Origin of the sequence: Pseudomonas ovata (genome assembly GCF_003131185.1) — a bacterium.
GTDB classification, from domain to species: domain Bacteria; phylum Pseudomonadota; class Gammaproteobacteria; order Pseudomonadales; family Pseudomonadaceae; genus Aquipseudomonas; species Aquipseudomonas ovata.
On record NZ_QFFU01000015.1, the window covers coordinates 1 to 114,362 of the forward strand.

The 114,362-nt window shown below is 62.9% G+C and carries 100 protein-coding genes and 5 pseudogenes (1 of these 105 running past the window's edge); 43 read left to right on the top strand and 62 right to left on the bottom strand.

The features are described 5' to 3' along the window. Positions 1-185: 185 nt before the first annotated feature. Genes DGA31_RS18770 through DGA31_RS29820 form a run of 6 tightly spaced genes read left to right on the top strand, consistent with a single transcriptional unit; the run spans position 186 to position 2,650 of the window. Positions 186-1,109 carry a DNA cytosine methyltransferase gene (locus DGA31_RS18770; RefSeq protein ID WP_109513568.1) on the top strand — a complete coding sequence of 308 codons (924 nt, stop codon included), beginning with the start codon at positions 186-188 and terminating at the stop codon, positions 1,107-1,109. Further along, positions 1,106-1,669 carry a hypothetical protein gene (locus tag DGA31_RS18775; protein WP_109513569.1) on the top strand — a complete coding sequence of 188 codons (564 nt, stop codon included), beginning with the start codon at positions 1,106-1,108 and terminating at the stop codon, positions 1,667-1,669. The genes DGA31_RS18770 and DGA31_RS18775 overlap by 4 nt, the downstream gene beginning before the upstream one ends. After that, a complete protein-coding gene (locus DGA31_RS18780; protein WP_109513570.1) occupies positions 1,666-1,905 on the top strand; it encodes a hypothetical protein in 240 nt (79 codons plus the stop codon). The genes DGA31_RS18775 and DGA31_RS18780 overlap by 4 nt, the downstream gene beginning before the upstream one ends. Continuing rightward, positions 1,902-2,291 (top strand): hypothetical protein, encoded by a 390-nt coding sequence (locus tag DGA31_RS18785; protein ID WP_109513571.1) that lies wholly within the window; start codon positions 1,902-1,904, stop codon positions 2,289-2,291. The genes DGA31_RS18780 and DGA31_RS18785 overlap by 4 nt, the downstream gene beginning before the upstream one ends. Further along, positions 2,288-2,476: a hypothetical protein gene (locus DGA31_RS18790; protein ID WP_109513572.1), complete on the top strand. Its 189-nt coding sequence runs from the start codon at positions 2,288-2,290 to the stop codon at positions 2,474-2,476. Before DGA31_RS18785 ends, DGA31_RS18790 begins: the two co-directional genes overlap by 4 nt. A gap of 15 nt (positions 2,477-2,491) precedes the next feature. Continuing rightward, positions 2,492-2,650 carry a hypothetical protein gene (locus tag DGA31_RS29820; protein ID WP_153811678.1) on the top strand — a complete coding sequence of 53 codons (159 nt, stop codon included), beginning with the start codon at positions 2,492-2,494 and terminating at the stop codon, positions 2,648-2,650. Positions 2,651-2,654: 4 nt separating this feature from the next. Here the strand turns inward: DGA31_RS29820 and DGA31_RS18795 are convergent, their stop codons facing one another. Next, complete coding sequence (locus tag DGA31_RS18795; RefSeq protein ID WP_109513573.1) at positions 2,655-2,891, bottom strand: hypothetical protein; 237 nt, start codon at positions 2,889-2,891, stop codon at positions 2,655-2,657. A 95-nt stretch (positions 2,892-2,986) separates the two neighbouring features. Between DGA31_RS18795 and DGA31_RS18800 the strand changes: the two genes are divergently transcribed. The 5 genes and pseudogenes from DGA31_RS18800 to dacB all read left to right on the top strand — a co-directional run bounded on the left by DGA31_RS18800 (position 2,987) and on the right by dacB (position 8,333). Then, entirely contained in the window at positions 2,987-3,229 is a 243-nt protein-coding gene (locus tag DGA31_RS18800; RefSeq protein WP_082481468.1) for an excisionase, read from the top strand. Then, a complete protein-coding gene (locus DGA31_RS18805; RefSeq protein ID WP_109513574.1) occupies positions 3,210-4,316 on the top strand; it encodes a phage integrase Arm DNA-binding domain-containing protein in 1,107 nt (368 codons plus the stop codon). Before DGA31_RS18800 ends, DGA31_RS18805 begins: the two co-directional genes overlap by 20 nt. Before the next feature lie 77 nt (positions 4,317-4,393). After that, positions 4,394-6,085, top strand: a pseudogene (locus tag DGA31_RS18810) (ATP-binding protein); the annotation flags it as partial. 60 nt (positions 6,086-6,145) lie between these two features. Then, positions 6,146-6,490 carry a YggL 50S ribosome-binding family protein gene (locus DGA31_RS18815; RefSeq protein WP_056837459.1) on the top strand — a complete coding sequence of 115 codons (345 nt, stop codon included), beginning with the start codon at positions 6,146-6,148 and terminating at the stop codon, positions 6,488-6,490. Positions 6,491-6,857: 367 nt separating this feature from the next. Further along, complete coding sequence (gene dacB, locus DGA31_RS18820; protein WP_056837457.1) at positions 6,858-8,333, top strand: D-alanyl-D-alanine carboxypeptidase/D-alanyl-D-alanine endopeptidase; 1,476 nt, start codon at positions 6,858-6,860, stop codon at positions 8,331-8,333. Between the two features lie 13 nt (positions 8,334-8,346). Here dacB and DGA31_RS18825 read toward each other — a convergent pair whose 3' ends face one another. Together DGA31_RS18825 and rlmKL are read right to left on the bottom strand one after the other, a co-directional pair. Beyond that, positions 8,347-10,749: a sensor domain-containing diguanylate cyclase gene (locus DGA31_RS18825; RefSeq protein WP_109513576.1), complete on the bottom strand. Its 2,403-nt coding sequence runs from the start codon at positions 10,747-10,749 to the stop codon at positions 8,347-8,349. A 238-nt stretch (positions 10,750-10,987) separates the two neighbouring features. Beyond that, entirely contained in the window at positions 10,988-13,207 is a 2,220-nt protein-coding gene (gene rlmKL, locus DGA31_RS18830) for a bifunctional 23S rRNA (guanine(2069)-N(7))-methyltransferase RlmK/23S rRNA (guanine(2445)-N(2))-methyltransferase RlmL (protein ID WP_109513577.1), read from the bottom strand. Positions 13,208-13,766: 559 nt separating this feature from the next. On the opposite strand from rlmKL, the gene rmf reads away from it, so the two are divergent. After that, complete coding sequence (gene rmf, locus DGA31_RS18835; protein ID WP_082481508.1) at positions 13,767-13,982, top strand: ribosome modulation factor; 216 nt, start codon at positions 13,767-13,769, stop codon at positions 13,980-13,982. A 147-nt stretch (positions 13,983-14,129) separates the two neighbouring features. Here rmf and DGA31_RS18840 read toward each other — a convergent pair whose 3' ends face one another. Continuing rightward, positions 14,130-15,155 carry a quinone-dependent dihydroorotate dehydrogenase gene (locus DGA31_RS18840; RefSeq protein ID WP_056837452.1) on the bottom strand — a complete coding sequence of 342 codons (1,026 nt, stop codon included), beginning with the start codon at positions 15,153-15,155 and terminating at the stop codon, positions 14,130-14,132. 222 nt (positions 15,156-15,377) lie between these two features. Between DGA31_RS18840 and DGA31_RS18845 the strand changes: the two genes are divergently transcribed. The 7 genes and pseudogenes from DGA31_RS18845 (at position 15,378) to cobA (ending at position 25,599) form a co-directional block, all read left to right on the top strand. Then, the gene (locus tag DGA31_RS18845; protein ID WP_109513578.1) at positions 15,378-16,589 is read left to right on the top strand and encodes a CmpA/NrtA family ABC transporter substrate-binding protein; all 1,212 of its coding nucleotides are present in this window, start codon (positions 15,378-15,380) and stop codon (positions 16,587-16,589) included. 13 nt (positions 16,590-16,602) lie between these two features. After that, the gene (locus tag DGA31_RS18850) at positions 16,603-17,178 is read left to right on the top strand and encodes an ANTAR domain-containing response regulator (RefSeq protein ID WP_109513640.1); all 576 of its coding nucleotides are present in this window, start codon (positions 16,603-16,605) and stop codon (positions 17,176-17,178) included. A 414-nt stretch (positions 17,179-17,592) separates the two neighbouring features. Next, positions 17,593-18,804 carry a nitrate/nitrite transporter gene (locus DGA31_RS18855; RefSeq protein ID WP_056837448.1) on the top strand — a complete coding sequence of 404 codons (1,212 nt, stop codon included), beginning with the start codon at positions 17,593-17,595 and terminating at the stop codon, positions 18,802-18,804. A 9-nt stretch (positions 18,805-18,813) separates the two neighbouring features. Further along, entirely contained in the window at positions 18,814-20,469 is a 1,656-nt protein-coding gene (locus tag DGA31_RS18860; protein ID WP_109513579.1) for a bifunctional protein-serine/threonine kinase/phosphatase, read from the top strand. A gap of 399 nt (positions 20,470-20,868) precedes the next feature. Beyond that, positions 20,869-22,074 (top strand): annotated as a pseudogene (locus tag DGA31_RS18865) (NAD(P)/FAD-dependent oxidoreductase); the annotation flags it as partial. A gap of 8 nt (positions 22,075-22,082) precedes the next feature. Next, on the top strand, positions 22,083-24,818 hold the full coding sequence (locus DGA31_RS18870; RefSeq protein WP_109513581.1) for a nitrate reductase: 2,736 nt from the start codon (positions 22,083-22,085) through the stop codon (positions 24,816-24,818). 10 nt (positions 24,819-24,828) lie between these two features. Beyond that, on the top strand, positions 24,829-25,599 hold the full coding sequence (gene cobA / locus DGA31_RS18875; RefSeq protein WP_109513582.1) for a uroporphyrinogen-III C-methyltransferase: 771 nt from the start codon (positions 24,829-24,831) through the stop codon (positions 25,597-25,599). A gap of 137 nt (positions 25,600-25,736) precedes the next feature. Here cobA and DGA31_RS18880 read toward each other — a convergent pair whose 3' ends face one another. The 8 genes from DGA31_RS18880 to ppsA form a co-directional block, all read right to left on the bottom strand. Next, positions 25,737-26,774: an OmpA family protein gene (locus tag DGA31_RS18880; RefSeq protein ID WP_056837440.1), complete on the bottom strand. Its 1,038-nt coding sequence runs from the start codon at positions 26,772-26,774 to the stop codon at positions 25,737-25,739. Between the two features lie 106 nt (positions 26,775-26,880). Next, positions 26,881-27,471 carry an RNA polymerase sigma factor SigX gene (gene sigX, locus DGA31_RS18885; protein ID WP_056837438.1) on the bottom strand — a complete coding sequence of 197 codons (591 nt, stop codon included), beginning with the start codon at positions 27,469-27,471 and terminating at the stop codon, positions 26,881-26,883. An 87-nt stretch (positions 27,472-27,558) separates the two neighbouring features. Beyond that, entirely contained in the window at positions 27,559-28,383 is an 825-nt protein-coding gene (locus DGA31_RS18890) for a mechanosensitive ion channel family protein (protein WP_056837436.1), read from the bottom strand. A gap of 2 nt (positions 28,384-28,385) precedes the next feature. Beyond that, positions 28,386-28,634 (bottom strand): hypothetical protein, encoded by a 249-nt coding sequence (locus DGA31_RS18895; RefSeq protein WP_056837434.1) that lies wholly within the window; start codon positions 28,632-28,634, stop codon positions 28,386-28,388. Between the two features lie 86 nt (positions 28,635-28,720). Then, positions 28,721-29,716, bottom strand: coding sequence for a zinc transporter ZntB (locus DGA31_RS18900; RefSeq protein ID WP_109513583.1), 996 nt, complete (start codon positions 29,714-29,716; stop codon positions 28,721-28,723). Between the two features lie 13 nt (positions 29,717-29,729). Beyond that, on the bottom strand, positions 29,730-30,218 hold the full coding sequence (rraA, locus tag DGA31_RS18905) for a ribonuclease E activity regulator RraA (RefSeq protein WP_056837430.1): 489 nt from the start codon (positions 30,216-30,218) through the stop codon (positions 29,730-29,732). A 259-nt stretch (positions 30,219-30,477) separates the two neighbouring features. Next, positions 30,478-31,479 (bottom strand): alpha/beta fold hydrolase, encoded by a 1,002-nt coding sequence (locus tag DGA31_RS18910; protein ID WP_109513584.1) that lies wholly within the window; start codon positions 31,477-31,479, stop codon positions 30,478-30,480. A gap of 142 nt (positions 31,480-31,621) precedes the next feature. Next, positions 31,622-33,997 carry a phosphoenolpyruvate synthase gene (ppsA, locus tag DGA31_RS18915; protein ID WP_109513585.1) on the bottom strand — a complete coding sequence of 792 codons (2,376 nt, stop codon included), beginning with the start codon at positions 33,995-33,997 and terminating at the stop codon, positions 31,622-31,624. A 228-nt stretch (positions 33,998-34,225) separates the two neighbouring features. On the opposite strand from ppsA, the gene ppsR reads away from it, so the two are divergent. Both ppsR and yfcF read left to right on the top strand, forming a co-directional pair. Then, positions 34,226-35,044, top strand: coding sequence for a posphoenolpyruvate synthetase regulatory kinase/phosphorylase PpsR (gene ppsR / locus DGA31_RS18920; protein ID WP_056837425.1), 819 nt, complete (start codon positions 34,226-34,228; stop codon positions 35,042-35,044). Positions 35,045-35,177: 133 nt separating this feature from the next. Continuing rightward, positions 35,178-35,813 carry a glutathione transferase gene (yfcF, locus tag DGA31_RS18925; protein ID WP_109513586.1) on the top strand — a complete coding sequence of 212 codons (636 nt, stop codon included), beginning with the start codon at positions 35,178-35,180 and terminating at the stop codon, positions 35,811-35,813. Positions 35,814-35,834: 21 nt separating this feature from the next. Here the strand turns inward: yfcF and DGA31_RS18930 are convergent, their stop codons facing one another. From DGA31_RS18930 to DGA31_RS18965, 8 genes are all read right to left on the bottom strand, one after another. After that, complete coding sequence (locus DGA31_RS18930; protein ID WP_109513587.1) at positions 35,835-36,500, bottom strand: DUF1266 domain-containing protein; 666 nt, start codon at positions 36,498-36,500, stop codon at positions 35,835-35,837. Next, the gene (locus tag DGA31_RS18935) at positions 36,497-37,708 is read right to left on the bottom strand and encodes a hypothetical protein (protein WP_109513588.1); all 1,212 of its coding nucleotides are present in this window, start codon (positions 37,706-37,708) and stop codon (positions 36,497-36,499) included. The genes DGA31_RS18930 and DGA31_RS18935 overlap by 4 nt, the downstream gene beginning before the upstream one ends. Continuing rightward, on the bottom strand, positions 37,699-40,080 hold the full coding sequence (locus tag DGA31_RS18940) for a hypothetical protein (protein ID WP_109513589.1): 2,382 nt from the start codon (positions 40,078-40,080) through the stop codon (positions 37,699-37,701). Before DGA31_RS18940 ends, DGA31_RS18935 begins: the two co-directional genes overlap by 10 nt. A 161-nt stretch (positions 40,081-40,241) precedes the next feature. Further along, positions 40,242-41,423, bottom strand: coding sequence for a 2-methylaconitate cis-trans isomerase PrpF (gene prpF, locus DGA31_RS18945; RefSeq protein ID WP_109513590.1), 1,182 nt, complete (start codon positions 41,421-41,423; stop codon positions 40,242-40,244). Positions 41,424-41,453: 30 nt separating this feature from the next. Beyond that, positions 41,454-44,039: a Fe/S-dependent 2-methylisocitrate dehydratase AcnD gene (gene acnD, locus DGA31_RS18950; RefSeq protein WP_109513591.1), complete on the bottom strand. Its 2,586-nt coding sequence runs from the start codon at positions 44,037-44,039 to the stop codon at positions 41,454-41,456. Between the two features lie 98 nt (positions 44,040-44,137). Next, positions 44,138-45,265, bottom strand: a complete 1,128-nt coding sequence (prpC, locus tag DGA31_RS18955; RefSeq protein ID WP_109513592.1) for a bifunctional 2-methylcitrate synthase/citrate synthase — start codon at positions 45,263-45,265, stop codon at positions 44,138-44,140. A 56-nt stretch (positions 45,266-45,321) separates the two neighbouring features. Next, positions 45,322-46,215, bottom strand: coding sequence for a methylisocitrate lyase (prpB, locus tag DGA31_RS18960; protein ID WP_056837411.1), 894 nt, complete (start codon positions 46,213-46,215; stop codon positions 45,322-45,324). Then, on the bottom strand, positions 46,212-46,919 hold the full coding sequence (locus tag DGA31_RS18965; RefSeq protein WP_056837410.1) for a GntR family transcriptional regulator: 708 nt from the start codon (positions 46,917-46,919) through the stop codon (positions 46,212-46,214). The genes prpB and DGA31_RS18965 overlap by 4 nt, the downstream gene beginning before the upstream one ends. A 281-nt stretch (positions 46,920-47,200) precedes the next feature. Between DGA31_RS18965 and rloA the strand changes: the two genes are divergently transcribed. From rloA to pabB, 5 genes are all read left to right on the top strand, one after another. Next, a complete protein-coding gene (rloA, locus tag DGA31_RS18970) occupies positions 47,201-47,731 on the top strand; it encodes a retropepsin-like aspartic peptidase RloA (protein ID WP_056837408.1) in 531 nt (176 codons plus the stop codon). Between the two features lie 4 nt (positions 47,732-47,735). Beyond that, positions 47,736-49,271, top strand: a complete 1,536-nt coding sequence (rloB, locus tag DGA31_RS18975; protein ID WP_056837406.1) for an osmotic stress tolerance membrane protein RloB — start codon at positions 47,736-47,738, stop codon at positions 49,269-49,271. Then, a complete protein-coding gene (locus tag DGA31_RS18980; RefSeq protein WP_161959208.1) occupies positions 49,271-50,248 on the top strand; it encodes an alpha-L-glutamate ligase-like protein in 978 nt (325 codons plus the stop codon). Before rloB ends, DGA31_RS18980 begins: the two co-directional genes overlap by 1 nt. 210 nt (positions 50,249-50,458) lie before the next feature. Continuing rightward, a complete protein-coding gene (locus tag DGA31_RS18985; RefSeq protein ID WP_109513593.1) occupies positions 50,459-51,010 on the top strand; it encodes a hypothetical protein in 552 nt (183 codons plus the stop codon). Positions 51,011-51,169: 159 nt separating this feature from the next. After that, on the top strand, positions 51,170-52,513 hold the full coding sequence (pabB, locus tag DGA31_RS18990; RefSeq protein ID WP_109513594.1) for an aminodeoxychorismate synthase component I: 1,344 nt from the start codon (positions 51,170-51,172) through the stop codon (positions 52,511-52,513). A 94-nt stretch (positions 52,514-52,607) separates the two neighbouring features. Here pabB and thrH read toward each other — a convergent pair whose 3' ends face one another. Beyond that, positions 52,608-53,225 carry a bifunctional phosphoserine phosphatase/homoserine phosphotransferase ThrH gene (thrH, locus tag DGA31_RS18995; RefSeq protein ID WP_109513595.1) on the bottom strand — a complete coding sequence of 206 codons (618 nt, stop codon included), beginning with the start codon at positions 53,223-53,225 and terminating at the stop codon, positions 52,608-52,610. A gap of 158 nt (positions 53,226-53,383) precedes the next feature. Between thrH and DGA31_RS19000 the strand changes: the two genes are divergently transcribed. After that, positions 53,384-54,118 carry a phosphoadenylyl-sulfate reductase gene (locus DGA31_RS19000; protein ID WP_109513596.1) on the top strand — a complete coding sequence of 245 codons (735 nt, stop codon included), beginning with the start codon at positions 53,384-53,386 and terminating at the stop codon, positions 54,116-54,118. Between the two features lie 46 nt (positions 54,119-54,164). Here DGA31_RS19000 and cysB read toward each other — a convergent pair whose 3' ends face one another. The 4 genes from cysB to DGA31_RS19020 form a co-directional block, all read right to left on the bottom strand. Continuing rightward, the gene (gene cysB, locus DGA31_RS19005) at positions 54,165-55,139 is read right to left on the bottom strand and encodes an HTH-type transcriptional regulator CysB (protein ID WP_056837392.1); all 975 of its coding nucleotides are present in this window, start codon (positions 55,137-55,139) and stop codon (positions 54,165-54,167) included. A gap of 184 nt (positions 55,140-55,323) precedes the next feature. Beyond that, positions 55,324-55,821, bottom strand: coding sequence for a universal stress protein (locus tag DGA31_RS19010; protein WP_056837390.1), 498 nt, complete (start codon positions 55,819-55,821; stop codon positions 55,324-55,326). Between the two features lie 94 nt (positions 55,822-55,915). Then, entirely contained in the window at positions 55,916-56,821 is a 906-nt protein-coding gene (locus DGA31_RS19015; protein ID WP_109513641.1) for a 5'-nucleotidase, read from the bottom strand. A 54-nt stretch (positions 56,822-56,875) separates the two neighbouring features. Next, positions 56,876-57,223: a YbbN family protein gene (locus DGA31_RS19020; RefSeq protein ID WP_109513597.1), complete on the bottom strand. Its 348-nt coding sequence runs from the start codon at positions 57,221-57,223 to the stop codon at positions 56,876-56,878. Positions 57,224-57,430: 207 nt separating this feature from the next. On the opposite strand from DGA31_RS19020, the gene DGA31_RS19025 reads away from it, so the two are divergent. Further along, positions 57,431-58,507 carry a 3-deoxy-7-phosphoheptulonate synthase gene (locus tag DGA31_RS19025; RefSeq protein WP_056837385.1) on the top strand — a complete coding sequence of 359 codons (1,077 nt, stop codon included), beginning with the start codon at positions 57,431-57,433 and terminating at the stop codon, positions 58,505-58,507. A 57-nt stretch (positions 58,508-58,564) separates the two neighbouring features. On the opposite strand, the gene DGA31_RS19030 is transcribed toward DGA31_RS19025, so the two are convergent. Continuing rightward, positions 58,565-58,858 carry a GNAT family N-acetyltransferase gene (locus DGA31_RS19030; RefSeq protein WP_056837383.1) on the bottom strand — a complete coding sequence of 98 codons (294 nt, stop codon included), beginning with the start codon at positions 58,856-58,858 and terminating at the stop codon, positions 58,565-58,567. A gap of 517 nt (positions 58,859-59,375) precedes the next feature. Between DGA31_RS19030 and DGA31_RS19035 the strand changes: the two genes are divergently transcribed. Further along, on the top strand, positions 59,376-59,627 hold the full coding sequence (locus DGA31_RS19035) for an Lpp/OprI family alanine-zipper lipoprotein (RefSeq protein ID WP_056837380.1): 252 nt from the start codon (positions 59,376-59,378) through the stop codon (positions 59,625-59,627). 149 nt (positions 59,628-59,776) lie between these two features. Here the strand turns inward: DGA31_RS19035 and DGA31_RS19040 are convergent, their stop codons facing one another. The 3 genes from DGA31_RS19040 to DGA31_RS19050 all read right to left on the bottom strand — a co-directional run bounded on the left by DGA31_RS19040 (position 59,777) and on the right by DGA31_RS19050 (position 61,780). After that, complete coding sequence (locus tag DGA31_RS19040; RefSeq protein WP_109513600.1) at positions 59,777-60,745, bottom strand: L,D-transpeptidase family protein; 969 nt, start codon at positions 60,743-60,745, stop codon at positions 59,777-59,779. Between the two features lie 87 nt (positions 60,746-60,832). Further along, positions 60,833-61,117: a hypothetical protein gene (locus tag DGA31_RS19045; RefSeq protein WP_056837377.1), complete on the bottom strand. Its 285-nt coding sequence runs from the start codon at positions 61,115-61,117 to the stop codon at positions 60,833-60,835. Between the two features lie 57 nt (positions 61,118-61,174). Then, positions 61,175-61,780 (bottom strand): arylesterase, encoded by a 606-nt coding sequence (locus DGA31_RS19050; protein WP_109513601.1) that lies wholly within the window; start codon positions 61,778-61,780, stop codon positions 61,175-61,177. Between the two features lie 10 nt (positions 61,781-61,790). Here DGA31_RS19050 and DGA31_RS19055 point away from each other — a divergent pair, with 10 nt between their 5' ends. Next, positions 61,791-62,474 (top strand): ABC transporter ATP-binding protein, encoded by a 684-nt coding sequence (locus DGA31_RS19055; protein ID WP_056837373.1) that lies wholly within the window; start codon positions 61,791-61,793, stop codon positions 62,472-62,474. Beyond that, positions 62,474-64,990, top strand: a complete 2,517-nt coding sequence (locus DGA31_RS19060) for an ABC transporter permease (RefSeq protein WP_109513602.1) — start codon at positions 62,474-62,476, stop codon at positions 64,988-64,990. Before DGA31_RS19055 ends, DGA31_RS19060 begins: the two co-directional genes overlap by 1 nt. Positions 64,991-65,382: 392 nt before the next feature. Here the strand turns inward: DGA31_RS19060 and DGA31_RS19065 are convergent, their stop codons facing one another. From DGA31_RS19065 to DGA31_RS19075, 3 genes are all read right to left on the bottom strand, one after another. Further along, complete coding sequence (locus DGA31_RS19065) at positions 65,383-65,937, bottom strand: DsbA family protein (protein WP_056837371.1); 555 nt, start codon at positions 65,935-65,937, stop codon at positions 65,383-65,385. Positions 65,938-66,018: 81 nt separating this feature from the next. Continuing rightward, positions 66,019-66,339, bottom strand: a complete 321-nt coding sequence (locus DGA31_RS19070; protein ID WP_109513603.1) for a hypothetical protein — start codon at positions 66,337-66,339, stop codon at positions 66,019-66,021. 2 nt (positions 66,340-66,341) lie between these two features. Further along, positions 66,342-67,106, bottom strand: a complete 765-nt coding sequence (locus tag DGA31_RS19075) for an OBAP family protein (RefSeq protein ID WP_109513604.1) — start codon at positions 67,104-67,106, stop codon at positions 66,342-66,344. A 207-nt stretch (positions 67,107-67,313) separates the two neighbouring features. On the opposite strand from DGA31_RS19075, the gene DGA31_RS19080 reads away from it, so the two are divergent. After that, positions 67,314-67,850 (top strand): sterol desaturase family protein, encoded by a 537-nt coding sequence (locus tag DGA31_RS19080; RefSeq protein WP_056837362.1) that lies wholly within the window; start codon positions 67,314-67,316, stop codon positions 67,848-67,850. Here DGA31_RS19080 and DGA31_RS19085 read toward each other — a convergent pair. Genes DGA31_RS19085 through fni form a run of 5 tightly spaced genes read right to left on the bottom strand, consistent with a single transcriptional unit; the run spans position 67,744 to position 73,706 of the window. Beyond that, complete coding sequence (locus DGA31_RS19085; RefSeq protein ID WP_109513605.1) at positions 67,744-68,730, bottom strand: phytoene/squalene synthase family protein; 987 nt, start codon at positions 68,728-68,730, stop codon at positions 67,744-67,746. The genes DGA31_RS19080 and DGA31_RS19085 overlap by 107 nt on opposite strands. Then, entirely contained in the window at positions 68,727-70,217 is a 1,491-nt protein-coding gene (locus DGA31_RS19090) for a phytoene desaturase (protein WP_109513606.1), read from the bottom strand. Before DGA31_RS19090 ends, DGA31_RS19085 begins: the two co-directional genes overlap by 4 nt. Then, positions 70,214-71,380 carry a lycopene beta-cyclase CrtY gene (gene crtY, locus DGA31_RS19095; RefSeq protein ID WP_109513607.1) on the bottom strand — a complete coding sequence of 389 codons (1,167 nt, stop codon included), beginning with the start codon at positions 71,378-71,380 and terminating at the stop codon, positions 70,214-70,216. The genes DGA31_RS19090 and crtY overlap by 4 nt, the downstream gene beginning before the upstream one ends. After that, positions 71,377-72,654, bottom strand: coding sequence for a glycosyltransferase (locus DGA31_RS19100; RefSeq protein ID WP_109513608.1), 1,278 nt, complete (start codon positions 72,652-72,654; stop codon positions 71,377-71,379). Before DGA31_RS19100 ends, crtY begins: the two co-directional genes overlap by 4 nt. Next, positions 72,651-73,706, bottom strand: a complete 1,056-nt coding sequence (gene fni / locus DGA31_RS19105; protein ID WP_109513609.1) for a type 2 isopentenyl-diphosphate Delta-isomerase — start codon at positions 73,704-73,706, stop codon at positions 72,651-72,653. The genes DGA31_RS19100 and fni overlap by 4 nt, the downstream gene beginning before the upstream one ends. A 214-nt stretch (positions 73,707-73,920) precedes the next feature. Here fni and DGA31_RS19110 point away from each other — a divergent pair, with 214 nt between their 5' ends. After that, a complete protein-coding gene (locus DGA31_RS19110; protein ID WP_109513610.1) occupies positions 73,921-74,826 on the top strand; it encodes a polyprenyl synthetase family protein in 906 nt (301 codons plus the stop codon). A gap of 115 nt (positions 74,827-74,941) precedes the next feature. Here the strand turns inward: DGA31_RS19110 and recR are convergent. The 4 genes and pseudogenes from recR to DGA31_RS30830 form a co-directional block, all read right to left on the bottom strand. Continuing rightward, a pseudogene (recR, locus tag DGA31_RS19115) lies at positions 74,942-75,043 on the bottom strand (recombination mediator RecR); the annotation flags it as partial. Between the two features lie 43 nt (positions 75,044-75,086). Continuing rightward, the gene (locus DGA31_RS19120) at positions 75,087-75,551 is read right to left on the bottom strand and encodes a hypothetical protein (RefSeq protein ID WP_109513611.1); all 465 of its coding nucleotides are present in this window, start codon (positions 75,549-75,551) and stop codon (positions 75,087-75,089) included. Between the two features lie 121 nt (positions 75,552-75,672). After that, complete coding sequence (locus tag DGA31_RS30825) at positions 75,673-76,386, bottom strand: methyl-accepting chemotaxis protein (RefSeq protein WP_421957985.1); 714 nt, start codon at positions 76,384-76,386, stop codon at positions 75,673-75,675. 144 nt (positions 76,387-76,530) lie between these two features. Further along, positions 76,531-77,562, bottom strand: a pseudogene (locus DGA31_RS30830) (cache domain-containing protein); the annotation flags it as partial. Positions 77,563-77,808: 246 nt separating this feature from the next. On the opposite strand from DGA31_RS30830, the gene greB reads away from it, so the two are divergent. Further along, positions 77,809-78,285 carry a transcription elongation factor GreB gene (gene greB / locus DGA31_RS19130; RefSeq protein WP_056837345.1) on the top strand — a complete coding sequence of 159 codons (477 nt, stop codon included), beginning with the start codon at positions 77,809-77,811 and terminating at the stop codon, positions 78,283-78,285. A gap of 12 nt (positions 78,286-78,297) precedes the next feature. On the opposite strand, the gene DGA31_RS19135 is transcribed toward greB, so the two are convergent. The 3 genes and pseudogenes from DGA31_RS19135 to DGA31_RS30840 form a co-directional block, all read right to left on the bottom strand. Then, positions 78,298-79,218, bottom strand: a complete 921-nt coding sequence (locus tag DGA31_RS19135; RefSeq protein ID WP_109513612.1) for a substrate-binding domain-containing protein — start codon at positions 79,216-79,218, stop codon at positions 78,298-78,300. An 18-nt stretch (positions 79,219-79,236) separates the two neighbouring features. Next, positions 79,237-79,950, bottom strand: a complete 714-nt coding sequence (locus tag DGA31_RS30835; protein WP_421957986.1) for a methyl-accepting chemotaxis protein — start codon at positions 79,948-79,950, stop codon at positions 79,237-79,239. A 144-nt stretch (positions 79,951-80,094) separates the two neighbouring features. Next, positions 80,095-81,222, bottom strand: a pseudogene (locus tag DGA31_RS30840) (HAMP domain-containing protein); the annotation flags it as partial. Between the two features lie 436 nt (positions 81,223-81,658). Here DGA31_RS30840 and DGA31_RS19145 point away from each other — a divergent pair. Beyond that, the gene (locus DGA31_RS19145; RefSeq protein ID WP_109513614.1) at positions 81,659-81,925 is read left to right on the top strand and encodes a hypothetical protein; all 267 of its coding nucleotides are present in this window, start codon (positions 81,659-81,661) and stop codon (positions 81,923-81,925) included. Between the two features lie 7 nt (positions 81,926-81,932). Here DGA31_RS19145 and DGA31_RS19150 read toward each other — a convergent pair whose 3' ends face one another. The 5 genes from DGA31_RS19150 to DGA31_RS19170 form a co-directional block, all read right to left on the bottom strand. Further along, positions 81,933-82,130 (bottom strand): hypothetical protein, encoded by a 198-nt coding sequence (locus tag DGA31_RS19150; RefSeq protein ID WP_109513615.1) that lies wholly within the window; start codon positions 82,128-82,130, stop codon positions 81,933-81,935. Between the two features lie 26 nt (positions 82,131-82,156). Next, the gene (locus DGA31_RS19155) at positions 82,157-82,576 is read right to left on the bottom strand and encodes an NUDIX hydrolase (RefSeq protein WP_109513616.1); all 420 of its coding nucleotides are present in this window, start codon (positions 82,574-82,576) and stop codon (positions 82,157-82,159) included. Positions 82,577-82,728: 152 nt separating this feature from the next. After that, positions 82,729-83,052 (bottom strand): hypothetical protein, encoded by a 324-nt coding sequence (locus DGA31_RS19160; protein ID WP_109513617.1) that lies wholly within the window; start codon positions 83,050-83,052, stop codon positions 82,729-82,731. Between the two features lie 221 nt (positions 83,053-83,273). Next, positions 83,274-83,714 (bottom strand): DoxX family protein, encoded by a 441-nt coding sequence (locus tag DGA31_RS19165; protein WP_056837333.1) that lies wholly within the window; start codon positions 83,712-83,714, stop codon positions 83,274-83,276. Between the two features lie 103 nt (positions 83,715-83,817). After that, on the bottom strand, positions 83,818-85,269 hold the full coding sequence (locus tag DGA31_RS19170) for an MltF family protein (protein WP_109513618.1): 1,452 nt from the start codon (positions 85,267-85,269) through the stop codon (positions 83,818-83,820). Between the two features lie 183 nt (positions 85,270-85,452). Between DGA31_RS19170 and DGA31_RS19175 the strand changes: the two genes are divergently transcribed. The 3 genes from DGA31_RS19175 (at position 85,453) to DGA31_RS19185 (ending at position 88,248) form a co-directional block, all read left to right on the top strand. Beyond that, positions 85,453-86,292: a TatD family hydrolase gene (locus DGA31_RS19175; RefSeq protein WP_109513619.1), complete on the top strand. Its 840-nt coding sequence runs from the start codon at positions 85,453-85,455 to the stop codon at positions 86,290-86,292. A 66-nt stretch (positions 86,293-86,358) separates the two neighbouring features. Continuing rightward, positions 86,359-87,834: a methyl-accepting chemotaxis protein gene (locus DGA31_RS19180; RefSeq protein WP_109513620.1), complete on the top strand. Its 1,476-nt coding sequence runs from the start codon at positions 86,359-86,361 to the stop codon at positions 87,832-87,834. Between the two features lie 213 nt (positions 87,835-88,047). Beyond that, on the top strand, positions 88,048-88,248 hold the full coding sequence (locus DGA31_RS19185; protein WP_109513621.1) for a hypothetical protein: 201 nt from the start codon (positions 88,048-88,050) through the stop codon (positions 88,246-88,248). Positions 88,249-88,520: 272 nt separating this feature from the next. Here the strand turns inward: DGA31_RS19185 and DGA31_RS19190 are convergent, their stop codons facing one another. The 6 genes from DGA31_RS19190 to DGA31_RS19215 all read right to left on the bottom strand — a co-directional run bounded on the left by DGA31_RS19190 (position 88,521) and on the right by DGA31_RS19215 (position 94,536). Further along, positions 88,521-89,318, bottom strand: coding sequence for an acyl-CoA thioesterase (locus DGA31_RS19190; protein WP_109513622.1), 798 nt, complete (start codon positions 89,316-89,318; stop codon positions 88,521-88,523). A gap of 98 nt (positions 89,319-89,416) precedes the next feature. Further along, positions 89,417-90,184 (bottom strand): CHAD domain-containing protein, encoded by a 768-nt coding sequence (locus tag DGA31_RS19195; protein WP_109513623.1) that lies wholly within the window; start codon positions 90,182-90,184, stop codon positions 89,417-89,419. A 17-nt stretch (positions 90,185-90,201) separates the two neighbouring features. Then, positions 90,202-92,205: a transglutaminase TgpA family protein gene (locus DGA31_RS19200; protein ID WP_109513643.1), complete on the bottom strand. Its 2,004-nt coding sequence runs from the start codon at positions 92,203-92,205 to the stop codon at positions 90,202-90,204. Between the two features lie 41 nt (positions 92,206-92,246). Continuing rightward, positions 92,247-93,203 (bottom strand): DUF58 domain-containing protein, encoded by a 957-nt coding sequence (locus tag DGA31_RS19205; RefSeq protein ID WP_056837323.1) that lies wholly within the window; start codon positions 93,201-93,203, stop codon positions 92,247-92,249. Continuing rightward, the gene (locus DGA31_RS19210; RefSeq protein ID WP_109513624.1) at positions 93,200-94,117 is read right to left on the bottom strand and encodes an AAA family ATPase; all 918 of its coding nucleotides are present in this window, start codon (positions 94,115-94,117) and stop codon (positions 93,200-93,202) included. Before DGA31_RS19210 ends, DGA31_RS19205 begins: the two co-directional genes overlap by 4 nt. Positions 94,118-94,257: 140 nt before the next feature. Then, entirely contained in the window at positions 94,258-94,536 is a 279-nt protein-coding gene (locus tag DGA31_RS19215; RefSeq protein WP_056837319.1) for a hypothetical protein, read from the bottom strand. A gap of 149 nt (positions 94,537-94,685) precedes the next feature. On the opposite strand from DGA31_RS19215, the gene DGA31_RS19220 reads away from it, so the two are divergent. Both DGA31_RS19220 and DGA31_RS19225 read left to right on the top strand, forming a co-directional pair. Beyond that, the gene (locus DGA31_RS19220; RefSeq protein WP_109513625.1) at positions 94,686-95,735 is read left to right on the top strand and encodes a patatin-like phospholipase family protein; all 1,050 of its coding nucleotides are present in this window, start codon (positions 94,686-94,688) and stop codon (positions 95,733-95,735) included. A 672-nt stretch (positions 95,736-96,407) separates the two neighbouring features. Continuing rightward, a complete protein-coding gene (locus tag DGA31_RS19225; RefSeq protein ID WP_109513626.1) occupies positions 96,408-96,866 on the top strand; it encodes an REP-associated tyrosine transposase in 459 nt (152 codons plus the stop codon). Between the two features lie 346 nt (positions 96,867-97,212). Here the strand turns inward: DGA31_RS19225 and DGA31_RS19230 are convergent, their stop codons facing one another. The 5 genes from DGA31_RS19230 to kdpA form a co-directional block, all read right to left on the bottom strand. Continuing rightward, entirely contained in the window at positions 97,213-97,899 is a 687-nt protein-coding gene (locus DGA31_RS19230; protein ID WP_109513627.1) for a response regulator, read from the bottom strand. Between the two features lie 64 nt (positions 97,900-97,963). Further along, on the bottom strand, positions 97,964-100,618 hold the full coding sequence (locus DGA31_RS19235) for a sensor histidine kinase (protein ID WP_109513628.1): 2,655 nt from the start codon (positions 100,616-100,618) through the stop codon (positions 97,964-97,966). 14 nt (positions 100,619-100,632) lie between these two features. Then, positions 100,633-101,184 (bottom strand): potassium-transporting ATPase subunit KdpC, encoded by a 552-nt coding sequence (gene kdpC, locus DGA31_RS19240; RefSeq protein WP_109513629.1) that lies wholly within the window; start codon positions 101,182-101,184, stop codon positions 100,633-100,635. A 217-nt stretch (positions 101,185-101,401) separates the two neighbouring features. Further along, positions 101,402-103,453, bottom strand: a complete 2,052-nt coding sequence (gene kdpB / locus DGA31_RS19245; RefSeq protein ID WP_109513630.1) for a potassium-transporting ATPase subunit KdpB — start codon at positions 103,451-103,453, stop codon at positions 101,402-101,404. A gap of 10 nt (positions 103,454-103,463) precedes the next feature. After that, positions 103,464-105,158, bottom strand: a complete 1,695-nt coding sequence (gene kdpA, locus DGA31_RS19250; RefSeq protein WP_109513631.1) for a potassium-transporting ATPase subunit KdpA — start codon at positions 105,156-105,158, stop codon at positions 103,464-103,466. Positions 105,159-105,542: 384 nt separating this feature from the next. Here kdpA and DGA31_RS19255 point away from each other — a divergent pair, with 384 nt between their 5' ends. From DGA31_RS19255 to DGA31_RS19265, 3 genes are all read left to right on the top strand, one after another. Then, positions 105,543-106,001, top strand: a complete 459-nt coding sequence (locus DGA31_RS19255) for an REP-associated tyrosine transposase (RefSeq protein WP_109513632.1) — start codon at positions 105,543-105,545, stop codon at positions 105,999-106,001. Positions 106,002-106,507: 506 nt separating this feature from the next. Then, positions 106,508-106,774: a DUF6124 family protein gene (locus DGA31_RS19260; protein ID WP_056837302.1), complete on the top strand. Its 267-nt coding sequence runs from the start codon at positions 106,508-106,510 to the stop codon at positions 106,772-106,774. A 119-nt stretch (positions 106,775-106,893) separates the two neighbouring features. After that, the gene (locus DGA31_RS19265; RefSeq protein WP_109513633.1) at positions 106,894-107,136 is read left to right on the top strand and encodes a helix-turn-helix domain-containing protein; all 243 of its coding nucleotides are present in this window, start codon (positions 106,894-106,896) and stop codon (positions 107,134-107,136) included. A gap of 66 nt (positions 107,137-107,202) precedes the next feature. On the opposite strand, the gene DGA31_RS19270 is transcribed toward DGA31_RS19265, so the two are convergent. Beyond that, the gene (locus DGA31_RS19270; RefSeq protein WP_109513634.1) at positions 107,203-111,813 is read right to left on the bottom strand and encodes an RHS repeat domain-containing protein; all 4,611 of its coding nucleotides are present in this window, start codon (positions 111,811-111,813) and stop codon (positions 107,203-107,205) included. Between the two features lie 159 nt (positions 111,814-111,972). Beyond that, positions 111,973-114,362, bottom strand: partial view of a hypothetical protein gene (locus DGA31_RS19275; RefSeq protein ID WP_109513635.1) — the 3' portion only. The gene runs 511 nt beyond the window's last position; only the last 2,390 of its 2,901 coding nucleotides appear in the window; the start codon falls outside the window, past its right edge; it ends in the stop codon at positions 111,973-111,975.

Below are 114,362 nucleotides of genomic sequence, written 5' to 3' on the forward strand. Positions count from 1 at the left end.
CTCATCGAGTCCTATCTGGCATCGCAGGAAATTGGCCAGCACCGAAAGCGGCCAGAAGTAGAGCTTGATCTGGACGCGCAGATCGCCGGCATGCTGGCAGGCATGAGGGTAGATCTCCACGCAGGCCTGGCCACAGGCGCCGGCACCACACCGCAAATATCTCAGGCCTGAGCGAGTTATCCCAAATGACCACAGCAATCGACCTGTTCGCCGGCCTCGGCGGATGGAGCACCGGCGCGCGCGCCGCAGGCGTCCAGGTCCTCTGGGCCGCGAATCACTCACCGGCCGCAGTTGAATGGCACGCAGCCAACCACCCCGACACCCAGCACATCTGCCAGGACCTGCACCAGGCGCAATGGGAGAAAGTGCCGGCTCACGATCTGCTGCTGGCATCGCCTTGCTGCCAAGGCCATTCGAAGGCACGCGGCAAAGCCTCGGGCAACCCGCAGCACGACTCAAGCCGTTCCACGGCCTGGGCGGTTGTGTCAGCTCTGGAGTTTCACAGGCCGCAAGCGGCGCTGGTCGAGAACGTGCCCGAGTTCACTGACTGGGCGCTCTACCCGGCTTGGGTGGCCGCAGTCCAGGCGCTGGGCTACCAAGCTGCGCCGCACGTCGTGGACTGTGCCGATCTAGGCGTGCCACAGCACCGCGTGCGCCTGTTCATAGTGCTGACCCGCAGTCGGGCGCCTCTGATGCTGGAGCTGCACAAGCGCCAGCATGTGCCGGCCTCGACCTTCTTGGACTTCAACGCCGGCCGCTGGTCACCCATCGTGCGAGAGGGCCGAGCGCCAGCCACATTGCTGCGTGTAGAGAATGGCCGAAAGCGCTTCGGCGACCGCTTCATCATGCCGTACTACGGCAAGGGCTCTGGCCTCACTGGGCGCTGTACTGAACGCCCTATCGGCACGATCACCACCTTGGACCGCTGGGCCCTGGTACGCGGCGACGAGATGCGAATGCTCAGCGCCAGCGAAGCCTTGGCCGCCCAGACCTTCCCGCTCGACACCCTACGCCCCGATAACCACCGACTGACGATGCACATGGCCGGCAACGCGGTACCGCCGCTGGCTGGCCAGCGAATCATTGAAGCTCTCAAGGAGGCTGCATGAACACATCGAACAGCAACACCCCGAGCATGCCACCGTTCGCGCAGAAGGTGCTCAAGAAGCTGAAGCGTTTCCACGAGTGCGCCGAAGATGGCCAAGGTACTAATATTGGCCGGCACTGGCTCGACCTACTGGTGCAGCTCGCCCTGCTGAATCGCGTCCAGCGCAGCCCAGCGCTTTGGGAAATCACGCAGCAGGGCGAGGATCTGCTCGACCAGCACGCACATGAGCCGCACGACCACGAATGGACGGACGACGGCCAGTTCCTGCTGGCATGCACAAAGTGCGGCGCTCAGCAGGATCACGCCCCCCACTGGCGCGATCCGGACACAGCACCCAAAAACGGTACGATGCTGCGCCTGCTCGTCGAGTTCACTGACCATTCAACCGAGGATGACGACAAGGCCATCACCATCGGCCACAACAGTCGCGACAACACTGGCGAGGATGAATGGCAGTTCGCGGGCTGGTGCTGGAGCCATGACCACTACACAGAAGGAAAAGGGGCGGTTGTGGGCTGGCTACCGCTGATGGACCACAAGGCCGAGGGCGCGAAGTCATGAGCGATCGACTCGGAATCGAAACCCAAACAACCGTCTTCCTGTCCGTCGATAAGCTGGTGGCCGAAATGGACATCGAGGACGTCGGTTCCTTCTGCTCTGCGGTCGCCGAACGCCTGGACAAAGAGTTTCGCCTGCGCGCCGATGCTGCTTCGGAGTTTGCCAGTGGCCTGAGTGAAATGGGCTGCCGGTTCCTCGCAGAAGCGGTCACCCAGTACTACATGAGGATGCCGAAATGACTGACAAACATGGCAGCACCGTGACCATTTCTCGTGCACTGCTGGAGAAAATCGAAAAATCGTGGCGCGTACCAGATGGTTGCCCTCCTGAAATATGGAAAGAGTGCCAGGCGATCATTAGTGACGGACTGAAAGAGGTTCGCGCAATCCTGGCCCAGCCACCAAAGCCTTTCGCCCCGGCGCCATACTACGCCTGGGTAGTCGAGCAGGGCCTAGAGCTCAAAGGTTGGCATTCAGGCGACGAAACTTACGACCTGCCGGAAGAGGATGCAGCGTGCACAGCGTGGAATCCCGAGTCCCCCGGCCCTGAGTGGTTCCTGATGGGCATTTTCGACACAGAGGAAGGCCCGTATGTGCAGTGGGCGCGCCGAGTGGTGACTCCATGAGCTTTTTCGAAATTGTAAGCAGCGGCGACCGCCGAAGCCTAGTTGAGCGCTTCAACCGGAAATCCAAGCAGCAGGCGATCAGTGAGCTGGTCGACATCCACCTGACGCACTGCACGCGCATTGAAAGGCTTGAGGCCGAGAACGAAACCCTAAAAGCCGCAGCGATGAGCATTCGTGATGTCTAGCGCGAAGATTCGGCCATGAAAGATGTCCTGCGCAAATCGCTCAACGCCCTTGTAACCGGCGAGTGCGGCCAGCAACTGCTGCAAAAGTTTGAAAGCGGCCAGGGCTCGGCAACCGACGACGGCAAAGCATGGCTGGCGGCTCGCGCCCTCATGGCCGAGGCGGTGCCGACATGAAGCGCTACAGCCCGGCTTCATCCACCAGGCGCTTTCCAAGCTCGCGGCCGGCAGACTGGGCATACATACGGTCAATGTAGGTCTGCTCGGGCTCAACGGCAGGAATGACCACCTCGTCACGCCCGCGCCTGACCTCGACTTTGATTTGCCAAACCTCGCGACCTTCCTCGTCCTTTTCGCACGTCATGTAATTCCAGAGCCGCAGGCCCTTGTACTCATCGTAGATGTTGTGCAGCGGCATGGACTTCTCCTGTTAATTGACCGCGATCCTAACACCCTCTCCACTCCATCCTTACTGAAACGCCAAGACATTCGGACCGGCGCGAAGGAGCACTTATGCCAAAGTTAACCCTAGAAGAATGGGCAACCGACCAGTTCCGTACGCCACCGAGCGCGAGCACTTTACGGGCCTGGATCAAAGACGGCCGCATTCATCCGCGCCCAGTGAAACACGGTCGCCGGTGGTACGTCGAAGCAGTCGCGTCCTATGTCGAACCTGACCCACAGGAGCGCATTCCCTTGGGCGGAAGCCTGATAAGCCGAATAGCGAGAGCACGCAATGGTTCCAAGGCCGCGTAAGGCAGGGTCGAAAGACCTGCCGCCCAACCTGTACCGCAAGACCGACAAGCGCAACGGGAAGACGTACTACACGTACCGCGACCCGTTGACCGGTCGCATGTTCGGCTTGGGCCAGGATAAAGAGGCTGCGATCCGCGAGGCCATCGAGGCGAACTTTGCGGAGGTACTGAAGCCAAGTCTGTCCAGTCGAGTCGCCGCCCCTGAAAAGGCGGCAGAGCGAACATTTTCTGAATGGCTGGTCGAGTACAAAGTCATTTATGCCGACAAAGGCCTCAGCCACCACACTATGCATAGCTTCAAGAGCAGGATAAAACGGCTTGAGGATGCTTTCGGCCCCAAAGAAATGCGCAGCATTCGGACAATGGATGTCGCCGGCTTCCTTAACGTGATCACCAAGGAAGGCAAAGCGCAGATGTCAAAAGCACTTCGCTCTTTGCTTGGAGATGTATTCACCGAGGCCATTGCTGTGGGCTGGTGCGAAACCAATCCTGTTGATGCAACAAAGGCTGCGAGAGCGAAGGTAAAGCGTGAACGCTTGAGCCTGGAGCAATGGAAGGCAATTTATGAGGCGGCTGAAAGGCCATGGTTGAAGCGCGCCATGGAGCTGGCTTTGCTCACTGGGCAACGTCGGGATGATATTCGCTCTATGCTATTCAAGGATGAGCGAGATGGCTTCTTGCATGTTATCCAGTCCAAGACGGGAGCGCGAATCCGGATCAGCACCGCCTTGCGCCTTGATGCAATCGATTTGGATCTTGCGACAGTTATCAAGCGATGCCGTGATCGAGTCCTGTCACAGCACATGGTTCACCACCCGAAGACTTTCGCCACGGTCAAAGCAGGCGATCCAATTAAACTTGATACGTTATCGTCTGCGTTCTCTGAGGCTCGAGATAAGGCTGCAACTATGCCGGGTATCAACTTCGGTGAAAGCCCGCCAACTTTTCATGAGATGCGCTCTCTTGCTGCACGACTTCATGCTGCCGAAGGGCGTGACGCACAGAAACTCCTGGGCCATCGTAGCGCTGCAATGACAGAGCTTTATAAGGATGGGCGCGGCTCTGGCTGGATCGACGTCGCGCTATGAGTTTTGGAGCAGTATTGGAGGAGTTTTGGGGAGACCTTATATCCCTTTATAAATCAACACCTTAGATACAGTATGGTGTTATGGCCACCGACACGCCCATGATCCTGGATCGTACCCTGCATATCGGCGACCGGCGCCTGACCATCTATCACTGGATATTGCCGTTTCGCGACTCACTGGGGGACGTCCAGGGCATCATCGGCGGCTGGATCGACATCAGCGAACGGCGCCAGCTGATCGACGAACTCCAGGCCGCCAAGGAGCAGGCAGACAATGCCAACCGGGCCAAAAGCACGTTCCTGGCCACCATGAGCCATGAGATCCGCACACCGATGAACGCAGTGATCGGCATGCTGGAACTGGCCCTGAAACGGGCGGATCAGGGGCACCTGGACCGACCGGCCATTGAAGTCGCCTACAGCTCGGCCAGCGACCTGCTGGAGCTGATCGGGGACATCCTCGACATTGCCCGCATCGAATCCGGGCATCTGGCCCTGACCCCGGAACGCGCCAACCTGCGGCCACTGATCGAGTCGGTGGTACGGGTCTTCGACGGCCTGGCGCGGCAGAAGAACCTTGACCTGCAGTTGCACCTCGACGCACGCCTGGACACCGATGTACTCATCGACCCGCTGCGTTTCAAGCAGGTGGTCTCCAACCTGATCAGCAATGCCATCAAGTTCACCCCGGCCGGCCATGTGCGCATCGACCTGCGCGCAGGTCCCGGAGCCAGCGCCGGGCAACGGCGCCTGACCCTGACGGTGTGCGACAGTGGCATCGGTATTGCCGCTGCAGACCTGCAGCGGCTGTTCACCCCCTTTGCCCAGGCCGACAACTCCGGGCAGATGGCCCGCAGCGGTGCCGGCCTGGGGCTGGTGATCTGTCGGCACCTGTGCCAGATGATGGGCGGCAGCCTGACCCTGGACAGTCAACCCGGCCTGGGCACCTGTGCAACGCTGGTCATGGACCTGACGCTGCTCGATGCACCACAACGCCAGGCCACGCAAGCCCGAACGATTGCCCCGCCCAGCACGAGCCTGTATGTCCTGGTGGTCGACGACCATCCGGCCAATCGCCTGCTGCTCAGCCAGCAACTGGGTTTTCTCGGTCATCGCAGCGAGGTCGCCGAGCAGGGCGAACAGGGCTTGCAGGCTTGGCTTGCGCACAATTTCGACCTGGTCATGGTCGATTGCAACATGCCGGTGATGAACGGCTACGAACTGACCCGCGCCATCCGCGAGCACGAGGCCGCCGGGCAGCGCGTGCCCTGCGCCATCTGGGGCTTTACCGCCAATGCGTTGCCCGAGGAGGTGCAGCGTTGCCGGGACGCCGGCATGGACAACTGCCTGTTCAAACCGATCGGCCTGACAGCGCTGAGCGAACACCTGGCCGCACTCAGAGCCCTGCGCACCGATGGCCGCACCCGATTGCCCTTCAACCCCGACAGCCTTCGTCAACTGACGGGGGCCAACACCGAAATGACCCGGCGACTGCTTGCCCAGTTACTGTCCAGCAACCGGCAGGACCGCCAGGCCCTGGCGCAGCTGATGGCCGACGGCAATTACCAGGCACTGGGTGAAATGGCCCATCGCATCAAGGGCGCGGCGCGTATCATTACCGCCACCGAGGTAGTCAACGCTTGCGAAGCGCTGGAACAGCACTGCAGCACGCATGCACCGCCGGAAAAAATGGCGATTTGCCAGCAAGCACTGGACGCCGCCATGCTTACGCTCGACAAGGCACTGGACGAGCAACTGAGTAATCTATGACGCCTGGTCATCACTTAACTGTTAGACTGCGCGCCGTATTTACCCAAGAGGATTTTTTTCATGGCTACTAACCGTTCCCGTCGTCTGCGCAAGAAGCTGTGTGTAGATGAGTTCCAGGAGTTGGGTTTCGAGCTCAATCTGGAATTCAAGGAAGACCTGGCCGATGAAGACATCGATGCCTTCCTCGATGCGTTCCTCGATGAAGCCATGGAGGCCAACGGCCTCGATTATGTTGGCGGCGATGACTACGGTCTGGTCTGCCTGGCCGAGCGTGGTTCGGCCACCGAAGAGCAGCGTGCGATCGTCGAAGCATGGCTCAAGGCCCGCAGTGAAGTGACCAAGGTCGAGGTCAGCCCGCTGATCGACGCCTGGTACCCGGAAAAGCCGATCAATTCGGCTGTCTGAGTACCTGTCGGGGCGCCTGACAGCGTCCAGCCAGAAAGCCACTCCTTGAGAGTGGCTTTTTTGTGCCTGGGGTTTACCCCATACCGGGCAGACAGATAAGAACCCTCAAGCGATCACACCGATTCATGCACGCCATCAATGCAGGAAAATACTGGCTTTTTATAAAGCACAAGAATTGTCCTACATAATTAACAGCCATAAAAATCCCTCTACAACGCACTTGCGATGCCGCACGGCCCGTCGGCTTGGGGCATAATGCCGCTCTGTCACGGCGCGTCCAGTTCATTATTTCTGCGCCTTCATGTCATCGAGGGCGTTCATCTTGCCCTCTTCTGGTTTTTCATCTTTGTTGCAAGGTTTTTAATTGATGATCAGACTTCTACGTCCTCTGTTGTTCGTCACGCTATTGGCACCTGTCACGCTTCAGGCCCAGGCAGCCACGATCAACACCACGCTGCCGCCCAAGGTCCAGCAGGCCCTCAAGGCCAGCAAGCTGACCGATGATGCCCTGTCACTGGTCATGCTGCCGCTCAACGGCCAGGGCACGCCGACCGTGTTCAACGCCGATGTCTCGGTCAACCCGGCCTCGACCATGAAACTGGTCACCACCTATGCGGCGCTGGAAATCCTGGGCCCGACCCATCAATGGAAAACCGAATTCTTCACCGACGGCACCTTGAGCAACGGCGTGCTGCGGGGCAACCTGTACCTCAAGGGTGGCGGTGATCCCAAGCTGAACATGGAAAAACTCTGGTTGCTGATGCGTGACCTGCGCGCCAATGGCGTGCAGCAGGTCACCGGCGACCTGGTGCTGGACCGCAGCCATTTCGTGCAACCGGTGCTGCCGGCGTTCAACGACGATGGCAACGACGACAACAAGCCGTTCCTGGTACGGCCGGACTCGCTGCTGGTCAACCTCAAGGCCTTGCGCTTTGTCACACGCAACGATGATGGGCGCGTACTGGTCACGGTAGAGCCGCCCATCGCCAGCATCCGCATCGACAATCAGGTCAAGGCCAGTGCCGCCAAGCAATGCGGCGACGATGTGCGCTACAACCCGGTCGCCCAGGCCGACGGCAGCATGACCGTCGTGGTCAGCGGCCAACTGGCCAAGGGCTGCAACTCGCAGACCTACCTGTCGCTGCTGGATCACCCGACCTACGCAGCCGGTGCCGTGCGCGCCATCTGGCAGGAACTGGGCGGCAGCATCCAGGGCGGTGACCGGGTCGCCAGCGTCCCGTCCGGCGCCAGGCTGCTGGCCCGCACGTTTTCCCCGGATCTGGTTGAAGTCATCCGCGACATCAACAAGTACAGCAACAACACCATGGCCCAGCAGCTGTTCCTGAGCCTGGGCCAGGAGTTTCGCACCACCGCTGATGGCGACGACGCCAAGGCGGCGCAACGGGTCATCCGTCAGTGGCTGGCCAAAAAAGGCATTACTGCACCGCACCTGGTGATGGAGAACGGCTCGGGCCTGTCACGCGCCGAACGGGTCAGCGCCCGGGAAATGGCCATTCTGCTGCAAGCGGCCTGGCGCAGCCCGTATGCGGCCGAATTCACCAGCTCAATGCCGCTGGCCGGCATGGACGGCACCATGCGCAAGCGCCTCAAGCGCACGCCGCTGCTGGGCGAGGCGCATATCAAGACCGGGACCCTCAACACGGTACGCGCCATTGCCGGCTACAGCCGTGACAGCAATGGCAACACCTGGGCGGTAGTGGCCATTCTTAACGACCCACGCCCTTTTGGCGCCTCATCGGTGCTCGACGAGGTCTTGGTCGAACTGTATCGCCAGCCCAAGCTGAACAACGACACGCTGTCGATCGCTCAACCGCAGCTGTAGCCGCTGTAAACGCTCAAGGGTGCTCAAGCTCGGGCTCGACCCGATCACGCCCCGCCTGCTTGGCCGCATAGACACCCGAGTCGGCACGCAACAGCAAGGCATCGGCGCCCTCCCCGGGGCGCCAGCTGGCGATGCCGAAGCTGGCCGTCACCTGGCCGATCCGGTCGATGGGCTGGCTGCGCAGGCGCTGCCACAGGCTGATCGCCAGCGTCCAGGCCTGTTCGCCACCGATGCCAGGGCACAGAATGATGAACTCCTCACCGCCCAGGCGGCAGAATACATCTTCGCTGCGCAGACGCTGAGCGAGCGTGCGCGACACGCCCTGCAGCACAACATCGCCCACAGCATGGCCGTGCTGGTCATTGATGCGCTTGAAGTTGTCGATGTCGAGCATGATCACCGACAGCCCGCTGCCATAACGCTCGTTCCGGCGCAGCTCGACCTGCAGGCGCTCCTGGAAATAACGGCGGTTGTAGGCACCGGTGAGCACATCGGTGATCGACAGGGCCCGCAGTTCATCCTGCACCCGCTTCATGTCGGTAACGTCACTCAAGAAGCCGTGCCAGAGAATGCTGCCATCCGGCAGGCGTTCCGGCGTCGCCTCGCCGCGCACCCAGCGCATGCCACGCTCGGGCAACTCGATACGATACTCCTCGCGCCACGGCTTGAACTGATCGCTGCTTTCGCGCATTCCGCGCATCATCCGGGCACGGTCTTCGACATGGGTACGCTCCAGCACGTTATTGATATCCGCCACGATCTGCGCCTCGGTCAGCTCATAGAGCTCACACATGCCGACACTGATGTAATTGAAGCGCGCCTGGCCACTGGTCAGGCGCTGGAGCTGATAGATCCCGCCAGGCACCTGAGAGCCCAGCCGCTCCAGCAGCCGGTCCCGCGCCGCCAGGGCTTCATGGACGCGCTTGCGCTCGGTGATGTCCAGGCACACGGCCAGATAGCCGATCCACTGATCCTGATCGTCGCGCACCGCCGTGATCAGCATGTTGACCGCCAGGGTGCTGCCATCACGGCGACGGAATATCCATTCCCGGGCCGGATGACTGCCCAGTTCGGTGGCCTCGATCAGCATGGCCTGCTCCAGTGGGACAGGTCGCTGATAGTGCTCGCTCAGTTGCCGGGCGTGCTCAGCCAGCTCACCGGGGTCGTGCAGGTCCTTGAGCGTGAACTTGCCTACTACCTCGGCTTCGCTGTATTCGAGCATCTTGCGGGCGCCGACGTTGAAGGTGCTGATCACCCCGTTCAGGTCGGTGGCAATGATCGCCACCTCGGTGGCAGCATCGAGCACGTTGCGCAACTGGCCGTGGGTGATGCGCAATTGCTGCTCGCGCAGGCGCAACTGGCCGGTGCGCTGGTCAACCAGCAGCAAGGCGCGCTGGCGCTGGCCGATCAGGCTGTAGAGCAGCGCGCTGAGCATCACACTCAGCAGGCCACCCAGCACAATCACACTGCCGGCCATGGACTGATTGCTTTGCAGAAAAGCCTCGGTGGGCCGTACTTCCAGCAGGTAATCGCGGTCGGCCAGGTTCAGCAAGGTGCTGACCCGCAAGTCGCCAGCGGCGGCCTGTACGGTCGACTGATACAGCAACTGGGGTTCGGCGGGTGAGCCCAGGTCGAGCATCGTGACCGACAGGTTGTCCTGGGTCGGCAGGCCTTCGCTCATCAACTCGCCCAGGCTGATGACCGCCATCACATAACCTTGTAGCAGCGTGTTCCCGTCCCCCTCGCCGCTCCGGTTATTGAACACCGGGGCCACCAGCAACACACCATGGGCGTACTCCTGCTCCAGGCCCACCAGTTCGATACGCGGGGTGGCGGCAATCGAACCGAGCATTCGCGCACGCTCCAGTGTCTCGCGGCGCACGGCTTCCGAGTTGATGTCCCAGCCCAGTGGCAGCGGCAAGCGGCTCAGCGACTGGGTGAACAACACCGGGTAATACTCCTCGTGCGTGCCGGCGACCCTCATTTTTCCATCAGGACCCTTTTCCTGAATGGCGTAGTCAGGCATGCCTTCGGCGCGAGCCGCAGCCTCGAACGCCGGGCGCTCGGCATCGCTGACCCGTGGGCTCCAGGAATAGGCGCGTGTACCCTCCAGCAACGGTGCGGCAAAACCGTTGTAATCGGCACGGGTGACGTTGTCGGAATACACGAAATAGCGGCGCAGGCTGTCAAGCCGGCTCAATTGACTGTCCAGGCGTTCCTGGATGCGGATGAAGCGTTCGCTGGCCAGCAAATCGAAACGCTGGCGCAACTGGCGCTGGTACAACTCGTAATTGGTCAACGCCAGCATGGCCGTCAGCGCCAGTCCGGCCATCAGTGCAAGCAGGGCAACCAGCCACGCCGATGCCTGCTCGTTGATAAAACCGAGGATCCGGGGTCTGGGTTGTTTCGCAGCCATACTCAAAACTCATGACGCCAACGAGGATAGAGCGTCAAGCTGGCCGTGCGTCTGTTATAGCCATTCGCCATTAATTTGCCTAGCCCATGAAAGCCATAACTTGGACAAATCGAGCAATCTCCAATGATTTCAAAGAGATTGCCAGAGCATCCTGCTCTTTTTACCGCAGTGTGATGCATTCGCATTACAACAGAACCTGGTTCAAGACCGATCAGTCTTGAACCAAGTCGTTGAGGTCCTACGCCATGCGCACGGTGATTTTCCAGGCACGGTGAATCCGGTCGTTGCGCGAGAAGTCAGGGTCCATGGTCTGGCCACTGACTTCCTCGACGACATAGCGCTGGGCGATATGCTCATCAAGTACGAACTTGCGGAAGTTGTTGGAGAAATACAGCACGCCGCCCGGTGCCAGCCGCGCCATGGCGAGGTCAATCAGTTCGACCTGATCACGCTGCACATCGAACACCCCTTCCATACGCTTGGAATTGGAAAAGGTCGGTGGGTCGATAAAGATCAACTCGTACTCTTCGCGGCACTCGCGCAACCAGGCCATCACATCGCTCTGCTCCAGGCGGTTTTTCTCGGAAAAACCATTGAGCGACAGGTTGCGGCGTGCCCAGTCCAGGTACGTGCGCGACAGGTCGACGCTGGTGGTGCTGCGCGCCCCGCCCTTGGCCGCATGCACCGTGGCCGTCGCGGTATAGCAGAACAGGTTGAGGAAGCGCTTGCCGGCCGCTTCTTTCTGGATCCGCATGCGCATGGGGCGATGATCGAGGAACAGGCCGGTGTCGAGGTAGTCGGTCAGGTTCACCAACAGGCGCAAACCGCCCTCGCCCACCTCGATGAACTGGCCCTGGGCGGCCTGGCGCTCGTACTGGCGCGTGCCGCTCTGGCGTTCGCGGCGCTTGACCACCACGCGGCTCTTGTCGATGCCCAGAGCCTGGGGAATGGCTGCCAGCGCATCGAACAGCCGCGCCGAAGCCTTGGCCGGGTCGATCGATTTGGGTGCCGCATATTCCTGCACATGCACCCAGTCACCGTACAGGTCGACGGCGACGGCATATTCGGGCATGTCGGCATCATAGACGCGGTAGCACTCGATCCCCTCGCGACGCACCCACTTGCCCAGTTGCTTGAGGTTTTTCTGCAGGCGGTTGGCGAACATCTGCCCGCCTTCACTCAAGCGCGCCTGCTCGACCACTGCTGGCTTGCTTTCGTCGCGCACAGGCACCGGCTCTTCAAGTGCTGCCTGACGCTGTTCGGGGCTACGGCGCTCGCCGGTCACGAACTGATCCGGCTGAACCTTGAGCAGCAACAGCTTGCACGGCAAGGCGCCGTTCCAGAATGCATATTGCTTGTGGCTGCGAATGCCCATGCGCTTGCCCAGGTCCGGCGCGCCGGTGAACACCGCCGCCTCCCAGCCCAGACAGGCTTGGCGCAGACGCTCGCCAAGGTTCTGATAGAGGTACAACAGGCTGGCTTCGTCACCCAGGCGCTCGCCGTAGGGCGGGTTGCAGATCACCAGGCCTTTCTGGTTCTGGTCGGTGCGCGGCTCGAAGGTGCCGACTTCGCCCTGATAGACCTTGATCCAGTCACTCAGGCCGGCGCGCTCGATATTGTTGCGCCCCGGCTGGATCAGCCGTGGGTCGGCCTCGTAGCCACGGATCCAGGATGGCGTTTTCGCCAGGCCCGCTTCGGCGCGCGCCAGTGCCTCGTCGTGCAGCTTGCGCCACAGCGCCGGTACATGCCCCAGCCAGGCACTGAAGCCCCAGCGCTCGCGTTTGAGGTTGGGCGCGATGTCGGCGGCGATCATGCCGGCCTCCACCAGAAACGTGCCCACGCCGCACATCGGGTCGGCCAGAGCGCCACCTTCGGCGGCAATGCGCGGCCAGCCGGCGCGGATCAGGATCGCGGCGGCAAGGTTTTCCTTCAACGGCGCAGCGCCCTGCTGCAAGCGGTAGCCGCGCTGGTGCAGGCTGTGCCCGGACAGGTCCAGCGACAGAATCGCCTGGCCCCGGTCCAGGCGCAGGTGCACGCGCAGGTCCGGGTTGATCTTGTCCACCGAAGGGCGCAGGCCATCAGGGGTGCGCAGCTTGTCGACGATCGCGTCCTTGACCTTCAGGGCGCCAAAGTGGGTGTTGTCGATCCCCGAGCCATGGCCGCTGAATTCCACGGCGATGCTGCCGTCTGCCTCCAGATGGTCCTGCCATTCGACATCCAGCACACCGTGATACAGGTCTTCGGCATTGCTCATCGGAAAGCGCTTGAGCACCAGCAGCACGCGGTTGGCCAGGCGCGACCACAGGCACAACCGGTAGGCGGTCTCCATGTCGGCCAGGCCGCGGATGGCCGAGGTGTGTTCCCGGGCCTCTTCCAGGCCCAGCCCGGTGGCTTCCTCGATCAGCAGGCCTTCAAGGCCCTTGGGGCAGGTGAGGTACAGTTCGTAGCGATCGGACATGTGTATTCCAGGGCCTGAGCCGTCAGCGGCGGGCAACGCATTGCCCGACCAGATTCAAGACAGACGCTTTTCAGACAGCGCCTGCGTGGCACGTAACGTGTGCCGGTCCACCGCGATAATCCGAGGTATCGGCGCGGCAGGGTGTAAATGTAACTGAACGCAAGGGTACAGATTGCCCAGTGAGCCCGAAGATTTAAGACATATGAAGTCACATCTCGACCCTTCATCGAATTAAAACTGGAAGCATTCAGCCATTATCGCTCCCAGCTAAAAATCTTTGCCTGCAACGCAACTCCTTGCGGCACATGGGTTATTACCTGAATCATCCGTGAAACACATTGCCCCTTAGTACCGATAAGACCTGAATGTGACGTGCTTATGACAAATCGATCATTCACAGCGTGTCGCGCATTGGTTAGAAATCGTCTCAGGCCTTCACCGCAACGGTGATGGCACCTCGCCCGTGACGCCGGCAGCGGGCAGACATGGCAGAAGATTTCTGCCAGACCTCGACATGAGGTCCATGGACATTACAGTCAACAAACGAGGGCAACACCCTATGAGAAGACTTAAGCGTGATCCGTTGGAAAGAGCATTTTTGCGCGGATATCAGTACGGCGTTAGTGGTAAATCCCGTGAGCTTTGCCCATTTACTCTACCGTCGGTGCGTCAGGCATGGATCAATGGTTGGCGTGAAGGACGCGGCGACCAGTGGGACGGTATGACCGGCACTGCGGGAATCCACAGGCTCAACGAACTTCACGCAGTCGGATGAGGTAATCAACTTCCGAGCAGTCCATCAAAGTTTCTGTCTGACCCTTTTAGCATTAGCGTAATCACCGCCTCCACCGGGCGGCGGGCCACAGGCCCAGGGGCTCCTTTTTCAGGGAGCCCCTTTTTTATGCCCGCTGCACGGGCCTGATCAGCGACGCGGCAAGGCCGCAATGGCATCGACCGACTGGCGAATCAGCTCCGGGCCCTTGTAGATGAAGCCCGAATAGATCTGTACCAGACTGGCACCCGCTTCGATTTTCTCGGCAGCATGACGACCTTCGGTAATGCCCCCGGCGGCAATGATCGGCAGGCGCCCGGCCAGCTCACCGGCCAGCACCTTGACCGTGTGCGTGCTCTTTTCCCGCACCGGCGCGCCCGACAGGCCACCGGCCTCATTGGCGTGCAACAGTCCCTCAACGCCTTCACGGCTCAGGGTGGTGTTGGTGGCGATCACCGCATCCATGCCTGATTCAAGCAAGGCACCGGCCACCAGCACGGTTTCTTCGTCGGTCATGTCCGGGGCGATCTTGATCGCCAACGGCACGCGCTTGCCGTATTGCTGGGTCAGCGCTTCCTGGCGCACGCTCAGGGCCTCGAGCAATTGCTTGAGCGAATCGCCGAACTGCAGGCTGCGCAAGCCCGGGGTATTGGGCGAGCTGACGTTGACGGTCACGTAGCTGGCGTGGTCATAGACCTTGTCCAGGCAGATCAGGTAGTCGTCCACCGCACGCTCGACCGGGGTGTCGAAGTTCTTGCCGATATTGATGCCCAGCACGCCACGGTATTTCGCCGCCTTGACCCGCGACAGCAAGTGATCGACGCCCAGGTTGTTGAAGCCCATGCGGTTGATGATGCCCTGGGCCTCAGGCAGGCGGAACAGGCGCGGCTTGGGGTTGCCGGGCTGCGGGCGCGGGGTCACGGTGCCTACCTCGACAAAGCCGAAGCCGAGTTGGGCAAAGCCGTCGATGGCCGTACCGTTCTTGTCCAGGCCGGCGGCCAGGCCGACCGGGTTGGCAAAGCGGATGCCCATGACCGTGACCGGCAACTGCGCAGGCGCCTTGCTCAGCAGGCCATTGAGGCCCAGCCGGCCACCGGCACCGATCAGGTCCAGGGACAGGTCGTGGGACGTTTCCGGAGAAAGTTTGAACAGTAACTGGCGGGCCAGGTTATACATGGGCGGGCAAGGCTCGTGAGCGGCTGAAGTCAGCCGGCGATTATAGACGGTCGATGGCCTGCTAAGCGAGAACTCCCCTGACCGGATGGTGGCACATGCCTTGCTTCAATTGCGTCAGCACCCTCGGCAACGTCGCCGCAGGGCACCGACACTGGCGTCGTTGTGGCTCGCTGCGCAAGCAGTGGGCCCGACGGCGCTTTTTTATGGATACATGAAAAGCCTATGAACCCTCGATCAAGCAATGCCCTGGACTGGGTGGCGGGCAGCGATGCCCCCGAAATGAACAGCATTGACATAGGTTTCATGGCCCTGACCGACTGTGCCTCGCTGGTGGTCGCGGCCACACAGGGGTTTGCGCAGCCCTACGGCCTGAGCCTCAACCTCAAGCGCCAGGCCTCCTGGGCCAACCTGCGTGATCGCCTGGTCAGCGGCCAGTTGCACGCCGCGCACAGCCTGTATGGGTTGATCTACGCCATGCAATTGGGCATCAGCGGCGGCGCCGCAGCCGATATGGCCATCCTGATGGGCCTGAACCAGAACGGTCAATGCATCAACCTGTCGCGCGGCCTGCAGGACGCTGGTGTGACCAGCCCTGAAGCACTGGAACGCACTGCGCACCATCGTGGTGCAAAGCTGACCTTTGCCCAGACCTTCCCCACTGGCAACCATGCCATGTGGCTCAATTACTGGCTGGCCAGCCAGGGTATCCACCCGCTTGACGATGTCGACAGCGTGGTGGTTCCGCCGCCGCTGATGGTCGCGCACCTGCAGGCCGGACGCATCGATGGCTGCTGCGTCGGCGAACCCTGGGGCGCCAGCGCCGTGCAGCAGAAACTGGGCTTTACCCTGGCCACCAGCCAGTCGATCTGGCCCGACCATCCTGGCAAGGTACTGGGCTGCACCCGCGAATTTGTCGAACAGAACCCCAACACTGCACGCGCCTTGACCATGGCGGTGCTCGAAGCCAGCCGCTTTATCGAGCAAAGCACGGAAAACCGCCGCAGCACCGCGCAATTGCTCAGTGGCGCCGATTACCTCGACACCCCGCTGGACTGCATCGAACCGCGCCTGCTGGGGCATTACCAGGACGGGCTGGGCAACAGCTGGCAGGATCCACACGCCCTGCGCCTGTTCAATGACGGCCAGGTGACTTTTCCGTGGCTGTCCGACGGCATGTGGTTCATGACCCAGTTCCGCCGCTGGGGCCTGTTGCGTGAAGACCCCGACTACCTGGCCGTGGCCCGTCGTGTTCACCAGCTGCAGCTGTACCGCGAGGCCGCTACGGCACTGGGCATTGCGGTGCCGGAAAGCACCCTGCGCAGCAGTCAGTTGATCGACGGACGCATCTGGGACGGCAGCGATCCTGCCGGCTACGCGCGCGGTTTTTCCCTGCATTCGCGGATCGATGGCGCGCCCGCCATCGCCGCCCGTTGAGAGGCACGCGATGATGCTGCGAATCCTGCTGATCAATGACACCCCCAAGAAAGTCGGACGCCTGAAAGCCGCCCTGAGCGAAGCCGGTTTCGAGGTCATCGACGAATCAGGCCTGAGCATCGACCTGCCGGCACGGGTCGAAGCCCTGCGCCCGGACGTCATCCTCATCGACACCGAATCACCCGGCCGCGATGTGATGGAGCAGGTGGTGCTGGTCACCCGCGACCTGCCACGCCCCATCGTGATGTTCACCGACGAACATGACCCCGGCGTGATGCGCCAGGCGATCAGGTCAGGGGTCAGTGCCTATATTGTCGAAGGCATCCATGCCCAGCGCCTGCAACCGATTCTGGACGTGGCCATGGCCCGCTTCGAAAGCGACCAGGCCCTGCGCGCGCAACTGGTGGCCCGCGACCAGCAACTGGCCGAGCGCAAGCGCATCGAACTGGCCAAGGGCCTCTTGATGAAGATGAAGCATTGCAACGAAGAAGAGGCCTACACCCTCATGCGCCGCCAGGCCATGAGCCGCCAGCAGAAACTGATCCAGGTGGCCGAACAGATCATCGCCATGAGCGAAATGCTCGGCTAACGCCGCAAATGACCCGAAACGTCTCACACCAGCAGCCGATTGCGCCCTGATGAGGCGTCCCTCGATCTGCAGGACCGGCCGGGCGGCGACCCGCTTTAGCCGGAAACAGATCACCCCAGGCCTGTATTTTCGCGGCTGAAGCCGCTCCTGCGGGGCTTGAACACAAGATGGCCCGGCTCTTGCTACATCCATACTGCAGGTAGCCAACGGCGGTTGCCCCCACACATACGACAAAGACGTCGCCCTCTCCTTTCGCTGCGCAGCGAACTCGAGAAGCGGCGTCTTTTGCGTTCTGGCCTCAGCGATGAGGGGGTGGTGCCGCCGGCTTGTCCTGTGCGCACCCCGAGAACCGACAACTTCCACGTCGTGGCCATGACCCCGACGACCTACTTCTGGCAGATGATGAGGTGTGCAATGGATACAAGTTTCTGGAAGGCCGGGCACAGACCGACCCTTTTTGCAGCCTTTCTGTATTTCGACCTGAGTTTCATGGTCTGGTACCTGCTTGGGCCCATGGCGGTACAGATCGCCGCTGACCTGCAATTGACCACCCAACAGCGCGGCCTGATGGTGGCGACCCCGATCCTGGCCGGCGCCGTGCTGCGCTTCGTGATGGGCATGCTGGCCGATCAGCTGTCTCCCAAGACGGCCGGCATCATCGGCCAGGTCATCGTTATCGTGGCACTGTTCGTGGCCTGGCAACTGGGCATCCACACCTATGAGCAGGCGCTGCTGCTGGGCCTGTTCCTGGGCATGGCCGGTGCATCGTTCGCCGTGGCCCTGCCACTGGCTTCGCAGTGGTACCCGCCGCAGCACCAGGGCAAGGCCATGGGCATCGCCGGCGCCGGCAACTCCGGCACCGTGCTGGCGGCCTTGATTGCCCCGGTACTGGCAGCCAGCTTCGGTTGGGGCAACGTGTTCGGCCTGGCGCTGATTCCGCTGGTGCTGACCCTGATCGCCTTTACCCTGATGGCACGCAACGCACCGGAACGCAGCAAGCCCAAGTCCATGACCGACTACTTCAAGGCCCTGGGCGACCGTGACAGCTGGTGGTTCATGTTCTTCTACAGCGTGACCTTCGGCGGCTTCATCGGCCTGGCCAGCGCCCTGCCCGGTTATTTCAACGACCAGTACGGCCTGAGTCCGATCACCGCCGGCTATTACACCGCCGCCTGTGTGTTCGGTGGCAGCCTGATGCGCCCACTGGGCGGCGCGCTGGCCGACCGCTTCGGCGGCATCCGCACCCTGACCGCGATGTACATGGTCGCGGCCATCGGCATTGCGGCCGTCGGCTTCAACCTGCCCAGCTCGTGGGCAGCGCTGGCGCTGTTCGTGGCCGCCATGCTGGGCCTGGGCGCCGGCAACGGCGCGGTCTTCCAGTTGGTGCCACAGCGTTTTCGCAAGGAAATCGGGGTCATGACCGGGTTGATCGGCATGGCCGGCGGCATTGGCGGTTTCTTCCTGGCGGCCGGCCTTGGCACCATCAAGCAGCACACCGGTGACTACCAGATGGGCCTGTGGCTGTTTGCCGGCCTGGCCGTGCTGGCCTGGTTCGGCCTGCTGAACGTCAAGCGTCGCTGGCGCACCACCTGGGGCTCGGCAGCCGTTACAGCAGCCCGCGTCTGAGCCGGCCACATGACGCTGCAACTGAGTTGTGCACAATTCAGCGCCAGTGGTCCGCGCAGCGAGAATCAGGATGCGCTGCGCCTGGTCACGCCAGTACCGACCCTGGCCGCCAGCAAGGGGTATCTGTTTGCCCTGGCCGATGGGGTCAGCCAGTGCGCCGATGGCGCGCTGGCGGCGCAGTCGACCCTGCAGGCCCTGGCCCTGGATTACTACGCCACCCCGGAAACCTGGAGCATCGTCCAGGCGCTGGACAAGCTGCTGCTGGCGCAGAACCGCTGGCTGCTGGCCAACGGCCTGTTGACCACGCTGAGCGCCCTGGTGCTGCGCGGTCGGCGCTTTACCCTGGCGCATGTCGGCGATTGCCGGGTCTATCGCTGGCACGCCGGCCACCTGCAACGCATCAGCGAGGACCATGTCTGGGAACAACCAGACATGAATCATGTGCTCAAGCGCGCGCTGGGGCTGGATCAGTATGTGGTCATGGATTACCTGGATGGCGAGCTGCGCGAAGGCGAACGCCTGCTGCTGGTCAGCGACGGTGTCTGGGCGACCCTCGGCGACCCGGGCATCCGCTCGATCCTGAGCGACACCGACGACCTGCAGGCCTGCACCAGGGCCCTGGTCAGCGCCGCCCACCTGGCCGGCAGCCAGGACAACGCCAGCGCCCTGCTGGTGCAGGTCGACAGCGTTGGCCACGATGACCTGGGCGACACCCTGCGCCAGTTGCAGCAATGGCCACTGCCGCCGCCGCTCAAGCCCGGCCAGCGCTTCGAAGGCTGGCAGGTGCAGAGCGTGCTGGCGCAGTCGCGTCAGTCATTGCTCTATCGGGTCAGCGACGACAGCGGCCAGCCCTGGTTGCTCAAGACCCTGCCGGCCAGTCGCGCCGACGAAGACGGCGCCGGGCAAGCCTTGCTATTGGAAGAATGGTTCCTGCGCCGGGTCGCCGGGCGGCATTTTCCCGAAGCCGCCCCCTTGCCTGAGCGCCAGCATTTGTATTACCTGATGCGCCAGTATCCGGGGCGCACGCTGGACAAACTGTTCGCCGTGACCGGCCCGCTGCCGCTGGTGCAGTGGCAGGACCTGGCAACCCGCCTGCTGCGTGCCACCGGCCTGTTGCACCGGCGCAATATCATCCACCGCGACATCAAGCCGGAGAACCTGTTGCTGGGTGACGATGGCGAACTGCGCGTGCTGGATTTCGGCCTGGCATTCTGCCCGGGACTGTCCAGCCGTATCCCCGGCGATTTGCCCGGCACGCCCAGTTTCATTGCGCCCGAGGCGTTTCAAGGTGCAGACCCGGCGCCCGCTCAGGACCTGTATGCCGTGGCCGTCACGCTGTATTACCTGCTGACCGGGCAATACCCATACGGCGAGATCGAAGCCTTCCAGCATCGGCGCTTCACGACGCCGATTCCGGCCAGCCGCTACCGACCCGACCTGCCCGACTGGCTCAACGATCAGTTGACCCAGGCGCTGCAGGCCGATCCGCAGCAACGCTTCGAAACCGCCGAACAATGGCTGCTGGAACTGGAGCAGGGTGAGCACCGCAGCGTCAGCCCACGTCCGCAGCCGTGGCTGGAACGCGAGCCGCTCAAGGTCTGGCGCACGCTGGCACTGCTGTCGCTGCTGGGCAATCTGACAGCCTTCATCGTGATGGTGATGTAGGAGCGCGCTCTGCCCGCGACCGGCTGCGTTAGCAGTCGTAAATTTGCAGCGTTTCGCAGATTTCTGCGAGCGCTCCGCACTCGGTCGCGGTAGTCCGGCATTCCGGCAAGCGCGCTACAGGGGATAAATGCTGCACGCACAGCTTGTGTGCGCCGCGCCTCAATGCGGTGCACGCAAGACCTGCCGCCCCCGGCGCAAAACCCTGTTTTCAGGGCTTTGCACAAGTTGGCACAGCCGCTGCATCAGCTTTACCCAACACACACATAGCGTGCGGTCTTCAATGGCGAAGGCGGCACTTCCCGATGATACGGGAGCGGACAAAGGCGTCCTCGTCAGGCAACTGGCGGGGGCGCCTTTTTTGTTTATGCGGTATCGAATCAGGCCATAGGTGCAGACCCCATGAAAAAACTCAAACTGGTGATGATCGGCAACGGCATGGCCGGGGTCCGCACCCTCGAAGAACTGCTCAAGCTCAGCGAAGGCCTGTACGACATCACCGTATTCGGGGCCGAACCGCATCCCAATTACAACCGCATCATGCTGTCGCCCGTGCTGGCCGGCGAACAGGGCTTCGATGACATCGTGCTCAACGACCTGAACTGGTACCGCGACCATGACATCCGCCTGTTCCTGGGCCGTCGCGTGGTCAAGATTGACCGCAGGCTACGCCGGGTGATCGCCGATGACGGCACCGAGGCCCACTATGACCGGCTGCTGATCGCCACCGGCTCCAAGCCTTATATCCTGCCGGTGCCGGGCAATGGCCTTGAGGGTGTGATCGGCTATCGCGACATTGCCGACACCCGGAAAATGATCGACACCGCCAATACCCATCAACGCGCCGTGATCATCGGTGGCGGCCTGCTGGGCCTGGAAGCGGCCAACGGCCTGGCACTGCGCGGCATGCAGGTGACGGTAGTGCATCATGGCCAGAGTCTGCTGGAGCGGCAACTGGATAAAACCTGCGGGCGCCTGCTGCAAAAGGCCCTGGAACAGCGCCAATTGAGCTTTTGCCTGAACGCCCATACCCAGGCCCTGTTCGGTGACGAGCAGGGCCGGGTAAAAGGCGTGCAACTGCAGGACGGCCAGGTCATTGCCGCCGACCTGGTGGTCATGGCTGCCGGTATCCGTCCCGAGACGACGCTGGCTGAAAGCTGCGGACTGCCGTGCAATCGCGGGATTCTGGTCAATGACACCTTGCAGACCTTTGATCCGCGCATCTATGCCATCGGTGAGTGCGCCAGCCATCGCGGCGTGGCCTACGGACTGGTTGCACCGCTGTTCGAGCAGGCCAGGGTCTGCGCCAACCACCTGGCGCAACTGGGCTTTGCCCGTTACCCGGGCTCGGTGACCTCGGCCAAGCTCAAGGTCACCGGCATCGACCTGTTTTCGGCCGGTGACTTCCAGGGCGGCGAAGGCACCGAGTGCATCACCTATTCAGACCCCATCAGCGGCGTCTACAAGAAGCTGGTGATCAAGGACGACAGGCTGGTGGGCGCCTGCCTGTACGGCGATACCGCCGACGGCAGTTGGTACATGGAGCAGATTCGCACCAACAGCCGCATCGACGCGATTCGCGAGCACCTGATGTTCGGCGCCCAGGCGGCCAGCGCATGACCGACCTGAGCCTGCCCATTGCCACTTCCGGCCCGCTGCGTACGACAGCGTCGACGTGCTGCTATTGCGGCGTGGGGTGCGGGGTACTGATCGAACACGACGACCTGCACATCCATGGCGTCAGCGGCGACCCGCACCACCCGGCCAACTTCGGCCGCCTGTGCAGCAAGGGCTCGAGCCTGCACTTGACCGGTGACCTGAGCAGCCGGGCGCTGTACCCGGAACTGCGCCTGGGCAAAGCCCTGCCCCGCAGCGTCACCGACTGGGACACGGCACTGGAGCACGCCACGGGTGTATTCGCCCAGGCCATCGCCGAGCATGGTCCTGACAGCGTGGCGTTCTACATTTCCGGCCAGTTGCTGACCGAGGACTACTACGCCTTCAACAAGCTGGCACGGGCCCTGGTCGGCACCAACAACATCGACAGCAATTCGCGGCTGTGCATGTCCTCGGCAGTGGTCGGCTACAAGCGCAGCCTGGGCGCCGATGCGCCGCCGTGCAACTACCAGGACATCGAACTGGCCGACACCCTGCTGATCGTCGGCAGCAACATGGCTTATGCCCACCCGGTGCTGTTCCGTCGCCTGGAAGAAGCCAAAAGCCGCCGCCCGGACATGAAGATCGTCGTGGTCGATCCACGACGCACCGACACCTGCGAGCTGGCCGACCTGCACCTGGCGATTCAGGGCGGCAGCGATGTGGCGCTGTTCCATGGTCTGCTGCACCTGCTGATCGAACAAGCGTACACCGATGAGACCTTTATCAACGCTCACACCGAGCATTTCAGCGAACTCAAGGCGCTGGTGCACGACTACACGCCTGAGCATGTCGCCCAGGTGTGCGGCATCCGTGTCGAAGACCTGCACACCTGCGCCCGGCTGATCGGTGAGGCACCGGCTTTTCTGTCGCTGTGGTGCATGGGCCTGAACCAGTCCACCGCCGGCAGCGCCAAGAACAGTGCGCTGATCAACCTGCACCTGGCCACCGGGCAGATCGGCCGCCCCGGCGCCGGCCCTTTCTCGCTGACCGGCCAGCCCAATGCCATGGGCGGCCGGGAAACCGGCAGCCTGTCCAACCTGCTGCCAGGGCACCGAGAGGCCGGTAATGCCGGGCACCGCCGCGAAGTGGCCGAGTACTGGAACGTCGCCGGGCTGCCGGCCACTCCCGGCCTGTCGGCGGTCGATCTGTTCGAGCAGGTGCGCAACGGCACGATCAAGGCCTTGTGGATTGCCTGCACCAACCCGGCGCAATCAATGCCGGACCAGGCCACCGTGCGCCAGGCACTGAGCGACTGCCCGTTCGTGGTCTTGCAGGAAGCCTTTCGCACCACCGAAACCGCCCACTATGCCGACCTGCTGCTGCCGGCCGCCAGTTGGGGCGAGAAAGAAGGAACGGTGACCAACTCCGAGCGGCGCCTGTCCAACGTGCGCAAGGCCATTCCCGCACCGGGCCAGGCCCGGGCCGACTGGTCGATCACCGTGGATTTCGCCCGGCGCCTGCAAAAGCGCCTGCGACCCGGCAGTGCGCCGCTGTTCGACTTTGCGACGGCACGGTCGCTGTTTGATGAATACAAAGGCCTGACGCGCGGCCGTGATTTGGACATGAGCGGTATCAACCGCGACCTGCTCGAACAGCTTGGCCCGCAACAATGGCCGTTTCCAGAAGGTGCCAGCGCCGGCACGGCACGCTTGTACAGCGATGGCGTATTCCCCACCGCCTCGGGGCGTGCGCAGTTTGTCTGCGAAGGCTATGTGGCCCCACAGGAACGCCGCGACGCGCTTTTCCCACTGACCCTCAATACCGGCCGGCTGCGCGACCAGTGGCACGGCATGAGCCGCACCGGCACCGCCGCCCGGCTGTTCGGGCATGTCAGCGAGGCGGTGCTGGGCCTGAATCCGGCCGACATGCAACGCCAGCACCTGGAAAGCGGCGATCTGGTGCACCTGCACAGCCGGCGCGGCCACCTCGTGGTGCCGGTCGCCAGCGATGACAGCCTGCGGGCCGGGCATGCCTGGCTGCCGATGCACTGGGGCGATCGCTTCCTCAAGGGCGGGGTCAACCTGCTCACCCAGCCGGCCTATGACCCGCTCTCCAAACAGCCAGAGCTCAAACACAGCGGGGTGCGGGTCGAAAAGGCCGATCTGCCCTGGCAGTTCTTTGCGCTGATCGAAGGCGACGTGCAGAATCATCTGCAGGCCCTGCGACCGCTGTGCGAAGCCTTCGACTATGCCAGCCTGAGCCTGGCTGGCCGTGAACGCCCGGCGCTGGTGATTCGCGCCGCCCATCCGCACGCGCCCGAAGCGGCCCTGCTGGCGCAGATCGACCACCTGCTGGGCCTGGATCACGGTCCGGTCATGGCCTACGACGACGCCGGCAGGGGTGTCGGCAAACGCGTGCGCATTGATCAGGAGCGCATCACTGCCGTACGCCTGGCCGGGGAAACCCTGGCCCGGCACTGGTTGCAGAACCTGTGGCTGGAAGGCCGCGCCGACGAGCCGCTGCGCCGCTGGATGCTCGCCCCCATCAGTCGCGAGCCGGGCAAAAGCGCGCTGCAGACCCGCGACACCATCGTGTGCAATTGCAAGAACGTCAGCCAGAGCAGCATCAGCGCCGGCATCGAGCGCGGCTTGTGCCTGGACCAATTGAAACAACAGCTGGGCTGTGGCACCCAATGCGGGTCCTGTGTCCCGGAAATAAAACGCCTGATCAACCTTGTCGCCGTCACTGAGTGAGGAATACCCCATGAACGCAAAAGTCTGGCTGGTGGGCGCAGGTCCCGGCGATCCCGAACTGTTGACCCTCAAGGCGGTGCGCGCCCTGCACAGCGCTGACATCGTGATGATCGATGACCTGGTCAATCCGGCAGTGCTCGAGCACAGCCCCACTGCACGGGTCATCCGCGTAGGCAAGCGCGGCGGCTGCCGCTCGACACCGCAGGCCTTCATTCACCGGCTGATGCTGCGCTATGCCCGCCAGGGCAAGTGCGTGGTGCGCCTCAAGGGCGGCGACCCGTGCATCTTCGGCCGTGGCGGTGAAGAAGCCCAATGGCTCAAGGAGCACGGTATCGAAGTGGAGCTGGTCAACGGCATCACTGCAGGCCTGGCCGGCGCCACTCAGTGCGATATTTCGCTGACCCTGCGCGGCATCAGCCGGGGCGTCACGCTGATCACAGCCCACACCCAGGATGACAGCAGCCTGAACTGGTCGGCGCTGGCACAGACCGGCACCACGCTGGTGGTGTACATGGGCGTGGCGCGGCTGGACGAGATCTGCGCCGGCCTGCTGGCCGGCGGCATGAGCGCAGGCATGCCGGTGGCGATGATCGAAAACGCTTCGTTGCCCCACCAGCGCGAGTGCCGCAGCACCTTGTGCGACATGCAGCGTGATGCCCTGTCGTTCGGCCTCAAGAGCCCGGCCGTGCTGGTGATTGGTGAGGTGGTGGGTGCTGTCGAGCACTGTGCGACCGGTGCCGGTCGGGGAACAGACGCCCCTCTTCGCGCCCTTGGCGGCTAAACCGCCCCCTGAAGCGGAGGCTGCGGCTGCGGCTGCAATCACGCCATAACGAAAAATGCCCCGTACCTTGCGGTACGGGGCATTTTTCATTGCAGATCAGGTGACCTGGGCCACCCGTCTGCCAGAAGGCAGGCTAATTACTTGGCCTGGGCTTCTACTTCAGCTTCTACGCGACGGTTGACTGCACGACCGGATTCGGTAGCGTTGTCAGCAACTGGACGCGATTCGCCGTAACCGACCGAGTTGACGCGGTTGGCGCCAACGCCGTACTGGTTGACCAGAACCTGTTTAACGGCGCTTGCGCGACGCTCGGACAGTTTCTGGTTGTAAGCGTCAGGACCGACGGAGTCAGTGTGACCTTCAACAGTGGTGGTGGTCTGTGGGTACTGCTGCATGAAGTCAGCCAGGTTCTTGATGTCGCCGTAGCTGTTAGGCTTGACAACCGACTTGTCGAAGTCGAACTTCACGTCCAGCTCGACACGAACCACTTCGGCAACGGCCGGGCAGCCATCAGCGTCAACGGTAACGTTGGCCGGGGTGTCAGGGCACTTGTCGACGTTGTCGCACACGCCGTCGTTGTCGCTGTCGGAGCACACTTCAGCTACTGGCGCTGGAGCCGGTGCTGCGGCTGGCTTGCTGCCGCCACCGAAGTTCACACCGATACCGACGCTTGGCGCCCACTCGGTGTCGCCCTGGTCGATGTTGTACTGAGCTTCAACGCCGGCACGGGCGTAGAAGTTGTCAGTGAAGTACAGCTTGGCACCGCCGCCCAGGTTGGCGAAGGTCGAACCGTTACGGCCGCTACGGCCGGTCTGGCCGATGCTCTGGTCAGAGAAACCAGCGGAGACGTAAGGACGCAGCATGTCGCCTGGGTTGTTGAAGTGGTACAGAGCGTCCAGGGCGGTGTTGGAGCCCTTGATGTTCTTGCCATCTTCGCCACGGACGTTATGAACTTCGTCGTAGCCCAGACGCAGCTCGACGTCGTCGGTCAGGAAGTAGCCAATCGAACCACCGAACAGGTTGCCGTCGTTTTTGAAGTCGCGGGCGCTGTCGTAATATTCTTTTTTGGCGAAGCCTTCGATTTCGACTGCGCCTTGGCCTTGAGCCAGTGCGCCGAACGAAGTGGCGGCAACGATTGTACCAATGGCCAAGCCCAAGGTGTTTTTCAGTTTCATCCGTTAAATCCCCATCTGGTGATTGTAAAGCAGCCCCAAAATGCAGGGACAACTCGGTGGCAAGTCTATCAGAACATGCCGGCTCGTTAGAGGTATTTGCGCCGGGTTAAGTTTCGGCACTACCTGCAAATTTCTCCCGCAGCTTATCCAAAGCCCGCTTGTAGCGCATTTTCGTTGCGCTCAAGCCCATGTGCATGATGTCTGCGATTTCCTGGAACTCCAGCTCTGCGACAAAACGTAGCACCAGAATCTCCCGGTCAATCGGGTTCACATGCACAAGCCAGCGATCAAGCCCGCCCCGCTCTTCAGGTTTAGGCGTCCGGTCTTCGGTCGCTTCCTCGATCGGGTCGAGGCTCAACGCGTCCATCAAGCGACGCTTTCGCCGTTCCTTTCGATACTGAGTGATGCACTCGTTATAGGTGATGCTGTACAGCCAGGTCTTGAATTTCGATTTACCCTCGAAATTCTTCAGGCCGTACAGCACCTTAAGCATCACTTCCTGACAGACATCGTCCGCGTCGCGATCGTTCCCCAAATAACGTGCGCAGACGTTAAAAAGGGTGCGCTGGTAGCGACGCATCAGCTCCTCATAAGCACGCGTCACATGAAACAACTCATCATGGGCGCGCGCAACCAGCTCCTCATCAGAGAGTTCATGGGGTTCGTAGCGCAGCGATAGCGGAGAGGGTTTATTCAAAACGAATCGTGCCGAAAGTCAGGTCAAAGGCCGCCATCACCTGTAAACAGGCGATTTGATGGCGGCACAGATTAGCAGGTTAGCCGCTTAACGGCTGCTAACACGCTGCTCGAGAAGAATCCGGTTGGAAAACGAAACCAACTCCCCATCATCGGTCAACAGCGTGGTCTTGACCGTCCCTATTTCCTCGATCTGCCCTTCGATATCGCCGACCTGAACCATCTGGCCGACCTGATAGAGTTCACGTACATAAATACCCGCCAGGATCTGCCCGGCGATTTCCCGGCTGCCCAGCCCCATCGCCAGGGCGACGGCCAGACCTACGGTAATCAGCACAATGACGATCACATGGTTCAGCAGGTCGGTCTTGACCTCCAGCTGACTGATCGCCACCGAGATACTGATAATGATCACCAGGCCCTGCGCCACGCGCCCCAGGCCCGCAGCATAGTCGACACCCACACCTTCTGCCGCACCTCGCACCAGGCCATTGGCCAACTGTGCCAGCAGCACGCCGACCAGCAGCACCAGAGCGGCGCCAAATACCTTGGGCAGGTACAGCGCAAGCATGTCCAGAGTCGCAGAGACCCGCTGCAAGCCGAGCGATTCTGCCGCAGAAACCAGAAAAATCAAGAGCACAAACCAGTACACGATCTTGCCGATCAGGGTCGAGATCGGCACCTTGACCCCGGCGCGGCTGATCAGCTTGGTCAGCCCGGTACCGTTCATCAGGCGATCCAGGCCCAGCTTGGCCAGCAGCCTGGACAACAGGGCATCAAGCAGCTTGGCCACCACGAAGCCCAGTACCACCACCACCAGCGCACCGAACAGGCTGGGGATGAAATTTGCAATCTTGGTCCACAATGCCGTCATTGCAGTCACGAGACTCTGGGTCCAGAGGTCCAATTCCATGTTCAATCAGCCTTATCGACAGGGCGCACAGCAGGCTTGCTGCGACGCGAAACCGGGGCAACGTGGGCGCTGCCGTTATTGACGGCAATCATCATGGCTTGCGTCCAGCGGCCCAGCAGGCCGAACAGCACGCCGGCACCGACCTGCCGGTTGGCGGTTTTCAGGACGCGGCCCAGACAGGCATCATCATCCCGAATGGAGGACGATGCCTTGAGCATGTCCCGCAGGGATTCTTCAAACGGATCGTGCATCTGCCACCTCACGCAATGTCACAGAAAGACGCAGCCCCAGGCCAACGAGTCACACCGGGCTGCTTCTTGCCAAGATGAAACATTCTTCATAACCAGCGCAAACGCCGGAACAGCCACCACTGCCCCACGGCCAGCGCCACGATCAGGCCACACGCAATCAGGAAGCCGTTCGCGCTGTCCGCACCCGGAATGCCGCCGACATTGATGCCCAGCAGGCCGGTCAGGAATGTCATGGGCAGGAAAATACCGGTGATGATGCCGAAACGGTACATGGTGCGGTTCATCCGCTCCCTCAACTGGCGGTCCTCGGCTTCAAGCAGCAGGCCCAGGCGCTCGCGGGTCAGCTCCAGCTCTTCAAGGTAACGGGTCAGGCTGTTGTTCAGCTCGTTCCAGTAGTCGACATCGTCATCGACAAACCACGTCAGGCGGCTGCGTGACAACTGGGCGAAGATGTCGCGCTGGGGCGCCAGGAAGCGGCGCAGCCCGGCCGCACGACGACGGGTCTGCAGCAGCAGGCCGTGGTCGGGGCTGTAGCACTCGTCGGCGTCGTTGCGCTCTTCCTCTTCGTCCACTGTCTCGGTCAGGTCACCGACCAGGTCCTGGAGCTTGTCGGTCAGCAATTGCGACAGGGTCAGGATCAGCTCGGAAGCGGTTTTGGGCCCACGGCCCTCGAGCAGTTGCCCGATCAACTCCTCGGTGGCCCGCAAGGGCCGCAGGCGCAGGGAAATGATGCGCTGGGCGGCCGCAAAGATGCGCACCGAGACCATGTCTTCAGGCTCGGCGCCCGGATTGAGGTTGACCCCGCGCAGAAACAGCAGCAATTGCTGGTCCGGCAACGCCAGCAGGCGTGGCCGGGTGTTTTCTTCAAGCAGCAAGGTGCAGCTGAATTCACTCAAGCCGCTGTCATTGCGCAACCAGGCGTGCGTCTGGGGGTGGCTGCGGTCCCAGTGCAGCCACAGGCTTTCCTGCGGCTGCAGGTGCAAGGCGCCCAGTTCGGTGCGGGCCAGTTGCCGTGCGCCCCCATTGCCATCCAGTACCAGGGCATGGACCAGGCCCCATTGCGCGTTGGCTTCGTCAAACATTCGCTAATTTCACTTACTCAGGCATGCTCAGGGCAGTGGGGGAAATGATCACACCGTTGTTGTCGGCGTACAGATAGTGGCCGGGATGGAAGGTCACGCCGGCAAAGGTCACCGGCACATCGACATCCCCGACGTTGCGGCGCACCGAACGCAGCGGATGGCTGGCCAGTGCCTGCACGCCCAGGTCGGTCTGGGCGATGATATCGACGTCACGGATGCAGCCGTAGACCAGCACCCCTTCCCAGCCATTGCTGGCGGCCTGCCCGGCCAGGATATCGCCCAGCAGCGCGCAGCGCAGTGAGCCGCCGCCGTCCACCACCAACACCTTGCCCTTGCCGTCCTGCCCCACCAGCTCCTTGACCCGCGAGTTGTCTTCGAAGCATTTGACCGTGACGATCTGGCCACCGAACGAATCGCGACCGCCAAAGTTGCTGAACATCGGCTCCAGTACCGTCACGGAATCGGGATGAGCATCGCACAAATCCGGGGTGATGTAGTGCATGGGGTAACTCCTGTCAGTCAATGGCGGGGGTCCGGTGCCAGGCCTCAGGCCATGGCCCGACCCAGGCTGTGTAAAAACGTAGTGAGCGAAGGCCAGGCAAGGCGCAAACAAGCGAAAAAGCGGAGTTTACGGGTTGTAAATGAGCATTTTGATCGGACTCGCGCCCGAGCCTGTTTTCAACGCAGCATGGCCGAGCGTAGTAGTTTTTACACAGTCTGGACCGTGACCGTACCCAGCCACAGGCCATTGTGCAAGCCTCTCACGTTTCGGCCGTCACGCCCTGCGGCGGCTCGACAGCGGGCAGCGACTCACCGACCGGACGCTGCTGCAACCAGTCGAGCACCCGGGGCCAGACCTGTTCTTGCGCCGCCGCGCTGACCAGCATGCGCACATGATCGAAATCCTCGCTGAAACCCTGCCGGCGCCCCAGGCTCAGGAACTGGCGCTGCCCGGAGCCAAAGCGTTCAAGCAGCAGGCGGCAGGCCCAGGGCGGATCCTGATGGTCGCCTTCGGCCGCCACGGCCAGCACCGGCAGGCGCACATTGGCAAGGCCGGCCCACCAATGGTTGTCACGCTCGCCAAAACGTCCGAACAGGCCATGCCAGCGCATGCTCTCCAGGGCCACGCCGACCGGCTCGTCTTCCGGACCGCGCTTGAAGCGCGACCCGGAAATATGTTCGAACGAGCGCAGCAGTAGACGGCCTGCCCATTGCACCGGCGGGATTTTCAGCGGCCAGTAATAGCGGCTGACCTGGCTGCCGAACAGCGCCACGGAAGCGGCATCGTTCTCGCCCAGATACTGGCCGCCCAAGGCCGCCGCCAGGGTCGTGCCACCCAGCGAATGGCCGATCCAGTGCGGCACCTGCCCGCTCAGTTCCTTGACGAAGGCGCCGATGACCGGCAGGTCGTAACGGGCGTAATCGGCCACTTTGTTGGTGCGCCAGGTCGCGTTGCGTGCCGACAGGCCGTGCCCGCGCATTTCAGCGATCCACACATCAAAGCCGGCGCGCGCCAGATAAGGCCCCAGACCAATGCCCTTGGGCGAGTACCAGAAGCGGCGGTTGGAAAAACTGCCATGCAGCAGAATCACCGGCACACCGCGCGGCCGGGCCTGGTCGACCAGGCCAAGACGGGTGACGGCCAGCTCGACAGTGGCATCGGGACTGTTGCCAGGCTTGAGACGGTAGACATCTTCGACCAGATCGCCGCGACGTTCGGCGCTCATCAACGCCACGGGAAAAAGAGAGCTGCTGCTTTGCATAGTGTTCTTGATCAAGAGTTCAAGGGCATCCGGCCCTTGAGTGGCACAAAACGACTGGATAAAAAAAGGCGGCCTCCGGAGGAAACCGCCTTTCTCGACCATCCCGAACCGTGTAGACGGCCCGGAACGTCATCGCATCACATCAGGCGGGTGCCTGGCCTTCGGCAAGGAAGAACCAGGTTTCGAGCACCGAGTCAGGGTTGAGCGAAACGCTCTCGATGCCCTGCTCCATCAGCCAGCGCGCCAGGTCCGGGTGGTCCGAAGGACCCTGGCCACAGATGCCGATGTACTTGCCGGCCTTGTTGCAGGCCTGGATGGCATTGGACAGCAACTTCTTGACCGCAGGATTGCGCTCGTCGAACAGGTGCGCAATGACCCCCGAGTCGCGGTCCAGGCCCAGGGTGAGCTGGGTCAGGTCGTTGGAGCCGATCGAGAAGCCGTCGAAATATTCGAGGAACTCTTCGGCCAGGATGGCGTTGGACGGCAGCTCGCACATCATAATGATGCGCAGGCCGTTCTCGCCGCGCTTGAGGCCGTTGGCCGCCAGCAGATCGATGACCTGGCTGGCTTCGCCCAGGGTGCGCACGAACGGCACCATGATCTCAACATTGGCCAGGCCCATGTCTTCACGTACGCGCTTGAGGGCACGGCACTCCAGCTCGAAGCAGTCGCGGAAGTTCTCGCTGATGTAGCGCGAAGCGCCGCGGAAGCCCAGCATCGGGTTCTCTTCTTCGGGCTCGTACAGCTTGCCGCCGATCAGGTTGGCGTACTCGTTGGACTTGAAGTCCGAGAGGCGCACGATGACCTTTTTCGGGGTGAAGGCCGCAGCCAGGGTGCTGATGCCCTCGACCAGCTTGTCGACATAGAAGCTGACCGGATCGCTGTAGCCGGCGATACGCTTGTCGACGCTGTCCTTGATGTCCGGCGGCAGGCCGTCGTAGTTGAGCAGCGCCTTGGGGTGCACGCCGATCATGCGGTTGATGATGAACTCCAGGCGCGCCAGGCCGACACCGGCGTTGGGCAACTGGGCAAAATCGAAGGCACGGTCAGGGTTGCCGACGTTCATCATGATCTTGAACGGCAGGTCAGGCATGGCATCGACCGAGTTGGTCTTGATGTCGAAGCCCAGCTCGCCTTCGAAGATGTAGCCGGTGTCGCCTTCGGCGCAGGAGACGGTCACGCCCTGGCCGTCACGCAGCAGCTGGGTGGCGTTGCCGCAACCCACGACCGCCGGGATACCCAGCTCACGGGCGATGATCGCCGCGTGGCAGGTGCGCCCGCCACGGTTAGTGACGATGGCGCTGGCGCGCTTCATCACCGGTTCCCAGTCAGGGTCGGTCATGTCCGAGACCAGCACGTCGCCGGCCTGGACCTTGTCCATCTCCGAGACGTCCTTGATGATGCGCACCTTGCCGGCGCCGATGCGCTGGCCGATGGCGCGGCCTTCGACCAGCACACTGCCTTTTTCCTTGAGCAGGTAGCGCTCCATGACGTTGGCGTTGCTGCGGCTTTTCACGGTTTCAGGACGCGCCTGGACGATGTACAGCTTGCCGTCGTCGCCATCCTTGGCCCACTCGATGTCCATCGGGGCCTTGTAGTGCTGCTCGATGATGATGGCCTGCTTGGCCAGCTCATTGACTTCGGCGTCGGTCAGGCAGAAGCGGGCGCGCTCGGCGGCCTCGACGTCGACGACCTTGACCGACTTGCCAGCCTTGGCCTCGTCACCGTAGATCATCTTGATCGCCTTGCTGCCCAGGTTGCGGCGCAGGATGGCCGGGCGGCCGGCGGTCAGGGTGTCTTTATGGACATAGAACTCGTCAGGGTTGACGGCGCCCTGCACCACGGTCTCGCCCAGGCCATAGGCACCTGTGATGAACACGACGTCACGGAAACCGGACTCGGTGTCCAGGGTGAACATCACGCCGGCGGTGCCGGTCTCGGAGCGCACCATACGCTGCACGCCGGCCGACAGGGCCACCAGCTTGTGGTCGAAGCCCTGGTGTACGCGGTAGGAAATGGCGCGGTCGTTGAACAAAGAGGCAAAGACCTCTTTGGTGGCGCGGATCACATTGTCCACGCCGCGAATGTTCAGGAAGGTTTCCTGCTGGCCGGCAAAGGAAGCATCGGGCAGGTCTTCGGCGGTGGCGGAAGAACGCACGGCCACGGCCAGGTTCGGGTTACCGGCCGACAATTGCTCGAAGGCGGTGCGAATCTCGGCGTTGAGACGCTCGGGAAACTCGGCTTCCATGATCCACTGACGAATCTGCGCGCCGGTCTTGGCCAGGGCGTTGACATCATCGACATCCAGAGCATCCAGAGCGGCGTGGATCTGATCGTTCAGACCACTGAGCTCAAGGAAATCACGGTAGGCCTGGGCCGTGGTGGCAAAGCCACCAGGTACCGAAACGCCAGCGCCTGCCAGGTTGCTGATCATTTCGCCGAGGGATGCGTTCTTGCCTCCCACGTGCTCCACATCATGGACGCCGAGCGTGTCGAGGGAAACTACGTACTCTACCAAGGTGATCTCTCCACTAACTATTGTTCGTTGTTGGGAAAAGCTCATGGGTGCCTCTGAAAACGACCTGCGTTGTCATCGCTGACTGCCTTGCCTGCGTTTCCAGAAGTACCCTGTGGTACCCGGGCGCTTGTGGCCCGGGCCTGGAAAAAGCGAGAATGCGGGCCATGAGGCCGGCAAGCGCGCCTATCATATCCAAGAATCGTCATCTGCTTAAAGCCAGGGCCGCCAATGAAACGATCCGCGTTCTTCATTTCCGATGGTACCGGTATCACCGCCGAGACACTCGGACAAAGCCTGCTGGCGCAATTTGAAAACATCGCGTTCAGCAAATTTACCCGGCCCTACATCGACAGCGTCGAGAAAGCCCGGGCGATGGTACAACAAATCAATCAAGCCGCCGAACGCGACGATGTGCGACCGATCATCTTCGACACCATCGTCAATCAGGAAATACGCGAGATCCTGGCCACCTCCAACGGCTTCATGATCGATATTTTCTCCACCTTTCTGGCGCCACTCGAGCAAGAGCTTAGTTCACACTCCTCTTATTCGGTGGGCAAATCCCACTCCATTGGTCACAACTCCAACTACATGGAGCGCATCGAAGCGGTGAACTTTGCCCTGGACAACGATGATGGCGCCCGCACCCATTATTACGACAAGGCCGACATCATCCTGGTCGGCGTGTCGCGTTGTGGCAAGACGCCGACGTGTCTGTACATGGCCATGCAGTTCGGCATCCGCGCCGCCAACTACCCGTTGACCGAAGACGACATGGAACGCCTGCAGTTGCCCACGGCCTTGAAGAACCACCGCAGCAAACTGTTCGGCCTGACCATCGACCCCGACCGGTTGACCGCCATTCGCCATGAGCGCAAGCCCAACAGCCGCTACGCCAGCTATGCCCAGTGCGAATTCGAAGTGCGTGAAGTGGAAAGCCTGTTTCGCCGCGAGAACATCGCGCACCTGAACTCCACGCACTTCTCGGTCGAGGAAATCTCGGCCAAGGTGCTGGTCGAGAAAGGGGTCGAGCGGCGGTTCAAGTGACTGCAAGCGGCAAGCGCCAGGGTGGCAGGCGGGTCGTTTGTATTCCTGCAGGGAATGGGCCCATGCGCAGGCAGAATTTTATTTCATGACGCCGCTCAAGTAGGTTGAGTGCTCCAGCATAAGGAGATCACCCATGAGCAACGCCCCGCTGCGCCTGTACGTCGATGACCGTTTTACCAGCCCCTATGCCCTGTCGGCGTTCGTGGTGCTGCGCGAAAAAGGCCTCGACTTCGATCTGCTCCCGGTCAACCTGCAGCAGGCCGAGCACCGTCATGAAGACTATGCAGCCCTGTCACTGACCCGCCGTGTGCCGACCCTGGTCCATGGGGACTTTGCGCTGTCGGAATCCTCGGCCATTACCGAGTACCTGGACGAGGCTTTTCCCGACGTTCGGGTGTACCCGCAAGACCCGAAACAACGCGCCCGCGCCCGCCAGGTGCAGGCCTGGCTGCGCAGCGACCTGCTGGCGATCCGCGCCGAACGCTCAACGCTGGTGGTGTTCTATGGCCAGAAAGTCGAGGCGCCCTTGTCGGTCGATGGCCAACTGGCTGCCGACACGCTGATCGCCGCCGCGCAACACCTGCTGCAGGACGGTCGCGAGCATGTGTGCGGGCAGTGGTCGATTGCCGATGTCGACCTGGCGCTGATGCTCAACCGCCTGATTCTCAACGGCGATCCGGTGCCGCAGGGTCTGGTCGACTACGCCACGCGTCAATGCCAGCGTCCCTCGGTGCAAGCGTGGTTCCGGTTGCAACGTCCAGCGCTCTGACCACCGCCCACCGCCCCGTCATTACGGGGCAACCGGGTCGAGTGCCGGCAACGCGTTCCATGGCAGCTCGGCCCAGCCGCCCGATGGCGGTTCGAGCAAGCTGTCCAGGTCGGCCTGATCGAAGCGGCCGCCCAGGCCGTCAGCCCTGAAGGCGGCCACCCATTGCTGGCGTCCGACCAGATAGGCCTGACCAAAATCCTCCCAACTGTCGAAGCACTCCTGGGCGCGCTGGGCATTGAGCAACAGCACCCGCCAGGCCGGCTCGCGCTCGACCCAGCCCTGTAACAAGGCACAACGCACCAGGAAAGCGACGCGCACACAGGCAAACCCCATCGCGGCACGCGGGTCATCGGTGGCGTTGAGCTTGTCCAGATCCAGGCGATACCACTGCCTTTCAAGCATCGTTTCAAAATGCTCACGGGCCTGCTCATCACTGGCATCGTTGCGCAAACCGATCTGGTGCAACAGGGGTGCCCTGAGATAAGCCCGGCCTTCATCGGTCAGAGCGCCGACATCGGCCTCAAAGAAACCGCTGATCGAGGTCGCGACCAATATGGGCTCAGCCAGTTTCAAGGCCCGATGGCGACGCGGACTGAACAGAATCGGGCTTGGCAACGGTATCGGGCGCTTGCGCCGCAGGCAGTACCCGCACACGACAACCACGATGCAGATCAGCAGGATGTTCATGAATCACGCCCCTGCCCGGCCTTGATCTGCGCCGCCAGCTCATGACTCATCCCGACCCAGGCAATGCCCTCGGTGCTGTAGTGGCCATCGCTCGCACCCTTGGCCGACAGATGACGCGTGGCGTAGCTGACCGAACCGACCTGGCCCCGGCCCTGGGCGATCAGCTCCGGCTGCCTGCCCGCCACCAGCCACTGCACCATGGGCTTGGGCGCCTGCAAACGCCTGAACAGTTGCGGGTAACGCGCCACCAGGCGGGCCTGGTCGGCCGCATCGCTGACGGCTTCAAGCAGGCGCCAGCCCGACGGCGTGCGCACGATACCGATGGCGATGCAATCGTCAGGCGAATGATCGTCAGTGCCCAGAGCATCGAGACACTGCACCAGATCCTGATAATAGCGGGCGATCGGCGGACGATTCTGCTTGCCCTTGACCTGGTCGACCGTCAGCGCGCCGTCCTTGCGCACGATCAGGCTGATGGTGATGTGCGGCTGGCCCTGGGCGTCACGCAGGCTGAACACCCGCAACCGGCCGTGCTCGACCCCTTCGGCATAATGCTGGCCGTAGCCGCCCGACAGGCGCTGGTGATTGGCAAACTGTCCCAGGCAGTGGCGCATCACATAGCTTTCAAAGGCCATTTCGGCCCGCAACAGGGCACTGTCCGGGCGCAATTCGAACAGGGTGTGGCTGGCACAGGACACAGCCGGGCGCAGCGCCGCAGACTGGCTCTGGCGCCATCCCTGGCCAAGGCGAAGTTGTATTCTGGCGTGTTCCTGCTCCCACAGCTGCAAGGCTTGCGGGCAGTTGATGCGTTCAAGCTTGCCTTGCAATGCGGTGCCCTGGCGTGAGGACAGAAACTCCACCAACCGGGCCTCGAGCGCCAATACACGGGGCTGTCCGGGGTCGATCCAGACCAGCGGCGCAGCGCCTTGGTCATCGCCTTGACCGGTCTCGTCAAAGCGCTGCAGCAACCAGGCTGGCAACGGCTCGGCGCCCAGCACCGTGCGGGCATCGTCCAGGGTCAGCAGTTGCCGGGCCGGTTCGAAGTTGCCCACCAGATGACGGTAGAAATGATTGCGCAGCCAGGCACGAACCGGCTCTTCGTCACCCCGGGCCAGGCTGCGCCGGACGATATCGTCCCTGAGCTGGCCGGCATTGAGGGCATTGCGCGCGGCATACACAGGCCGGCGCGCCGGCGTGTCTACTTCCATACCTGCCACCATTTTTTCACGGCCGGCTCCGGCTCCGGCTCCGGTTCATCTTCATCTTCATCGACCGCCGTGAGCCCGGCTATCCGGGCCTGGACCCGTGCGACGTCCCGTTCATAGTGCTCACCTTCGGGATTGAACAAAGCGATGGCACGCTGGTAATAGTCAATGGCGTCGTCAATGCGATCCAGCCCGCCGAACATCCCGGCCGCACTGTAATGCAGGTTGCCCCTGCCCGAGGCATGCACCAGTGGCGCATAACGCGACCACAGGGCCAGGGCATTGTCCGGGTGGGTATCGGACAGGCAACGGGCGACTTCAAGGCGCGCATACAAGGATTTATTATCCAGTTCCTGGTCAGTGATGCCCTGTTCCTGCTGCCAGGCGAACAGGCGTTCAAGCCAGATCAGGATTTCATTGCTGCGCCCGAGCGACTTGAGGGCAAATGCCACATCGATGATGTACCGATCAGGATAGTGACGGCTGTAGCCATGACGCTCGGCGTAGTACCAGAGCTGTTCGGCAGCCTCGACGAGTTCCGGCTCATGCGCCAGCCTGATCTGGTTGGTCAGCAGGCCATGGTAATGCTCGGCAAGGACGCTGGCGGCGAGGCCCAGGTGGTGCAGCTCGATCGCTTCCTGATAGCGGCCCTGCTCGTTGTAGTGGCAATAATTGATCGCCAGGTTATTGCACAGCATCGAGTACAGGTGCGCACAGGCATCGAAGGCGTGCCCGGTCCCGGTCGCAAAGTAATGCTCCATGGCCTTGCGGCCTTGCTCGAATGCTGTTCGTTGCACATCACGCAGCAGGCGATAGGCCAGGTCGTGATCCTCAGTGCTCAAGGCCTCGGCCTGCGCCTCTACCAAGGGATTGATCGACGCCGCATAGTTATAAGCGTCCATGCCGCTGGCCAGCGGCGCCAGCGGATACTGCAGGGCTTCGATCAGCCCCTGGGCCTTGACCCGCGCCTCGAACAGACTCACGGCACTGCGGGCGTCATCCAGCGCGCTCTGGGCGATGGCCTGCTCCAGCAGGGCCACCTCGATGGCAGGGTCGATCAGCCCCGCCGCCGCGTCATGCACTGCCGTCAGGCGAATGAGCCAGGGATGCCCAGGCGCCAGCTGCTGCACCCAGGCCCGGGCCCGGGCAAAGACCAGCCCGGGTGCTGCGCGGTCGTCAGCATATTGATACAGGGCCTCAAGCAAAGGGTGCAGGGGCGCGACAAACGAAGCACGCGCCGGCAGCGCGACCACAAAAGCGTCCAGCACCGGCGCACTGGAACTGGCCAGCAGCACACACAGCGGCCACCAGACCTGCTGATCGTCAGGGTCCTGCAAACGCTGCGCGATAATACCCGGCACACCCGGCCACAGCTGGTGTTCCAGTTCATAGACTTGCCGCAAGGCCCTTCGCCCGGCGGCCTCCAGCTGTCCGGCCTCGATCAGCCAGGGCAGGTGCCAGCCCAGAAAGCTGTCGCCGCCCACGGCATCCAGGCTGAAGGCCGCCTTCTTGCAGGTCTCCAGCGCCTGGGCAAGATTGCCCTGGGCATACAGGGCCCGCGCCGCCAGGCGAGCGATACGCACCTGCGCTTCGCGGCGCAGGGGCAAGGACAACCCCTCGGTCAGCCGGATGATAGGCGGCTCGAACTGCGCCACGTGCGCCGGCATGATTTCGATCAGCGCATGGCCCAGCCAGTACCAGTCATCAAGCTCGACGCGCTGATCGTCACCGGCCTTGGCCAGGGCCGCCACCGCGTGCAGGGCGGCCTCACACGCCTGCTGAGGATGACCGTGGCGCTCGAAAATGCCGGCCTCGCGCTTGTAGCGCTCAGCCTCGTCACGGGCCCGGAGCGCCGAGCGTTCAGGGTCGGCACAGGCCATGGCGTGACGCACTTCAATCGACTTGAGCGCCACTTCAAGGCAGCCATTCTCCAGGTCGGCAAGTGTACGCTCGTCCCTATAGCGCTCCAGGTCATATTCGACCGGCTCATGGACCAGGGCCCGCAGCGCCTCCAGGGCCTCAAGCATGGCCGGCACCTCATTGAGGAACCAGGCCACGCGCACGCGCATGAGCAGCAGATTGAGGTGCACCTCCGGACGCCGGCGCTCAGGCAAGGCAGCCAGCAGCGTGGCACCGTCATGCTTGAGCACGGCCCTGGCCGCAGGGGGATCGCCCACCCTCATCCAGAGCGAATGCAAACGCCCGATGGCGTTCAGCGAGTCGGCCCGCATGGGTTGCTCGCGCAACACCGCCCGCACCGCATCAGGGTCGGCATCGTCAGCCTGCAGCCCTTCAACCAGCCGGTCGAGCAGTTGCTCCAGTTCAATACCGGTAAGCACAGGGCCAGCCGGATGCAGGCGCGTCGGTTCGTCCATGAAGTCTTCCTTGTTTAAGGCGCTATGGCGAACGCTCAAGCACAGGGCCGGCTTGACAGGCGCCGCTCAAAGGGCAGCAAGGTAACCCAACCGATTCAGCGTGCCAAGGCGGGCGATGGCCACCGGCTACCGGAAAGAAGCTTTCGGCAGCCCCGCCCCCTTCATTGCGGAACCCGCACCCAGCCCTCCATCAGCACCCGGGCACTGCGGCTCATGATGGCCTTGGTGACCTGCCACTGGCCGTCCACCTGCTGCGCTTCGGCGCCCACGCGCAAGGTGCCGGACGGGTGCCCGAAACGCACGCTGCTGCGCGTGCCGCCGCCGGCCGCCTGGTTGACCAGGGTGCCGGGAATCGCGGCGGCGGTGCCAATGGCCACGGCGGCGGTGCCCATCATGGCGTGGTGCAGCTTGCCCATGGACACCGCCCGCACCAGCAGGTCGATATCACTGGCCTGCACCGGCTTGCCACTGGACGCTACATAATCGGCAGGTGCCGCCACGAAGGCGACCTTGGGCGTGTGCTGGCGCAGGGCGGCTTCATCCAGAGTCTTGATCAGTCCCATGCGCAGCGCCCCTTCGGCGCGGATACGCTCCAGCAGCGCCAGGGCCTTGGGGTCGCCATTGATGTCGCCCTGCAATTCGCGACCGCTGTAGCCCAGGTCTGCGGCCTCGATAAACACCGTGGGAATGCCGGCATTGATCAGCGTGGCCTTGAGCGCGCCCAGGCCTGGCACCTGCAGTTCATCGACCAGGTGACCGGTGGGAAACATCGAGCCGCCTGCACCCTCCTCGTCGGCCGCAGGCTCAAGAAACTCCAGGCGCACTTCGGCGGCCGGAAAGGTCACGCCATCCAGCTCGAAATCGCCGGTTTCCTGCACCTGCCCGGCCGTGATCGGCACATGGGCGATGATCGCCTTGCCGATATTGGCCTGCCAGATACGCACCACCGCCACGCCTTCATGGGGAATACGCTCGGCCGCCACCAGACCACTGGTAATGGCAAAGGCGCCGACCGCAGCCGACAGGTTGCCGCAATTGCCGCTCCAGTCGACAAAGGGCTTGTCGATGGCCACCTGGCCGAACAGGTAATCGACATCGAAGCCCTCACGCGCGCTGCGCGACAGAATCACCGTCTTGCTGGTGCTGGACGTTGCCCCGCCCATGCCGTCGATCTGCTTTTCATAAGGGTCGGGGCTGCCAATGACCCGCAGCAATAAAGCATCGCGGGCCGGCCCCGGCACCTGGGCGGCGTCGGGCAGGTCAGCAAGATTGAAAAACACGCCTTTGCTGGTGCCACCGCGCATGTAGGTGGCGGGAATTCTGAGTTGCGCTGGGTAGGTCATGGATCGGTTCCTTGCAAATGGGATCGGCCGTCAAACCGCTGCGCCCGCCAGGAAATCCTGGGCGAAACGCTGCAACACGCCACCGGCCTCATAGATCGAGATTTCTTCACCGGTGTCCAGGCGGCAGGTCACCGGCACGTCGAGACGCTCGCCATTACGGCGGTGGATCACCAGGTTCAGGGTCGCGCCGGGGGTGCGCTCACCGGTTACGTCGAACACTTCCGTGCCGTCGATGCCCAGCGTCAGGCGCGTGGTGCCCGGCTTGAACTCCAGCGGCAAGACGCCCATGCCCACCAGGTTGGTGCGGTGAATACGCTCGAAACCTTCGGCGACAATGGCCTCGACCCCGGCCAGGCGCACGCCCTTGGCGGCCCAGTCGCGGGATGAGCCCTGGCCGTAATCGGCGCCAGCGACGATGATCAGCGGCTGCTTGCGCTGCATATAGGTTTCGATGGCTTCCCACATGCGCGTGACCTGGCCCTCAGGCTCCAGGCGGGTCAGCGAGCCCTTCTTGACCTGGCCGTCGACCACCGCCATTTCATTGACCAGTTGCGGGTTGGCAAAGGTGGCCCGTTGCGCGGTCAGGTGATCGCCCCGGTGCGTGGCATAGGAGTTGAAGTCTTCTTCGGGCAGGCCCATTTTCGCCAGGTACTCACCGGCGGCGCTGCTGGCCTGGATGGCATTGGACGGTGACAAGTGATCGGTGGTGATGTTGTCCGGCAGCACCGCCAGCGGGCGCATGCCCCTGAGCGTGCGCTCGCCGGCCAGCGCGCCTTCCCAGTAAGGCGGGCGGCGAATATAGGTACTGGACGGCCGCCACGCATACAGCGGTTCGACCTGTTCTTCATTGGCCTCGATGGCGAACATCGGGATATACACCTGGCGGAACTGCTCAGGCTTGACCGAGGCACGCACCACCGCGTCGATTTCCTCGTCGGACGGCCACAGGTCCTTGAGCCGGATTTCCCGGCCATCCACCACGCCCAGCACGTCCTGCTCGATATCGAAGCGGATGGTGCCGGCAATGGCATAGGCCACCACCAGCGGCGGCGAGGCCAGAAAGGCCTGCCTGGCATAGGGGTGAATGCGCCCGTCGAAGTTGCGGTTGCCCGACAGCACGGCGGTGGCGTACAGGTCACGGTCGATGATTTCCTGCTGGATCACCGGGTCCAGCGCGCCAGACATGCCATTGCAGGTGGTGCAGGCAAAGGCCACCACGCCAAAGCCCAGCGCTTCGAGCTCAGGCGTCAGGCCGGCTTCATCCAGATAAAGCGCGACGGTTTTCGAGCCGGGCGCCAGCGACGACTTGACCCACGGCTTGCGGGTCAGCCCCAGGCGATTGGCATTGCGTGCCAGCAGGCCGGCGGCGATGACGTTGCGCGGGTTGCTGGTGTTGGTGCAACTGGTGATGGCCGCGATGATCACCGCGCCATCGGGCAACTGGCCAGGCACGTCCTGCCACGGCCCGGCAATGCCCCGGGCCGCCAGGTCGCGGGTAGCCACCCGGGCGTGCGGGTTGGAAGGCCCGGCCATGTTGCGCACCACACTGGACAGATCGAAGCTCAGGACCCGCTCGTACCGGACCTCGGCCAGGTCGTCGGACCACAACCCCAGGGTTTTCGCATAGTGTTCCACCAGTTGCACCTGGGACTCTTCACGACCGGTCAGTCGCAAATATTCCAGGGTCTGGTCGTCGATGGAGAACATCGCTGCCGTGGCACCGTATTCCGGCGCCATGTTGGAGATGGTCGCCCGATCACCCAGGGTCAGGCTGGTGGCGCCGGCACCAAAGAACTCCAGCCACGCACCGACCACCTTCTGCCTGCGCAGGAACTCGGTCAGCGCCAGCACCACGTCGGTGGCGGTGATGCCGGGCTGGCGGCTGCCGGTCAGCTCGACGCCGATGATGTCCGGCAGGCGCATCCACGAGGCACGACCGAGCATCACGTTTTCGGCTTCCAGGCCGCCCACGCCGATGGCAATCACGCCCAGCGCATCGACGTGCGGGGTGTGGCTGTCGGTGCCAACCAGGGTGTCGGGAAAGGCCACGCCATCAAGCACCTGGATCACCGGCGACATTTTCTCCAGGTTGATCTGGTGCATGATGCCGTTGCCCGGCGGGATCACCTCGACATTCCTGAAGGCCTTCTTGGTCCAGTCGATGAAGTGGAAGCGGTCTTCGTTGCGCCGGTCTTCGATGGCGCGGTTCTTTTCGAACGCTTGCGGATCGTAACCGCCGCATTCAACCGCCAGCGAATGGTCGACGATCAACTGCACCGGCACCACCGGATTGACCTGCGCCGGGTCCCCGCCCTGCTCGGCAATCGCATCGCGCAGCCCGGCCAGGTCGACCAGTGCGGTCTGGCCCAGAATGTCGTGGCACACCACCCGCGCCGGAAACCACGGAAAGTCCAGGTCGCGGCGGCGCTCGATCAACTGGCCGAGCGATGCGCTCAGCGTGTCCGGTGCGCAGCGACGGACCAGGTTTTCGGCCAGCACCCGGGAGGTGTAAGGCAGCCGCGCCCAGGCACCGGGCGCCAGGGCTTCGACCGCCTCGCGGGCATCGAAATAATCCAGCGCAGTGCCGGGCAGGTTCTTGCGGTAGTCGACATTCATGGTTCGCAGACTCGGTTCACGGTAGACAACAAGGGAGGGGCGAGAGGCTCGTGGCTGGCCTCCCTGCCCCGTTCGGGCACCCTGTTCGGGCGCGCCGTTCAGCGCTGCTCGATGGCGACGAACGGGCGCTGCTCGACACCGGTGTACTCGGCGCTCGGGCGGATGATGCGGTTGTTGGCACGCTGCTCGAACACATGCGCCGCCCAGCCGGTCAGCCGCGAACAGACAAAGATGGGCGTAAACAGCTGGGTCGGGATGCCCATGAAGTGATACGCCGAGGCATGGTAGAAGTCGGCATTGGGGAACAGCTTCTTCTGCTCCCACATGACCTTGTCGATGGCCTCGGACACCGGGAACAACACGGTGTCACCGGCCTCGCTGGCCAGTTGCCGCGACCAGTCCTTGATCACCTCGTTGCGCGGGTCCGAATCGCGATAGATCGCATGGCCAAAGCCCATGATCTTGTCCTTGCGCGCCAGCATGTCGAGGGTGCCCTGGGTCGCTTCTTCGGCCGAGGCAAAGCGCTGGATCATCTCCATGGCCGCCTCGTTGGCACCGCCGTGCAACGGCCCGCGCAAGGTGCCGATCGCAGCGGTGATGCACGAGTACAGGTCCGACAGCGTCGAGGCGCAGACCCGTGCGGTGAAGGTCGAGGCGTTGAATTCGTGCTCGGCGTACAAAATCAGCGAAACATTCATGACCTTGCGGTGCAACTCGCTGGGGCTTTTATCCAGCAACAGGTGCAGGAAATGCCCGGCGATGTCGGCCTCGTCAGTCACGCACTCGATGCGCGTGCCGTCGTGGCTGAACCGGTACCAGTAGCACATGATCGCCGGAAAGGCCGCCAGCAGGCGGTCGGTGGCGTCGCGCTGCTGCGCGAACGAGGCTTCGGGCTCCAGCGTGCCGAGCATCGACGCCCCGGTGCGCATCACATCCATCGGATGCGTGCTGGCCGGGATGCGTTCAAGCACTTCCTTGAGCGCAGCCGGCAGGTCGCGCAGGCCCTTGAGGCGCTGCTGGTAGTCGCTCAACTGCGCCTGGTTTGGCAGTTCGCCATCGAGCAACAGGTAGGCGACTTCCTCGAAACTGGCGCCGGCGGCCAGTTCACGCACGTCGTAACCCCGGTAGGTCAGCCCGGCGCCGGCCTGGCCGACGGTCGACAGGGCTGTCTGGCCGGCCACCTGGCCACGCAGGCCGGCGCCACTCAGTACTTTTGCTTCAGCCATTGCATTCTCCGGTTTTCTGTTTTGTCTGAGGATGGGCAATTGTTATCGGACGGCGCTCAACCCTTTTTCTGGGTAAACAACGCATCCAGGCTCTGCTCGAAACGGTGGTAATCGATGGCATCGTACAGTTCCATGCGCGTCTGCATGGTATCGATCACATGCTGTTGCGTGCCGTCGCGGCGAATGGCCGTGAAGACGTTTTCCGCCGCCTTGTTCATGGCCCGGAACGCCGACAGCGGGTAGAGCACCAGCGACACATCCGCCTCGCGCAGTTGCTCGACGGTGAACAGCGGCGTGGCGCCGAATTCGGTGATATTGGCCAGGATCGGCACGCCGACCCGGCGGGCGAACTGTTTGTACATGGCCAGCTCGGTAATGGCTTCGGGGAAGACCATGTCGGCCCCGGCCTCGATGCAGGCGGCGGCGCGCTCCAGCGCAGCGTCCAGGCCTTCGACCGCCAGCGCGTCGGTGCGCGCCATGATCACGAAGCTGGAATCGGTGCGCGCATCCACCGCCGCCTTGATGCGGTCGACCATTTCCTGCTGCGAGACAATCTCCTTGTTGGGCCGGTGGCCGCAACGCTTGGCGCCCACCTGGTCCTCGATATGAATCCCCGCCGCGCCGGCCTTGATCATCGAGCGCACCGTGCGCGCCACGTTGAAGGCCGAGGCACCAAAGCCGGTGTCGGCATCCACCAGCAGCGGCAACTCGCAGACGTCGGTGATGCGTCGCACATCGACCAGCACGTCCTCCAGCCCGGAAATGCCCAGGTCCGGCAGCCCCAGGGAGCCGGCGGCCACACCGCCACCCGACAGGTAGATGGCCTTGAAGCCGGCGCGCTGGGCCAGCAGTGCGTGGTTGGCGTTGATGGTGCCGACCACCTGCAAGGGGTGCTCGCTGGCAACGGCCTCGCGCAGGCGCTGGCCGGGGGTTGTGTGGGGATGACTCATGCTTCACCTCGGTCGGAAGTCGCCTGGTAATGGCGCTCGATGTTGCGTCGGGAGGCGCCGATATGGCGGCGCATCAGGAGTTCGGCCAGTTCGCCATCGCGCTCGGCGATGGCGTCCAGAATACGGTGGTGCTCGGCAAAGGCCTGGCGCGGGCGATTGGGCGTGGAAGAAAACTGGATGCGGTACATGCGCACCAGTTGATACAACTCGCCGCAGAGCATCTGGCTCAGGGTCTGGTTACCGCTGCCCTGGATGATCTGGTAATGAAAGTCGAAATCGCCCTCCTGCTGGTAATAACCGATGCCGGCCTGGAACGCCGCGTCGCGTTCATGGGTGTCGAGCACCCGGCGCAGCTCGTCGATCTGTTCGGCGGTCATGCGTTCGGCCGCCAGACGGCAGGCCAGTCCTTCAAGCGATTCGCGGATCTGGTACAGCTCGATCATCTGCTGGTGAGTCATCGACACCACCCGCGCACCGACATGCGGAACGCGCACCACCAGCCGCTGGCCTTCCAGGCGGTGAATGGCTTCGCGCAGCGGACCGCGGCTGATGCCGTAGGTGCGCGCCAGTTCCGGCTCGGAAATCTTGCTGCCCGGTGCGATCTCGCCCTTGACGATGGCCGCCTGGATACGCCGGAACACGTGCTCGGAAAGTGTTTCGGTTTCTTGCCCGACAGGCAAGGCAGGTTCAAGCGCATCCAGCATAATGTCGACACCTTGATCAGCGAATACCCGATAATCTAGTCATTCACGCCAGATCCGTCAAAGCAAAAAGCCTTATTGTCGACAATCGTCTAATACGGCTTGTTTTTAACATCATTCCTTACCAGCCAGTTCATTACCCGCCTCATGGCTGGTCTCGTCAGGACAGCATGTTAGAATGCCGACCTTTTTCACCCTCCCGATTCATTTCCTGACTTGCGAACCGTCCCGCCAGCCCCAGGGTTGGCGGCACCTCTGATTCGCCCTCATCGCGCCAGAACTCAATGAAACGTTTTACCCTGCTGTGCCTGCTGCTGTTCTCCCTGCCCTGCCTTGCCATCGAGAAATCCGTCTACGGCCTGAACGAATACGCCCGCTTGCCCGAGATCGATCTGGAACTGCCCGCCAAGCTCGACACCGGCGCCCGCACCGCTTCGCTGAGCGCACGCGACATTGACTATTTCCAGCGTGGCGACGAGCAATGGGTGCGCTTTTACCTGGCCATCGACCAGGCGCATGCGCACCCCATCGAACGGCCGCTGGTGCGGGTCGGCAAAATCAAGCGCCGTGCCGATGACGTGGGCGCCACGCCCGAACAGCAATACAGCGCCCGTCCGGTCATCCGTCTGGATGTCTGCCTGGGCAAAGATTTACACAGCCTGGAAGTGAACTTGACCGACCGAAGCGCTTTCCAATACCCGCTTTTGATTGGCGCCGACGCGCTCAAGCGCTTCAACGCGCTGGTCGACCCCAGTCTGAAATATGCCGCCGGCAAGCCCGCCTGCTCCGACAACATCGCTCAAAACGCAGAGTAATCCCATGCGCGCGCTTACCCTCCATCTGAAAGTACTGATCGCCATCCTGGTGACCCTGGGCCTGGCAATCACGCTCTGGCAGGTACTGGTACTCGGCATGCCGATGACCGAAGACGAGACCGATGACCTGTGGAACATCGACGCCAAGGTGGAATTCGTCGCCAGCCCCAAGGATTCGGTCAAGGTGCAGATGTTCGTCCCGCCCCTGGCGCAGGACTACATCAGCCTCAATGAAAGCTTTATATCCAACAATTACGGTGTCAGCGTCAATCGCGTCGACGGTAACCGCAAGGTCACCTGGTCGGCCCGCCGTGCCAATGGCAACCAGACCCTGTATTACCGCCTGGTGCTGACCAAGCGCTACAGCGCCGACAAGCCCAAGCCCAAGGGCCCGATCTTTCGTGACAGCCTGCCGGTCGAAGGCGCCGAAAAGGTCGCCGCCGATGCCTTGCTGGCGCCGATTCGCCAGCACTCGGCTGACGTCGAGACCTTCATCAGCGAAGCCATCAAACGCGTCAACAACCCCAGTGACGACAACGCCCGCCTGCTGCTGGGCGGCGACAGCTCGGCGGCGCGCAAGGCCCAGGTCACCGACCTGCTGCTGTCGATCGCCCATGTGCCGATGGAAAAGGTCCACACCATTCGGCTCGAAGCCGGCCAGCCGCAGGTGCCGGAGTTGTGGGTGCGCAGTTTCAATGGCAAGGAATGGCTGTATTTCAACCCTGAAACCGGTGAATCCGGGCTGCCGGAAGACCGCATGCTGTGGTGGATCGGCGACGAACCGCTGATCACCGTCGAGGGCGGGCGCAAGGCCACGGTCAATTTCACCCTGAACAACAGCGAGATGAACGCCATCCGCCTGGCGCAGCTGACCGACGAAAACACCGACGCCGACTTTTTGTCCTACTCGCTGTACGGCCTGCCGCTGCAGACCCAGCAAAGCTTCATGATCATGGTCATGATCCCGATCGGCGTGCTGGTCATCCTGGTACTGCGCAACCTGATCGGCCTGCAGACCCTGGGCACCTTCACCCCGGTGCTGATCGCCCTGGCCTTTCGCGAGACGCAGCTGGACTTCGGCATCCTGCTGTTTACCGTGATCACCGCGCTGGGGTTGTCGCTGCGCTCCTACCTGGAGCACCTCAAGCTGCAGATGCTGCCACGCCTGTCGGTGGTGCTGACCTTCGTGGTGGTATTGATCGCCGCCATCAGCCTGTTCAGCCATAAACTGGGGCTGGAACGCGGGCTGTCGGTATCGCTGTTCCCGATGGTGATCCTGACCATGACCATCGAGCGCCTGTCGATCACCTGGGAAGAGCGCGGCGCCAGCCACGCCATGAAAGTCGCCATCGGCACGCTGTTCGCGGCCTCGCTGGCCTATCTGATCATGACCGTGCCGCAACTGACCTATTTCGTCTTCACCTTCCCGGCCGTGTTGCTGGTGCTGGTCGGCTTCATGCTGGCCATGGGTCGCTACCGCGGCTACCGCCTGACCGAGCTGGTGCGCTTTCGCGCCTTCCTCAAGGAAGACGCCCAATGATCGGCTGGTGGAAGACCTGGAAGGCGCTGGAAGCCAAGGGCATCATGGGCATCAACCGGCGTAATGCCGACTACGTGCTCAAGTACAACAAGCGCAGCCTGTACCCGATCGTCGATGACAAGATCATCACCAAGGAGCGCGCCATTGCTGCCGGCATCCATGTGCCGCAGATGTACGGGGTGATTTCCACGGAAAAGGAGATCGACAAGCTCGACGCGATCATCGGCGACCGTGACGACTTCGTCATCAAGCCGGCCCAGGGCGCAGGCGGCGACGGCATCATGGTCATCGCCGACCGCTTCGAGGACAACTTTCGCAGCATTTCCGGGCGGCTGGTCAGCCGCTCGGAGATCGAGCACCAGATTTCCAGCATCCTCACCGGCCTGTATTCGCTGGGCGGCCACCGCGACCGGGCGCTGATCGAATACCGGGTGATTCCCGACACCATCTTCAAGAGCATCAGCTACGAGGGCGTACCGGACATCCGCATCATCGTGCTGATGGGCTACCCGGTGATGGCCATGCTGCGCCTGCCGACCCGCCAGTCCGGCGGCAAGGCCAACCTGCACCAGGGCGCCATCGGCGTGGGCGTCGACCTGGCCACCGGCATCACCCTCAAGGGCACCTGGCTGAACCGCATCATCAGCAAGCACCCCGACACCGCCAACGCGGTGGACGGCGTACAACTGCCCTACTGGGACGGCTTCATGAAGCTGGCCGCCGAGTGCTACGAGCTGTGCGGCCTGGGCTACATCGGTGTGGACATGGTGCTGGACCAGGAAAAGGGCCCGCTGATCCTGGAACTCAACGCCCGCCCCGGCCTGAATATCCAGATCGCCAACGACTGCGGCCTGACGTTGCGCACCCAGGCGGTGGAGGCGCACCTGGAAACGCTGGCCCGCGACGGCCATCAGCAAACGTCTGCCGAGCGTGTGCGCTTCGTTCAGCAGTTGTTTGGCCACCCCCATACCGCATGACCCCCTGCCAGGCCCGGTGCGACCTGGCTCCCCGCCCAAATCTGCTGATCTTCAAGCAGGCGTAGCGATCTTGCTACTGGCAATATCGCTAGTTGCCTGAAAGCGCACAGACCGGAAAATGGTCAAACACACGCTGAAGACAGCCCTGCTGGCAATACAGTAAACCCGCTTGACGAAAGAGTCGGCGAGCCCACGATTCAAGGAGGAATCATGATGAAACTCAGCGCACGCCTGTACAAGACAGCGCTCGCGGCAATTGTGGCGAGCCTGGTGCTCGGCGGCTGTAAATCGCCGGTTTACGGCGCAGAATCGGGTGAAGCAACCCGCCCTGTATCCCGTGAGACACCCGTTGGGCAAGTGATCATTTACGACAAACAACAAGACAATGGCGAATTCAAGGAGAATTGCAGGTTTAACTTCAAAACCGAAAGAGTCGACTTTCAAGATGGCGACCACAATTGTACAAATGACAATGCCTATTTTTTCAAACTGGAAAATGTACCTTCGGCGTCGCACGTATCATTCTTTGACGACCCAGACTGCGATGTGGACGAAGGAAACTTTGATTTCAATGTAAAAACCATCAGGAATCCTACGACCATGCAGCACCCCTACAGCCTTAAAACGGCACATGGACAGGAAGTGGGTACAATTCTGGATCCAGGCGGAGTAAGGCTGTTCAGCAAACACGGCGATGAACAAGTAGAAGGCAAACTGAGCTGCGTAAGGATGGAGCTGTCTCCAACACCTGAAAACCCTTGAGGTCACCAGGCCCAGGCGGGCGCGAGTTTCACCAGGCCTCAGGGGCAGCCTTGGGGTCTGTTGCCGTTTCGTCATGGCAACAGAGCCGTGAGCAGGGCTGTCCTGTACGGGCATTGCTGACTACAATCGGCGGTCATTTCGTAGCCACTGTAGTCGACGATGCCAACCTGCACGCTGCATGCCTTGCCATACTTACCTGACCCCGCCACGTATTTCGGGCGTATTGCCCAGGCACCCGGCGCGGTGCTGCTCGACAGCGGGCGGCCAGCCGCCGAGCGCGGCCGCTATGACCTGCTCAGCGCCTGGCCGGTGGCACAGTTGTCTGCTCACACCCATGAAAGTGGCAACCAGTTCCTGCAACGCTTGCGCGACAGCCTGGGTTTGCTGGGCGAGGCCCGGTTGCCCGAGGGCGTAGCCCTGCCCTTTGCCGGCGGCCTGATCGGCTACCTGAGTTATGATTTTGGCCGGTGCCTGGAGCCATTGCCGGCGCTGGCACGCGACGACCTGTCATTGCCCGAGGCGCAGCTGGGCCTGTATGCCTGGGCACTGGTCAGCGACCATCAGGAACGCACCAGCCAACTGGTGTTTCACCCGTCGCTGCCCGAGCTTGAGCGCCTGCGCTTGCAGCACCTGTTCGAAGCAGACTGGCACCCTGATGCAGGCCCCTTCAGGCTTCAGGCAGCCTTTGGCGCCAGCATCGATGCAGGGCAGTACCACAACGCCTTTGATCGTGTGCAAGCCTATATCCAGGCCGGCGACTGCTATCAGGTCAACCTGACCCAGCGTTTCCAGGCACCTTGCAGCGGCAACCCGTGGACGGCCTACACCGCCTTGCGTGGCGCGTGCCCTACCCCCTTCGCCGGTTATCTGGCACTGGGCAATGATGAGGCGATTGTAAGCCTGTCGCCGGAGCGCTTTGTCAGGGTCAGCGACCAGCAGGTCGAGACCCGCCCGATCAAGGGCACACGGCCGCGCGGCCAGGATGCTGCTGAAGATGCCCATCTGGCTCGGGAACTGCTAGACAGCCCCAAGGACCGTGCCGAAAACCTGATGATCGTCGACCTGCTGCGCAACGACATGGGCCGCAATTGCCGCATCGGTTCGGTCAAGGTGCCCGAACTGTTCGCCCTGGAAAGCTACCCCAACGTGCACCACCTGGTCAGCAGCATCACCGGCGAACTGGCACCGGGGCGCGATGTGCTGGACCTGATCGGCGGCAGCTTCCCCGGCGGCTCGATCACCGGCGCGCCGAAGATCCGCGCCATGCAGATCATCGACGAACTGGAACCGTACCGGCGCTCGATCTATTGCGGCTCGTTGCTGTACATCGACGTGCGCGGCGAGATGGACAGCTCCATCGCCATCCGCAGCCTGCTGGTCAAGGATGGAACCGTGTCGTGCTGGGCCGGAGGCGGCATTGTCGCCGACTCCGACTGCGCGGCCGAGTACCAGGAGTGCTTTGCCAAGGTGGGCGTGCTGCTGAAAACGCTGGAGGCACTTTGACCCGGCCTTTGCGAACCTTGCTCTGAGCACATTCGCGACTGCTGGTCGCTACAGGCGTTATGTCGTGCGCAGGGCCAGGCCGGCTGCAGCGCTGTTACAGGCTCAGCGTGCGATTCGAAGCCTTGATGAATTGCTTTTTCAGCGCTTCGAAGGTGTGCACCGCCGGAAACTGCGGGAATTCGCGAATCACGTTCTCGGGGGCATGAAACAGAATCCCGGCGTCGGCTTCGCCCAGCATGGTGGTGTCGTTGTACGAGTCGCCAGCGGCGATCACCCGGTAGTACAGGCTCTTGAAGGCCAGTACCGATTGGCGCTTGGGGTCCTTCTGGCGCAGTTGATAGCTGATGACCCGATCGCTTTCGTCGGTGATCAGGCGGTGGCACAGCAGGGTCGGAAAGCCCAGTTGACGCATCAACGGCTGGGAGAACTCATAGAAGGTATCGGACAGGATCACCACCTGGAAACGCTCGCGCAGCCAGTCGACAAACTCGATGGCGCCGTCCAGTGGCGTGAGGGTGCCGATCACTTCTTGGATGTCGCCCAGCTTCAGGCCGTGCTCGTCAAGAATGCGCAGGCGCTGCTTCATCAGCACGTCGTAGTCGGGAATATCCCGGGTGGTGGCACGCAGAGACTCGATGCCGGTTTTTTCGGCAAAGGCAATCCAGATTTCCGGAACCAGTACACCTTCCAGGTCGAGACAGGCAATTTCCACAGCACACTCCTTGAACAGGCGAAAAGAAGCGGCACTGTAGGGGCTGTGGTCGCTGTTGCGCAAGCCGGGACGATGCGCTCACAGGCAGACGGATTTTGTTACCATGATCGCCACCACGAGCGCTTAAGCGCCACCTTCTGTATTTAGGAACACACCTGATGAGCCAACCTTTCGACGTAGCCGAATTGGCGGCCACGTATGCAAACAAGTCACCCCAGGACATTCTCAAGCTGGCGTTCAGCCATTTTGGCGACGACCTGTGGATCTCCTTCAGCGGCGCCGAAGACGTGGTGCTGGTGGACATGGCCTGGAAGATCAACAAGAACGTCAAGGTGTTCAGCCTCGACACCGGCCGCCTGCACCCGGAAACCTACCGCTTCATCGACCAGGTGCGCGAGACCTATGGCATCGCCATCGAACTGGTCTCGCCGGACCACACAAGGCTTGAGCCCTTCGTCAAGGAAAAGGGCCTGTTCAGCTTCTACAAGGACGGCCATGGCGAATGCTGCGGCATCCGCAAAATCGAGCCGCTGCGGCGCAAGCTCAGCACCGTGAAGGCCTGGGCCACCGGCCAGCGCCGCGACCAGAGCCCCGGCACCCGCAGCCAGGTGGCCGCGCTGGAAATCGACAGCGCCTTCTCGACACCCCAGCGCACGCTGTACAAGTTCAACCCGCTGGCGCAGATGACCAGCGAGGAAGTCTGGGGGTATATCCGCATGCTGGAACTGCCCTACAACAGCCTGCACGAGCGTGGCTTCATCAGCATTGGCTGCGAGCCCTGCACCCGCCCCGTCCTGCCCAACCAGCACGAGCGCGAAGGCCGCTGGTGGTGGGAAGAAGCCACCCAGAAGGAATGTGGCCTGCACGCCGGTAATCTGATTGCCAAGGGGTAAACCGACAGCGCAGGACCGGCCGGTCCTGCAGCGTCGTGCAGTGCGATCAATGCACCGGCAGTTCAACGTCCGCGAACAGGTCTTCGAGTTCCTGCTTGTTATGGCAGTGAATCGCCTTGGCCATCACCTCGCGGGTCAGGTGCGGGGCGAATTTTTCGATGAAGTCGCACATGAAGCCGCGCAGGAAAGTCCCGCGGCGGAAGGCGATCTTGGTCACGCTCGACTCGAACAGATGGCTGGCATCGAGGGCCACTAGGTCGTTGTCCAGCTCATCGTCGACCGCCATGTGAGCGACGATGCCGACGCCCAGGTTCAAGCGCACGTAGGTCTTGATCACGTCGGCGTCGGCGGCGGTGAACACCACCTTGGGCACCAGGCCCCGATGACTGAAGGCTTCGTCGAGCTTGGAGCGTCCGGTAAAGCCGAATACGTATGTCACGATCGGGTATTCGGCCAGCAGCTCCAGGGTCAGCTTGGGCACCTTGGTCAGCGGGTGGCCTTGCGGCACCACCACACAACGGTTCCAGCGATAGCACGGCATCATGATCAGGTCGCCGAACTGCTCCAGCGCCTCGGTGGCGATGGCAAAGTCGACGGTGCCATCGGAGGCCATTTCGGCGATCTGCATCGGCGAGCCCTGGTGCATGTGCAAGGCCACATCCGGGTACTGCTTGATGAAGCTGCTGATGATCGGCGGCAAGGCATAACGCGCCTGGGTATGCGTGGTGGCAATCGACAGGGTGCCCTTCTTCTCGTTGGAGAATTCCTGGGCAATCTGCTTGATGCTCTCGACCTTGCGCAGGATTTCACCGGCGGTGGTAATGATGCGCTCGCCGGCCGGGGTAACGCGGGTCAGGTGCTTGCCGCTGCGGGCAAAGACTTCGACGCCCAGTTCGTCCTCAAGCAGGCGGATCTGCTTGCTGATACCCGGCTGGGAGGTGTACAGGCTCTGCGCCGTCGCGGAAACGTTGAGGTCGTGGTGCGCCACTTCCCAGATGTAGCGCAATTGTTGAAGCTTCATAGAAATCCCTCAAGGCAGATTGACCCGAGACCGGGCGCCGAAACGTAGTGGCGTTCGTCGACTTTTCAGCCAGGTAGTCGGGCATCAGCGACGGTATATAACCGTATCAATGGTAAGAAGAAGAAAGCTAGAACTTTTTATCATCTTTACACGATAATGGCACGCTCCATTTTGACTTCTTCTCCTACTGATCTCGCTCCCTGCTCTGCATCATGGGCACCATGTAAACCGGAACCGCACAGTGCTGCAGAACCCGGGCAGCGGTGCGTCCGACAGGTGCACCCTTGCCAACCATGCGACTGTGACTGCCCAGCACCAGCAAATCGACGGCCAGTTCATGCGCCTGTTCAAGTATCACCTTGCAGGGATCACCCTGAACGACGCGCACCATGCGGATCAAGGCCAGGTCCTGATGCCCTTCTCCCAGTTCCTCACGGAATCCATCGAGCATCCGTTGCTCTATGCCTTCCATGAAGGTACTCACACCCTGGCTGTGCAACTCACGCACCGCGGTCTCGCCCAGGTAGCTTTGCAGCACCGATTCGGCGAATACGCCCAGCGGCTCGACCACATGAATGACATACAACCCGGCATTGAAGGTTCGCGCCAGTGCCAGGGCATGCTGCGTCACATAGGGCGCATACAGACCCAGGTCTGTGGCATACAGCATCGAACGAACCATACAACCTCCCGAACAGCCCGATTGGCGGAGATTGACTGAGCTTAGCAGCGCGCCCGCCAGTGCGACGGCCGCAGACACTGATCGGTGGGGCGTTTCAGGGTTTTGGCTCGTTGCTGATGCCATGCGGCACATGACCGGTGGCCACGAATTGCCTGGCGCGCTCGCAATGCCCGGCCTGATCGTCGAAGAACATGTCGGCCCCGAACGCCTCCAGAAAGGCCGCTTTTTGCAAGCCACCCAGAAACAGCGACTCGTCCAGACGGATATTCCACTCGCGCAAGGTGCGGATGACCCGCTCATGGGCCGGCGCCGAGCGGGCGGTCACCAAGGCTGTGCGCACCGGACAGGCGTGTTCGGGGAACTCACTCTGCAACAGGTTCAGCGCCGCCAGGAACGGCTTGAACGGCCCGCCGCGCAGCGGCTCGCGGGCCGATTGCTGCTCGCTGGCCTGGAATGCGGCCAGGCCGCCGCTCTGGTAGACGCGCTCGGAGTCATCGGCGAACAGCACCGCGTCACCGTCGAAGGCAATGCGCAATTCACTGCCAAAATCGCGCCGCGCCCCGCCACACAGAATGGTTGCGGCGGCAAAACCGGCGTCCAGGGCGCTGCGCACATCCTCGGCGTGGGTGGACAAGAACAGATGGCAGCCAAACGCCGCCAGATAAGGATACGGACTGCGCCCGCCAACGAACGCGGCGCGGGTGATGCCCAGTCCGTAGTGCTGGATCGAATTGAACACCCGCAAGCCGGTGTCGGCGCTGTTGCGCGAGACCAGCACGACCTCCACCCGCTCACGGCCCAGCAGGGCATTGAGGTTCAACAGCTTCTCGGTCAGGTGATACGCCTCGCCGGGCAGCAGCAGCTCATCTTCGTGGTCGATCTGGTACTGGCGGTACGCCTCGACGCCGCTGCTCAGGTACACCGCATGGCTGGCCTCGAGGTCGAACAGGGCCCGTGACGAGATGGCCACGATCAACTTGTCGGTGCTGCCTGAAGCCATGACGGTGCCGCCGTGGAGGGTTGCTGTCATTGTGATACGCATCCTTCTGGTCGTTTACGGTAACTCGTCAGGTTCGCGCTCAAAGGCCTGGGCAATGGCGCGAACCAAGGCTTGCTGATCCAGGCTTGAGCGTATCGCACCCTGAAAGCGGCCGTCGCGCACCGCGAACAAGGCCGGCAAATGAAAGACCTCATAACGCTGCACGGCACCGCCATTGCGGCCGGCATCCACCCAGCACAGGCGCTCCAGCGGCAGGTTCATCAGCGGCAGGCGCTCGCGGGCCCAGTGGCAGCTCGCACAACCCTCACCGGTGAACAGCACCAGCGAGCGCCCTGGCAAGGCCAGCAATTGATGATCGATGTCCAGGTCATTGAGTTGCAACTGTTCCAATACGACGCTCATGCGGGCACCTGTAGCGGGTTGAATGATCGATCAGCGGCAGCACTATACGTCAGGTGGCTTGCCCTGCTGACCATCGGGAACCATCGCCAGCTTGTCGAAACACGCGCTAACGCGCTAAGGTTCTGCACCCCGCACAGCGCAAACCCGCTGGATCCGCCCGCACATCCTGCATCGGCGGCCAGTCACCGTGACCAGATGAGTAACCCGATGGCCGATTTACCGATTGACGACCTCAACGTTGCCTCCAACGAGACGCTGATCACCCCTGACAGGCTCAAGCACGAGATTCCCCTGACCGCTTCGGCGCAGCGGACCGTGAGTGAAGGCCGTGAAGTGATCCGCAACATCCTCGATGGCAAGGACCACCGCCTGTTCATCGTGGTCGGGCCTTGCTCGATCCACGACCTCAAGGCTGCCAAGGAGTACGCCGAGCGTCTCAAGGCGTTGTCTGCCGAAGTGTCGGACACCCTTTATCTGGTCATGCGCGTGTATTTCGAGAAGCCACGCACGACGGTTGGCTGGAAAGGCCTGATCAACGATCCGTACCTGGACGACTCGTTCAAGATCCAGGACGGGCTGCACATCGGTCGCCAGTTGCTGCTGGACCTGGCCGAGATGGGCCTGCCGACGGCCACCGAAGCCCTGGACCCGATCTCGCCGCAGTACCTGCAGGACCTGATCAGCTGGTCGGCCATCGGCGCGCGCACCACCGAATCGCAGACTCACCGCGAAATGGCCTCGGGCCTGTCCTCGGCGGTCGGCTTCAAGAACGGCACCGACGGCGGCCTGACCGTGGCCATCAATGCCTTGCAATCGGTCTCCAAGCCGCATCGCTTCCTGGGCATCAACCAGGAAGGCGGCGTCTCGATCGTCACCACCAAGGGCAATGCCTACGGTCATGTGGTGCTGCGTGGCGGCAACGGCAAGCCCAACTATGATTCGGTCAGCGTGGCGCTGTGCGAGCAGGCCCTGAACAAGGCCGGCGTGGTCCCCAACATCATGGTCGACTGCAGCCATGCCAACTCCAACAAGGACCCGGCCCTGCAGCCTCTGGTCATGGAGAACGTGGCCAACCAGATTCTTGAAGGCAACCAGTCGATCATCGGCCTGATGGTCGAAAGCCACCTGAACTGGGGCGCACAATCGATTCCCAAGGACCTGGCCGAACTGCAATACGGCGTCTCGGTCACCGATGCCTGCATCGACTGGCAAGCCACCGAGAAGACCCTGCGCAGCATGCACGCCAAGCTCAAGGACGTCTTGCCGGCGCGCCAGCGCGGCTGACAGAGGGCAGACACGAAAACGCCGGGCAATGCCCGGCGTTTTTCATGCAGCGCCGCCTCAGCCGCGTACGTTCTGGTCCCCGCTCCTGAGCTCATGGCGCTCCATGTAGCGCTCGACATAAGAGCATGAGGGAATCACCGTATAGCCGCCCTTGTCGGCAAACGCCAGTGCCTGTTCGGTCAGTGCCGCCGCAATGCCGCGACCGCGCAACGCATCGGGTACGAACGTGCGGTAAAAATCCAGGGTCTGCTGACCCAGGTCCATGTAGGTCAGGTAGGCTCGATGGCCATCGATATCAATGGTGAATTGATGCCCTGCCTGATCATGGTGGATGGAAAACGCCTCGCTCATCATTACTCCTAGCGGGTCTTGGAATTGGACCCCTACCTTACCGATGTTTTTCCGGCGAAGGAACCTCTACGCCACCTGTGCCTGACTGGACACCGGTAACAGCATGGCCGATTACCCTTAACAGCACCCGCAAATAGTAGGCGCCATTGTACGCTGTGCTCAAGAGCCCGCGCGCTTAAAAACGTGCATGATCGAATCGGCAGGGCCCCATTGAACCGGGACACCCCGGAAGTTGTCCATTGAGACGCTCGCCCGCCGGTAAAGTCACGGTGGCCATGCGGTTCACTGTCATGTTCCGGACATGACACTGTGCAATCACAGGGGGGCGCAGCCAGGCGGTGCGTTTTTAAACAATTCGCTTGAGAAGTATGATGGAAGACTTTAAAAGGCAAGAATTTTACCGGTATCTTGCGCTTCGTCCGTTTACTTACTACAAACAATGAGTACCATGTACGCCAGTCATTTTCTCACTTCGAGAGGTGACGTATTTGAAGAAAAGTCCTTGAAGGGGAACCCGATGAATAACGTTCTGAAACTTTCTGCACTGGCCCTGGCTGCTGTTCTGGCTACCGGTTGCAGCAGCGTATCGAAAGAAACCGAAGCTCGCCTGACCGCTACCGAAGACGCCGCTGCTCGTGCACAATCGCGCGCTGACGAAGCCTATCGCAAGGCTGACGAAGCTCTGGCTGCCGCTCAAAAAGCCCAGCAGACTGCCGACGAAGCCAACGAGCGCGCTCTGCGCATGCTCGACAAGGCAAGCCGCAAGTAATAGTCCCTTCGGGATTATGAAAAGGCCGACCCGCTTGCGCGGGTCGGCCTTTTTTATGCCTGCCGGCTGCTGCCGTGCGCGGGCGCTTATGCGCAAGGGGCTTGTGTGAGGGAGCTGGTGTGGGAGGGGGCATTCCGGCAAGCGCGCGCCTACCAGACCACTTGCTGTTCTGGCGCGGCATTGGGGGCACTGGCCACTGGCACGGCAATCTCCGTGGGCATGCCTTCTTCGGCAGCGACCACATCGCGCACGGTGTCCCAGTTGGTGCGCATGCTGCCGGCCAGGCCTTCATGCTTGAGCAGGGTATTGATCACCGCCGTGTGCTTGTCGACCACTGACGGGTTGCCCTCCTCGTCCAGCGGCGTGTGCGCCTCCAGCCAGACCTTGCCGCCACTGACACCGAACTTGTACGGCTCGTTGATGATTCGCACCGGGGTGCCCACCGGCGCAAGGTCGGCCAGCTCCAGCACATTGTTGTTGTACATGCGAAAGCAGCCGTGGCTGGTGCGCATACCGATACCGAATTTCTTGTTCGACCCATGGATCAGGTAACCCGACATGCCCAGGCCGAACTTGAACGGCCCCAGCGGGTTGTCGGGACCGGCCGGCACCACAGTCGGCAGGATGTCACCCTCGGCGGCGTGCTCGGCACGGATCGAGGCCGGCGGTGTCCAGGTCGGGTTCGGCGTCTTGGCCACCACCCTGGTGTTGCCGATCGGCGAACCCCAGCCCTCACGGCCAATGCCCAGAGCGTAGGTATAGACCGTGTTCTTGCCCTTGGGGTAGTAATACAGGCGGTACTCAGCCAGGTTGATCACGATGCCCTCGCGCGGGCCCGGCGGCAGGATGAAGCGGGTCGGCAGGGTGATTTTCGTGCCGGCGCCAGGCAACCAGGCATCCACGCCGGGGTTGGCGGCGATCATCTCCAGATAGCCTAGGCCATAACGGGTGCCCAGGTCGGCGAAGGTGTCTTCGTACTGGGCTTCGATGATCTGCTCCTGGCCGACGATGTCTTCGCCCGGCGCGGGCAAGGGCAGTTCGATGGCATGGGCAGAACCGGCTGCCCACAGTGCAACCAGAGACAGACAGCGGGCAACGACAGGAATGCGCGACAACATCCGGTGAATCCTTCGGCTGAACGGGACAATAAGATGGGCAGTGTACACCAGCACTACAAGGGCGGAAGTACGAGCGTGTCTGGCGGTTTACAGCTCAGGCCAGATCGGCTTCATGCCCCGGCGCTGGGCATCGAGAATGGCCTTGCACAGCGGGCACAGCCGCTCATCCTGCAACACCGGTGTCTGCGCCTGTAACAGACGCGGCTGGGCCGGCAGCAGCGTGCCGCACAGCGTACGGTCGGCCGAGCCGCCCAGGACCAGTTGGCGAGCGATCAGATGGACCTTGACCTCCTGACAGGCGAACAGGTCAAGCTGATCGTCCGGTTCGATCATTTGGTAGGCATACAAGGACCAGGCGGGGCGCGGCGGCATGAAGGGCTCCGGTGAAGGGGGCGCCACCTTAGCCGAAAGTGTGCGCCCGGAAAAGCCTCAAAGCAGCGGTTTCAGCGTCGGCCAGACATTTTCCAGCAAGGTCGCCTGGGCGCCGGCCGCCGGATGCAGGCCATCGTCCTGCATCATGCCCGGTACGCCGCCCACCCCTTCAAGAAAAAACGGCACGAACGGGACCTTTTTCTCCTCGGCCAGGCTGGCATAGACCTTCTCGAACGCTTGGGTGTAGCGTGGCCCATAGTTGGGCGGAATGCGCATGCCCAGCAGCAGCACCTTGGCGCCGGCCTTTTGCGACTGCTCGATCATCGATGCAAGATTTTGTTGCAATTGTGCCGGCTGCTGCCCACGCAGGCCGTCGTTGCCCCCCAGTTCAAGCACCACCACAGAGGGCTTATGCTCTGCAAGCAGCGCCGGTAGCCGCGCCAGCCCCCCGGCACTGGTGTCGCCACTGATAGAGGCATTGACCACCTTGTCATCCAGACCCTGTGCCTGCAGACGCTGTTGCAGCAGGCTGACCCACCCTTGACGGGTATCCAGCCCAAAAGCCGCGCTGATACTATCCCCAACGATCAATACCGTACCCGCCATTGCGCCCTGTGACAGCAGCAGTAAACCCAGGGCAGCACTTAATAACCACGCACGCATCGGACTCTCCATGAGTGAAAGTATTCTCAGTGCCCAAAGCCTCAGCAAAGTGGTCCCCAGCACCGAAGGTGACCTGACCATCCTGCACGAACTTTCTCTGGAACTGAACAAGGGCGACTCTTTGGCCATTGTCGGCGCCTCGGGTTCCGGCAAATCGACCCTGCTGGGCCTGCTCGCCGGCCTGGACCTGCCCAGCGCCGGCAACGTGACGCTGGCAGGCAACACCCTCAGTCAACTGGACGAAGACGAACGCGCCCGGGTCCGCGCCGAGCACGTCGGCTTTGTGTTCCAGTCGTTCCAGTTGCTCGACAGCCTCAATGCCCTGGAAAACGTCATGCTGCCCATGGAGCTTGAAGGCCGCAAGGACGCCCGCGAGCGCGCCCGCACCCTGCTCGAGCGGGTCGGCCTGGGCCAGCGCCTGACCCACACCCCACGCCAGCTGTCCGGTGGCGAGCAGCAACGGGTGGCCATCGCCCGCGCCTTTGCCGCCGACCCTGCGGTGCTGTTCGCCGACGAACCGACCGGCAACCTCGACAGTCATACCGGCGAGCGCATCAGCGACCTGTTGTTCGAACTGAACAAGGAACGCAACACGACCCTGGTGCTGGTTACCCATGACGAGCGGCTGGCGCAGCGTTGCCGTCGCCTGATCCGCCTTGAAGCCGGGCGCCAGATCGCCCCTCTGGAGCCTTGATGGCCCGCATGCCCTTATCGCGTCTGTTCAGCCTTGCCACCCGCCAACTGCAGCGCGATGCCCGCGCCGGCGAGTTGCGGGTCCTGTTCTTCGCCTTGCTGGTGGCAGTGGCCGCCAGCACCGCCATCGGCTACTTCGGCGCGCGCCTGAACGCCGCCATGCTGTTGCGCGCCACCGAATTCCTCGGTGCCGACCTCATTCTTGAAGGCTCAAGCCCCGCCACCGCCGAACAACGCGCCGCCGGTGAGCAGTTGAAACTGGGCCACGCCCGCATCGTGATCTTTTCCAGCGTGATCGCCACCGACGACGGTATCCAGCTGTCGAGTATCAAGGCGGTCGACAATGCCTATCCGCTGCGCGGCGAGCTGAAAAGCGCCGCCGACCTCTATCAGCCCGATCAGGTCAGCACAGGCCCCGCTCCCGGTGAAGCCTGGGCCGAGGCGCGCCTGCTGCCGGCGGTCAACCTCAAGGTCGGCGACATGATCGACGTCGGCGCCAAACCCTTGAAGCTGACGCGCATCCTCACCTATGAACCGGACCGCGCCGGCAATTTCTACAGCCTGACCCCTCGGGTGATGATCAACCTGCAGGACCTGGAGGCCACCGGCGTGGTGCAGCCCGGCAGCCGGGTGAGTTTTCGCGAAATGTGGAGCGGCCCGCCTGAAGCCCTGGCGGCCTATCGCAAGGCCATCGAACCGGGCCTGCAGGCCCACCAGGAGATCAAGGACGCCCGCGACGGCAGCCAGCAGATCGGCGGCGCGCTGGGCAAGGCCGAACGTTACCTGAACATGGCCAGCCTGGTTGCCGTGTTGCTGGCCGGCGTGGCGGTGGCCATGTCGGCGGCGCGCTTTGCCACACGGCGTTTCGATGCCAGCGCCCTGCTGCGCTGCCTGGGACTGTCACGCCGCGAAGCGCTGGTGCTGTTCAGCCTGCAACTGGCAATCATCGGCCTGCTGGCCAGCCTGGCCGGTGCGCTGCTGGGCTGGCTGGCGCAACTGGGGCTGTTTGCCCTGCTGCATAACCTGTTGCCGGCCAGCGTGCCGCCCGGCGGTATCGTGCCGGCCCTGGCGGGCATCGGCACCGGGCTGGTGGCCCTGGCCGGCTTCGCCCTGCCGCCCCTGGCCGCCCTGGGCCGGGTGCCGCCCTTGCGCGTGCTGCGCCGCGACATGTTGCCGGTGCCGGCCAGTTCCTGGCTGGTGTACGGCACCGCCATCGTGGCGCTGGGCCTGATCATGTGGCGCCTGAGCCTGGACCTGGTGCTGACCTTTGCCCTGCTGGGCGGCGGCATTGTCGCCGCCCTGGTATTTGGCGCCCTGTTGCTGGTCGGCCTGAACAGCCTGCGTCGCCTGCTGGCCGGCGCCCCGCTGCCCTGGCGCCTGGGCCTGGGCCAGTTGCTGCGCCACCCACTGGCAGCCGCCGGGCAATCCCTGGCCTTCGGCCTGATCCTGCTGGCGATGGGTCTGATTGCCCTGCTGCGCGGCGAGCTGCTCGACACCTGGCAAAACCAGTTGCCCGAAGATGCCCCCAACTACTTCGTGCTCAACGTGTTGCCCGCCGACAAGGACAACTTCGCCCGCACCCTGACCGGCCTGTCCAGCCACTCGGCACCGCTGTACCCGGTGGTGCCGGGCCGCCTGGTGAGCATCAACGACAAGCCGGTCAACGAGTTCGTGACCAAGGACTCGCGTGGCGAGAACGCCACCCGTCGCGACCTGAACCTGACCTGGGCGGCCGACATGCCCGAAGGCAACACCATCACCGCCGGCCAGTGGTGGCAGGCCAACGAAGCGCCAGCCGCTGCCGATGCGATGCCACGGGTGTCGGTGGAGGCCAAACTGGCCGACAGCCTGGGCATCAAGCTCGGAGACCGGCTGGGCTTCACGGTGGGCGGTCTGACCCGCGAGACCGTAGTCAGCAGCCTGCGTGAGGTCAACTGGGACACGTTCCAGCCGAACTTTTTCATCATCTTCCAGCCCGGCACCCTGACCGACCTGCCGACCACCTTCATGACCAGCTTCTATGTGGCACCGGGCAACGACCGGCAGATCGTCGAGCTGTCGCGGACTTACCCGTCGATCAGCATTCTGGGCGTGGAAGCCTTGCTGGCGCAGGTGCGCAGCATTCTCGATCAGGTGACGCTGGCGGTGCAGTTCGTGTTGCTGTTCGTGCTGGCGGCGGGCGTGGCGGTGCTGTTCTCCGGCTTGCAGGCCACCCTGGACGAGCGCATTCGCCAGGGCGCTTTGCTGCGGGCGCTGGGGGCCCGGCGGGCCTTGCTGATCACGTCGCGGCGCATCGAGTTCGGCCTGCTTGGCGCGGCCAGCGGCCTGCTGGCGGCACTGGGCTGCGAACTGGTGAGTTTTGTGCTGTACCGGTTTGCCTTCGACCTGCAATGGTCGCCGCACCCGTGGCTGCTGGTCCTGCCACTGATCGGCGCCCTCTTGGTCGGCGGCGCGGGCGTCTACGGCACCCGCCGCGCGCTCAACGCCAGCCCGCTGAGCGTGTTGCGCGAGGGATAGATGGACAGGACGCCGGGCTGGGGGGGTGTAGGAGCCCGCTTGCCGGCGACCGGCTGCGTTAGCAGTCGTAGATTTGTAGCGTTTCGCAGATTTTTCGAGCGCTGCGCACTCGGTCGCGGGCAAGCCGGCGACCGGCTGCGTTAGCAGTCGTAGATTTGTAGCGTTTCGCAGATTTTTCGAGCGCTGCGCACTCGGTCGCGGGCAAGCCGGCGACCGGCTGCGTTAGCAGTCGTAGATTTGTGGCGTTTCGCAGATTTTGCGAGCGCTGCGCACTCGGTCGCGGGCAAGCCGGCGACCGGCTGCGTTAGCAGTCGTAGATTTTTGGCGTTTCGCAGATTTTGCGAGCGCTGCGCACTCGGTCGCGGTGGTCCGGCATTCCGGCAAGCGCGCTCCTACAGGACCTTGGCCATCCACTGTTCGACCGTGTCGCCACTGCCCAGGTCGGCCTGCACCAGGCCGTCGACCATGAAGGTCGGTGACACATGGATTCCGTTCTGCCGGGCGTATTTGCTATGCCACTTGATGGCGTGCTCCAGTTCCGGCTGGTCGAATGCTTCGCTCAGCTTCACGCCGCTGTAGCCTTCCAGGCGGGCGATGATGTCGTTGGGCGTGGCGTCGCGGTTAGGGCCGGTGGCGTGGTGGTCGAACTCGAATTCAGCACGGTGCGCGGCAATCGCCGCCATCACTGTCCAGGCCGTGTCCTTGCCGCCTTCCAGGGTGGAGGCTGCCAGGATGCAGCGCACCAGCACCCCTGAATACAGGTGCCACGGCTGCGACTGCAGGCGCACCTTGACGGTGATGCGTGTCTCGCCCGCCTGCGCCAGTAGGGCCTTGAGCTTGCCAAAAGCCCTGACCGAGTACGGGCAGGTCGGTTCGAGAAACACTTCGAAGGTGCGTGGGCCGTGCCCCCATACCAGCGGGTCGGCATTCCAGGCAGACGTTTGCATGATCACTCCTCAGGTTCAAAGGGTTTGACGGTAGCATCGCCGGGGCCGGGATCACTATCGCCGCTGTGCCTTGTACGCCGCTCAATCGCCTGTCAGTGCGGCATACCAGTCGGCGTACGGGGTGTTATGGACCTTGTAGCGATTGAAATCCGGTGCGCCATCGGTCCACCACACCGCCCCCCGCTCGCCCAGATGCACCTTGCAGGCATCGACCTGGGCGCGCGCCTTGCGCAAGCCGGCCGGGTCTTCATGAGTCTTGGCCCGTCGCACGTCACGGCGGGCAGCCATCAGTTCATCGACCCAATGTTGGCGCTGCGCGTCGGGCAACGCCGGATTGCTGCAACGCCACAGCCGTTCCCGGACCACAAAATAGCGCCCGTCGGGAGTCGTCGGGTAGCGCATGCTCAGGGTGTTGCCCCGTGGCGATGACTGCCGGTGGGGTCAGGAATCTGGAACACCTTGCCGCGCTGCCAGGCATCGGCACCAGGGTCGATGGCCGGGGCAGCAATGTCCTGGCGATCACGTTTTTTCGCCTCGCTGTCGACCCCGAAGCGCTTGTCACGTTCAGCCACCCTGCCCGGTTCGATCTGACCGTCAGCGGTGAAGCCCATCATCAATTGCGGCACGCCCAGCGGCAGGGTTTTCTGCTGGTCGGTGTGCCAGGTGTGCCAGGTCTTGCCGTAGGTGCCGACCAGCTTCTGCATCAAGGCATGCTCGGCCGGCTCAGGAATGCCGGGGGCAATCAATTGCCCGGACTTCACCTCATGCACATGGCTGTGCCAAAGCTGCTTTTCTTCGGCGGGCAGGCCGGCAAACAGCCGGGCGCTGATGATGTATTCCACCCCCATCAATTTGGCGTCCTTGAGGTTGCCGTCGTAGATCACGCACTGGATCACCTCCTCGTTGAGGATCGAGCAGTAGTGATGCGCTTCCATCTGCGCCTGCGGATGGCCATTGTAGAAGTGAAAGCCATCCAGGTAGGCATTGAGCGCCGCAATGGGCGGATGCCCCTGCATGAGGTCGGCACCGCTTTCCAGGGCCTGGGTCAGGGGTTTCTTGGCGGCGCCCGGCGCATCCACCGCAGACGGGCTGTCGTGGCTGGCGCAGGCGGCCAGCAGGCTTGAACAGGCCAGCACGGCCAGGGTCTTGTGCACGGCATCCTTGATCATGAGAACCTCCATTGTCAGCGTTACCAGCAAAGACCCGCATGCCGCTGGACGGTTCAAAGAAGATGACTTGCGCACCGATGGCAGGCAGGCCATGAGCGACGCGTTGCTGTACCCTGCAACAAGGTTTCACAGTGCCTCGATGCAACGGCACAGAACATCCAGGCACCTCGACAGTCCCATGCACAGAACAACCGCAGGTCACGCCCAATGATACTCAACACACTGGTCTTTCTCGCCACGCTGGTGGGCATGGAAGCCTTTGCCTGGTACGCCCACAAATACATCATGCACGGCTGGGGCTGGGGCTGGCACCGCTCGCACCACGAGCCGCGCCACGGCTGGTTCGAAAAGAACGACCTGTACGCGGTGGTGTTCGCCATTCTTGCCATCGTGCTCATTGCCCTGGGCACGGCGGGCTGGAACCCGCTGGAATGGATCGGCGCCGGCATGACCGCCTACGGGCTGCTGTATTTCATCGCCCACGACGGCCTGGTGCACCAGCGCTGGCCGTTTCGCCATGTGCCGCGCTCCGGTTACCTCAAGCGCCTGTACCAGGCGCACCTGATGCACCATGCCGTGGCCGGCCAGCACCGCTGCGTGTCGTTCGGCTTCCTCTATGCCCCCTCGACCGCCACGCTCAAGGCGCAGCTGCGGGCCCTGCATGGCGGGCCGCTGAACCGTGCTGAAGCGGACGCTGCCACAACGCCTGCGAACGCGCCGGCCACTGCCGACCACGGGAAGTGAGCGCGCGCCAGGCACCGAGCGCGACCAGCCGCAGCTTGTCGGCCTTGGAGGTCGACACCCGCATGTCCCAGGCCTGAGCGCCGCGCTGGCGCACCTTGACACCGATTTCCCGGTAGACCCCACTGGCCGTCGCCACCGCCCAGGCCGAACGCCAGGGCAAGGCGGTCAGGCCGGCCTGCGCGCTCTGGTAGAACGGCTCGGCCAGATCGACCAGGCGCTGCGCCAGCACCGCCAGGCCCTGACGATGCGCGGGGTCGGCCAGTTGCGCAGGTGGAATATTCAGTTCATCGAGCCAGTCCTGCGGCAGGTAGCAGCGCCCTACCCGGGCGTCCTCGACAATGTCGCGGGCAATGTTGGTCAACTGAAAGGCCATGCCCAGGTCGCAGGCCCGGTCCAGAGTCGCTTCGTCCCGGGCGCCCATCACCTGGGCCATCATCAGGCCCACCACCCCGGCCACGTGATAGCAGTACTCCAGCGTGTCCTCAATGTGCCGGTATTCGCGGGCGTGTACGTCCATGGCGAAACCGGCCAGGTGCTCGAGCGCGTACTGACGGCGCAGGTCATGCCGGCGCACCACTTCGCGCAGCGCGGCAAAAGCCGGGTCCTGGATCGGCAGGCCGGCATACACCGCCTCGGTATTGGCCACCAGCGCCTCAAGACGCCGATGCACTTCTTCTTCATTGAGCACCACGGCATCGTGCCCGGCCTCCTGGCCGTCGATCACATCGTCGCAATGCCGGCACCAGGCGTACAGCATCACGGCACTGCTGCGGGTCGCCGGGTCGAACAGCCGCGAGGCAGCGGCGAAGCTTTTCGAGCCGACCTCAATGCTTTGAATGGCATGGTCCAGCAGGCGCTGGTCGTCGACCGCTGAATTCATGCATGCACCTCTTCAAGCATCAGGCCGGCGGTGGCCTTGGCCGAGCCGATCACCCCCGGCACCCCGGCGCCGGGGTGGGTGCCGGCGCCCACCAGGTACAGGTTGCTCAGGCTGGCATCGCGGTTGTGCGGGCGAAACCAGGCGCTTTGCTGCAACACTGGCTCCAGCGAAAACGCCGAGCCCAGGTGGGCGTTGAGCTCATCGCGAAAATCGAACGGGGTGAAGATGCGGCTGGTGACCAGGTCTTCACGCAAGCCCGGCATGTAGTGCTTTTCCAGGTAATCGAAAATGCGGTCGCGGTAGCGCGGCCCTTCCACGCTCCAGTCGATCGGCGCATTGCCCAGGTGCGGCACCGGCGACAGTACGTAGTGGCTGGAGCAGCCCGGCGGCGCCAGGCTGGGGTCGGTGACGCACGGGGCATGCAGGTACAGCGAGAAATCCTCGGCCAACTGGTCGCCGGTAAAGATCTCGTTGATCAGTTCGCGATAGCGCGGCCCGAAGCACACGGTGTGGTGCTGCAATTGCGGCTGCGGGCGCTTGAGGCCGAAGTGGATGACAAACAGCGAGTTGCTGAAGCGCTTGCCGGCCAGGCGCTTGCCTTCCTGCTGGCCGCGCGGGTGCTGGCCGAGCAGGTCGGCATAGGTGTGCATGACATCGGCGTTGGAGGCCACACAGTCGGCCGGCCAGTGCCGACCGTCCTTGCAGCGTACCCCGGTGACCCGGCCGCCGCTGGCGTCGATGCCGGCCACATCGGCATTGAGCTCGACCCGCCCGCCCAGGTCCTCGAACAGTTTCACCAGCCCCTTGACCAGCGCGCCGGTGCCGCCCTTGGGAAACCATACGCCCCACTTGCGTTCCAGCGCGTGGATCAGGGTATAGATCGATGAGGTGGCAAACGGGTTGCCGCCCACCAGCAACGAATGAAAGGAAAACGCCTGGCGCAGGCGCTCATCCTCGATAAAGCTCGCCACCTTGCCGTACACGCTGCGCCAGGCCTGCAGGCGCGCCAGTTGCGGCCCGGCCTGGATCATGTCGCGAAAGGTCAGGAACGGCACGGCCCCCAGCTTGAGATAACCCTCCTCGAACACTGCCTTGGAATACGCCAGGAAGCGCTGGTAACCGGCCACGTCCTTGGGGTTGATCGCATGGATCTGCCGGTCCAGCCCGGCCTGGTCATTGACGTAGTCGAACCGCGTGCCGTCTTCCCAGCACAGGCGGTAGAACGGCGACACCGGCAACAGCTCGACATAATCGGCCATGGGCTTTTTGGCCAGCGCAAACAGCTCCTCAATCGCACTCGGGTCAGTGATGACGGTGGGGCCAGCATCGAAGACAAACCCCTGGTCTTCATACACATAGGCCCGGCCGCCGGGCTTGTCGCGCTTTTCCAGCAACGTGGTCTGCACGCCACCCGCCTGCAGGCGGATCGCCAGGGCCAGCCCGCCGAAACCTGCGCCAATCACTACTGCTTGTTTTGCCTGGGTCATGAATGTTTCTCGAAATGCCGGGGCAAGTGGCGCAGCGCCGCGCGCATGGCCTCACCCACAGGGACAGGAGGTTTACCGGAAAGGATGCGCAGTTTGTCGAACACATGGCTGCGGCCTGAATAAAAGCGGCCGATCAGCCCTTCAGGCAAGCCGTAGAAACGCTGCATGACCTGCCAGCGATTATCGGCGCGCCCGGCCAGAAACAACATGCGATTGAGCAGGCGGTAAAAGCCCTGGCGCTGCCACTGGTGATCCGCCAAAAGACCGATGCCACGCGCCAGGGCCTCGGCATCAAGGTCGGTCTGTGTGGCGATCCAGTCAGCCAGTTGCACCGCATGGGGCAGCGAGTAGCCGGTGGTGCAATGGAACAGCCCGGCGCGCAGGCCCGACACCGGTTGCCTGAGCGTCTGCGCCTTGAAGGCGGCAAAGTCGCCGGCCAGGGTAATGGGCAGCACGCCGGTTTCTTCGCGCAGGCATTCACTGACGGTCCAGCCCTGCTGGCTGGCGTACTCGGCAATGTTCTGCCGCAGCTGCGCCGCCGACGCCAGCGGGCGGTCGACGTAATGGGTGTCTTCGATCAGCACGGTGTCTTCGCTGAACGGCAGCACATAGACGAAGCGGTAGCCGTCGCCTTGCGCCACCCGGGCGTCCATGATGATCGGCACCTCAAGCCCGTGCGGCTCACGCAGGCGCAGCAACTGGCCGAGAAACGCCTGCTGGCCCAGCACCAGATGAGCGCTGGGTTGCAGGCCGCGGCCGTCGATCACGGCACGCGCCTGCAAACATTCGCCGCTGTCGAGCACCACATGGCGGGCGCCAAGCTGGCGAATGCCGCACCCGGTGCGCAGGTCCTCGCCCAGTGTGTCGCGCAGCACGCTGGCAAAGCGCTCGGAGGTGATCGAGGCGTAACCACTGTTCAGGCGTCGCGAACGCTGCGGAAAATGCACGTCGTAACCCGGCCAGGTCTTGACGACCAATGGCGCCAGCCATTGCCGCTGCGCCGGACTCAGGTCGCCATCGTGAAACGACCAGGTGTGGTTGCCGCCCGGCTCGCTGTGCTGCTCGATGCATAACACACGCAGCTCGGGCCGCGTCTGTTTGAGGCGCAGGGCAATCAGCCCGTTGGCCAGCCCGGCGCCGGCCAGAATCAGATCCCAGATCACGCAAGTGCCTCCTTGGTAATGACCGGTTGCCCGGTCGCGATGGCCTGTTCGACGATATCGGCGGCGCGACGCACGCCGCCGGCCTGTTGCAGTTCAGTGGCCAGGCGCTGCAAGGGCTCGCCCGGCCATTGCAGCACCTGGGTCAGACTGTGGGCAATGCGCGCCGCACTGGCGCGGCGGCTCAATGACAGGCCAATGCGCCGGTAATCGATCCGGGCCGCCACCCCCGGTTGATCGAAGGCGATGGGCATGACCAACATCGGGGTGTGCGCCGCAATGGCATCCATCACCGTGTTCAGCCCGCCATGGGTGATCACCGCATCGGCCTGTTCCAGTGCCCAGCGTTGCGGGGCAAAATCGGTCACCCAGGTGGCGCCATCGCGTAGCAGCACGCTTTCCTGGGCAGCATTCAAGGCCCCGCAATGGGCGATCAGCAACTGCGCGTCCAGGTGACGGCAGGCCATGGCCATCTGCTTGAACATGCCCAGACGGTCGCCCTGCAGCGTACCGAGGCTGGCGAAAACCAGCGGACGCTGGTCCTTGATCGGCCAGATGCCCGGCGTCTCGTTGACCGTGGTGCGCAAGGGGCCGACGGCATGAAAATGCGCCGGTTGCGCCTGGCGTGGAAAATCGAACCCTTCAAAGGTCTGGCTGATCTGCGCCAGCGGCGAAAGACACTCGTGCAAACCGTCACGCGGCGGCACACCCAGTTGCCGCGCCACCCCATGCAAGGCATGGCGCAGCGGCCGCATCAGCCAGTCATGCACCTGGCGACTGCCCTCGTACAGACGCAGGCTGCGCTCATCGGTGCCATAGGCGAACGGCATCACCGGCAAGGGCAACTGTGGCTCGCGATTGATCGGCAAGGCGCAGGCCAGCGATATGAACGGCAACCCCAGCGCTTCGGCCACCAGGCCCCCGGCGGCTTCCATCTGGTCACACAACAGTGCATCGATCTGGCATTGCTGCAAGGCGCCGGGCAGCTCGGCGGCCAGCATGGCGGTGCTGGCCGCCAGGTCCTGGATGATGCGCCGCAACCCCAGCGGAAGGCTCGGCCGGGCGGCGCGGCGCAAGACCGCGGCCAGGCTGCCAGGCGGATGGCTGGCCGCGCCCAGAGTGACGAAATCGATACGGGGGTCGCTCAGCCAGGCGCGGGTGTCGGCCTGCTGAAAAAAGGTCACCCGATGGCCACGGTTCAAGAGCGTCGCGGCCAATGCCTGAAACGCCTGGAAGTGACTGTAGTAGGCCGGTGCCACGACCCCGAAGTGACTCATGACCGATAGGGCGCCGATTGATACGAGCCCACCAGCCGCGCCTGGCGCAAGGCCGCAAGGTTGGCCGATCCGGTGCAGAAACAGGCGATGCGCAACTGGCGGATCATGATTTCGAAGTGATCGATCACCGCTTGCGTCGAGACGGTGGCGGCCTGCAGGACCCCGGCCGCCTGACCGACCAGATCGGCCCCCAGGTGCAGGGCCTTGGCCGCATCCACACCGTTGCGGATACCACCGGAGGCAATGATTTTCACCTCGGGCAGTGCCTGGCGCACATTGACCAGGCTGATGGCGGTCGGAATGCCCCAGCCGGCGAAAGCCATGGCCACTTCCCGGTCGGCCGGCGTGCGGGCCCGATGGCCTTCGACCGCCGCCCAGCTGGTGCCGCCCTGCCCGGCCACATCGAGCACCTGGACACCGGCCTCGACCAGCGACCGGGCCACCTGGGCCGACAGACCGGCGCCGACTTCCTTGACGATGACCGGCACCCCGAGGCTGTCGACGGTGCGGGCTATGGCGTCCAGCACACCGCGCCAGTCGCGGTCGCCCTCGGCCTGCACCGCTTCCTGCAAGGGGTTCAAATGAATGATCAAGGCATCGGCCTGCAGGCTGTCCACGGCGCGGTGCGCCAGGTCCAGGCCGTCAGGGCCGAGCAATTGTGCCGCGCCCAGGTTGCCCAGCAACGGGATGTCCGGCGCCAGGCGGCGCAATTCGCCGGTCAAGCCCTGGTCGCTGCCGCCTTGCAGGCCGACCCGCTGCGAGCCCACGCCCATGGCAATGCCCAGCGCCTGGGCCGCTTCGGCCAGGTGCCGGTTGATCGCCGTGGAGCGCTGGGCCCCCCCGGTCATGGAACTGATCAACAAGGGCGCACGCAAAGAGATGCCAAGCAGATGGCTACCGAGGTCAATCTCGTCCAGACTCAGCTGCGGCAATGCGCAATGCTCGAACCGCAGCGCCTCAAGTCCGGAACCGGCGCCATGAGCGTCGTCCAGGCTGTCGAGCACGATATTGAGATGATCATCCTTGCGCCGGCTTAAATCGTGTTCACTCATGACAGTTGTGTGTCCCTGGAATCATTTCGAATGAAGCGTTGTCTCTACATGTGAATCAAAGTTGTACAAGGTACACTGCTTTGCACAACTTACGTACAAGATGCTGCTCTTCAGGCACCTGGGAACGCCAGTCGTTCCGTCCCAAGAAGCGAGCGGACAAAACCTTTGCCAGGATGACCCAAGCGGGTTGTCTGCCACGATTCAGGATTCGGACATGACCCCAGCAGCAGCGTGCACACCTCTAGAAAACGGCTTTACAGAGCACCTGGCAAAGGTGCGTGCAAGCGTCGAACAGCGTCTGGATGAATTGCTGCCCGAAAGTGGTAACGAACGCGACCTGATTGTGCTGGCGATGCGCGAAAGCACCCTGGCCCCCGGCAAGCGCATGCGCCCCATCCTGCTGATGCTGGCCGCCGAAGGCCTGGGCCAGAACGGCCGGCAGGCGCTGGAGCTGGGTTGCGCCGTGGAGATGGTCCACGCCGCCTCCCTGGTGCTGGACGACATGCCGTGCATGGACGACGCCAAGCTGCGCCGCGGGCGCCCCACCGTGCACCTCAAGTTCGGTCAGGACGTGGCGATCCTCACGGCGGTGGCGTTGTTGAGCCGGGCCTTTGCGGTGGTGGCCGGGATCCAGGACCTGCCTGCGGCCACGCGCACGCAACTGGTCGAGGTGCTGGCCAATGCGGTGGGCATGCAGGGGCTGGTGCGTGGACAGTTCCAGGACCTGCGTGAAGGCCAGGGCGAACGCTCGGCCGAGCAGATCGCCTGCACCAACACACTCAAGACCGGCGTGCTGTTCAGCGCCATCATGGACATGGCCTGGATGGTGAGCGACGCCGCCGCCGACAAGCGTGCGGCCCTGCAAGGCTTTGCGATGGAACTGGGCCAGGCCTTCCAGCTGTACGACGACTTGCAGGACAGCAGCCCTGACAACGCCAAGGACCAGGGCAAGGACGAAGGCAAGTCGACCTTTATTTCCCTCTATGGTCCGCACAAGGTGACCCAGCAACTGCACCAGCACCTGCATACCGCCCAGGCGCACCTGGACGCCGCCTTCGAAGGCGAGCAACACCTGGTGCGCTACCTGCAGATGATCTTCAACAAGGTGACCACCAGCTGAATCGGCCTTGTAGGAGCCCGCTTGCCGGCGACCGGCTGCGTCAGCAGTCGTAAATTTTCAGCGTTTCATAGATTTCTGCGAGCGCTTCGCACTCGGTCGCGGGCAGAGCGCGCTCCTACAGCGCGCCAGGCTTGCGACCGGCAAACGAGTGGGCCAGGGTGCCGCCGTCGACCAGGTCCCACTCGCCACCCAGTGGAATGCTGTGGGCTATAGGGGATCGCGCAAAGAGCGGTAGGCGCGGCAGCGCGGCGGATGATCGGTTACCGGGCCAGTTCGGCCACCGCCTTGCCCAGGCCTTCAGCGTCGGTGAAATGCTTTTCCTGGGTGACCACGCCCTTGTCCAGCTTCAGCCATTGCACGCTGTCACGGTCACCGGCATAGCGGGCGGCCACGCGGCCGTCCTGATCGAGCAGGATGCGGTACTTGGCCGAACGCATTGCCGGGATGATCACCGGTTTCATCAGCGAAGGCATCATCTCGATGTCCGCGACGTAGATCACCTGGCGCGCGTCCAGATACCCCGGTGCCTGATCTTCGAAGGCGGCATTGACCATGCGCGCGGCCGACATGCTGCGCGCCACCAGCAACACCTGCGCCTTGTCGTCCAGCGTGTAGGCCTGCTCATGCTGATCAAGCAGGGTCCAGCGCACCACAGGCTGTATGGGTGTGTCGGCCAGGGCGGTCATGGAAGTCAGCAGGGCGAAAGCGGCAAAGGCCAGGCGCATGGGTTGTTATCCTCAGGATCGGCAGGCAGCGGGAAAAGCCGCTGCCGGGCAGTGCAGCTTAGTGCCTGGCAGCGGCAAAAGGGTTCAATGGTGCAGGTAAACATGCCGCAGCGACAATCGCTTACACATTAAACCGCCCCAGCAACTGGCTCTGCTGCTGAACCTGCTCGCCCATCAGCCCGCATTGACGCACCTGTTCTTCGGCACCGGCGGCCACTTCGTGGCTGATGTCGCGAATGTTGGTGGTGTTGCGGTTGATTTCCTCGGTGGTGGCGCTCTGCTCTTCGGCAGCGGTGGCGATCTGGGTGTTCATGTCGTTGATGTGCACGATCGCCTGGCGGATGCGCGTCAGCATCTCATTGGCGGCACCGGCCTCCTCGGCGGTCTTGCTGGCGCTGTCGCGGCTTTTCTGCATGCGCGACTCGGCCTGGCGTACACCTGACTGCAACTGGTCGATCATCAGGCGGATTTCCTGGGTCGACTTTTGCGTGCGTGACGCCAGGGTACGTACTTCGTCGGCGACCACGGCAAACCCGCGTCCGGACTCGCCGGCGCGCGCCGCTTCGATGGCCGCGTTGAGCGCCAGCAGGTTGGTCTGCTCGGCAATGCTGGTGATCACCGACAGGATCGACTCGATGTTATCGCTCAGGCGCGCCAGCTCAAGGACCGCGCTGCCGGTATCTTCCATCTCTGCGGCCAGGTGCTTGATCGCCTCGGTGGAACGCAGCACCACCCGCTCGCCGTTCTCGGCTTCCTGGTTGGCGGCCAGCGCGGCCTGCGCGGCCACCTGGGCGTTGCGTGCCACGTCTTCGGCGGTCGAGGACATTTCCTGCATGGCCGTGGCCAGTTGATCGAGCTCCTGCAATTGACGCTGCAAGCGGCTGTCGGCCTGGTTGGCTTCGTGCGAGGTCAGGGCCGTGCTCTGGCGCACCTGGTTGGAGGTGCCGAGAATCTGGCTGACCAGGTTCTGCAGGCTTTGCAGAAAGTCGTTGAACTCCCTGGAGACAATCGCCACTTCATCGTTGCCGTGGGTTGGCAGGCGCCGGGTCAGGTCGCCCCCGCCGCTGTTCACTTCCTTGATCGAGCGATGCAGCAGGTCCAGCGGTTTGAGCAGATGACGCATGAACGAGCCCAGCACCACCAGGCTGATGATCACCCCGAGCAAGGTGGCCAGAGCGGCGCGCCAGCTCAGGCTGTTGGCCTCGGCCATGACGATCTGCTTGTCCAGCACCACCCCGATGTACCACTCGGCCCCGCGCAACTGCGATAACGGTGTGAAGGACACCAGCAAGGTCTCGCCGCCCACCTTGAGTTCCTGCAGGGTGCCGGTCAGGGCCGGCTGCTGGCCGTCGAACAACTGGCTGTAGTTCTTGCCGTTCATGTCGGCCTTGGGATGGGAAATAATGTTACCGCTCTTGCTGAGCAGAAACGCATAGCCGGCACCGTTGAAGTCCAGGGTATTGACCGCATCGACCACGGTCTTAAGGCGCAGGTCGCCGCCCAGCACGCCAGTCAATTGCCCGCCATTGCGCAAGGGCGTGACTGCCGAGATCAGGTTTTCACCGCTGGTACTGTCGATGTAGGGTTCGGTCAGTACCGTCTGGCTGGCCGCCTTGCCCTGCGCATACCAGGGCCGGGTACGGCCGTCGTAATCGGCCTTGGGCTGCCAGGAATCGAGGTTCTTCAAGGTCTTGCCGTCGCTGGCCTGCGAGCCGAAGATCATGATGAATTCGTCCTTGAGCACCGGGCTGTTGATGCTGCGCTCGATCTGCTCGGGGCTGTAGTTGCCGGCGATATTCTGCACTGTCAGGTCCATGAGCTTGAGCTTGGCGTTGAGCCAGTTCTCGATCTGCCGGGCCAGCGCACTGCTCGACTCACTGATGCTGGCTGATGTCTGCTTGTAGAGCGAATCGCGCACCTGGCTGATTTGCGTGAACGACAACAAGCCGGTGGTGAGAAACAACACACCGGCCGCCGCCAGGCTGATCTTTTGAACGATTTTCAACGGCATGCTCCTGCAAAGCCCGGTTAACAAATCTTTACACGCGCACCGTAATGGCTATCTGAGGGCAAATCAACCGAGGGCCACCTTTATATCCATTTGAGGTGTTTTTGCAGTGCACTGTCACAGGCCGGTCATCCACAAGGCGCAGTATCGGGCCTTTTGCGTGGCGATTGGTGCACATTGACTTGCTCAAGGTCGCTATATTGCCGGGCCAGCCAGTGCATCAACCAACACACATTTCAAGGAGAGGACGTGGCGACCAATATCATTACCCGCGCAGGCCACGACAAGCTCAAGGCCGAACTGGATCATCTATGGCGGGTGTACCGCCCGGAAATCACCCAGAAAGTCAGCTGGGCGGCCGCGCTGGGCGACCGCAGCGAAAATGCCGATTACCAGTACAACAAGAAACTGCTTCGGGAAATCGACCGGCGCGTGCGCTACCTGCGCAAACGCCTGGAAGATGTGAAAGTGGTCGACTACTCACCCGAGCAGGAAGGCCGGGTGTTCTTCGGCGCCTGGGTCGAGATCGAAAACGAGCAAGGCGACCAGAAGACATTCAGGGTCGTGGGTTATGACGAAATCCACGGCCGCAACGATTACATCTCGATCGATTCGCCCATGGCCCGGGCGCTGTTGAAAAAGCAGGAGGACGACGAAGTGGTGGTCGCCACGCCGACAGGGGAAGCCGTCTGGTTCATCACCCGCATCCACTATGAGGCGCCATGACACTCACACGCTTCATTCGAACTGATGCCGATTGTCCGGCGTGATCAGCTGGAAAGGCACCCAGATCAAAGAGGTCTCCAATGGCTGACCCTGGGCCAGGCGAAGTGCTGCATCCACGGCTTGCCTGGCCTGGCCTGCGGCGTCCTGGAAGACGCTGACCGCCAGTTTTCCACTGGCCATCAATTGCAATCCATCCGGTGTGCCATCGATGCCACCGACCAGGTAGTCTTTGGCCTGCTTGCCAGCCTTCTCCAGGCCCATGATGGCGCCAATGGCCATTTCGTCGTTATTGGCGGCAATGATCGAAAAGTCCAGGCCTTGCTTGACCCAGTCGTTCACCACGGTGGCGGCCTGGTTACGCTCCCAGTTGGCCACCTTTTTCTGCACGATTTTCATGCCCGGGTATTTGGCGACGACGTGTTCCACATCCTCGGTGCGCATCCGCGAAGCGGCATTGCCGGGATCGCCTACCACTATGACCACGTTGCCTTTGTAGCCGGCACGACGCGCCAGTTCTTCCATTTGCAGCGTGCCGGACTCCAGCTCGTTGGAGCCGACGTAGGCGGTTTGTGCTGCCAGCTTTTCCAGCGCCGGGCTACGGTTGACAAAGACCAGCGGGATCCTGGCCGCGTCAGCCAGCTTCATCATCTGCGCCGAACTTTTGTCGTCGACCGTCGCCACAATGATTGCGTCCACTTTAGAATCGATCAGGTTGCGAAACTGCCTCATCTGCAAGTCGGCGTTGTCCTGACCGTTCTCCATGAAGACATCGGCACTCACCGAGGTCGCGTGCTGCTGCACGCTGTTGCGCAGAAGCGTCTGGAAATTGTCATCGTACTTGGCCATGGCGACACCCAGCAGCGGTGTAGCGGCCTGAGCCAGGCCGGTGATGAACAGCATCGAACCCAGAATGAGCATTGACCCTGCTTTCATTTTTCTGACCTCCAAGGGTCAAACTTTGAATTGTTGAAGCAGCTCGCGCTGCACACTGGCCATCTTCGACAGGCTCTGGCTACTGCTCGCTGACTGCTCGGCGCCGTCAGCGGCCTGCTGGGCAGAATCGTTGATCTGAATGACCATCCGGCTGGTGTCTTGCACGGTGGCGCTCTGTTGCTCGGTGGCCGCGGCAATCTGGATATTCATGTCGCGGATGGTGCCGACCGCCTCGCTCATCGACAGCAGCAACTCCCCGGCACCCGAGGCCAGCGTCACACACTGGCTCGATTGCTGTTGGCTTTCGTTCATCACCTGCACGACCGAATGAATCTTTTCCTGCATCTTGCCGATCACGTCCTGGATTTCCCCGGTCGAGGTCTGGGTACGGCCGGCCAGTGAACGTACCTCGTCAGCGACCACGGCAAAGCCTCGACCCTGCTCGCCGGCGCGAGCCGCTTCAATGGCGGCATTGAGGGCCAGCAGGTTGGTCTGCTCGGCGATGGCACGGATCGCCACGACAATGCCCTCGATGCTCTGGCCATACCGTTGCAGCTCGTCAGTGACTTCGGCAGCCTTGTTGACCTGTTCGGCCTGCTGGCGAATATTGACGATGGTTTCAGACACACGCTCTTGCACCGCATCGGTCAGGTCGCGGGTATCGTCCACGGCCTTGCGCGTATCCTGCGCGCGCCGTGCAACCTCCTCCACCGTGCTTTCCATTTGCGTCATGGCCGAGGCGGCCGATTGCAGCTTGTCCTTTTGCTCATCCACCACGCGGGTGGTCTGTTCACTGTTGAGGGCGTTGTTTCCTGCGGTGACGGCCAGGGTGTCGGCCGAGCGGATCAGTTCGGTAAAAATCGTGCGCAACGCCCCGGTCAGTTCATTCAGGTAACCGCCCAGCTCACCAAATTCATCCCGGCGACTGACATCGAAGCTGACGCGCATATCGCCGCCGGTCAGTTGCTTGAGGACTTCACGGAAGGCGGCCAGCGGTCTGCGCAGGCTGAAAGCGACCCAGAGACCAATGAGCACCGCCGCCACCATTGCCAGGACACAGGCGAGCAGCAACCAGGTGCGGCCGGTACTGATGGTGGCATTGGCAGCATCCCTGGCCTGATTGGCCACTTCAAGCGCCTGACTGCCGAATTGACCGATCTGCGCCAGGGTGGATTGCAACGTGGTCTCGACTGCCTGGCGTTGCTGCAGCACTTGTGCGTCCAGTTGCGCTTCTGCCTGATAAGCCCGAAACAGCCCGTCGGCCGCCGTCAAGTCCGTCAGCAGGCGATTGACCATGACCCCGGTGATCCGTCCGATCCTTGGATCGACCGCCGTCATGGCCTGCAGGCGCGTATTGATCACTTCGTCCTGCAGATTGAGTACGCGCTGCAAGACGCCGATATCGGGTGTGGCGGCGTGCGCAGCCAGGCCGTCGTAGGCTTTATTGACCTCAAGCAACAACTGTTCTGCGGCGGCGACTTGCGCTACTGCGTCTTCACTGCGTGCGCCGGCAATGTAATCACGTAAATAACGGGTCAATTGAGCCGCTTGCACGGTGCTGTAGCTTTGCAATAAGCGGTTCAACGCCAGTTGTTGCACGTGCGCGCGATGCACGGCGATCAGGGCCTTGGCCTGTTCGGCGTAAACACTGACGGACTGACGTTCTTGCGCGAGACTGGCCCGCAGTTCATCGCGATCGCCGATATAAGCATCGGTGCGTCCCAGCAACTCGTTGAATTGACGAATACTGTCATCAAACGGTTGTTGACCGGCATCAATCTGCGCCAGGTTATCGTTGATCAAATTGGCCAACAACGCCTGGTGGGCGCGCAGGATATACACATACAACTCGCTGGCGGCGCGACTCAAGGGCGCCGACTGGCCAGTGATCACGGTCAAACGATCACTGATGGACCGTGTGTTCTGATAGCTGAGACCCGCCATTGCCAACAGCAATAGCACCAATACCGCAAACCCGCCGATTACTCGCTGCAAAATGGTCATGGACGCCCTCTTTGGTTTTTATTCGTGAGCTTTCGATACCCAAGCCGGTCTTTAACCAAGGTGCCATGTTGGCTATCGACCCGGCGCAAGGAACCTTGATAGACGCCAGCGCCCTTGCGACCACTTTATTATTGCCCGCCCGCTCCTCTTGCTTCGTCATGCGCCTGACGCCTCTTACAAACCTTTGATAGATAAGCGCATTCATCCAGCGGCAAGGGCATGGGGCACGGCTGTCTCAACGGGACATCATGCACGTCTTGAAAAACGCTGACGCGCCATCCATTTTGCAGACCGCAATGGACAGGTGCTTGAGAAATAATGCCGCCTGACCAGATTCTGAAGCATTTGGCAGGTACAATCGCGCCATCACGAAGGCTCAGAATCGGCCTGAAAGCCGCCATACAGAGCTCTCAAGCATGACTACATGGAGGTCAGGATGGAAACGTCGGTTGATGTAATCCGCACGCAAATCAGGAACGCAGAGCCCGTACTCAAAATGCTGGACGAGCGCATGGAGGCGATTGAATTCGATCCGCGTGTGCCATCGAGCGTGGAAGCGGCGACGGTCAGGGTAAAGCAGATCGTCGAAGACCTGATGACCCCCTTCAAGGCCAACCCGGTGCTGGGCCCCCTGGCCGCCGAACTCAAATCAAATTACCTGGATAACATCCGATTTCGCGTCAGCGAGGCGCGCAAGGCATAGCGGCACGTTATCGATCAGGCCCTGCACAATAGGCGTCCAGGGCAGCACTGGCCTGTGAGACGGCTTTTCGATAGCGGTTGAGTTCGGCCCACTCCTCCTCACTGGAGGGATAAGGTGCCGAGTCGAAGTGTTTGCGGTACGCGGTGTAGGCATCGGCCAGGTGTTGCTCCAGCCGTTCGACTTCTGCTCGTTCACGGTGTGGCATGGCGATCTTCTCCGGTAGTGAAAAACCTAATGAAGCGTCAGCTTGCGCTCCAGATCCGGGGCACAACGCTTGAGCAACGAGCGGATCGGGCCGCGTATATCCCGCTTGCACAGTTCCTTGACCGAAAGCCACCGGCAATCGTCGATCTCATTGCACGGGCGTGGTTTCCTGGACGCTGCCCTGCGCGCTTCGAAAATGAAATGGATGACCGCCTCTTCCCGGTAGGTGGAGACGAACGTCAGCGAGTTGAACTCAAGCCCGGTTTCCTCGGCCATTTCCCGCAAGGCTGCGGCCTTGGGGGTTTCTCCACGCTCGACCCGCCCCCCTGGCAGGTTCCATTTGGCTTTGCGCTTGCGCACAAACAGGATCTCGTCGTCACGGCAGTAAATCACCGTGGCACGCCGCTTGAGGTGTTTGGATTTCTCCGACGAGCTGGCTGTTCCCATGATCGATCCTTTCACTGAGTCCATTCGAAAACCGCACAGCCAAACCGGACAACAGACTGCTGTCCCCATACTGAGCTGCTCAGGTGTCGGTATGATGACCAGACCTGTGAAATGAAAGTTCAGAGTGCGCCGCCCGTCGGCACCGCCAAGGTTTACCCCAGCGTAATCAACCCTTGGCGCGCAATGCGCGTGAGGTCGTGAATCACACTGGCGGCACTGGCCGGATCCGGCGCATGGATCACTGCCAGGTCGAACTCATCGTTGCGGTAGGCCGCCAGCGACTGGGTGGTGTCGACGAACTGCAACAGGAAGGCACTGGCCTTGCCGCCCTTGCGCGGCCAGCCATCGAGGTAGCGCAACAGCGTGGACTGGTGCGCGCCACCGAGCAGGATACGGGGGTTCTTGCGCCCGATGTAGGCGGTGATGGGCGAGAGGCGCAAAGGACGTTGCAGCGAACGGCGAAGGGATTGGCTCATGATGGATACTCGGCCTCACAGGTTCCGCTGGGCAGCGGTGGGAGGCGACACCGAACCAACGTTTTAGCGGTATTTCGGCTTTCGCCAGGCGCCCCGCAAGTAGTTGTTAAATCGGCGCTGACGGCAATCCTAGAGACGCCCCTGCGCCTTGTCAATTGCCAGAAACAGCTCGCCCCGGCAGCCAGTGGCTGCCGGGGCGAGGTCATGCGTGCAGGTCACCCTCAGAGACGGCGGGCGATGGCGCCATCGAGCGACAGTTTGCCGGCACCTTCGATCAGCACCGCCAGGGCGCCACCGAGCAAGGCCAGGGCAAACTCGTAACCGTTGTTGCTCATGAACAGGCCGTTGCTCAAGTGCACCGAGACAATCGCCACCGCCAGCAGGAAGACCAGCACCGCAGCCGCCGGACGGGCCAGCAGGCCGAGCAGCAGGGCCAGGCCGCCGAAGAACTCACCGCTGCCGGACAACAGCGCCATCAGGTAGCCGGGGTTGAGGCCGATACTGGCCATCCACTGCCCGGTGCCTTCCAGCCCGTAGCCGCCAAAGGCGCCGAACAGTTTCTGGCTGCCGTGAGCAATGAAAATGATGCCGACGATGATGCGCACAGCGGTGAGGCCGAAACCTGCACGGGTGGAGAGAAGGGTATTGAGCAGCGCTTTCATGTGGGTGATTCCAATAAGGTGATGAGCGGGAATGGCGCCATCTTAATCGAACCAGCCAATATGAAAATCACAAAAATTGCCGCATAAATATCGAATTAATCGATTATTTGCGCGCCGCATAAGTCGCCTGGCGCGGCCCTTCCAGTGACGCCCGCTGGCGGTCAAACGCCAGGTAATACTTGTTCACACTATTGACGAACATGACCACGCCCGCGCCGTTCTGCTCCATGGCCACCCGCTCGGTCTGGAAAAACCATTTGTCGGGGTTCAAGCCACGTTTGCGCGCTTCCTGGCGCATCTTCTGGACGCGTTCCGGTCCCAGGTTATAGGCCGCCAGTACGAAAGCCATGCGCTCACGGTCGTTGATCTTGCGGCTGGCAAAAAACTTGCGCTGGATCAGCGCCATGTAGCGCGACGCGGCCTGCACATTGCCATCGGCGTGCTGGATGTTGTTGACCCCGACACGCCGGGCGGCCGACGGCGTGATCTGCAGCAAGCCGGTGGCCCCGCCACTGCCCTTGGCGCTCGGGTCCAGCTTGGACTCCTTGAACGCCAGGGCCGCCAGGTCGAGCCAGTCGATGCCTTGCGCCTCACCGTGGCGCTGCAGAATCGGCCGCAGTTGTTCAAGGCGCTGCAGGTTATTACGGGCCAACGGGCTGTTGACCCGGTACAGGGATTTATAGGCTTTTTCGAACGCCTGATCCTGCTGGGCCGGCGCTTTGTAGGTGCTCAGAAAGCGGTCGACATCGGCTTGCAGCAACCGGGCGTCCTGGCGCACGAACCAGCTGATATCGCCTTCGGTGCCGAACTTGAGGTTGCGATCCACCCGCAACCTGGGCATCACCCGCGCCCAGCGTTCGGCAATCGGCTGTTCCACCACGGTCAACGGGTAGATCCCGGCCTGGACCATCTCCATCACATCTTCCACCGCCAGGCTCGGATCGGCCCACTCGATGTGCACCGGCGCCAGCTTGCGCAGCGCCAAGCGCTGGTTCAGCCGCTGCACTGCGACATCGGCCACGCTGCCGGCCGGCAGGCTCAGGGTGCGGCCAGATAACTGCTCAAGCTGCTTGAAGCTGCGCTGCCCGCGAGCGCCGACCAGCACCAGTGGCACATCGGCGACAATGGCGCGGCTGGCCACTACGCCCTTGACGGCCTGCTCGTCGAGCAGTTCGCTGGGCGCCACCAGGTCGCCCTCACCACGCAGCAAGGCCCCGAGCAACTGGTCCTTGGCCTTGGGAATGAACTTGACCGTAATCTTCTGCCCGGCCTTGTCCTGGCTGTTGAGGTAACGCTCGAAGGCTTGCAGGCGATGGTACTCGACGCCGATTTCCTGCCCCTTGACGTCGCCTGAGCTATTGCGGCTCTGGTTGACCAGCACCCGCAGCACCCTGCTGGTGCGAATGGCCGGCAGGTCGCGGACCTGGGGGGCCTTGTGCACCGCATGTGGCCCGCTCTGACGGGTTTCACGCGCTTCACGGGCCTCAGCCAGCGGGGCGACCAGAGACAGGGGCAAGGACAGGCAGACAACAGACAAAAGCGCGGCTCGGATCATTCGCTCTCCATGGGTATTCCAGGGTGGTCAGACAGAAAAAAGGACCCTGGCGATGACGCCATGATCCCTTCAGGTGTTGCCAAAAGCGTTGAACCGTCGGGCTCAAGGGGTTGAATGCACAGCCTTTTCGGGTCGTTGCGCAGGCTCTGGTATGCTCGGACGCATTCAGCCAGAGGTAGCACCATGCAATTGATCGACATCGGCGTCAACCTGACCAACGCCAGCTTCGCAGCCGACCGACCGGCGGTGCTGCAGCGCGCGTACGCCGCCGGCGTCGCCCAGTTGGTGCTGACCGGCACCAGTCTGGCGTGCAGCGAAGAGAGCCTGAACCTGTGCCATGAGCTGGACGAAAGCGGCCAGCGGCTGTTCTCCACCGCCGGTGTACACCCGCATTCGGCCAGCGACTGGAACAGCGACAGCGAACGCACCTTGCAGGCCTTGCTGCAGCAGGACCGGGTGCGCGCCGTGGGTGAATGCGGGCTGGACTTCAACCGTGACTTCTCGCCACGCCCCCAGCAGGAACGCGTGCTGCACGCGCACCTGGCGCTGGCTGTGCAACTGCAACGGCCAGTGTTCCTGCATGAGCGCGACGCCGGCGAGCGCCTGCTGGACATCCTGCGCGACTACCGCGACCACCTGCCGGCCGCCGTGGTGCATTGCTTTACCGGTGAGCAGCAGACGCTGTACCGCTATTTGGACCTGGACCTGCACATCGGCATCACCGGCTGGATCTGCGATGAACGCCGGGGCAGCCATTTGCACCCGCTGATGCGCGACATTCCGCGCGGGCGCCTGATGCTGGAAAGCGACGCGCCCTGGCTGCTGCCGCGCAGCCTGCGACCCAAGCCGAAAAAAGGCCGCAACGAGCCGGCCTTCCTGACCGAAGTGCTGCGCGAAGTGGCCCTGCACCGGGGTGAACGCATCGAGGACCTGGCCCGCCACACCACTGACTGCGCCCGGGCGTTTTTCGGATTGCCGCAGTGGCCAGATGAAACATCTGGCGTTCTTGATCCAGATCAATAGCCGAGCCGAGAATTAAGGCAATGTGACATCACCTTGCCGATACCTCAGACGACTAGAAGACCACTCATGGGCTCATGGCTTAGCAACCTCTCCTTGAAGTACAAGTTCTGGGCCGTGAACACGGTCGCGTTCTTCACCACCCTGATGCTGGTGCTCTATGCCTTGCAACTGGAGCAACAGGGGCGCCAGGACACCGCCCGGCAGACGGCGCAAAGCCAGGCGCGTGTGCTGGCGGCATGGCCCGCCGCGCAGGCGCTGCCTGCCGACACCGACACCCTGGTCTACAGCGCCGGCACTAGCCCCCTGGTGGCCGGACAGCCAGTGCCGGCACTGGCCTCGGCACGCGGCTGGGTCGATCTGGATACGCCGCTCAAGGACCGCACCCTGTTCGGGGCCCAAGTCATCGAACGCACCGATGGCCAGCGCCTGGCGGTGCTGGCGTATGCCCCCACCTTCGGTCAACTGCTGCTGGAGCGCTTCACCCAGTACGCGCTGGCCGTGGGCGTGCTGATGGTGCTGATGCTGTGCGCCTCGCAGTTGCTGATCCGCTTTCTGCTCAGCCAGCTCAACGCCCTCAAGGATGTGATGCTGCATGTCGAGCGCAGTGGCGACCTGTCGGCCCGCGCGCCCCAGGGCAGCCAGGATGAAGTCGGGCAAATGGCCAATGCCTTCAACGCCATGCAGGCCGGCTATCAGCGGGTGGTCAATACCGTGTCGCAGACCGCCGCGCGCCTGGACGTCGGCGCCGCCAGCCTGGCTGCCGGCATGAGCGGGGTGCGCCAGGGCATGCTCGGCCAGCAGAGCGAGACCGACCAGGTGGCCACGGCCATCAACCAGATGTCGGCCACCGTCTATCACATCGCTCAGCACGCCGGCACCACCCGCGACCAGTCGCAGACCGCCGACACCCTGGCCGGCAGCGGCAAACAGGTGGTCGACCGTGTGCAGGTGTCGATTGCCGGGCTGTCCAGCGGCGTGCAGCAGACCGCACGGATGATCCAGCGCCTGGCTGAAGACAGCCAGAAGATCAATGGCGTGGTCAACGTGATCCACAGCATCGCCGAACAGACCAACCTGTTGGCCCTCAACGCCGCCATCGAGGCCGCGCGTGCCGGGGAAATGGGCCGTGGCTTTGCCGTGGTCGCCGACGAAGTGCGCAACCTGGCCAAGCGCGTGCAGGCGTCTACCGACGAGATCACCGGCATGATCACCGACCTGCAGGCCGGCACCCGCGATGCGGTGGACTTCATGCAGGACAGCTCGTACAAGGCCGATGAATGCGTGCAACAGGCCCAGGAAGCCGGCGAAGCGCTGGCGGCGATTGCCCAGGCGGTGGCGCAAATGCGCGAAAGCAACACGCAGATCGCCGTGGCGGCGCAGCAGCAAAGCCAGGTGGCCGAAGAAATGAACCGCGCCGTGGTCAGCATCCGCGACGTGACCGACCGCACCGTGTCGCAGACGCTCGACTCGGCCAGCACCAGCACCGATCTTGCGACCCTGGCCGGCGAACTGAACCGCTCGATCGGGCAGTTACGGCTCTGACGACAAGCGCTGGATCGCCCTTTATCCAAAATGACCTACTGACTTTATCAGGTATTGAATCCACCTCGGTTGCATTTCTGCGGCGCGACTGGGCTGGAGATGATCGGTCTATCAACCCGATAGCCAGGCTCGATTCGCAGGCCGGCAGGCGACGGCCTAGACTTCAATCATTGCTCCGCACGGGCGGACACATGCATTGGAGAGGACCGTCATATGCTCAAGCGAATTGCTGACTTGCACTGGCATGCCCCCGACGCCAGCCAACCGCACACCACCCTGCAATTGATCGCCGCGCCGATCCTTGTGCTGGGTACCCTATTGCTGGTCAATGGGCTGGTCTCGACCAGCCTGACCTCGATTGGCGTCGGCGTGATCGGCCTGGTGGCCGCCGTGGCCCTGCAGCGTCACCACTGATCCGCTCTAGGGTCTGTTGCCGTTTCATCACGGCCGCGCCGGCGCCCGTTTTGCCGCGAGGCAAGGCAGGAGCCGCGACGTTTGGTCATTCCAAATGAGTGGCGAGTAACGCAGTCTCGCGGCAAAACAGGCCCGGCCCTTCGGGTTGCGTGCCCAATCTCGCCATGCGGTGTTGGAGGACTTGAAAAGGGAGTGACCCTTTTCTGCGTCCTCCGCCTGGCCTGGCGAGATTGGGCCCAGCAACGCGGCTCGTGCTGAAACGGCAACAGACCCTAGCCAAACACCGTTACCGTCTGCCGGCTGATCGCGATCAGGGCGCCATCAGGCGCTCGCAGGGTCGCGGCACAATGACCATACCCATCGCGGGCATGTTCGATTTCGGCGCGGTAGCTGCACCAGTCATGAGTAGACAGCGCCGGCTGTGGGTGCACGAACTCGATGGTCCAGGTCAGCGAACTGGCAGGTGTCGGCTTGTTCACCCAGGTCAGCAGGCCGCTGGGCCAGGCATCGACCAGTGCCAGCACGTGGGCTTCACTCAACGCCTGCTGCTCGGCGTCGCGCAGGCGCACATACCCCCCGATTACCGGTGACGGACTGTTACTGAACGGCAGGCCACCCAGCGCCCACTTGACGTCCATATGCTGAAGAAAATCGGGCATCGCACCCTTGACGAATGGCAGGGTAAAGCTCTCAGCCAGTGGTTTGAGTTCACTGATCGGCACCGGCGGCTCATAACGGGCCACCGACTCGCGTGGCGCGCCAAAACTGCCCTGCACCAGGGCGCAGGTCTGGCCGTTCTGGGTGGCGCGTCCCAGCACCTGGGTCACCGCCGACCCTTCGCGCAGGATCTCGACCTCGAAACTCACCGCCACCTCCGGCGCCACCGGCCCGACGAAGGTGATCGCCAGCGAGCGAACAGGACGCTCAGCCGCCACCTGCGCGCGCATGGCCAGGTATTGCAAGGCCGCCACCAGGCCGCCAAAACTGGCCCGGCCCTGCCCCCAGTGCGCCGGAATCACGACCGAGCGCGGGTTATCGTTGACCGCAGCAATCAGCTCGGCAAAGTTCATGGTGGCTCCATAGGTCCAGGGATCGAAGTGCAACGATCTTACCGAGCCCGCTGAGCAGACCTTGAAGTCATAAACGCCATAACTGCGGCCAGAATGACTTATTTACCGAAACAGGCCTTGCCAAGCCGCTCCAGTGCCACTTCACCTTGTTGCTCAGCCTGCACGATGCCGATCTGCCAGCCGGCGATGCAGGGTGCCAGGTCCGCGTGTTGACCGGCCAGCGCCAGCCATTGCAGGTGGTCATGCCAATCGCCCAGCGCGCCCTGCGCCTGCTTGAGCCGGGCGTGCATACCCTTGGGTTGGTGACTCAATGCCGGGTAGGCCTCGGACGCATAGCGCACCCGCTTGATCAGCAGGCGCAGGCGATGGCGATCGTGCGCCGGGTCGGCCATGGCTTCGCGCAGCTTTTTCCACTGTTTGTCCATGCCCTTCTCGATGCGCTTGCGCAGTCCCTTGAGTTGCCCGCCGCGCTGCTGCTGGCGCAACGACGCCGGCAATTGTTCGAGGTGTTTGAGCAGGCTCTTGAGTTCGGGACTGCTGGCCACCGGCGGGCAGGCCTGTTCCAGGTACTGGTCGCGCGGCAGGGCCAGGTCATGCCAGCCCTGCTCGTGCAGGAACGCGCTGAGCACCTGCAGGTCGCGCAGCGGCGTGGTCAATTGCCCGACCTCGCGGGCGGCCTGTTCCAGCGCATCGACCCCGCCCAGCCCGCGCAAGGGTCGCAGCAGGCTGCGCAGCCGACGCACCGTGGTGCGCAAATCGTGCAAGGCTTCGCTGTCGGTCGAGACGGCCAGGCGCGCCTGGCAGGCCAACAGCTTGACTTCAAGCGCCAGAATTTCGGCAATCAGATGCCCCACCATCGATGACATGCAGTACTCCAATCAGTTTATGAATGTTTGTCCTTGATGGTCGGCAAGCGCCACGGCAAGTCGCGCCGCAGGTGTTTCAAGGCGCGGCGCAAGCCCTGCAACGACGTGCCGTCAGCGGCGTAGCGCAGCACCATGAACTGCGCGATGAACGCCTCGATGGCCTCGGCCTGCTGCGGCAGCGCCAGCATCGCGCGTGCACCGAAGGCCTGTGCGCCCTCGCCCGGCAAGCGCCGCAGTCCATGCCGCGCCAGCAAGCGTTCGAACGCATGAAACAGCCGAAGTTGCGCATCGTTTTCACGTTGCCAGGGTTTGAAGATCCACAGTGCCATCAAGGCCAGGGCCAACGCCAGCCCGGCCACGAAGGCCGGTGCCTGCCAACCGGCAAACCAGCGGTCCAGCACCTGCAATTGCTGCTGGCCCTGATAGCCCAGTACCCAGCGCTGCCAGCCGTAGTTGAGGTTATCCCAGCTCAGGCGCACCGCATTGATCCACGGCACATGCCGATAGCGCAGCGCCGACATGGGCGAATCCGCCAGAAACGCTTCATCGGCCGACAGCGCCTGCTCCAGGCCCTGCTCGATGCGTTGCGGGGCCACCGCAGCGGTGGGGTCGACGCTGCGCCAGCCCGTGCCCGGCTGCCAGTACTCGACCCAGGCATGTGCATCGAACTGGCGCACGGTCAGGTACTGGCCGTCAGGGTTGAACTCACCGCCCTGATACCCGGCCACCACCCGCGCCGGGATGCCGGCCGCGCGCAGTACAAAGACCATGGCGCCAGCGTAATGCGCGCAAAAGCCCTGGCGGCTGGTAAACAGAAAGTCATCGATACTGTCCGGCCCCAGGGTCGGCGGCTTGAGCGTGTAGTGAAATGGCTGCTCGGCGAACCAGCCCAGCAACGCCTCGGCCAAGCGGTCCGGTTGCGGGTAGCGGCGCTTGAGATCAGCCGCCCACTGCCGCGCCTCGGGGTTGCCACGCGCCGGCAATTGCAGCGCCTGGTGCTGGATGTTGTCAGTGAGCTGCGGGTCGCGCAGTGCCTCGGGCCAGGAGTGCGCCGCGTACAGCAGCGCCTGGCTGACCGGGCGGCGACGCTGCAAGCGAAAGTCGCTCATCAGGCGCACTTCATCCTGGCCGGTCTCGGCCACGTCCAGGCTCGGCAGCCAGGGCCGGCCGCTGGGTTCAAGCACGATGCTGTAGCGCAATGGCTCACCGCGCTTGCTCCATTGCGCCAGTTGCACCGACTGGCTGCGCCCTGACTGCGACCAACGCCGGCCATCGAACTGATCCAGGGTCAGGCTGCGCCAGTACAGCTGGCTGCGCGCCGGTGCAGGGCCTTCGAAGCTGGCGCGAAACACCAGCGCTGCCGAGCGGCTCAGCTCGGCCATGTCTCCCGGTGCCATGCTGTCGGACAGCCCGGTCACGCCCTTGTTGCTGGGTTGCGGCAACGACCAGAGCGGCTCCAGGCGCGGAAAGAACAGAAACATGATCAGCATCAGCGGCAGTGCCTGCAGCATCAGCTTGAGCGCCAGGCGCAGGGCCATCTCCGGCTTGCGGGCGACATCGACCTGTTGCAGGCCGATCAATGCTGCCAGCAAGGTGCCGATCGGCAGCAGGGTAAACAGCGCCCACAGCAGGCTGTCTTCGAACAGATAGCCCACCACCACGCAGAAAAAACCCAGGAAGATCAGCACCAGCGCATCCCGGCGCGTGTGCATTTCCAGCATCTTGAGAATGAACGCGGCGATCAACAGCGCCGCGCCCGCCTCCAGCCCCACCAGGCTGCCACGGGCCAGGTACACGCCACCGGCGGTGCCGACCAGCAGCCCGGCCTTGACCCAGGTGCCCGGCAACCGTGCGCGCATGCGGAAAATCTGGATGCGCCACAACGAGCACACCAGCCACAGCACCAGCAGCGGCGGCGGGATGTGCAGGGCAAAGGGCACGATGACCAGTGCCTGGGCCAGCAGCAGCCAGGTCAGGCAGATGCGCGGGATCGACTGGGCCAGGCGTGCCTGCTCACTCATTGAGGCGGCCTTGTCGGGCGGCGCTTTCAAGGTGTGTTCGCTCATCGCGCGGTTCCATGCAGGGCCAGCGCACGCAGGCACAGTTCGCGGTGCCCGTCGCCGCTGTCCATCGCCACCTCAAGACCGGGCAGGCGCAGGGCGAAGGGCTGCTGGCGCTGCGACAGCTCCAGCACCCAGTAACACAGCCGTGACAGGCGCTCCTCGATGTCACCGTCGAGCACCATGAAATCCAGGCACAGGTCATGCCCGCTCAGGTCGGTGAAATCCTTGACCAGCAGGCCCTGCCCGCGCGACCAGGCTTTCCAGTGCACGCGCCGGCGATTGTCACCGGGCTGGTAATGGCGCAGGCCCTGGTAGTCATCCACGCCCTGGCCACGGGTGGCCTGGCCGTCGTCCTCGGCATGCGGCTGCACCCCGGCCAGCAAGGGCATGTTGCCCGGCACGGGACGCGGGTAGATCAGCACGGTCTGCTCCAGGTCCAGCCAGGTCCAGGCGCGCAGGATGCCCAGCGGAAAAACGCTTTCGATGCGCAGGCGCGGTGCCCGCAACCAGCCGCGCACCTGAGCCGGACGGCTCAGTTCGACTTCGCGGTTGCCGGCAGCGCCGACGTCGTATTGCTGCATCTGCACCGCATCCCAGCCCACGCCAATGGCCTGGTGTGCGGTGCCGGTGCTTTCCAGGCGCAGGCGCAGCAACACCGATTCGCCGACAAACACCGCGCGCGTCGTACCGGCGCTGATCACCATGCCACTGAGGTTGCGATAGGTGTGCAGAATACCCAGCACGCCCACCGAGCCCAGCAGGAAAGTCAGGCCATAGGCCAGGCTGTTCTGGTAGTTGATCGCCACCAGCAGCATCAGCACCAGCACCAGCAGAAACACTGCACCGCTGCGGGTGGGCAGGATAAAGATGCGCCGGTGATCCAGGGTCACGCTGGCCGCCGGCGGAATACGCCGCACCAGCCAGCGCTGCCAGTGCGGCTTGAAGCGGCCGATCACAATACCGCCACGTCGCGCAGCAGCCCTTGCACCAGCGCACTGCCGCCATGCCCGGTGGGGTCGTTGCGGTCACGCAGGCGATGGCCGACCACCGCCGGCAGCACGGCCTGGACATCCTCGGGAATCACGTAGTCCCGTCCCAGCAACATCGCCCAGGCCCGGGCAGCCGCCAGGATCGCCAGGCTGGCCCGTGGCGACAGGCCATAGGCGAACTGCGGCTGGCTGCGCGTGGCATCGACCAGGCGCAGCACGTAGTCGACCAGCGGATCACTGACCCGCACCTGACGCGCCTGGGCCTGCAGCAACCCTAACTGGGCATGGTCGAGAATGGGCTTGATCTGCGGCAGCAACTGCCGGCGCGACTGGCCCAGGAGCAGCGCTTTTTCGGCCGCCCGCGCCGGGTAGCCCATCGAGATGCGCATCAGGAAGCGGTCAAGCTGCGATTCGGGCAAGGCAAAGGTGCCGCCGGAGCTGAACGGGTTCTGGGTGGCGATGACGAAAAACGGATCAGGCAGCAGCCGGGTGGCGCCCTCGATGGACACCTGCCCTTCTTCCATCGCCTCCAGCAAGGCGCTCTGGCTTTTGGGCGTGGCGCGGTTGATCTCGTCGGCCAGCACCAGTTCGGCGAAGATCGGCCCCGGATGAAAGGTGAACTGCCCGGTGTCGCGGTCGAACACCGAAGTGCCGAGGATGTCCCCCGGCAGCAGGTCAGAGGTGAATTGAATCCGTTGGTAGCTCAAGCCCAGGACCCGGGCCAGGGTGTGGCTGAGGGTGGTCTTGCCCATCCCCGGCAAGTCTTCGATCAGCAAGTGGCCGCCGGCCAGCAGGCAGGTCATGGCCTGGCGCACCTGCGTTTCCTTGCCCAGTACCACCTCATTGATCGCGCTCAGGCATGCATCCAGCTTGGTGCCCATAGAAAGCCTCTCCAGACGACGACTGATGGCCATTAATCGGCCACACGTATGAACACTGTAGTTTTAGCGTAGGCGTTTTCGTCAGAGAGGGCTTTGCAATTACAGCGCTTTGCATCGCGCCCGGCGTCAACGTGCGGTTTTCAGCGGCCGGCGCGCGACTCACGAATATAGAAGCGTGCCTTTTCGGCTTTTTCGGTGCAGCCTTCGAACGCTTCGAACTGTTGCTGGGTCTTGGCCCCGGTCAGCAGCGACAGCGCCTTGGAGTAGCTGACCGTACCGGCAAAGCCCTCGGCCTTGGCCAGGTCGAGCTCTTTCCAGGCGCTGTCGAGCTGGTTGCCGCAGCTGGCGCGATAGCTGGTCTTGCCAGCGCAGCCTGCAAGAACCACGATCATCAATGGCAGACAGATCCAGGCTTTCATGGGGTGTTTCCTCAAGGTAACGGGGGGATGTGCGCGTTGGACGATCCAGGACATCGAAAGTGCCTTGAGCGCCGGCGGCAAGCGTAACTGTTTTTTGCGCCTGGTTTTCTGGTATTGCAGGCTTCATTCATTCAACAAGGAACCGGCTGATGAGCAAACGAATAGCCCTAGTGCTGGGCTCAGGCGGTGCACGGGGTTACGCCCACATTGGCGTGATCGAAGAACTGGAACGACGTGGCTATGAGATTGCCTGCATCGCCGGTTGCTCCATGGGCGCGGTGGTCGGTGGCATTTATGCCGCTGGCAAGCTGGACCGCTACCGACAGTGGATCGAAAGCCTCGATTACCTGGACGTGCTGCGTCTGGTGGATGTGAGCTTTCGCCTGGGGGCCATTCGCGGCGAAAAGGTCTTTGGCCAGATTCGCGAGATCGTCGGCGAGATCAACATCGAAGACCTGGCCATTCCCTACACGGCCGTGGCCACCGACCTCACCAACCAGCAGGAAATCTGGTTCCAGGAGGGCTGCCTGCACCAGGCCATGCGCGCCTCGGCGGCGATCCCCAGCCTGTTCACTCCGGTTATGCAGAACGGGCGCATGCTGGTCGATGGCGGCCTGCTCAACCCCTTGCCCATCGTGCCGGTGGTGTCCAGCCACTGCGACCTGATCGTCGCGGTCAACCTCAACGCCACCCATGCCCAGCACTACAGCCTGCCGGTGATCGAACGCCCGCCGGCGGTCAAGAAGCGTTTCGACCTGCTGATCGACTCGCTGGGCGCCCGCCTGCCCTTTCGGCGCAAGCTGGAGACCGGTGAAACCGACGGGCCGTTGTTGCCCCAGGAGCAAGTGCAACCGGCCACTGCACCCCTGGCCAACCCCTGGCTGGGCGAACCCAGCGCCGACCCGCAGGGCCAGCAGTCTGCTGCCGCCCCGGAACGCCCCGGCGCACCGCGATCAGCCACGGGCTCGGTGATCATCGACAACGTCGGCCCCGCCTCGCTGCTGGACCTGATCAACCAGAGTTTTGAAGTGATGCAGACATCGCTGGCGCAATACAAGATCGCCGGCTACCCGCCGGACATCCTGATCAACGTGCCCAAGCGAGTGTGCCGGTTCTTCGAATTCTACAAGGCGCCGGAACTGATCGCCCTGGGCCGCGAGATCGCCTGCGATACGCTGGACCGGTATGAGGGCAAGTAGAGCGGTCGCCCGAGCGTTGCCCTGGAGTCAGGGCCTGACCCCCACCTGGGTTTAAGTGATGCAGCTGATGGGCTGATCTTGCCGGCCTCATCGCCGGCAAGCCGCCTCCCACCAGGTTGCGTCAGACACATATGCCGGCAACCACACAGATCATTGTGGGAGGCGGCTCTGCCGGCGATGGCCATGTGACAAACGCAGCCGTTGTACCGGCCCTGCGTGACTATCCGCTCTGGGAGGCTATCTGGGTTTAAGTGCGGCAGATGCGCAGACCTCACCGGCCTCATCGCCGGCAAGCCGCCTCCCACCGGATTGCGTCAGACACATATGCCGGCAACCACACAGATCACATTGTGGGAGGCGGCTTGCCGGCGATGGCCATGTGACAAACGCAGCCGCTGTACCGGCCTTGCGTGATTACCCGCCCTGGGAGGCTATCCGGGTTTAAGTGATTCAGCTGGGCCGCTGATCTCGCCGGCCTCATCGCCGGCAAGCCGCCTCCCACCGGATTGCGTCAGCCCCCTGTGCCGAGCACTGTCGTCGGATCGCAGTCCGGTGCCGAGCCTCCTCGCTTGATGAACGACCAGACACACCTTGATAAATCAAAACGGCACTGAAGCGCATGGCTGATCAGTAAATTTCCGTCTTCATGCACTCGCGAAAGGAAGACAGGGAATGTCGGATCCGTCACGTTCAAGCCAGCTTCGCAAGGGCCGGTACTCCAGTACCGGCCATATCTATCTGGTCACGACCACGACACTGCAAAGAGAACCGATCTTCAGCGACTGGCGACTTGGACGCCTGGTCGCTCGGGAATTGAACAGGGTTCAAGAGCAGGGCCTGGTCTGTTCACTGGCCTGGGTGGTCATGCCGGATCACTGGCACTGGCTGGTTGAGTTGCGCAGTGGCGCTTTGTCGGATGCGGTCAGGAGGGTCAAATCGAAAAGCGCCATTGCTGTGAACAAGGCCACCTCGCGACAAGGCCGGCTCTGGCAGGATGGTTTTCACGATAAGGCGGTACGTCGTGAAGAGGACCTTATAAAGTTTGCCCGTTATATCGTCGCCAATCCGATAAGGGCCGGCCTGGTCAACAGTGTCCGTGATTATCCGCTCTGGGATGCTATCTGGGTTTAAGTGCGGCAGATGCGCAGACCTCACCGGCCTCATCGCCGGCAAGCCTCTCACCGGATTGCGTCAGGACACTATGCCGGCAACCACACAAATCATTGTGGGAGGCGGCTTGCCGGCGATGGCCATGTGACAAACGCAGCCGCTGTACCGGCCTTGCGTGATTACCCGCCCTGGGAGGCTATCCGGGTTTAAGTGATTCAGCTGAGCCGCTGATCTCGCCGGCCTCATCGCCGGCAAGCCTCCCACCGGATTGCGTCAGACACATATGCCGGCAATCACACAGATCATTGTGGGAGGCGGCTTGCCGGCGATGGCGGCGGGACAGGCGCAGCAGATGTATCAGCCGGCCCTACTCCACCAACCGATACCCCACCCCCGCCTCGGTCACGATAAACCTCGGGGCGGTGGGGTCGTCGGCGAGTTTCTGGCGCAAGTGGCCGATGACGATGCGCAGGTAGTGGCTGTCGTGGGCGTGGGTGGGGCCCCAGATTTCGCGCAGCAAGTGCTGCTGGGTGATGACCCGGCCGGGGTACCGGGCCAGTTGCGCCAGCACCGCGTACTCCTTGCGGGTCAGGGCCACGTCCTGGCCGTCCAGTTGCACCCGGCGGGCGGCCAGATCAATGAGCAGCGGCCCCAGTTGCAACGCCACCTCCGGTAGCTGGCCCTCCGGGCGCTGGCGCAGCAGGGCCCGCACCCGGGCGAGGAATTCCTGGATGCCGAACGGCTTGGTCATGTAGTCGTTGGCGCCGGCGTCCAGCGCCTGGACTTTCTGCGCCTCGCTGGCGCGCACCGACAGCACCATGACCGGCACGCGCAACCATTCGCGCAAGTCACTCAGGACCTGCTGGCCGTCCATGTCCGGCAGCCCCAGGTCCAGCACGATCACATCCGGGCGGCTCAGCGCGGCCTGGTTCAGGCCTTCGGCACCGTCGGCCGCTTCCAGCACCTTGTAGCCCTGGGAGGCCAGGCTGATGCGCAGGAATTTACGAATCTGCGGTTCGTCGTCGATGATCAGGATGGTCGCGGTCTGGCTCATGCCTGCTGTTTTTCCTGTACGCCCAAAATGCCGCCCAGCCTACTCCAGATCATCGCCTGAGCCATCATTCGATCGCCTGCGGCGGCTGAGCCGGCAGCGGCAGGTGCAAGGTCATGCAGGTACCCTGTCCGCCTGCACCGTCGGTGACGCTGACCCGCCCACCATGGGCACCGACCATGCCCTGGCAGATGGCCAGGCCCAGCCCGGTGCCCTGCCCGCCACGATCACCACGGGCGGCGGTGTAGAACATGTCGAAAATCTTGCTGCGCTCGGCCTCGGGAATGCCCGGTCCCTGGTCACCGACCGCTAGGCACAGTTCGCCTTCGACCACCTGCGCCGCCACCGTCAGTGCCGCGCCGACCGGTGAAAAGCGCGCGGCGTTTTCCAGCACATTGACCAGCGCCTGCTCGATCAGCGCGGCGTGCACGTACAGCAACGGCAGCGGTTCGGCGACGTGCACCCGCACCTGCAACGGCGCCAGCACCGCACGCAGGCGGCTCAGCGCACTGCCGACGATGTCAGCTGGCGCCACCCAGTCGCGGGCCAGTTTCAGCGAGCCGTGGCCCAGGCGGGTCATGTCCAGCAGGTTCTGAATGTAGCGATCCAGGCGCTCGGCCTCATCACGGGTGCCTTCAAGCAGCTCATGCCGGTCAGCTTTTGAAAGCACCTCGTCCAGCGTCAGCAGGCTGTCGATACTGCCGCGCATGGCCGTCAGCGGCGTGCGCAGGTCGTGGGACACCGAGGCCAGCAAGGCGCTGCGCAACTGTTCGGTTTCGCCATGCAGGCGCGCCGCCTCCAAGTGCTCGGCCAGGCGTGCACGGGTCAGGGCCTGGGCCAGCGGCTGGCTCAGGGCGCTGAGCAGACGGCGGTGCTGGGCGGTGACTTCAGCGCCGGCCATGGGGCTGACGCCCAGCAGCGCCAGCGGCCCATCTTCGGCCGACAACGGCCACCACCACCAGCGCCCGGACGGCAAGGTGCCGGTGCCGTGGCCGGCGGCCTGGTCGTGTTGCCAGGCCCAGTCGGCGGCGGCCTGCTCCGGCTCGCTGAACACCAGCGGCCCGCCGACCTCGACTTGCCACCGGCCTTGATCCTGGCTATCGCGCCCCAGCAAACACAGTTGCAGGCCGTGCCAGCCTTCCAGGTACTGGCTGGCCACGCTGAGCACCGCCTGGCGGTCGGTGGCGGCTGTCAGTCGGCGTGACAGGTCGAGCAAGGCGCCGGTTTCTTCCTGGGTGTCACGCAAGGCCTGCAACTGGCGCCGCTGGCGCGCGGCCAATTGGCCGGTCAGGGTGGCCATGAGCAGGAAGAACACCAGGGTCAGCACGTCTTCTTCGCGCTGGATACTCAACGAAAAACTCGGTGCGATGAACAGGTAGTCGTAAGCCAGGAACGACGACACCGCGCACGCCAGCGCCGGCCCCATGCTGCTGCGCACCGCCACCAGCAGGACGGCCATCAGAAAGATCAGCGAGATATTCGGCAGCGCCAGCACTGAGCCCACGCCCCAGGCCACGGCACTGGCCAGCAGCGTGGCGGCCAGCGCCAGGCCATAATCGCGCCAGCGCGGTGCGGCCGGCGGCCGGGCCTGGACCTGCTCGGGCAGGGTCTGGCTGTCGAGCACGCTGATTTCCAGGCCGTGGGCCTCACGCAGCAGGCGCGGGGCCACGCCGCCGTTGAACAGACGCCGCCAGCTGCGGCGCCGCGACTGGCCGACCAGCACCACGCTGGCGCGGCGCTCCACGGCGTGCTGCAACAGGGTACGGGCCACTTCGCCGGCGCGCAGGCTGACCACTTCGCCGCCCAGCCGCTCGGCCAGTTGCTGGGCGCTTTGCAGCTCGCCACGGGCCTTTTCGCCCAGCCCCTGGCCGTCATCGACATGGACCAGGCTCCAGGGCAGGTGTCGACGCTCGGCCACCTGGCTGGCATGGCGCACCAGGCGCTCGGCCTGGGCATCGCCGTCGACCCCGACCAGCAAGCGCCCGCGCAAGGCCGGCGCGGCCTGACCTTGCTGGCGGTAGACCTGGGCCAGGTCGCTGTCAACCTGGGCGGCGGCGGTCTGCATCGCCAGCTCACGCAGGGCAGTCAGGTTGGTCTGGCTGAAAAAGGCATCAATGGCGGCGCGCGCCTGCTCGGGCACGTACACCTTGCCGTCGCGCAGGCGCTCCAGCAGCTCACGCGGCGGCAGGTCGATCAGCACCAGCTCGAAGGCCTCCTGCAGCACCCAGTCGGGCAGCGTCTCGCGCACCTGCACGCCGGTGATGCCGCGAATACGGTCGTTGAGGCTTTCCAGGTGCTGGACGTTGACCGTGGTGTACACGTCGATGCCGGCGGCCAGCAGCTCCTGCACGTCCTGCCAGCGCTTGGCGTGCCGGCTGCCGGGGGCGTTGCTGTGAGCCAGTTCGTCGACCAGCGCCAGCGCCGGGGCGGCGGCCAGCAAGCCGTCCAGGTCCATTTCTTCCAGGGTCATGCCTCGGTACTGGCTGCGCAACAGCGGTTGCTGGGCCAGGCCATTGAGCAGCAGCTCGGTTTCGGCGCGGCCGTGGGTTTCGACGATCCCGGCCAATACCCTGACGCCCTGGCGCAGTTGCCGGTGGGCGGCCTGGAGCATGGCGTAGGTCTTGCCCACGCCGGGGGCGGCGCCCAGAAAGACTTTCAGGCGGCCACGGCCATGGCGGGGCAGTTGCGCCAGCAAGGCATCGGCGCGGTTGGCATCACTCAAGGCAGGCTCCTAAATCAGGGATTGGCGGCATTCAGGCTCTGGTTCAGCGCCAGCACGTTCACCACCGGCGGTCCGAACAGCGGCCGCTCGGTGTGGGTCTCGATCAGCGCCTGCACCTGCTGCACCGGCAACTGGCGCGCAGCCGCCACGCGCGCAGCCTGCCAGTGGGCAGCGGTCGGTGGCAAGTGGGGGTCGAGACCGCTGGCCGAGGTGGTCAGCAAGGCCAGTGGCACCGGGCCCTGACCGGTCACCGCCAGTTGCTGCGCCTGGTCGCGAATGCGCTCGGCCAGCGCCGGGTTGCTCGGCGCCAGGTTGCTGGCCCCGCTGGCCACGGTGGCGAAGGCGGCCGCCGACGGCCGCGGCTGGAACCATTGTGCACCGGTGAATGGCTGGGCAATCAGTTGCGAGCCGCGCACGCGGCCCTGGGCATCGCGGATCAGGCTGCCATTGGCCTGATCGGCAAAGGCCAGTTGCGCCACACCGGTGACGGCCAGCGGGTAGGCGACACCGGTGACCAGGGTCAGCAGGGCCAATAGAGTCAGAGCCGGACGTAGAGAAGTTGACATGAGCAATTCCTGGTTGATGAAGGTTTGTAGGAGCGCGCTTGCCCGCGACCGAGTGCGCAGCGCTCGTAAAATCTCAGAAACGCCACAGACTTTTGCCTGTGAACACATTAAAAATCTGCGAAACCCCACAAATTTACGACTGCTTGCGCACTCGGTCGCGGGCAAGACGGATGGCCGCCCCCGCGCTCCTACGGTCAAGGGCTTGAGCAGGTATCGGTTACACCCACCCCACCCCCACCAGCAGCAGGTCGAGCAGCTTGATGCCGATGAACGGCACCACCAGCCCGCCCACGCCGTAGATCAGCAGGTTGCGGCGCAGCAGGTGCGCGGCGCTGGCGGCCTGCACGCGCACGCCGCGCAGGGCCAGCGGGATCAGCACCACGATGATCAGCGCGTTGAAGACAATGGCCGAGACGATGGCGCTCTGCGGGCTGTGCAGGCCCATCACGTTCAGGCTGCCCAGCTGCGGGTAGATGGCGGCGAACAGCGCCGGCAGCACGGCGAAATACTTGGCCACGTCGTTGGCGATGGAAAAGGTGGTCAAAGCGCCACGGGTCACCAGCAGTTCCTTGCCGACCCGCACCACGTCCAGCAGCTTGGTCGGATCGCTGTCCAGGTCGACCATGTTGGCGGCCTCGCGGGCGGCCTGGGTGCCGTCGTTCATCGCCACGCCCACGTCGGCCTGGGCCAGCGCCGGGGCATCGTTGGCGCCGTCGCCGCACATCGCCACCAGCCGGCCCTCGCCCTGCTCCTGGCGAATACGGTCGAGCTTGCGCTGCGGCGTGGCCTCGGCCAGCACGTCGTCCACCCCGGCCTCGGCGGCGATGGCCGCAGCGGTCAGCGGGTTGTCGCCGGTGACCATCACCGTGCGGATGCCCAGTTTGCGCAGTTCTTCAAAGCGCTCGCGAATGCCGGGCTTGACCACGTCCTTGAGGTGAATGGCGCCCAGCAGCCGGCCGGCGCCGCACACCAGCAAGGGCGTACCGCCGGTCTTGGCGATGCGCTCGATCTCACGCGCCAGCGGCACCGGCAGGTCGTCGCGCTGCAAACCGATAAACGCCAGCAACGAATCCACCGCGCCCTTACGGTATGCCTGGCCCTGGTAGTCGACGCCCGAGAGCCGCGTGTCAGCGCTGAACGGCACACCCGTCACCTCACTGGGTGCCGGCTCGGTCATGGGGTGCAGGTTTCGCAGGTACTCGACGATGGACTTGCCTTCGGCGGTGTCGTCGGTCAACGACGCCAGCAAGGCGCCCTGGCTCAACTGCTGCACGGTTACGCCGGGGGCGGCATACACCGCCGTGCAGCGGCGGTTGCCGAAGGTGATGGTGCCGGTCTTGTCCAGCAGCAGCACATGCACGTCCCCGGCTGCCTCCACGGCACGCCCGGACTTGGCGATCACGTTCAGGCGCACCAGGCGGTCCATGCCGGCGATGCCGATGGCCGACAGCAGGCCGCCGATGGTGGTCGGGATCAACGTGACCAGCAGCGCCACCAGAAACACCGGTGGCAGGCTGCCACCGGCAAAGCGGGCGAACGGCTGCAAGGTGATGACCACCAGCAGGAAGATCGCGGTCAGGCCGATCAGCAGGATGTCCAGCGCCACCTCGTTGGGGGTCTTCTGGCGCTTGGCGCCTTCGACCAGCGCGATCATGCGGTCCAGGGTCGACTCGCCGGGGTTGCTGTCGATGCGGATCAGCAGCCAGTCGGACACCAGCCGGGTGTTGCCGGTGACCGCCGAACGATCACCGCCGGACTCGCGGATCACCGGGGCCGACTCGCCGGTAATGGCCGCCTCGTTGACCGCCGCGATGCCTTCGATGACCTCGCCGTCGCCGGGGATCATTTCCCCGGCCTCGACCCGCACCACGTCGCCCTTGCGCAAATCGGCGGCATTGACCGTGCGGTAGCGGCCATCATCTTGGCGCAGTTGCGCCTGGAGCCCTTCGCTGCCGGCCTTGAGGCTGTCGGCGCGGGCCTTGCCGCGCCCTTCGGCCAAGGCCTCGGCGAAGTTGGCAAACAGCACGGTGAACCACAGCCACAAGGTGATCTGCACCGCCACAGCGGTGGGCACCTGCGGGTTGGGGATGGCGCACAACACAGTGGTCAGCAGCGCGCTCAGCGCCACCACCAGCATCACCGGCGAGCGCACCAGCTGGCGCGGGTCGAGCTTGACGAAGGCCTGCACCAGCGCCGGGCGCCACAGGCTGGCCAGCCCGGTGGCCGGGGCGGTGACGGGGGCAGCAGGGGTTGCAACGGACGTATTCATGGTTGGCTCCTCAAAGGCCCAGGCTCAGGTGTTCGGCAATCGGCCCCAAGGCCAGGGTCGGCAAAAAGGTCAGGCCGCCCACCAGCAGGATGGTCACGGTCAGCAAAGTGACGAACAGCGGGCCGTGGGTCGGAAAGCTGTCGGTGCCTTGCGGCATGGCCTGCTTGCGCGCCAGGCTGCCGGCCAGGGCCAGCACCGGCAGGATGTAGCCGAAGCGGCCGATGAACATGGCCAGGCTGAGCATCAGGTTATGGAACGGTGTGTTGGCACCAAAGCCCCCGAAAGCCGAGCCGTTGTTGGCGGTGGCCGAGGTGTAGGCGTACAGCAGCTGGCTGAAGCCGTGCGGGCCGGGGTTGCTGACCGCCGCCGCAGGCCCCGGCAGGCTGGCGGCGATGGCGCCCAGCACCAGCACGCCCACCGGCATCACCAGCAGGGTCGCCACCAGCAGCCGGACTTCCTGGGCCTGGAGTTTCTTGCCCAGGTATTCCGGGGTACGACCGATCATCAGGCCGGCCAGGAACACGGCGATCAGCACGTTGAGCAACATGCCGTTGAGGCCCACGCCGACGCCGCCGAAGATCACTTCGCCGACCATCATGTTGACCATCGCGACCAGGCCGGTCAGCGGGTTGAGGCTGTCGTGCATGGCATTGACCGAGCCGTTGGACGCCGCCGTGGTGGCAGTGGCCCAGAGCACGCTGGCGGTGGTGCCGAAGCGCGTTTCCTTGCCTTCCAGGGGCGCGGCCTGCTCGACACCGCTGATGGCCAGCGCCGGGTTGGGCGCGTATTCGGCCCACAACGACACGCCCACGCCAAGGCTGAGCAACAGCAGCATGCAGGCCAGGATCGCCCGGCTCTGGCGCATGTCTTTCACATAGTGGCCGAAGGTGAACACCAGGGCTGCCGGGATCAGCAGGATCGACAGCAGCTCGAACAGGTTGCTCAGCGCCGTGGGGTTCTCGAACGGGTGCGCCGAGTTGACGCCGAAAAAGCCGCCGCCGTTGGTGCCCAGTTGCTTGATCGCGATCTGGCTGGCGGCCGGGCCCATCGGCAGGCTCTGCTCGCTGCCTTGCAGGGTCAGGGCATCGACGTAGTGGTTGAAGCTTTGCGGCACGCCCTGCCAGACCAGCAGCACGGCCAGCAGCAGGCTGATCGGCAGCAGGCCGTAGAGGGTGGCGCGGGTCAGGTCGACCCAGAAGTTACCCAGGTTCTCGGTGCTGCGCCGGCTGATGCCGCGGCACAACACTGCCAGCACGGCGATGCCGGTGGCGGCGCTGACGAAGTTCTGCACGGTCAGGCCGAGCATCTGGCTCAGGTAGCTCAACGAGGCTTCGCCGCTGTAGGCCTGCCAGTTGGTGTTGGTGACAAAGCTCATGGCGGTGTTGAACGCCAGCGTCCATTCCAGCCCTGGCAGTTGCTGCGGGTTGAGCGGCAGCACGCCTTGCAGCAGCAACAGCGCGAACAGGGCAATGAAGCCCAGCAGGTTGAACAGCAGCAAGGCCACGGCATAGGCTTTCCAGCCCTGCCCCGCCTGCGGGTCGATGCCGCCGGCGCGGTAGCACACGCGCTCGACCGGGCCGAGCACCGGTGTCAGCCAGGTGTGGTTGCCTTCCATCACGTTGAACCAGAACCGCCCCAGCAACGGCGCGCTGACCAGCAGCAGGCCGAAGAATGTGGCGATCAATAAATAGTCATATCCGTGCATCGAACTCCCCTTGGTGCGGCGCTGATCGCCTGGCGCCATTGTCGGCAAGGGGGGCGTAAAGGAACGAGGGCGCAGGGGGCGGTGGGGCATAAAGAATGTGTAAAGACTGGCTGGCAGCCAGAGCTCACCGTTTCACGGTTTCACGGTTTCACGGTTTCACGGTTTCACGGTTTCACGGTTTCACGGTAGGAGCCCGCTTGCCGGCGACCGAGTGCGTAGCGCTCGCAAAAATGTGTGAAACGCTGAAATTTTACGACTGCTGACGCAGCCGGTCGCGGGCAGAGCGCGCTCCTACGGGGGTAGACACATTGCGCATTACTGAAGGGCTTCGACAGATTCCATTCATGGCTACCGTTGGTGATTCTTTTCAACGGAGGCAATGGAATGCCCATGGATGCTCGCGGTGCGGATTTGCGCAAGGGACGGTATTCGGAACCCGGAAGAATCTACCTGTTGACCGGTGTGGTGCATGAGCGGCGGCCGTTGTTCGCCGATTTCTGGCTGGGGCGCTTGGTGGTGGCGCAGTTGCGTCAGGCAGAGCAGGCCGGTTTTGCACGCTCTCTGGCCTGGGTGGTGATGCCGGATCATTTCCATTGGCTGGTCGAACTGAAGGCCGGCAGCCTCGGCGCCCTGATGCGCCGGGTCAAGGCAGGCAGTTCACGGGCCATCGTGGCCAGCGGGCGGGCCAGGCCGCGTATCTGGCAGAAAGGGTTTCATGACAGCGCCTTGCGGCATGAAGAACACCTGCAGAACGCCGCGCGGTATATCGTTGCCAATCCCCTGCGGGCCGGGTTGGTGCAGCGCATCGGTGATTACCCGTTGTGGGATGCGGTCTGGCTTTGATATCACCGCGACTGCGCGGCGTGGCAGGTAGGAGCGCGCTTGCCCGCGACCGGCTGCGTTAGCAGTCGTAAAATTTCAGCGTTTAGACGATTTTTGCGAGCGCTTCGCACTCGGTCGCGGGCAAGCGCGCTCCTACAAGGGAAACGCTGAAATCGGGGGATTTCGGACGTTTCTGACGGGTGATTGCAAGAAGCCTCTCTTTCCATTGAAGGAAATTTCCGAGAAAATCCCGGCCGCTTGCGCCTCTGCATTTCAGTCACTAGGCTGCCTGACGTCGCCGGGATTGTCCCGGTGGCAGGGCTTGGCCGCCTATGGATATGGAGTTGCGTAAGACGTCGTTGCGGGTGTTTTTCCGCATCTGCGTGTTATGGCGACTGTACAAGGGACACCTTCGGGTGTGCCGGGTTTTGACTCCATATTCCGGTCGGCCAACCCTTGTGCAGTTGCCACCCAATGCGTTTGGCCGCGCGGTGGTGGCGACTCCAATCAACATCACGGAGTCAACCATGAAAAAGATCGTCCCCGACCCACCCGTTCCACCCCGGCGCCCTCTGCCGCCGTCCCTGCTCACCTATGAAGCGCCGCTCACCCATGCCTCGGAATTGCTGCAGTGTGCCTACGCCACCGCCTATGAATGCGCCGACAGCCTGCAAGGCCAGCGGCGGGCCCTGGCGTTGTCGACCACGCACCTGATCACCCAGGCGCAGGACCTGATCGACCTGATCATCGATCACCTGCAGATCGATACGCCGCCACCGCCCACCCCCGAGTAGCGCCTTGGGCGCAGGTGCGTGCCGTAGCCGCGCCTGCGCCCGGTGTCATTTCTGTCAGGTTCCAGCCGCCGCGCGACGGGTTAAGGTGAAGTCCGGTTTTCATGGACGAGGAACCTGTAATGAACCACATCGAAACACACGCCTGCCCCGACACTGAAACGGTGCACCTGACCCCCAAGGAACACGAAACCCTGCACTGGGCCATGCTCGGCAAGACCGCCTGGGAAATCGCCCGCATACAAGGGCGCAGCGAGGCGGTGATCAACTTTCACCTGAGCAATATTCGACGCAAGTTCGGGGTGTGCAGCATGCGCGCGGCGGTGGTGAAGGCGATTGAGCAAGGGGTTGTGATAATGCAGTAAATGACTGCCAGCCTGATACGCAGTAAAAAGCGTGAACGGCAAGGTGTAACCGTTCACGCCTGTCTATTACTGGTATTTTATTTTGGCTCGAATAGCCCTAGCCTCTCTCATAGCCAGATAGGCATCTTGTTTTTCCAGTGCCTGCTGGGTCGTTGTTGGAGGACGACGATTAGGAACCGGAGCGGCAGTTGGATTTAGATTTTCTTCCAACATTGCCTTTAAGCGAATATTCATCTCGGCGCGCGAATGCCGGGTGATTCCTTGCTTGCCAAGGTTTTCAGAAAGAAAATAAGATTCATCTTTCAGAGTCTGATGAAATTTTGATGCATCCTCGACATTTCTAGTCGCATTCATGAGCGCCTTCTGCGATCCCTCTTTAGCTACCAAGCCAGCTTTAACTTTACTCAGCCGTTCAACCTTCTTGCCTTGTGCACTGACTAGTTCCTTAGACATTGCAACATCGGCTTTTTTGATTTTAGAAAGCCTTGAACTACCGTTAGCTGTCGTCCTGAATATGTCTGGAATGTTCTGAGCTATTTCTTTTCCCCTGAAAAACCTGATGAGCCTACCCCACGGACTGTGCCCACTCGGATCCACCTGATTCACCGGATCCCCACCACAATACATATACGCATTCACCCCACCCTCTTCAAACGGGCTGAGGTTGTCGGGGCTGTGAAAGCGCATCAGCACCGGGTTATACGCCCGGTAGCCGTTGCCCAGCAGTTGCCAGCGGGTCGCAGGCTCGGTGAATTCGCCGTTATACCCCACCGAGCCTTCAGGCTTTGGGACGCTGTGGCCATAGGCGGTGTAGCGATGCCCATCGACACCGTCATTGTCGAGTTGACCCAGCACACTGTTATTGGAATCGGTCGCCAGCAATTGCGGCTCGTCGCTGCCGTGCTCGGCCAGCAGCTGTTCGGCGCCGCGCAGGTAGGACACCTGGCCTGCGTCACTCACGCGGGTGGTCAGTTGCCCGCCACAGTAGAAGCGCTGATCGTCATCCTGGCCACTGAGTGTGTCCAGTGGGTCGTAGCGGTAGCCGCCGCCACCGCCCGGCCCGCTGACCGAGGTCAGGCGGTTGAGGGCATCGTAGGTCAGGGTGCGTTCGGCCTCGTCCTGGGTCAAGTTACCGTCGGCATCGTAGGTCAGTGCGATCTCTTGCGGGTAATTGGCGCCCTGGTTTTTGATATGGACCAGTTGCGCCGGATCGTCAACCGAGTAGGTATAGGTGGCCATGTTGGAGCCTTCGGCAAACCGGGTCAGGACATTCTTGAAATTGTCGAGCCCGTCAAAGGTGAAGGTCTGGTTGACGATGACATTGCCGTAGGGGTCTACCGGGGGCTGGCTGCCGGTGCAGTCGTACCGTTTCAAACGACCGCGCTTGTCGTATTGGTAAAGCTCTTCACGCAGTGTATCTGCGCCTTGCATGAGGGTACGCTGGCGCACTTCGTCGGCTTCGTTCCAGTGCTGTTCAAGGGACTGCACAACACCATTGAGGTTGAAGGTGCGCCGTTTTTCGCGGTCAAAGTCGTCGTATTCCAGCTCGGTATGCAGGTATTGACCGCTGGCGCTGTCTGCGGTTTCGGTCTTCATCAGGCGACCGAACACGTCGTAGGTGAAGTGCGCCGTGGTGGTGACCAGGGTGGTGTTGTCCAGCCGCCCCTGAGTGTCATAGACATTCAGCTGTTGCTGGCCGAGCACATCGGTGTAGGTCAGCAGCCGCCCCAGGCGACTGTAGCGATAGAACATCTGGTAAGCGACACCGTCGCCGGACTGGCGGGTTTCACTCTTGAGTTCGCCGGTGCTGAAGTACTCGCGGCTCAGGCTTTCGCCCTGCTCCTGGCAACTGATCAGGCGGGCGTTGTGTTCGTCGTACTCGTACAGGGCGGCCACGTTGCCAGGCAAATGCCGCAGACGCGGCTCTTCACTCAGTTGCAGATCGTATTCATAGCCAATGACCTGGCCGCTGGTGGTGGTAACGCTTTCGGGCTGGCGCTGGCCGGGTAGATAAGTGAACACTTGCTCACGGCCACCGGTGATGGCACGGGTGCGCCGGTCCAGCCCGTCGAAGACCTGTTCGCCCAGCAACGATTGCTTGATCCCGTCCTGAACCCGGATGCTCACCGGCAAGTCTTCACTGCTGTGCGCCGCGTAGGTGCGCGACACGATGCTGCCGTCGGCCAGGGTGTTGTCGAGCAGACGGTCGAAGGCGTCGTAGCCGAAGCGGGTGATGCGCGCCACGCCATCGACCATTTGCGTTTCTTCATGGGTACGCCCCAGGCCGTCATAGGTGACTGTCTCAAGACTCACCGATGTGCCCGCCGTGTCAGTGCGTTCGATGCGGGTTGGCTTTTCGAACAGGTTGAACCAGGTTTCGGTCTTGCCGCCGAGGCTGCCATCGCTGCCTTCACGCCAGCTGCACTGGATCGGCCCCAGGGACTGGTCGGTGCCGATGGGGTCGGTTTGTTCGACGGTTTTCACCCCGTCCGGGCCTGTCTCGCTGAACGATTGGCCCCAGTCGTCGTAAGCAAGCCTGCGGGTCAGGGCCAGTTGTCGATCATCGAGCCAGTCGAATTCGGTTTCTTCGACCAACTGCCCCCAGGCGTCGTATTCGGCGGCATAGATCTGCCGCGGCTCACTGGCGCGGCCAGGGGTGTCGGCATCGTCGCGCGCCTCGAAGACCACCCGGTTCAGGCCATCGAAACGTGAGGTGGTCCTGACCTGCTTGACATCGATGACGGTCTGCTCGGCTTGCTCGCCGGCGTTGGCGCACAAGGTGTAGGTGTACTGGCGCGCGGCTTCGAATGCCGTACCCGGCGCCACGGTTTCCCGGGTCACCCGCCGCAGTACATCGTACTGGTAGCGGATTTCCACATCGTTGTCGTCACGGTTCAACAAGGGTTCGCCATTGAGCAATGAATGCTCCAGGGTAATCACCTTTTGTTGACCATCGAAGCCGCTCAGGGTCTGGACGGTGTGCAATACGCTCTGGGCGAAGGCCGGGCTGTCTTCGATGCTGTAGGCATAGTGGGTGCAGGTATCCAGGCCATTGAGGGTCAGGGTCTGCTGTTCCAGCTGGCCATGCAGCAAGGCCACGGCCGGGGCATTGATATAGCTGAAGGTGGTGGATTGCAGCGCTTGCTCGGCGCTGCCGTTGACCTGCAGCAGGGTTTCACTGTCCTGGGTCAGCCAGTCGGCCAGGCCACTGCCGTCGAGGGCCGGCAAAGCCACATAGCGGTAGCGCGTGCGTAATACCGGCGCGCAGCCCTCACCCGCTGCCGGGGTCACCGTCAGTTCCTTGAGTTGACGCACAAAGCCCTCGGGGTCGGCCGGGCAACCGTCCTGCGAGCCGTCGGCGGGGTACCAGGTACGGGTTTCGGTCACGCCATTGGCCTGCTGCTCGCGGGTGAGGTTGCCGTAGGCGTCGTAGGCGCTGGTGACTTTCTCGGTGCGCTGGCGGGTTGCGTCGTTTTTCAGGCTCCAGCGGGTGTCGACTTCCTTGGGCAACTGGCAATCGCTGGGTTGCTCGTAGAAAGGCTTGCCGGCCAGGAGGCCATAGCGGGTCTCAATGTCCTTGACCGCATTGCCCTGCTCGGTGTGCTCCTGGGTCAACAGGTGAAACTGATTGAAGGTGCGGGTGATGGCACGCGACACGCCGTCGACCACCTGGCTTTCGGTGCTGGTATAGGCGTAAGACCCTACATATTTGTACAGGTTGTCCAGGCCGTCGTCGTCCCAGCCAATGCTCAGGCCGGCACCCAGGAAATTTTCCGGGCTGTAGGTGTAGCTCACATCGAGCGGCGGTTGCGCAAAGCCCGGCTCGATGACATGCCGGGTTACCCGTGGCAGGTTGTCGCGGCCAGTGCTTCCAGGAAAGGGGTGCCCGCTGTCCTCGTAGTAAAGGCGTTCACGTGCACCGGTAGGTGTCTCGACCGAAACGATGCGCGGGTGTTTACCGTAGATCGGGTCATACTCGAAGCGCCAGCTGGCCAGGTTATCGGTGGGTAATGTGATGCGCTTGACGGTCGTGTCGCCGTCCAGGGTCATGCTGAAACGTGCCAGCGGCCCACCGTCGGGACCGGCCGTCGGGCCCAGCAGCAGCACGACTTCGTTGCTGGCGCGCTCGATGCTCAGCAGTGGCTGGCCGGCCTGGTCCTTGATCACCTTCAGCAACGGCCACTGGTTGTCGAAGACCACGTACTCCAGCATAAGCTTATGGCCTTCGGGGGCGTGGATCGTTTTGGGCACGGCAAACACGCTGCCCTGAGGCTCAAGAATCTCCACCAGGCCGGACTTGTGCATCACCCGGTACTGCTCGGGGCTGTCTTGTTTGTATAAATGAAAGCTGTCGATTTTCTGTTCTTTCATCACCAGCCGGTCAGCGCCTTGCGTGCCGGTGATCTTGAAGCTTTCACCGCTGCTCAGGGAGATGATGCTTTTGTCGCGCGCGTACTGCGACAGCTGCAAGGACCAGCCAAGGCCCAGGCCGCTGTCGACGGTGTTGAGCGGGTTATATGAGAGCACCAGCGGCAGTCCCGGGCCGCGCAGTGCGTTGGCCTTGACCTCGGGCAGGCTGATCGACACCGTGTACTGCCCGGTGCGCGGGTCGACGCCGTTGCTCAGGAAGCTCATGAAATTGAATGCATTGGAATGCACTGAAGTGGAGGTCGTCATGATGGTTTACCTGTCATCCTTGAAGGTCATCATGCAGGGTCAGGACTTATCGTCGCGTGGCGGCGCGCAACCCGGCGGCCGGATGGCCTCATCTGCCGGTCCGGTTGCCGCAGGGCGCGCCTTTATCGATGTCCTTGTCCTGCGCGCAAGTGAATCAGCTTATCGGTTAGTCAATATCAGCTCGTTGCGACGACCCGCGCTGCCGAGCGCACCGAACGCGATCCTGAGCTTATGGGGATTGCCGAGTTCATCCCGAAGCAGGAAATTCATATGGTCGTGGAATTTCCAACGTTCAGGATCTTTAGGGTCCTTATAGGCAACATCGTCGGTGCGGTGCAAACTGATGACCAGGGCACCTGGTTCCGGGTCCGGAAGGTTTTCCGGTAAGTCCTCGGTAACGGAGTCACCAAAAATACTTTCCGTCAGAACAGGATCAATCCTGATATTTACACCTCCCGCTGGATGTACAGGGTCCTGGAACTGGAGCCCTGTCCAACTGAACATGGTTTCCCAGGCAGCCTCACTTTCCCAGGCGATCAATGCAGTCGGTATGTAACTGCCTGCATACTGAGTCGGACTCACCACCTCCATTCTCACAAACCTTACCCACCCGCCCGAGCGATCGTGATATTTAAGGGTCCAGTAATCAATCGTGCGCAGATGCAAATGGAAATCATCATCGGGGTTGCTGCCATCGCCCCTTCCACCGGCCACGCGCTCGCGCTTGAACTCGTATTCCGATGCCGCCGGAACCGGGACCCTGGCAGGGATGATCTCGACAGTACCGTTGCTGCGCTCTAACGAATCCCACTCTTTTTCGGTAGCGGAGGCCTTGAATTTGGCATAGAAGCTGGAGGCTTGATTAGCCGGGGCACGGGTGTGCAGATAAAACGTCCTGGTCCTGGTCGACGCATTATTGGCCGGCAGTATCGGCGGGGCCAGGCCTGACGGGCTGGCAAGTTCAAAGCGGTTAGGTTTATCACGCACACGCCAGAGCTCAGGGTCGTCCTCAGGAATGCCATCGTCCTCTTCCTTGAGCTCAAGGATAGGTTGCAGCTCCTGATGGGAGATGGTATCGACCAGTTTCATCGTATTGAGCTCCTGCATGCTCAAGGGAACCGGCTTGTCATCGACTAATGCGGTTTCCACGATGACCAGAATCTGCAACTGCTGGTAGCCATTGGCAAGCAATGATCCGTGTGCCGGATCCACAGCGCCTACAACCTTGACTTCGAAGCGAACGAGTTCCTCCCAGGCAGGCTCATCCACCTGGTCATACAGTTCGATCACGCTGTAGCCGTTGGCAAACACCACGTCGTTGTGGACCACTTCGCACTGCACCACGCTTGCGAGCGTGCTGCTATCGTCGGGTGCTGTGAACAAGCCGTTGGCATCGACATTGCCGCGCCCGCCAATGACCCGCCAGCGCCTGGGCAAGCCTGCCAGCACATCCGCGTCGGAATGCAATTGCACCGTTGACGCGCTGGGCACCTTTGAAACGTGGTAGGGCTCGGTCGCCAGCAGGAGCTGGCCGCTGGCGAACATCAGCGTCGAGGCTGTGGTCGCGCCGCCTTGCACGTCGACCTGCTGGCCCAGCAAGCTTTTGCGCCGTACATGCGCGGCCGCATCGAACACTGCGGTATTGGCGCCAAGCTGGGTCACCCGGCCATGCGCGTTACCGCGCAACGACCAGTGCAGGTCCGCACCGCTGGCGTCAAAGCCGGTCATGCCGATCGGCTGGTCCAGCAAGGCGCCACTGTAAGAGCCGACTTGCGGTGTCGCCGCCAGGTTGTCATAGACCACCGTGACCAGCGCAGAGGTGCTGTAGACATAGTTATCCACTTCATAGTCGGCAGTCACCAGTACATGCAGCAACTCATGGCCCATCTCCGCGCGCGACACGGCCTGGTAACGGCCGTTGGAGATGGTGCCGTGGTTGACAGGCAAGCGACCTTCAAAGCTCACTGCATGCCATTCGCTGGCCGGCACCACAGCCCCCGAGGGGCCATAAAGAGTGAAATCCACACGACCACCGGCCTGAACGGTGACAAATGCCGGTTCCAGGCGAGTCTTGATCAGAGGCGATTCGATCCGGCCGAAGTAGCAGTGTTCATTGAGCAAATCGTCTGTCTTCGGAATCTCCACGAGCGGCTGGAAAAAACCTCCATGGGAAAACCGCAGGCTGGGGATCAGCATCTCTCTGATCTCTGTGGGGTACAGGCTGAAATGGTACCTGTGTATGAGCAGCGATGCGGTCAACCCGCCCTGGTCATCCCAGTCAGTATCACTGGGGATCAGGTAAGGGAAGTCAGACGACACTGGAAAGGTGCCCTCACCCACATCGGCCTGCAAGCGCATCAGCAGCAATACAACACCGTCACCATAATTATTGGCGCCCTTGACACGGGCACCCGGAGCGGCCTGAGTCAGGATGCGAAAGCTCTGCACCGTCAGAGGGCCTAGCCTCCACAGCTCCAGCATGGCCAGGTTAAGCGTTCTGCGCAGCGGTTGCAGGCTGGCGAAGTGTCGCTTGAACAGGTCAGCCAATT

Coding starts and splice junctions, on each gene's coding strand:
- DGA31_RS18770 (WP_109513568.1), top strand. CDS start 186: ATGACCACAGCAATCGACCTGTTCGCCGGCCTCGGCGGATGGAGCACC.
- DGA31_RS18775 (WP_109513569.1), top strand. CDS start 1,106: ATGAACACATCGAACAGCAACACCCCGAGCATGCCACCGTTCGCGCAG.
- DGA31_RS18780 (WP_109513570.1), top strand. CDS start 1,666: ATGAGCGATCGACTCGGAATCGAAACCCAAACAACCGTCTTCCTGTCC.
- DGA31_RS18785 (WP_109513571.1), top strand. CDS start 1,902: ATGACTGACAAACATGGCAGCACCGTGACCATTTCTCGTGCACTGCTG.
- DGA31_RS18790 (WP_109513572.1), top strand. CDS start 2,288: ATGAGCTTTTTCGAAATTGTAAGCAGCGGCGACCGCCGAAGCCTAGTT.
- DGA31_RS29820 (WP_153811678.1), top strand. CDS start 2,492: ATGAAAGATGTCCTGCGCAAATCGCTCAACGCCCTTGTAACCGGCGAG.
- DGA31_RS18795 (WP_109513573.1), bottom strand. CDS start 2,891: ATGCCGCTGCACAACATCTACGATGAGTACAAGGGCCTGCGGCTCTGG.
- DGA31_RS18800 (WP_082481468.1), top strand. CDS start 2,987: ATGCCAAAGTTAACCCTAGAAGAATGGGCAACCGACCAGTTCCGTACG.
- DGA31_RS18805 (WP_109513574.1), top strand. CDS start 3,210: ATGGTTCCAAGGCCGCGTAAGGCAGGGTCGAAAGACCTGCCGCCCAAC.
- DGA31_RS18815 (WP_056837459.1), top strand. CDS start 6,146: ATGGCTACTAACCGTTCCCGTCGTCTGCGCAAGAAGCTGTGTGTAGAT.
- dacB (WP_056837457.1), top strand. CDS start 6,858: ATGATCAGACTTCTACGTCCTCTGTTGTTCGTCACGCTATTGGCACCT.
- DGA31_RS18825 (WP_109513576.1), bottom strand. CDS start 10,749: ATGGCTGCGAAACAACCCAGACCCCGGATCCTCGGTTTTATCAACGAG.
- rlmKL (WP_109513577.1), bottom strand. CDS start 13,207: ATGTCCGATCGCTACGAACTGTACCTCACCTGCCCCAAGGGCCTTGAA.
- rmf (WP_082481508.1), top strand. CDS start 13,767: ATGAGAAGACTTAAGCGTGATCCGTTGGAAAGAGCATTTTTGCGCGGA.
- DGA31_RS18840 (WP_056837452.1), bottom strand. CDS start 15,155: ATGTATAACCTGGCCCGCCAGTTACTGTTCAAACTTTCTCCGGAAACG.
- DGA31_RS18845 (WP_109513578.1), top strand. CDS start 15,378: ATGAACCCTCGATCAAGCAATGCCCTGGACTGGGTGGCGGGCAGCGAT.
- DGA31_RS18850 (WP_109513640.1), top strand. CDS start 16,603: ATGCTGCGAATCCTGCTGATCAATGACACCCCCAAGAAAGTCGGACGC.
- DGA31_RS18855 (WP_056837448.1), top strand. CDS start 17,593: ATGGATACAAGTTTCTGGAAGGCCGGGCACAGACCGACCCTTTTTGCA.
- DGA31_RS18860 (WP_109513579.1), top strand. CDS start 18,814: ATGACGCTGCAACTGAGTTGTGCACAATTCAGCGCCAGTGGTCCGCGC.
- DGA31_RS18870 (WP_109513581.1), top strand. CDS start 22,083: ATGACCGACCTGAGCCTGCCCATTGCCACTTCCGGCCCGCTGCGTACG.
- cobA (WP_109513582.1), top strand. CDS start 24,829: ATGAACGCAAAAGTCTGGCTGGTGGGCGCAGGTCCCGGCGATCCCGAA.
- DGA31_RS18880 (WP_056837440.1), bottom strand. CDS start 26,774: ATGAAACTGAAAAACACCTTGGGCTTGGCCATTGGTACAATCGTTGCC.
- DGA31_RS18890 (WP_056837436.1), bottom strand. CDS start 28,383: ATGGAATTGGACCTCTGGACCCAGAGTCTCGTGACTGCAATGACGGCA.
- DGA31_RS18895 (WP_056837434.1), bottom strand. CDS start 28,634: ATGCACGATCCGTTTGAAGAATCCCTGCGGGACATGCTCAAGGCATCG.
- DGA31_RS18900 (WP_109513583.1), bottom strand. CDS start 29,716: ATGTTTGACGAAGCCAACGCGCAATGGGGCCTGGTCCATGCCCTGGTA.
- rraA (WP_056837430.1), bottom strand. CDS start 30,218: ATGCACTACATCACCCCGGATTTGTGCGATGCTCATCCCGATTCCGTG.
- DGA31_RS18910 (WP_109513584.1), bottom strand. CDS start 31,479: ATGCAAAGCAGCAGCTCTCTTTTTCCCGTGGCGTTGATGAGCGCCGAA.
- ppsR (WP_056837425.1), top strand. CDS start 34,226: ATGAAACGATCCGCGTTCTTCATTTCCGATGGTACCGGTATCACCGCC.
- yfcF (WP_109513586.1), top strand. CDS start 35,178: ATGAGCAACGCCCCGCTGCGCCTGTACGTCGATGACCGTTTTACCAGC.
- DGA31_RS18930 (WP_109513587.1), bottom strand. CDS start 36,500: ATGAACATCCTGCTGATCTGCATCGTGGTTGTCGTGTGCGGGTACTGC.
- DGA31_RS18935 (WP_109513588.1), bottom strand. CDS start 37,708: ATGGAAGTAGACACGCCGGCGCGCCGGCCTGTGTATGCCGCGCGCAAT.
- DGA31_RS18940 (WP_109513589.1), bottom strand. CDS start 40,080: ATGGACGAACCGACGCGCCTGCATCCGGCTGGCCCTGTGCTTACCGGT.
- prpF (WP_109513590.1), bottom strand. CDS start 41,423: ATGACCTACCCAGCGCAACTCAGAATTCCCGCCACCTACATGCGCGGT.
- acnD (WP_109513591.1), bottom strand. CDS start 44,039: ATGAATGTCGACTACCGCAAGAACCTGCCCGGCACTGCGCTGGATTAT.
- prpC (WP_109513592.1), bottom strand. CDS start 45,265: ATGGCTGAAGCAAAAGTACTGAGTGGCGCCGGCCTGCGTGGCCAGGTG.
- prpB (WP_056837411.1), bottom strand. CDS start 46,215: ATGAGTCATCCCCACACAACCCCCGGCCAGCGCCTGCGCGAGGCCGTT.
- DGA31_RS18965 (WP_056837410.1), bottom strand. CDS start 46,919: ATGCTGGATGCGCTTGAACCTGCCTTGCCTGTCGGGCAAGAAACCGAA.
- rloA (WP_056837408.1), top strand. CDS start 47,201: ATGAAACGTTTTACCCTGCTGTGCCTGCTGCTGTTCTCCCTGCCCTGC.
- rloB (WP_056837406.1), top strand. CDS start 47,736: ATGCGCGCGCTTACCCTCCATCTGAAAGTACTGATCGCCATCCTGGTG.
- DGA31_RS18985 (WP_109513593.1), top strand. CDS start 50,459: ATGATGAAACTCAGCGCACGCCTGTACAAGACAGCGCTCGCGGCAATT.
- pabB (WP_109513594.1), top strand. CDS start 51,170: ATGCCAACCTGCACGCTGCATGCCTTGCCATACTTACCTGACCCCGCC.
- DGA31_RS19000 (WP_109513596.1), top strand. CDS start 53,384: ATGAGCCAACCTTTCGACGTAGCCGAATTGGCGGCCACGTATGCAAAC.
- cysB (WP_056837392.1), bottom strand. CDS start 55,139: ATGAAGCTTCAACAATTGCGCTACATCTGGGAAGTGGCGCACCACGAC.
- DGA31_RS19010 (WP_056837390.1), bottom strand. CDS start 55,821: ATGGTTCGTTCGATGCTGTATGCCACAGACCTGGGTCTGTATGCGCCC.
- DGA31_RS19015 (WP_109513641.1), bottom strand. CDS start 56,821: ATGGCTTCAGGCAGCACCGACAAGTTGATCGTGGCCATCTCGTCACGG.
- DGA31_RS19020 (WP_109513597.1), bottom strand. CDS start 57,223: ATGAGCGTCGTATTGGAACAGTTGCAACTCAATGACCTGGACATCGAT.
- DGA31_RS19025 (WP_056837385.1), top strand. CDS start 57,431: ATGGCCGATTTACCGATTGACGACCTCAACGTTGCCTCCAACGAGACG.
- DGA31_RS19030 (WP_056837383.1), bottom strand. CDS start 58,858: ATGAGCGAGGCGTTTTCCATCCACCATGATCAGGCAGGGCATCAATTC.
- DGA31_RS19035 (WP_056837380.1), top strand. CDS start 59,376: ATGAATAACGTTCTGAAACTTTCTGCACTGGCCCTGGCTGCTGTTCTG.
- DGA31_RS19040 (WP_109513600.1), bottom strand. CDS start 60,745: ATGTTGTCGCGCATTCCTGTCGTTGCCCGCTGTCTGTCTCTGGTTGCA.
- DGA31_RS19045 (WP_056837377.1), bottom strand. CDS start 61,117: ATGCCGCCGCGCCCCGCCTGGTCCTTGTATGCCTACCAAATGATCGAA.
- DGA31_RS19050 (WP_109513601.1), bottom strand. CDS start 61,780: ATGCGTGCGTGGTTATTAAGTGCTGCCCTGGGTTTACTGCTGCTGTCA.
- DGA31_RS19055 (WP_056837373.1), top strand. CDS start 61,791: ATGAGTGAAAGTATTCTCAGTGCCCAAAGCCTCAGCAAAGTGGTCCCC.
- DGA31_RS19060 (WP_109513602.1), top strand. CDS start 62,474: ATGGCCCGCATGCCCTTATCGCGTCTGTTCAGCCTTGCCACCCGCCAA.
- DGA31_RS19065 (WP_056837371.1), bottom strand. CDS start 65,937: ATGCAAACGTCTGCCTGGAATGCCGACCCGCTGGTATGGGGGCACGGC.
- DGA31_RS19070 (WP_109513603.1), bottom strand. CDS start 66,339: ATGCGCTACCCGACGACTCCCGACGGGCGCTATTTTGTGGTCCGGGAA.
- DGA31_RS19075 (WP_109513604.1), bottom strand. CDS start 67,106: ATGATCAAGGATGCCGTGCACAAGACCCTGGCCGTGCTGGCCTGTTCA.
- DGA31_RS19080 (WP_056837362.1), top strand. CDS start 67,314: ATGATACTCAACACACTGGTCTTTCTCGCCACGCTGGTGGGCATGGAA.
- DGA31_RS19085 (WP_109513605.1), bottom strand. CDS start 68,730: ATGAATTCAGCGGTCGACGACCAGCGCCTGCTGGACCATGCCATTCAA.
- DGA31_RS19090 (WP_109513606.1), bottom strand. CDS start 70,217: ATGACCCAGGCAAAACAAGCAGTAGTGATTGGCGCAGGTTTCGGCGGG.
- DGA31_RS19100 (WP_109513608.1), bottom strand. CDS start 72,654: ATGAGTCACTTCGGGGTCGTGGCACCGGCCTACTACAGTCACTTCCAG.
- fni (WP_109513609.1), bottom strand. CDS start 73,706: ATGAGTGAACACGATTTAAGCCGGCGCAAGGATGATCATCTCAATATC.
- DGA31_RS19110 (WP_109513610.1), top strand. CDS start 73,921: ATGACCCCAGCAGCAGCGTGCACACCTCTAGAAAACGGCTTTACAGAG.
- DGA31_RS19120 (WP_109513611.1), bottom strand. CDS start 75,551: ATGCGCCTGGCCTTTGCCGCTTTCGCCCTGCTGACTTCCATGACCGCC.
- DGA31_RS30825 (WP_421957985.1), bottom strand. CDS start 76,386: ATGCAGGAAATGTCCTCGACCGCCGAAGACGTGGCACGCAACGCCCAG.
- DGA31_RS19135 (WP_109513612.1), bottom strand. CDS start 79,218: ATGAAAGCAGGGTCAATGCTCATTCTGGGTTCGATGCTGTTCATCACC.
- DGA31_RS30835 (WP_421957986.1), bottom strand. CDS start 79,950: ATGACGCAAATGGAAAGCACGGTGGAGGAGGTTGCACGGCGCGCGCAG.
- DGA31_RS19145 (WP_109513614.1), top strand. CDS start 81,659: ATGGAAACGTCGGTTGATGTAATCCGCACGCAAATCAGGAACGCAGAG.
- DGA31_RS19150 (WP_109513615.1), bottom strand. CDS start 82,130: ATGCCACACCGTGAACGAGCAGAAGTCGAACGGCTGGAGCAACACCTG.
- DGA31_RS19155 (WP_109513616.1), bottom strand. CDS start 82,576: ATGGGAACAGCCAGCTCGTCGGAGAAATCCAAACACCTCAAGCGGCGT.
- DGA31_RS19160 (WP_109513617.1), bottom strand. CDS start 83,052: ATGAGCCAATCCCTTCGCCGTTCGCTGCAACGTCCTTTGCGCCTCTCG.
- DGA31_RS19165 (WP_056837333.1), bottom strand. CDS start 83,714: ATGAAAGCGCTGCTCAATACCCTTCTCTCCACCCGTGCAGGTTTCGGC.
- DGA31_RS19170 (WP_109513618.1), bottom strand. CDS start 85,269: ATGATCCGAGCCGCGCTTTTGTCTGTTGTCTGCCTGTCCTTGCCCCTG.
- DGA31_RS19175 (WP_109513619.1), top strand. CDS start 85,453: ATGCAATTGATCGACATCGGCGTCAACCTGACCAACGCCAGCTTCGCA.
- DGA31_RS19180 (WP_109513620.1), top strand. CDS start 86,359: ATGGGCTCATGGCTTAGCAACCTCTCCTTGAAGTACAAGTTCTGGGCC.
- DGA31_RS19185 (WP_109513621.1), top strand. CDS start 88,048: ATGCTCAAGCGAATTGCTGACTTGCACTGGCATGCCCCCGACGCCAGC.
- DGA31_RS19190 (WP_109513622.1), bottom strand. CDS start 89,318: ATGAACTTTGCCGAGCTGATTGCTGCGGTCAACGATAACCCGCGCTCG.
- DGA31_RS19195 (WP_109513623.1), bottom strand. CDS start 90,184: ATGTCATCGATGGTGGGGCATCTGATTGCCGAAATTCTGGCGCTTGAA.
- DGA31_RS19200 (WP_109513643.1), bottom strand. CDS start 92,205: ATGAGTGAGCAGGCACGCCTGGCCCAGTCGATCCCGCGCATCTGCCTG.
- DGA31_RS19210 (WP_109513624.1), bottom strand. CDS start 94,117: ATGGGCACCAAGCTGGATGCATGCCTGAGCGCGATCAATGAGGTGGTA.
- DGA31_RS19215 (WP_056837319.1), bottom strand. CDS start 94,536: ATGAAAGCCTGGATCTGTCTGCCATTGATGATCGTGGTTCTTGCAGGC.
- DGA31_RS19220 (WP_109513625.1), top strand. CDS start 94,686: ATGAGCAAACGAATAGCCCTAGTGCTGGGCTCAGGCGGTGCACGGGGT.
- DGA31_RS19225 (WP_109513626.1), top strand. CDS start 96,408: ATGTCGGATCCGTCACGTTCAAGCCAGCTTCGCAAGGGCCGGTACTCC.
- DGA31_RS19230 (WP_109513627.1), bottom strand. CDS start 97,899: ATGAGCCAGACCGCGACCATCCTGATCATCGACGACGAACCGCAGATT.
- kdpC (WP_109513629.1), bottom strand. CDS start 101,184: ATGTCAACTTCTCTACGTCCGGCTCTGACTCTATTGGCCCTGCTGACC.
- kdpB (WP_109513630.1), bottom strand. CDS start 103,453: ATGAATACGTCCGTTGCAACCCCTGCTGCCCCCGTCACCGCCCCGGCC.
- kdpA (WP_109513631.1), bottom strand. CDS start 105,158: ATGCACGGATATGACTATTTATTGATCGCCACATTCTTCGGCCTGCTG.
- DGA31_RS19255 (WP_109513632.1), top strand. CDS start 105,543: ATGCCCATGGATGCTCGCGGTGCGGATTTGCGCAAGGGACGGTATTCG.
- DGA31_RS19260 (WP_056837302.1), top strand. CDS start 106,508: ATGAAAAAGATCGTCCCCGACCCACCCGTTCCACCCCGGCGCCCTCTG.
- DGA31_RS19265 (WP_109513633.1), top strand. CDS start 106,894: ATGAACCACATCGAAACACACGCCTGCCCCGACACTGAAACGGTGCAC.
- DGA31_RS19270 (WP_109513634.1), bottom strand. CDS start 111,813: ATGACGACCTCCACTTCAGTGCATTCCAATGCATTCAATTTCATGAGC.